Below are 83,907 nucleotides of genomic sequence, written 5' to 3'. Positions count from 1 at the left end.
TTTCTAGAGATAAATAATGCGTGACACAGTTTATTTTACACTACCGAAGTATGTGAAGGAAGGTCGTGTCAGCAAGACAAATCTCTCTATTGACGAACGCAAACAGGTGTCTGGTGTAAAAGCTGCCTCTGCCGACTTGCAGGTTCCTGGTGGCGAAATGCTCTGTGCGACAAACTATCAGTTGTCAAGTGTTTTTAGCGAAAAGAAGATGACTCTGTATGGTTTGCCACAATACGATTTGGTAGTCATAGAAGAAGCTTCTCAGGCTTTTCTCACGGCTATAGTTGCGTTTAAGCAGTTGGGGATTGATTGCCTAATTGTAGGTGATCCTATGCAGTTGCCACCTATCGTGAAACTTAACAATCCACAATATAATTCGTGGAATGTGGCAACACAAGTTGAAGGATTGAAGTCTATGGCGCTGGGGACATCGATAAAATCTTATCGTATAGTAACCACTTTCCGTCTCACGAGTCGATCTGCCTCCCTTACAAAATGCTTTTACGGAAATCGTTTTGTGTCTGTGAAGCAAGACTATTTAGATTTTACCAAAGCGAATAGTGTCTTATTTCCACAAGATGGCGGTGTACTTTACCATTGTACACTAGATGTCCGCAATGGAGTTTATTCAGATAAAGCAGATGCTATTATACGAGATGTGATTGAAAAGCTGGAAAAATTTTATCCTGATCGTTCTTTAGCTATCATAACACCTTTTAGAGATTCTGTAAAGGAACTGCAGAAACGTTTCTGTACGTCTGACCTTGAACTGGATATAACTATCGAAACGATAGATAGAATCCAAGGTATGACTGTTGATTATGCTATTCTATACATTCCTGGAAGGAATCCGGGTTTCGCACTAGAAGATCGACGTTTTAATGTAGCAACAAGCCGTTCGCTTAGTACGACTCTCATTATTTCAGATATGCCTCTTAACGAATTTCACACTGTATCACCTACAGTATTACAGTTTATAGATAATTGTGATAAGTTTGATGGTAAAACAAATGTATGGAGAACTAATTTGCAAGAGTCAGAATCATCAGCCCCTATAGTCCAACCTATATCTGAAGAAAAAACAGTATCAACGGTCTCCTCCACAATAGGGTTGAGAGTTGTAGGTAAAATTGACCTTTCTCAATTTGAACGGAAAAAGAAGGAATTAAGTATAACAAAGAAAAACTATTATATCATTGATACTAATGTTTTTGTGGACTATCCCGATATTATTTCTAAGATTGACAGAAAGTATCCTATCATCTTGTCTGCAAAGGTGACGGATGAGCTCGATAAGATGAAAATCAAATTAACTGAAGAACGAAGACAAAACGCGGAGAAGGCTTTACGCAATCTTAATAATGAGTCACAGCATGAGATTTTATACGAGTTCGCAGATACTTCTTTATTGCCAGATGACTTTGATAAACGTTCACCTGACAATATGATATTATCAGTCGCATTAAAGTATAAAGAACAGAATCCAATTATGCTTACATCAGACAATGGGCTACAACTTAAGTCTAAGCTATTGGGTATAACTACAATCTCGCTTAAGAAATTTCTAAAAAATAATTTACGCTAAGTATAGAAAGCGACATTGATTTCCTATTCTGTAAGCCATCTGTATCTTTCATGTGGGTGGCTTTCTGTTTCTATACATTTTTATCTTCACAACCTTATGATTCGATGATGATTCCCTTATGTCGAGAGGCATAAACGAAAAAATCTAATAATGGAATTTGTCATTATATCCACTGATAATCAGTGCATATAGCTTATGATTCTTATGACCTGCTGATGTTTCTTTATGTGATATTTGCCATCCATAAATCAGTATTGAAATTTGCCATTACTTTGCAGCAAAATCAACTGATAACGATATGGAAGACATGAACATTACATTTGAAGATTTGCCTAAGGCAATGTCATGGATGATGGACAAGCTCAATAAACTTGATTCCAAGATTGACAGTTTGAACAACATCCCACAAGTACGGCCTGCCGACCAGTGGATGAACCTGAAAGAACTGTGCGAATACCTACCCAGCCATCCGGCGGAACAAACAGTATATGGATGGACGAGTTGTCACCAAATTCCATTTCATAAAAGAGGAAAGCGCATCATGTTTCTTAAATCAGAAATAGATGCGTGGCTTCGAGATGGCAAGGTTAAGTCCGAAAAAGACTTGGAAAATGAAGCCGCCCGATTCATAAAGTCTAAAAGAAACAACCGATTCTAATGGATTCACTCGATTTATGCAATGCAATCAGAATGGAATTTGGAGGGATTCTTGAAGACAAGATTCCTTTGAATGCTTTTCCTGCTAAAATTCAGGATATGGTATTGGCATTGGCACGACAAGAGAATTATTCCATTGAATATATGATGGCTTCTCTTTTGGCGGCAGTTTCAACTGCTATCGGTAATGCTGTCAATATCCGTATTCGTGGTGGCTGGATAAGCAATCCTGTCCTCTATATGATATTGGTTGGTCGCCCCGGAATGGGAAAGACTCCACCTTTGGATTTTGCATTTCGCCCAATTCGCAAGCATGATGCCAAAGTTATCAAACAATTCAAGTCTGAAATGGAGCAGTATAATAATATAATAGAGAGTAACAAAGGGAAGAAGGAAGATTGCGCTCCATTGCCAGAGAAACCTATTTTGCGAAGAACCGTAATATCCGACTTTACCCCCGAGGCTTTAATGCGTGCGCTTGATGACAACCAACGTGGTATTGTGGTGTATGTGGATGAAATCATGGGAATGTTCAATGCTGTGAACCAATACAGCAAAGGGCAACTTATTGAACAGTTATTGACTGCATTCAGCGGAAAGCCTTTAGACATTTCCAGATGCAGTATGCCCATACCTATTCACATAGAGCATCCTTTTATAAATATGGTAGGTACGATGCAGACTACCCGAATGCACGAACTTATAGACAAAGGCTATAAGGACAATGGGTTGATTGATAGAATAATTTTCGTTTATCCATCTTCACAGGAAATATCAGATTGGCAGGACGAAGGAAACACCTTTGCCACTTTTGATAAATACTCGTCTATGTGGGAAAATATCATCAACAAAGTGATGAGTTTACCTTTTATAGTAAACGAGGATGGAGAAATAGTTCCTGACATTTTGGACTTTTCTTCGGAAGCCAAAGCCTACTTTACCAATTGGCGCAATGCCGCTATTCATGCAGTCAATCAAATTCAAGATGATGGACTGGTGGATAGCAGAGTGATGAAGGCTCCGATGATTACAGCACGATTGGCTTTGATTATGCAAATTCTTCGGTGGGCTTGCGGTGAGGTTCATAAAAAAATTGTGGACATCGACTCAACCAAATCAGCTATTGCATTAAGCGATTACTTTGAAGGTTGCTATGCCGACATTCAGAAATATATGTTGGTAGAGAGTATTGAACCTCAAAAGAAAGAATTGCTTGATTGTCTTTCTGCAACATTCACAACTGCCGATGCCATTCAAGCAGGAAAAGAAGTGGGTCTCTCCGAACGTTCTGTAATGTACTCATTGGTCAGCCTTACTACGAATAAGATTATCAAGAAGATTAAGAGAGGTGAATATGAGAAACTGCAATAAACTATCCCTATTGCAGTTTGTAGTTGTTGCAGTTTACACTTTCCTAACACTATTTTCCTGCAAAACTGCAAGAACTGCAAACTGCACGGACTGTAATTATAAAAAACATCAAGCATGAATGAATACCGATTTACCCTTCAAAAATATAAGCGAGGCTCTAAAATTTCATGTCCTCAGTGCGGAAAGAAACAATGTTTTGTCCGTTACGTTGATACACAAGGTGAGATTTCGTTTCCTGACTATGTAGGCAGATGCGACCATGAGCAATCATGCAAGTACCATTATACGCCCTCTGATTATTTCAAAGATAATCCAACACTGATAGAAAACGGCTCAAATTATAGTTTTGAACATAGTAAACCACAGTCACATTCGTTGCCACCTACTTCTTTTATTGAAAAGGAACTAATGGAGCGAACACTTACCAACTACACAATGAATCCATTGTACATTTATCTGGCAGGTATATTGGGCAAGGATGAAACAAAGCGGATATTCCATTTATATCGTGTTGGCACCTCAAAAAAATGGGGCGGATCTACTGTCTATTGGCAAATTGATAGGCAAGGCAATGTGCGAACTGGAAAGATAATGTTATATGATTCAACAACAGGACATCGGACAAAAGAGCCGAGAAGTTATGTGAGTTGGGTACACACCGAATTGAATCTTGCCGATTTCAATTTAAGTCAGTGTTTGTTTGGAGAACATCTATTGTCTGGCAATCCTGCTAAACCGATTGCTATAGTAGAGAGTGAGAAGTCTGCCTTGATAGCCACTCACTATATGCCTGAATTTTTATGGCTGGCTACAGGTGGAATGCACGGCTGCTTCAAAGCAGATGCGATTAGGGTATTAAAAGGTCGGACGGTAATGTTGTGTCCGGACTTAGGAGCAAAAGAGATTTGGCAATCTAAGATGGCAAAGCTCTCCTCCGTTTGCTCAAAAGTGATAATAAGTGACACATTAGAACAATGTGCTACGGATGAGCAACGCAAGAAAGGGTTGGACATTGCGGATTTCCTCCTGATGGAAGACACACCGCAAATGATTTTATCCAAAATGATACAGCGGAATCCGGCTTTGCAGACGCTCATTGATGAATTGGGGTTGGAATTGGTGAATGCAGAACAGATATGATAATTGGAGATTGGACAGCTCGCTGTCCTTGAAAAAGGGTTTGTAAAATCCCGTAGCTTATTAGGGCATTTTCACCGCTTTCACTCTCCGAGTGGCAGCAAAAAAGCCCATAAGCGGAGGGACACCCTCTCGACACCCGATTGCCCGTGGCACAATGGATGGGATTTTGCAAACCATAGAACCAAAGTATAACAGTATAAATGAATGAGATATGAGTAATACACAATACGCAGTCTGCCACCTGCAACGTGGCAGTGGCAACGACTCCGGTGTGACCTGCCATATAGAAAGAAAGGATGCCAAGGGGAAGAAATATGTTCCTGCCAATGCCGATGCGAGCAGGACACATCTTAATCGGGAACTGGTTGCATTTCCTGCCGGAGTGAAGAACAGGACGGAAGCCATACAATTCAGAATAGACCATGCCGGACTACACCGCAAGGTTGGCAAGAATCAGACGAAAGCCATCCGAATCATTCTGACCGGAACGCATGAACAGATGATGAAGATTACCAATGATGGCAAGCTGGATAATTGGATTGATGCCAATATGAAATGGCTAAAAGATACTTTCGGAAGTGAGAATCTTGTTTCATGTGTGCTGCACATGGATGAGAAAACACCACACCTACATGCCACTATCGTACCTATTGTAATCACAGAACGATTTCGTAAGAAACGTGAGGGCGAGAAGAAGTATGAGACGAAATCAGGGACTCGCTTATCGGCAGATGATGTGATGCGGAGATCCAAATTGCATGAATATCAGAACAGCTATGCAGAATTTATGAGACCATTCGGATTGCAACGTGGCATTGTCGGCTCTACCGCCAAGCATCAGGCGAATTCGGAATACTACAAGCAGCAGATGAGCAAGTATGAAGAGGACATTGCCAAATTACAAGCTGACGTTGAACAAGCAAAAGAAGGAAGAAGTACCGTCTTGTCGTGGTTTGGCAAAGGTGATTTGGCTAAGGCTAAGAAAGAACTTGCGAGCAAAGACGAACAGATTGCCAAACTCACAAATCGGATTAAAACGCTCATGGCAGAAAAGTCCCAGTTGCAAGAAAAGCATAAAGCCGAGATTAAGCAACTACATAATGAATATCAAAAAGAAATAGACAAGGCTATCCATCAAGCGGAATCAGCAGAACGGAAATCCAAAGAAAAGGATTCTGTTATAGACAGGCAAAACCAACGCATTGACCAGCTTGATCGCAAAGCCAATCCTCACAGATACCAACTCTCATCCGGAGCAGAACTTGTGCATCATAATATTCCAAATATGAGAAATCCGTCCATCCATATTTGGACGAGAGTTGGCAATGAAGAATATGACACAAGGACTTATATAGAATATTTCAGTGAGATATGGGAACGGTTCAGCAAAAACGAAGCTACTGTTTACGAACTCATCAATGAAGTATTTGAACCGCAGGAACAGGTCAATGAGGCACAAGCTAATCTGCTCGGTGCTGTTTTTGAACTTGCAGCAGGTGGTCAGGCACAAACTCATGTCGGTACAGGTTCTGGTGGCGCATCATCCGAATTACCATGGAACGACAAGAAACACAAAGGCTTGAAACGACAATAATATCTATTCATTTATTAGGCAGTTGCTTGAATAACTTGTATATTTGTAGTGATTTGACAAAGAGGATACAATGATGAAAATTTCAAAATTACATAGTAAAGTTCTTTGGAAAGATAGTTTTTTGTACGCTGTTAGTTTCATTGCTGCCATTGAAACTATTTGTGCTATTGCAGATTTTAGCATTACGGATGTAGTCAATATTCAGAAGTGGTGGGAGAAAGGATTGATTATTTTAGGTGTATTTCTATTACTGTGGATAATAACAGCTGTAATAAAAGCACTTAGAGCAGACCATGCAATAACACTGAAGATAAAAGGAATAACTGTAAGAATAGAGGAAGGTGATATTTTCAAATCGCCTAACTGGAAATTAATCCCTTTTAATGAGTTTTTTGACACAATAGTTGATGACGTTGTTATTGCAAGGAACTCATTGAATGGGAAATTCATAGAAAGATTACAGGATATTGACGATTTGAATAAAAAGATTGATGAGGCAGAAGATATACCTAGTATGAAGAGGAAAACAAAAGCAGGTCGAACCTATTACCCACTTGGCCGAATTATTACATATCAAGATTATTTGTTGTTGGCATTTTCTCATTTTGAGAATAATCAGGCAAAACTATCTCATAACGAGTATGAAATCTGTCTTCGGGCAATGTGGAATGAAATAAGCAGAGTCTATGCACATAGACCTGTTACTATACCTCTACTCGGAGGAGGAATAACGCGCATTACTGACAAAAATGAATTTCATTTGCTCCGTTGTATCCTTTGTACACTCAAAACATCGGATGCTCAAATATATCAACCGATAACCATTGTATTAACAAGAGAATCCATAGATAAAATTAATTTGTACGATATTAAAAAAATATTTTAGCCATGTATTATAGAACAAGAACTTATATCGCCGGAGATTGGGACAATGACAAAGATGCCGTTGACGCATTGCACCGGTGGAATGACAGTTCCCGATATGGACTTTCATTTTCGGATGCTCATGAATTAAAGCAAGCAAGGGATACAAGCCTAAATTGCTCGATTAAAAGGTCATTGGCCGAGCGATTGGATGCCTCTAAAACATTTATCCTTATCGTTGGTGAACACACAAAAGAATTAAGGGCTGGTGGATGCCAATATTGTAATAGCTACAATAGTTATTGGGGGACTTGTGGTCGAGGACATACAGTGGATACTCGAAGTTATATTGATTTCGAATGCGAGAAAGCGATTCGGGATGGTCTAAAAATAATAGTCCTGTATAAATCAACAGTGGTGAATAGATCCAAATGTCCAGAAGTAGTCAGAAATCGTGGTATTCATGCGCCGATGGAAAAATGGGTTGGAAATACATTGTATTGGGATTATGACTCGGTAAGAAATGCCATTGGATAATAACTATACACTGCCCCATGATTTTTTACCAATGGGGCAGTGTTTTATTTACCAAGTTATCACTTTATCGACAATCTCTTGTTGCTCGGCACTGCTACGACGCAGATAGATACGGGTAGTTTCTATACTTTCATGCCCCATCAAATCAGCAAGCAAGGATATGTCATTGAACTTATCCAGAAAATTCTTTGCAAAGCGGTGACGGAACGAGTGAGGGTAAACCACTTTCTCATTCAAGCCATATTTTGTAGCATAATTTTTCAACTGTTGAGCAATACCTCTGGTAGTAATACGTTCACCGAAACGATTAAGGAAAAGATAACCAGTGGCACGATTGACATTGCCAAGCCATTCTATGGCTTCCTTGCGTAAAGCCTTAGGAATATAGATACGACGAATTTTGCCACCTTTGGTGTAGATGTCGAAATAGCCCATCTGCACATGCTCCACTTTCATTTGTATTAGTTCGCTAACTCTTGCACCAGTAGCAGCAAGGAAACGAACTACGAAATACCACTCTCGATTTTCCTCTTTTTTAAGTTTATTCTTTAGAAAAACATAGTCGGCATTGCTGATTACATTTTCCAAATAACTACGCTGTTGTACCTTGACGGATTTTAATCTCAGACGAGATTTTCCCATACAATCAAGATACTTGTTCATTGCCTGAATACGAAGATTTACAGTTTTAGGCTTGAATTTCTCAATGAGATAGGTTTTATAAACAAGCAGATTGCACTTGTTCAGTTCCTTGTGTCGGGAATAGTATTCTCTTACGGCATAGAGGTAAGCCGCGACCGTATTCTCCGCCATATTCCCTTGACGAAGATACATTTCAAAATTTTCAATGTCCATGTCTTATACATTATTAGTTAAACAATTCGCTATCATTAATAATGTATAGCATCCACAAATTCATTGAGTTCCTATTATGAGAAGTTTCTCGCCACCGGGGAGGTAAAGTGCATTGATGACGAGATTCCGTTTGAGATTCCGCAGGGGTGGGAATGGGAAAGATGGGGTAATATTGCATTGTCAATCCAATATGGATATAATGCCCCTGCCATTGAACGAGGTGATATAAAGATGATCAGAATTAGTGATATTCATGATAATGTAGTTCAATGGAAAGATGTCCCATTTTGCAATATAGAAGCTCATGATATTGATACTTACCTACTCAAAGAGAACGACATTCTTTTTGCAAGAACTGGTGGAACTGTAGGCAAATCATTTTTAGTTCAGTTCGTTCCTGAACCAGCTATATATGCTGGTTACCTCATAAGAACAAGATATTCACAAGAGCTATGTCCACAATATCTTAAATCGTTTATGGAAAGTCAATTGTATTGGGAACAATTGAAATCTGGAACAATAGCTACCGCACAACCCAATTGCAATGGGAAAACATTAGGAAGGATGCTTTTACCAATTCCTCCTAAAGCAGAGCAGACTCGTCTTGTACAAAAGTTAGCAAGTCTTACTCCTATGTTTCAGCGATATGCTAAGGCACAGCAGGATTTGAACAATCTCAATGAGAATATAGATGATAAACTTAGGAAGTCTCTTCTCCAAGAAGCAATACAAGGTAAACTTGTACCTCAATGTTCAGACGAAGGTACAGCCCAAGAATTGCTCGAACAGATAAAATTAGAGAAGCAGAAACTCATCAAAGAAGGCAAGTTAAAGAAATCTGCGTTATCTGATTCCGTTATCTTCAAAGGTGACGATAACAAGTACTTCGAGAAGATTGGTAAAACAGTCACAGAAGTAACAGACGAAATTCCATTTGAGATACCTGTCACATGGCAATGGGTACGTATCAAAGATATATTTCAAATAAACCCTAAAAATATTGCAGAAGATAATTGTATATCAGCATTCATTCCGATGGAAAAAATATGTGCGACTTACTGGTCTGAGTTTTCCTATGATGAAGTACAATGGAAAGCAATTAAAACGGGTTATACCCATTTTGCAGATGGCGATGTTGCTTTTGCTAAGATAACTCCATGCTTCCAAAATCGAAAATCTGCAATCTTCTGTAATTTACCCAATGGAATTGGAGCAGGAACAACTGAATTGAAAGTGCTACGGCAATTCGGTGAAACTATAAATCGATGGTACCTCTTGTTCTTTCTTGAAAGTTCATATTTCATAGATGAAGCAATTTTTAAGGGTACTGCAAACCAACAACGAATAATATCTGGCTATTTAGAAAACAAACTTTTCCCTTTACCTCCATTGCAAGAGCAAGCCCGAATCGAAAAGCAGATTAAAGCAATAGCAAGTATTATGAGAGGATAAATGGGCAAATCGTTGAAATTGAGTTTCCTTTTGAATATCCCAATAGCTGGGCTGTATTGCGTTTGAAAGATGTATGCCAATTGACCGATGGAGAAAAGAGAACTGGAAAGGGCATCTGTTTGGATGCAAAATACTTGCGTGGTAAATCGTCTGCCACCGTTATGAATAAAGGTAAATTTGTCTATGCCGGGGATAACATCATTCTTGTAGATGGTGAAAATTCAGGTGAAGTTTTTGCAGTTCCGCAAGATGGATATATGGGAAGTACATTCAAGCAACTATGGCTTTCTTCTGTGATGTGGAAATCATATATCTTGGCTTTCATCCTGTTCTATAAAGAGGAGTTACGAAATTCAAAAAGAGGTGCGGCAATTCCACACCTCAATAAGGAGTTATTCTACAACTTACCCATTGGTATTCCGCCTTTTGCCGAACAGCAACGTATAGCAAAACGAATAACAGCATTATCGCAGTTGCTCAAATAGTTTTTCTATTTGGGCAACAATGCGATGTTGTTCTTTTAGTGGAGGCAAAGGTATTAAGTGCTCAACCAGTTTAACACGAGAAATATTAGGTTGGGCACCACCTTCTCCTTTCTTTATGAAAGAATCTCGACTTGCCATAAGGAAATAAAATAGATACCAATTATAAATCAAATAAGGAGTACAACCACAACAGGCTTGATTTGTAGTGAGATCCTCGCCCACGATTGCTAATTTTCCAATAGTAGCACCATACATTGCAATAAGGACATCCCCAATTTTATTCATACGTAAAGAGCAATCCTGAAAAGCCTTCTGCGTAATTTTTTCCTCTGTATCATAGATTATTCCATTATTCAATTCTCCAGTTTTAAGCCATAAAATATTGCCATTATAATAATTCGCATTACCCCGTTGGGGAGTTGAACCTGCACCCCAATCTCCAATTTGCCCCATTCTTGCCCAAGCCCAATTTACAGGAATTTCAAAAGGTATTTGTTCCGTTATATCTAAGCATTTTTTGCCTATCTGCTCATAATACTTGTTATCGTCACCTTTGAAGATAATGGAATCGGTCAAAGCAGACTTCTTTAGCTTACCTTCTTTTATGAGGCGTTCTTTCTCTTCGCGAATCTCGGTAAGCAACTTTTCGGCAGTTCCTTCCTCTGCAATTTGAGGAACTAACTTGCCTTGTATTGCTTCTTGCAGAATCGATTTACGTAATTGCTCGTTAAGTGAGGCATTAAGTTCGTTAAGTCCATTCTGTGCTTGTTCATAAGTTTTGACTAACGAAAGTAGTTTTTCTATTTTTGAGACTATGCGTAGTTGCTCAGGAAGCGGAGGTAAAGGTATAAATACTTCAACTATATTGGATACTGCCAAACCGGGTTGAGCTGTTGCGGTTGCATATTGATTTAAGTTCAATGCTGTAAAAAAGTAATAGATGAACAACGATGGAATTATACCAAAGCCATTCACAACTACAGCGTGTTCTGTGGCATAGAATTTTCCACTTTCTATATTAAGGCATCCACATAATGCTCCTTGTCTGCCAATAATAGCAAAATGTCCTTCTGCATTGAATGTGTTTGTAAACCCTCGTAGTCCATTTCCACCGACACATCTATATGGGTGAAGAACAGACTTTTCATCATAAATTTCTGAAGCTGATATATTTTTCCCAGCCTGCATAGAACACATATGCTTCAATCTGCACCATTCCCACCCCTGCGGAATCTCAAACGGAATCTCGTCATCAATGCACTTTACCTCCCCGGTGGCGAGAAACTTCTCATAATAGGAATTATCGTCACCACGATAAATGATTGATTCGTTTTTGTCTTTCTTGATTTTCTTTTCCTTGACCAGCTTAGCTTTTTCTGCCCTGATACGTTCAAGAAGCACAGATGCCGGTTCGTCATTAGAGTCTTGCGGTACAAGTTTGCCTTGTATCGCCCACTGGAGTATGCTATTTTTTAGTTGCTTTCCGTTCATTTTATTCTAACTGACTTAGAAGTTGTCGTTTTTTTGTTTTTCCTTCAGATAGAACTGATATAACTTTTTTCCTATCTTGTCTTTTTTGAAGGTACGTTCATGATTTATAGGTGTCATAGACAACCGAATTTTTGCCACACCTTCATTCAAGATTTCAAACTGCTGTGGAGTAATTCTGAATTGAGCAGTAGAACTTATTTCTGTGACGGGGATTACAATACTTCCACTAATAACACCAGCAGATTGACTTCCATTCCCAATCACAGTTCCTCTTAATTCAAGATATTTACCTGTGAATGTCCGAATTTTCATAGTTGGTTCAGCGAGAAAATTCATTCTGTCTGAACGCACTGTAGCTACTATCGAATAAATGGTGTCTTGCTTAGCTACGCTGTAATTCATATTGCAACCTTCGGCTGCAAGTGCTTTATAAGTATAACCTACTGTTTGTGTTTTAGCGTTGAGTCCTAAAATAATACAAAACAGTAATAATATAATCTTTATAGTTTTCATATTTAATCTTGTTCGTAATCTTCGCCTTGTATTCCTAATTCACCCTTACTCATGGCATTGGCAATATCTATTTTCAGTTCCTCGTCATAATCTTTACTTGTCAAAAAGCTATTGACGATGCGCAGCAGCAAATCTTGGTCAATATTCGATGCTGCCACATGGTAAATGATAGATTCCAATGTACGCATACAGATGCAAGCATGCCAAAAGTAATTATTTTTGTGTAAGAAGTACGTACCCAAAGTCAGTGCAATACGCTTATTCCCATCATTAAAAAAGTGCCCCGAACAGAATCTATACATCAGATAGGTTAGTTTATCAGCAAAGGTTGGATAGTATAAATCATTTTGCACAAAATCCAATGCTGCACGAATTCCCCCTTCATCACGCACTCCTTCAAAACCGCCATCACTGGCATCAATCATTTTGCCATAGATGTTTAAGGTTTCATCGTAATCTATGTAAATAATATCCTTACTCATCTTCTGCCTGCTTTAAGCGTTTAAGCACATCTTTGTTATCCGCTAAGATACGGTCAAAATCAATAGACTGGTCACCGATGAATCGTTCAAACTCTTCAGGAGTAACAGCTTGCAGGTAATCTGCTATATTACCATGATACGCATCTCGGAAACTGAAATCCCTTGAAGCCATTTTGGTCCTGGCATCATTCAGATAAGGTTTCTGCATCGGGTGTTCGGCAAGTTCGTTTACAATGCGCTCCACTTCGTCAATGGTAAGCAACCTGCCACCATTTTCTTTAAATCGTTCACTGATAGCTGCGCCCACACCGTTTTCAAAAGAAGAAATAACCAATAAAACCTCTGAATACAGCGTGTGTCGAACATTGTCTTTGGAATCCAACTTCAATACTTCCCGATACTCCTTAGCATTCTCCTTGAATACAGCCTTATATATAAAGTCTGTAATTTGAGGATATTTGTATGTGGGATGCCCGTCTACATATTGATTGATGGCAGAAGTAAGATTTTTACGATAGTTTTCTTCTGTAATTGCAGCAGGAAGATAATGTACATCCCTGCGATTTATATATTTTGTTCCTCCTCCGGTCTTTTCGTTGATGGTAGTAATCACAAAATCCAAGATAAGACTACGGACTTTTTTAGCTTTCTCACTCTCTGTAAGTAGCATACCCATGTCTAAGAATGAGCGGAAGTTAAACAGTCCAAGCTGGGTTGTTTTGCTCCCGACATTTATGACGGGAGCAAATTGTAATTTCAACTCTTTCAGGTGTTTACCCTTACATAAAATATATCCATTAGCCGATAATTCATCGGAATGTTTTTCCAAGTAGCGTTCTATGGTTCGTTCTTCTACTTCGTAGAAATCGGCAACCATTTTTTTTGTAAAGCGATACTCGCCCTCAAAGAGCATTCCTTCAATGTCAAGATGCTCCTGTACTTTACTAACAGCAAAACGGTTGTTAAGTACATTCTGCCTTTCTATGTTTGAGATGGTCAAATCTTTCATATCACTTCACAATTATCAGTTACACGATTTTATGTCAATGCCGAGAATCTTTTGAATCTCAGAAAGCGTTTTGTCTATTTCATGGTCGAGCGCAGCACGCTTTTCAAAATACTGTTTGAGCAATTCTGCCGGAGGAAGTATTTCTTCTTCCTCTTTCGGGAACTTACATTGGTCGAAATTGCAGTCCAAGTCTATCAACTGTTGGGCGGTAAATACACGACTCTTTTCTCCTACCTCGTCACTTATAATTTCTCTCCTATCTTTCCACCATTCTTGAATCGGCAGAGTGTGTTCCACTTTCATAGGTTTTGTTTTAGAGAAGTGTTTATATCCCTCCGGCATATCCAAACGATAGAACCATGTCTCTTTGGTCTTGAATCCTTCTTCGCAACCTTCGGCTTCTTCATTATTAAAGAAAAGAATATTGGTTGCAATAGAGGTGTATGGGGAGAAAATAGAACACGGCAAACGGATGATAGTATGCAGATTGAATTTGCGGAGAAGATTTTCTTTTAGCGCAAGTTTTGCTCCATCCGTACCAAACAAGAAGCCATCGGGGATAATCACACCGCACCGACCGCCAACTTTAAGACGATACATGATAAGGGCGATGAACAAATCCGCAGTTTCACTTGAACGGTATTGTACAGGGAAGTTGCTTTTTACGCTATCTTCCGTACTACCGCCATACGGAGGATTCATACCGATAATATTAACCTTGTCGCTTTCCTTGAAATCAGTGACATTTGTCCCAAGCGAATCACAGTTAGCTATGTTGGGTGCTTCAATATCGTGGAGCAATAAATTTGTAATACTCAACAGATATGGTAACGGTTTCCATTCTTGACCCACGACTGCATTTTGCAACTTTTCTCCATCTTCGGCAGAACGTACATTCTTAGCCATATAGTTGAGAGCAGAGGTAAGGAAGCCTCCTGTGCCACTGGTGAAGTCGCCAAAGGTCTCGCCCAATTTCGGGTCAAGCATCATCACAATAAAATCGGTCAATGCACGTGGAGTATAGAACTCACCGGCATTTCCTGCCGATTGTAAATCTTTCAAGATTCCTTCATAAATATCTCCGAATGTGTGACGGTCGTCAGCGTCGTCAAATTCTATTTCATTTACGATGTTGACCACTTGGCGCAGAAGCGTTCCATTCTTCATATACTGGTTCAAGTCTGCAAATGTTTCTTGAACAATGCTTTTAGCTCTTGAAGTATTGGCATCAATTGGAAGATTCTTCAAGGTAGGAAATAATCTTTCATTTACGAAAGAGAGCAATGCTTCTCCTGTCAATGCTTCACCGTCTTTCTCATCTATCGCCCAATTACGCCAACGCAAATCTTCCGGAATGATGGATTTATAGTTCTCATCTTTGTATTCCCATGTTTCTTCCTGTGTGTCATAAACCTTCAAGAAGAACATCCAAGTCATTTGTTCGATTCTCTGCGCATCACCATTGATACCTGCATCTTGACGCATGATATTTTGGATTCGCTTTATGATGTTGTTTACTGCCATTTTTAAGCTGATTTATAAATTTGATATTCCAAATCTCTGATGGTTTGTTCAAAGGCAACCTTGCCACCAAATAACTTTATGATTTTAGTTGGTTTCCCTATGCTGTTGAATGGCGGTATCTCCAAGATGTTCGCCTTTTCAAAGTCGAGAATACCATTCTCTGCATATTTGTCAAGAAGAGCTTCCAATACTTCACGAGCTTTACCTTCGTATTTTCCAAAGTAATTACGCTTCTTGACGTTGTTAGCTCTCTCTTTCCTTGTCAACGGTGGCTGGTCAAAGGCTACGTGACATATCACATCAAAGATGTCGGCATCCTTCAATGCAGGATTCGCTTCACGCACAGCGTCTATCAGAATGGCATATTCTTTTAACTCATCCATAACGGCTTGCTTGCGTTCTGCCTCAGTCCATGTTTGTATGAAATCATCTAGACTTTGGTAGTGGCGCAATAATTGTTTTCTTGCGAATGACTGAACGCTTTCCGTTCTCATAGTCTTGCCATCTTCACCTAATACAGATACTATCTCATGGGCAATGCGAATATCCTTACCGTTTATGATGTATTTCTCACGAGGTTCAGAAACAGTGGGACTCGGGTCGTCAATGATTTTGTAAGGCTTGGGCTTTTTCCCTCCTCCTTTGGGCGGTTCCGGGTCGCCATCAAATGCTGGGTCTTTGAATTTGGCTGTGGCATTGCGAAAGTCAAGGATTTCCAAATGCCACTTGCCTTTATCTTTTCTAAGCCGTGTGCCACGTCCGATGATTTGCTTAAATTCAGTCATAGAGCCAATTTCTTTATCTATGACGATTAAACCACAAGTTTTACAATCCACTCCTGTAGATAGGAGTTCGGAGGTGGTAACAATTACCGGATAGGGTTCATCAACACTGATAAAGTTGTCCAGTTGTTTCTTCCCTTCTTTATCCTCACCGACAATACGTGTCACATAATAAGGTGATTTTTTACATAAGTCACTATTCATGTTAATAAGCAACGTCCGCATTTCGGCTGCTTCCTCAATATCTGAGCAGAATACAATTGTTTTTGTCATACGACCTATGTCATGCAACATTTTAGTAATTCTGTTTGCCACAACCTTACGCCTTAACTTAATAGCAAGGTCACGACCTATGTTTTGTCTTTGATATAATTTCTGTTCAATCTCCTTACCCAATAAATCTATCTCACCTTCTTCCGGAGTCCATCCTTGCAAATCAACATTGATAAAGTCAGCTGTAACTCGATATGGAGCTAAAAATCCATCTTGGATGCCTTGAAGTAGGGAATAGGTATATACCGGTTCTCCGAAATAATCCAAATTGTTTGCTCCCTCATCGGCTTTTGGGGTGGCTGTCATACCGATTTGGGTGGCAGAGCTGAAATACTCCAATACTTTGCGCCATGCAGAATCGTCTTTTGCGCTTCCCCGATGGCACTCATCAACGATAATCAAATCAAAGAAGTTTGGCTGTACTTCCAAGAATGGATCAGGCTTACCCTCTTTACCGACTAGTTGATGGTATAATGCCATATAAACCTCGTATGATGAATCAATTTTTTCTTCACCCTCTCCAACAGAAGTTATCTTAGTCATAAACTTCTTGAAGGGTTTGAAGTCTTGAACCATCGTCTGGTCAATAAGGATATTGCGGTCTGCAAGATAAAGAATCTTTTTCTTGGCTCCGCTTTTATGGAGACGATGGATAATCTGGAAAGCAGTAAAAGTCTTACCAGTACCGGTAGCCATTACCACAAGTACACGTTGTTGTCCTTTTGCGATGGCTTCTACGGTACGGTCAACTGCTATACGTTGATAATATCTTGGCTCATGGCTATGAGCATCATAGTAAAAAGGAGTTTCTATAATATTGAGTTCATCCGATGTATAAATTTTGGATGCAAGATAGCGATTATATAGTTCTTCCTCAGTTGGAAAGTCCTCTAATTTAATCTCGGTTTCTTTCCCTGTTATAAAGTCATGTTCCAAGAAAGCATCACCATTACTGGAGTATGCAAATTTCAAGTCAAGGATTTGGGCATAATCCATAGCTTGTTGAATACCACCTCCAACTGCGTGTTTATTGTCTTTGGCTTCAACTACAGCGATGGGCTTACCTTTATGATATAATAGGTAATCGGCTTTTTTACCCTCTGCTACTGAATGTTGGTTGCCAACAACAAGTACTCGGCCATCCGTAAAATAGTACTCTTCACGCATATTTATACTTACTGCCCATCCTTTTTGTTGGAGAGCAGGAGTAATGAACAGAGTGCGTATCTCTTGTTCTTTGAGTTCTTTCTTGTTTACTTCCATGACAATAAGTTGTTTTATGATTTGCAACTGCTGACAAGCAAGTCTTTCACGTCGATATTAAGAACATTGGCTATATCATTAAGCGTTTTAAGGTCTGGCTGAACCGAATTACTGCACCATTTACTTACAGTACAGTTAGACTTCCCAATCTGTTCTGCAAGCCATTTTCCTGTTTTCTGTTGCTCTGCAAGCACCACTTTTAGTCTGTTTAAATTAGCCATGAGGTAAAATGTTTTAATCTGAGAGCAAATTTATATAAATTGTCTGACAGTATAAGCAACTTCCGATAATAATTATTATCAGGAAGCAAAAAAGAGGGTTAGATACCGTATTTCGATAAGATATTTTCGTCAATTTCAATCTTATGTCGCCCTGTAGTAGTCCGCAAATTCTTTCTAACGGTGTCAAATGTAGAGTTAGCGAACCACTCGGTAAATGTCGCCATTACAAAAGATGTGGTCATATCTCTACCTATATTATATTGGAAAGCGATATTCCAAGCGAAGTTCTTCAAAGAGATTTGGGTGATAGAATTGTGCCTCTTGATATGAATTTCGGTCATGGAAAGCACTTGCCTATTGGTCACAAAATAACGGACACATTCACATATTTGGAAAATCTCAGTTTCATCCAAGTCAAAACGCTTAAATGTATCTCTTGTGTATTTCAGAATAGCATTAAGTTTTTCATCGTCTTCTTTCTCTTTTTGTTGTTGGTATTGTTGTTGCTCACGCTGGTATTCATAGTGAAATAACTCCATTCGTTTTTTCTGAACTTCTTCGCAGTTTGAGATAGGAAAAGAAGCTAAAGCCAATGGCTTTTTACTGCCCCTTTTCTTGACTGATACCCCAAATGATGGAGGGATGGCTTCTATAATATACCTTGCCACGATAATGCAAAGATGATACATGAGTTTTAGTATGATATATCCGGCAGCCATAACAAATGGAAACAAACTCATTCGTATGCTAAATATATTGCATACTTGAAATGCAATCATCGAAGCCAGCAGTACCGTAATGACCTCTATTACCCAAGAGTGAAGTATATATTGTTTTTGCTTCATGTCTATTGTTTTTTATTTCCCAATGCAAAGGTACAACGCATTTTCATAAAAAACGAAAGGCAAAAATAGAGGCAGAAACTGTAATAAGTTCATTTTATGCTATTTGTGAAAAGAAAAGCATAACAAGTGAAAATATCCAGTAGCAAATGAAAACATCTGCAAATAGGAAATATGTTGTTAAATAAATATAAATCTTTTATTCCCTATGAGAAGCTCTCTTTATTATCGTTTTTAGGGGATATTACATAAAAAGAAGTCATATTTGTACCATATATTTATAACTAACTGATTTATATAATATATTATTTTAGAGGAAGTGAAGTAAGTTGCAATAGGTGATTTTATAGAAAAAAGAGGCGTGTAATCCATTAAGTTGCACGCCTCTTGTGTTTTTGAATTTCAAGTCAGTCTTATATACTTATTTTTCAGTTTGAGGATTAATGACAATGCGCCAATAGCCACCAAAGTTCGCACCTTCACGAGATAAGATACCCATAGACCGCAATTTTGCAATTTGTTTTTCTACGGCACGAGAACTTATACCAATCTTGTAAGCCATAGTTTCGGCTGACATAGAAGAATCGGAAATGACGAAATCGATAATCTTCTGTGCTGTCTTTCCTATGTTTTTAGGGGCATCTGTGCTCTCTCCGAACCTTATCTCCGAACTTTTGTCGTTTACACCGAACATTTTCGCATTTACACCGAACTTTTCGACCGAACTTTCTTCGTTTGCAGGATACTTTTTGAGGGGACTGTTTACCCTTTCGGCCACTTCTTCTACGGGTATTCTTTCGTTCTTTCCCCAATTCAGATTATAGAAATGTAGTGAAGAAAGAAGATGCTTCCGTATTGGCAAAAGCCGACACGGATTTAAGCCATGACTTCACTTTCTTACGTCCCAACATTTCCTTGAAATCATAAGCTGAACATTCCGTTATCAATGTATTGTTGCGTATCTGCATCGTTTTCTTTTTGTTGTTCGGGTATAACTCTCTAATATAGTTTACAAAGGTAAGGATAAAACCGAGGAATTGGTTAACCCCCTCGTTCCCTTTTGATCTTCATGCATTTACATTACGTAGTTTATAACAGTTATTTTATCTTTTCTTTATAACACTATTCACTACCCGTATAGAGGAAACCAGTTTATTGGTGGAAGTAAATACGTCCACATTCCACACATGGGATGAACGCCCTTTATGAACGATGGTTGCCACTGCCCTTACGGTATCTCCTTCGTGTGCAGAAGAAATATGATTTCCGCTGACTTGCATTCCCACGACAATCTCATCAGATTCGCAGATAATCATGGAGCCGAGCCCGGCAACGGTTTCTGCCAAGGCAAGGGTGGCACCGCCATGCAGAATGCCGAAGGGTTGGCGGGTACGGTAGTCGACCGGCATGGTTGCTTCTACGCGCTCATCCGAAGCGTATGTGTATTGAATGCCCAAGTTTCCCATCAATGCGTGTCGTGCCCGTTCGTTCAGTAAATCAAGAGGCACCTCTGCTGCACGCACTTCTGCCAATATTAGTTTTTCTACGGCCAGGGCCACTCCATCTTCTTCATTCGATGCAGTCACATAGTCTGCACAGACCTTTACAGAATCTTGTGAATGTCCCATAGCTACCCCCATGCCGGCCAATTGGAGCATGGTCACATCGCATACGCCATCTCCAACGGCAATGACTTCTTCCCGTGTTACTCCCAAATGCTCTAATAGGGCGCCTAACGTATTCGCTTTATTGACTCCGCAGGGCACCACCTCTAAAAAGTAAGGCTCGGAACGGAAAGCATCCAGAGTACCTGCCAGGCGTTTTTCCCAATGTTGTTCCAGCCCTATCAGAGCTTTTTCCTTGTCACTCACCAGCATGCACTTGCAAGGTGCGAAGTCTATGGCAGTAGAGAATTCATCTTCCCTGATTATCTTCAAATTGTTTAGCAGGGCTTCATTCTTTATATATTCATTGTCCGGACTATCCGTAATGAGGGTATCATCGTGGTAGGTGAAGATGGCAAAGCCGTTCTTGCGGGCTTTCTTTTCCAGATAAGGCAGCATTTCCGGATTGATGCGTCGTTCAAACAATATTTCTCCGTTCTGTGCTTTTATTATCTGGCAACCGTTATAGGAGAGAACAAACCCTCCATAATTGCCGAGTTCGAGGGTTTTGGCCAGTGGCATCAGTCCATAAGTCGGCCTACCGGATGCCAAAACTATGCGCACTCCCATTTGCTGGACCTTTAGCAGAGCAGCTAATGTCCTTTTACTAATTTCTCTTTCATCATTGAGTAGCGTTCCATCTACATCAAGAACCAATAACTTATATTTCATGGCAACTCGATTTTGGGGTTATTATGTTACAAAGTTAAAAAAATGACTGTTAAAACGGTAATATTCGTTTTATTGTTTACTGAAACTTCTTTTATTTATCCTATCTTTGTCCACGTTTTGTTCCGCGTTCTCTATCCGGAGAAGCGGATGAAAAGGGAATCGGGTGAAAGTCCCGAACAGTCCCGCTGCTGTGAGTTCCATGCTCGGTGTATCATACTTGTGCCACTGTTCTTCGGAAAGAACGGGAAGGCGATGTACCGGGAACGAGTCAGAAGACCTGCAAAACAAAGTCGAAAAATTGTCCATTCGAGGAAAGTGGGCAGTGCGCAAATGGTTTAAGATAATCTTCATTTATTCTATGTCAGGAAGGACTAAGGTATTACTGGTCTGTGCTGTTTCATTGGGTGCAAGTATACTCCGGCTCTCTGCCCAGGAGGTGGGGGGAGATACGATTACGGGGAAAGTGCATCAGATAGAGAAAGTGACAGTGACAGCACGCAGGTCGCCCAATAAAGTGACTTCTGCCGTACCCATACAGACAATGTCACGGCAGGATATCAGCCAGCTGGGAATACAGAATATGGCAGATGCTGTACGCCGTTTTGCCGGAGCCAATGTAAAGGACTATGGAGGCATTGGAGGACTGAAAACGGTTTCCATACGCAATATGGGAGCAGCCCATACAGCTGTCAGTTATGACGGGGTGGCGGTGAGCAATTGTCAGGCAGGGCAGATAGATATCGGGCGTTTTTCGCTGGACAATGTTTCCATGCTTTCGCTCGCCATCGGGCAGTCGGAGGACTTGTTACAGTCCGCCCGCTTGTATGCGTCGGCCGGTGTGCTGGGCATAGAGACGGAAAAACCTCATTTTGATGACGGGCGCAATGCCGCTTTTCAGGCACGGGTGCGCGGAGGGTCGTTCGGCATGGTCAGCCCCTCGCTGCGCTGGTGGCAGAAACTGGGCTGCCGTACACGCGTGGCGGTAGATGCCGGTTATATGAGGGCAGACGGTAATTACCCTTTCACGCTGGTCAATGGGAAATACGTGACGGAAGAGAAACGTAACAACTCCGGCATCTATTCCTGGCAGGGCGAAGCTACCTTTTATCATACTTTCAAGGATGACAGCGAACTGGATGTGAAGGGTTATTACTTCTATTCCCGCCGGGGACTTCCAGGGGCGGTTACGCTCTATAATCCCCTTTCCGATGAAACGCTTTGGGATGAGAATACTTTTGTGCAGGCACGTTATAGGAAGCATTTTTCGCCCCGGTGGAGTTTGCAGGCACAGGCAAAGTATAATCATGGCTGGAACCAATATAAGGATGAGGGCAAGGAATATGCCGACGGATATTATCGGGAAAATCACCGGCAAGACGAATATTATATTTCCGCGACCGTTCTCTACCGTCCTTTGGAAGCTTTGACCCTTTCGTTGGCGCAGGATGGGGTGATAAACAAGTTGCGCAACAGTTTGCCGGAATGTCCTTTCCCTACAAGATATACTTCCATCAGTGCCTTCAATGCACGCTACCGGCAAGGATGGCTCACGGCCACGGCTTCGCTGGTGCATACTGCCACTTCGGAGCATGCCGAGAAAGGTACGGTCCCCGATGACTTCCATCGCTTTGCCCCCTCTTTATCAGTCAGTATGCAGCCTTGGCAGGACGAGTCGCTGTATTTCCGGTTGATGTATAAGAGTACGTTCCGTCTGCCCACTTTCAACGACCTCTATTACTACCGGCTGGGCAACCGTAATCTGCGACCCGAGAAGGCAGACGAATATAATGTCGGTATCACATGGAGCAAATCCGGATTGTCTGTGTTCGACTATATCTCCGTTACGCTCGACGGTTACTACAACGATGTGACGGATAAGATTGTGGCTTTTCCCACCACCTATGCGTGGAAGATGGCAAACTACGGCAAGGTACATGCCGCAGGTGTGGATGCCACTTTGGCCGCCACTGTACCCTTGACAAAAAAAATAAAACTGGTTATGTCGGGCGGATATACGTGGCAGAAGGCCATTGACCTGACCGATGCCGATGCCAAGAACTATAAAGACCAATTGCCTTATACCCCTCTCCATAGCGGAAATGCGTCTGCCATTGTGGAAACGCCGTGGGTGAATGTGGGCTACTCGGTGGTGGGAGTGGGAAAACGCTACTATTTGTCGCAGAACCTTCCGGAGAATGAGATTGAGGGGTATTGGGAGCATACGATGAGCCTCTCTCATGAGTTTGCTTTGGGCAGTTGCCGACTCCGGTTGCAGGCTGAGATTATAAACCTGACCGATGAACAGTATGACGTGATAAAATATTATCCTATGCCGGGCCGTTCGTGGCGGCTGACGGGGACCTTTAAGTTTTGAGTCAGCCATTTATAAACAATAAGAAATAATTATAAACAATAACAACAGTGATTATGAAAGTAAGAAGTTTATTATTCGGTATGCTCTGCATGCTTGCTTTGGGTGCCTCTTTGGTATCTTGTAGTGACGACGACGATGATTCTCTGGATGATGACGGGTCGAAGGTGACACTGCCGCAGACGCGTGTCTATATTCTGAACGAAGGCTCTCAAGGGGCCAACAATGCAGGACTTGCCTTTTATGCACCCAATAAGGATGCGGATTTTATCAGTGATATCTACAAGACCCAAAACAATGCCAAGTTGGGTGACCTTGGTCAGAGCATGATTGAGTATGAAGATGAAATATATATAGCCGTTTATGGCTCTAATTATCTGACCAAGCTGAATGCTGCAGGTGTGGAGTTGAAACGTGTTTCGTTCGTAGGCGACAACGACCTCAGTGCTGGTATTCGCTATATAGATGCTGAGGATGGGTATATCTATGCTTCCTTTTGGGGAGGAGCAGTGGCTAAAATCAATGCGACAACGTTGGAGGTAGTGGATAAATTGACCGGACTTGGTGACAATCTGGAAGGTGTGGCAATCTGTGAGGACATGCTTTATGTTTCGAATAGTTGTACTGCTGACTATACTTATCACAATGATGTTAAAGTGATAGACTTGCGAACATTCACACTAAAGGAAACATTGACAGTGGCTTCCAATCCCAATACACAAATGCTGGAAGAGGACGACAAAGTGTTCCTCATTTCTGATGATTATTCTTCTGCAGAGGGCTATGTGCTGCAGATGATTGAGCCGGCCAAAGGCAACAAGGTTACCAAGATAGGCAATGCCACTTATATGGCTGCCAATAATGATATATTGTATCTGGTGAATTCAATGACGGACTGGAGTACTAAACCGGTTACAACTGTCAACACTTTCTTTACTTACAACATCAAGACGGGACAGATGAATAATGCTTCTTTCCTGAAAGATGCTCCTGCTGAACTTGTATCGAGTACATTGCATATGTTGACAATAAACGACAATGACGGTGATATTTATATCAGTACTTCCGATTTCATTACGAACGGTACCATCTACCGTTTCAAGAAAGACGGTACGTTCATAGAAAAGTTCGATGCAGGAGGTGTCAATCCTAATTCCGCTGTTTTCTTTAATTAATGTCGATGAAAAGGAACAGCTTTCTTATCTGCATACTCGCAGTCTTGCTTCTTTTCTCCTGCGGGGGAAGGGGCAAGACTGCCTCTGCTTTGCCCGACGGTGACACCATTCCCTTACGTTATGCGGAGAACCTTACCTTAGTGTCCTATCCCGACTATACCCTTGCCACCCTGCGCAATCCCTGGGATACGTTGCACACGCTGCATACCTATATCCTGGTTCCTAAAGACCGTGAACTCCCGGCACATCTTCCGGAAGGTACCGTGGTGCGTACCCCGCTCTCCAAATCGGTCATTTACTCTTCCGTACATTGCGGGTTGATGGATAATCTGGGCGTGTTCAGTAGTATCGGCGGCGTTTGCGACCTGAAGTACATTAAGCTGCCGGCCGTGCACGAGGCTTGCCGTCGGGGTATCATTGTCGATTGCGGCGATGGTATGAATCCCGATATGGAACGTATCATCGACCTGCATCCCGATGCCATTCTTCTATCTCCGTTCGAGAACAGTGGTGGTTATGGCCGTATCGAGAAACTGGATATTCCCATCATCGAATGTGCCGACTATATGGAAACTTCCGCTTTGGGCCGTGCCGAATGGATGTGTTTTTACGGGCTGCTCTTCGGGGCTGCGCCACAAGCCGACAGTCTGTTTGCCGAGGTGGATAGCTGCTACCGGCGCCTCAAGATGCGTGCAAAGCTTTCCTCCACCTCACTGTCCATTGTCAGCGAGTTGAAAAGCGGCTCGGCATGGTACGCTCCGGGAGGGCGTAGCACTATAGGAAGGCTTTTTCAGGATGCTTGCGGGCGTTACGCTTTTGCCGACGATACCCACAGCGGTTCTGTTCCTCTGGCTTTCGAGACCGTTTTCGACAAGGCGGGCGATGCCGACGTCTGGCTGGTGAAGTACAACCGTGACCGCGACATGAGCTATGCTGATTTGGAGGCGGATTATATCGGCTACACCGGTTTCAAGGCTTTCAAGACCCGGAATGTCTATGGTTGTAATACGGCGAAAGTTCCTTTCTACGAGGAGACTCCGTTCCGTCCCGATTATTTGTTATCCGACCTGATACAGATTCTGCATCCCGAAATAGGAGATTTGGGAGGTTTGCGCTATTTTTGCAGACTGAAGGAGTGATGAACACAGAGATACGGAACTTTTGTGAAAGTAATAGAAAACTCTGTGCCTCCGTGTCTCTGTGTGCTAAATAATGTAACTATGAGTAAAGGCTGGAAATATGGTATCGGGCTGGGAGTAGTAATCTTATTGCTTTTTGCGGGCAATCTGCTGGTGGGGTCGGTTTCGATTCCGCCTGCCGATGTTTTCCGTATCCTGCTCGGTGGAGAGGGGGAGAAGGCAAGCTGGAGCTTCATCCTTTGGGAATCCCGTTTGCCCCAAGCGCTGACGGCGCTGCTTTGCGGTGGCGCATTGGCTGTCTGCGGACTGATGTTGCAGACGGCTTTCAAGAATCCGCTGGCAGGACCATCCATTCTGGGCATCAACGCCGGGGCAAGTCTGGGAGTGGCCTTCGTCATGCTGCTGTTTGGCGGCAGCATCACGGCAGGGGTGTTCAGTCTGTCCGGCTTCTTCTCCGTACTGCTTGGCGCATTTATCGGAGCCATGCTGATTATGGTACTTATCCTTTTCTTTTCCACGCTGATAAAGAGCAATATCATGCTGCTGATAACGGGTATCATGATAGGCTACATCGCTTCTTCGGCCATTGCCCTGCTGAACTTCTTTGCTACGGCAGAGGGGGTGCAGTCCTATATGATATGGGGGCTGGGCAACTTCGGTGGAGTTTCCCTACAGCAGATGCCGGCCTTTGCGCTGGTCACCATTGTGGGACTGTTCGGCTCATTATTGTTGATAAAGCCCCTGAACGCCTTGTTGCTGGGAGAGCGCTATGCCGAAAATCTAGGTGTAAATATCCGCCGTGTGCGCAACTGGCTTTTGATTATCACCGGGCTCTTGACGGCTGTCACCACCGCCTTCTGTGGTCCGGTCGCCTTTATCGGCCTGGCCGTGCCGCATGTGGCCCGCATGATATTGGGGACAACCAATCACAATTCCCTATTGCCGGTCACCATCCTGAGTGGCGGTGCAGTGGCACTGCTTTGCAATCTGATTTGCGTCTTGCCCGGCGAAGCGGGTATTATCCCCTTGAATGCCGTCACGCCCATTATCGGTGCGCCGGTCATCATCTACGTTATTCTGAGCCAGCGGAAGCCCCAACAATTCAACTAAGCTATTGCCAACAGTTTGACAAGGTTTTGCCTTACTATTGGCAAGACTTTGCCACCGCGTTGGCAAACTTTTGCCATAGGCATGGCAAAGTTTTGCCAAACCTATGGCAATGTCTTGGCAAAATTTCTCTCTGATTATCAACGTACTACTTTTTTGGTGTTTTTCTCTCCATTCCATAGGGTTTTATCTTTCTCACCGCTCTTATTAATAGAAACCCCTTAAAAACATGCCTTATGAAAAACTTTGTAGGATTTACACTTGGGTGTTTGTTTGCATTCTTATCTTCGGGTATCACCCCGTTGATGGCGCAGGACGCGGCAGTGAACGAGCTCGTCATCACCGGTACGGTCAAGAATAAGGACAGCAGGAAGAAACTCGAAAACGTGAACGTCTCTGTTGTCGGCAACAATATCGGAACGGTGACCAATGCCGACGGCACATTCTCCTTGAAAGTAGCGGAAGCGGAAGCTTTCCGTGGACTGGAAGTCTCCCATATCGGCTATCTCACTACACACCTCTCTCTGGAAGAACTTGAAAAAACGGGCGGGCTGACCATCTGGATGATACCGGCTCCCAATCTTTTGAGCGAGATTGTGGTCTATGGCAATAATCCCCGCGTCATAGTGGAAGAGGCCATCAAGAAAATTCCAGTAAACTATTCTGGCAATGACAACATGCTGACCGCCTTCTATCGGGAAACCGTGCAGAAGCGCCGCCGCTATATCAGCGTGTCCGAGGCAGTGATGGATGTCTATAAGACGGATTATAACTCCCGCGATGTGGACCGCGACAAGGTGCAGCTGCTGAAAGGCCGCCGCCTGCTGAGCCAAAAGCAGAGTGACACGCTGGCTGTGAAAGTGGTGGGAGGCCCCAATTTGTCCCTTTATCTGGACATTGTGAAGAATGGCGATGCGCTGTTGAGCACGGACAATCTGGACTATTATGAATTCCGTATGGAGGACCCCGTCAATTTGGATAACCGCATGCAGTATGTGGTCAGCTTCCGTCCGCGGGTCAGCCTGATGTATGCCTTGTTCATCGGGAAACTGTATATAGACTACGAACGGCTTTCCTTTACACGTGCCGAGTTTGGCCTGGACATGGCAAACCGGGTGAAGGCAGTGGAGGCCATTCTGCATAAGAAGCCCGTCGGCTTACGGTTCCGCCCGCAGGAAGTCACCTATCTGGTGACCTACAAGCAGCAGGGGGCCAAGACTTACCTGAACTATATACGGAATGTCATCCGCTTTAAATGCGACTGGAAAAAAAGGCTGTTCTCCTCCAGCTACACCGCTTTCTCTGAAATGGTGGTGACCGACAGGACGGAAAGCCCTCTCTCCGGCATCTCCAACAAGAACACCTTCAAACGGAAGCAGGTATTCTACGACCTGGTGGATGAGTACTGGAACGAAGACTTCTGGAGGAACTACAATATCATAGAACCTACGGAATCCCTGGAGAATGCAGTCAGCAAATTGCGGAAACAATCCAATTGATTATCTGATAGTTTTCCTTATATTTGGAGCAACCGAGAAAAAACACCGTGTATGCTGGACGAACTGATGATACTGGCCAGAATAAAGGAGGGCGATATAAAGGCGTTCGAAGGAATCTTCCGCCGGTATTATTCCCCTCTTTGCTGGTATGCTGCGGGCATCACGGGTGATACGGCGTCTGCCGAGGAAATTGTGGAGGAGCTGTTCTACGTGCTGTGGAAGAACCGGGAGCGGTTACAAGTATTCCAGTCCGTGAAAAGCTATCTCTACCGTTCTGTGAGGAATGAAGCCGTGCAGTTTTGTGAGCATCAGGAGGTCAAGGAGCGCTATCGGGCATCTGTCCGTACGGAGTCCGGGCCGGGCTATTCGTCCGACCCCCACGCGCATTTGGAGTACGAGGAACTACGGACTCTCATCCGGCATACGCTCGACAAGCAGCCCCGGCGCCGGCAGCAGATTTTCAGGATGCACCGCATGGAGGGGAAGAAATATGCAGAGATTGCCTTGTCGCTTTCGTTGTCCGTCAAGACGGTGGAAGCGGAAATGACCAAGGTACTCCGAACCTTACGAAATGAAATTGATAATTATATCCGGACACAATGATGGAAGTAGATAAAAAGAAGACAAGGACCGACGAGGCATGGGTACGGCTTTATGCCCGCTTCGAAACGGACTGCCTGCTGCCGGCAGATGCGGAACATGCTCCGGCAATGCACCGCAGGCTTTACCTCAAGTGGGGGAGCGTTGCGGCAGCCGTGATTGCCGGAATCGTATGTTTTGCCGCATGGTGGGCCGTACCGGAACAAGGTGGGGACAGTCGTAGCTTGCTGACGGAGGAGAACCGGGAGAAGCCCACACTGGTCAAGACCCTTGAAGACGGTTCGGTGGTATATCTGGCGCAGGAAAGCACGCTGAAGTATCCCGAACATTTTGCGGAAGACAAGCGGGAAGTGAACCTGCAGGGTGAAGCCTTCTTCGATGTGGCAAAGAAACCCGAGCAGGCTTTTACGATTGAGACGGCGAGGGTGCGTGTGGAGGTGCTGGGCACGGCTTTCAATGTCAGGAGCAATGAAGGGGCCCCCTTCAGCTTGTCCGTGAAGCGCGGGAAGGTGAAGGTGCTGCTGAAACAAGAGGAACAGACGGTCTTTGTAGAGGCGGGAGAAACGGTTATCTTGCAGGGGGGCAGTCTGCTCGTCAGCGAGACGGAGAATCCGGAGCTCTTTGACCGTTACACCAGCAACATCCGTTTCAAGGACGAGTGCCTGGAGGATGTGCTGCGTGCTATCAATAAGGAGTCTGCCGGCTGGCAGATAGAAGCCGCGTCGCCAACCCTGGGCAAAAGGCGGCTGACGGTCGAATTTTCGAATAACTCCCCGGAGTCTGTGGCCGAGCTGATATGCTGGACGTTCGACTTGAAGTGTACACGTCAGGGCAATAGACTGATATTGTCGGAACAATGAATTCAATGAAATGCTTCATTCTCCATTTTTCACTCTTCATTTTCTTCCTGGCGGGCAGTGCAAGAGCGGACGGAGGCGATGTGCTGGACCGCATCGTCCGGCTGCCCGGAATGAAGGGAACGGTTTATGCGCTGTTGGGGAAAGTCTCGGAGCAGTCCGGCTATCTGTTTATCTATGACAGCAAGGTCATCCATAACGACTCAGTAGTGAGGGTTAGGAAGCAGGAGTGTTCCGTGAGACAGGCCATTCATAGGATAACCGGCAGTCGGAACCTCGAATTGAAGGTATTAGGCAACCATATATTGATAACACGGGCGGCAGAAAGGAAGAGTATGGAAGAAACGGTACTCCTGCCGCCCCGACCGGCGTATTCCACCATTGCCGGAATCCTGTTGGACAAGGAGACGGGAGAGCCCGTCGTCAGTGCGTCGGTCATCGCACAAGGAACCTCACTGGGTAACATTACCAACCAGAACGGTGAATTCCGGCTCAACCTGCCCGACTCGTTGAGGCGCTGCATGCTCTCCTTCTCCCATCTGGGTTATGTGGGGCAAACGGTGGAAGCCTCTGCTTTGGAAGGACGCAGCAATGTTCTGAGCCTTGAGCCGAAAGTCATTTCCTTACAAGAAGTGCTTATCCGCCTGGTGGAGCCTAAAAAGCTGCTTCGCGAGATGATAGAGCACCGGGATAGGAACTGCTCCACTTCTCCGGTCTATCTGACCACCTTCTACCGGGAAGGCGTACAACTGAAGAACAAGTTCCAAAGCCTGACGGAGGCGGTTTTCAAGGTCTACAAATCGCCCACGATGGAGCCCGGACTGAAGGACCAGGTGAAGTTGCTCAAGATGAGCAAGATAGACAACCGGGAGCAGACGGACAGTGTGCTTGCCAAAATCAGCTCCGGGGTGGAGGCGTGTCTGCAGTTGGACATCATGAAGAATCTTCCCGACTTCCTCTTGCTGGAATCCGGCGAGGAACTTTATACCTATACTTCGGGCGACATCGTATCGGTGGACGACCGTACTGCCAACGTCGTCTATTTTGAGCAGAAACGTGGGGTAAAGGAGCCTTTGTTCTGCGGAGAACTCTATATAGACTCGGAGAACAGCGCCTTGCTGCGTGCCCGCTTCGAGATTCATCCCCGGTATGTGAAGGCCGCCACACGGCTTTTCGTGATACGCCAGGCTCCGAAAATCAGGCTGACAACGGAGAAACTTGTCTATACCGTCTCATACAAACCCTGGAACGGTACCTATTATGTCCACCACATCCGTGGCGACCTTTACTTCAAGATGAAGAGAAAACGCATGCTCTTCAGTAATCCCACTCTGTATACCTGGTTCGAGATGGTGACCTGCCGGATTGACGGGGAGAACGTGACGCGCTTCCCGCGTGCGGAACGGTTGCCGGTGCATACCGTCTTCTCTGAAACCGACTTCAAGTATGACGCCGATTTCTGGGGCGACTTCAATGTGATTCCGCTGGAAGAGGAGCTTGGAAAGATTATCGAGAAGGTCTCCCTGAAGATAGAGCAGACGGAAGCTCCGTAAACATGGCCCTCAATCGTTTGCGGTGGGTAGGTTGTATATTCTACACTAAAATTATCTCTATTTTGTTTTTTTATTGTAATTTTGTCCCCGGTATTAGTTTAAATTTAAAGATTGTAACTATGAGATTACCTGAGGACCCGGTGATGCTGTACAGCTTCATCAACATGAAACTGCGTGATTTCTATCCTTCGCTGGACGCGCTCTGCGAGGATATGAACGTGGAGAAAGAGGACATTGTACGAAAATTGAAGCTCGTGGGATTTGAGTATAATCCTGCAAAGAACAGATTTTGGTAAATAATGTTTCTGTATAAAACAACTCCCGTTGCTTGTTGTTGTAAAGCGCAAGTTAACGGGAGTTGTTTTGTTATGGAACTATGGGATAAGGCAGAACGTCTTTGGACGAGGGTCAAGAACTGGAAAACAGTACGCGGCTGGCACATCTGGAAGTTGAAGCTGGTGGATGCTCGGTTGTATTTCGTCAGCATGTTCGTCGGTTTGCTGACGGGACTGGTCGCTGTGCCCTATCACTATCTTCTCTATTATCTGTTCCACCTCCGCAGTGGTTTCTTCGCTTCGCATCCGGCCTGGTACTGGCACATTCCACTCTTTCTGTTTTCTTGGGGCATTCTCGTCTTCGTCATGTGGCTCGTGGGGAAAATGCCGCTTATCGGCGGGGGAGGTATTCCGCAGACACGCGGCGTGATTAACGGGCGCATCACTTACCGGCATCCTTTCATCGAGATGGTATCCAAGTTTGTAGGGGGCATTCTGTCCTTCTCGGCGGGGTTGTCTTTGGGGCGCGAAGGGCCTTCCGTGCAGATAGGCTCTTATGTGGGTAGCCTGGTATCTCGCTGGACTCATATCCTGAAAGGCGAACAGAAACAGTTGCTGGCAGCCGGGGCGGGAGCGGGGCTCGCTGCGGCTTTTGCAGCGCCACTGGCTTCCTCGCTCATTGTAATAGAATCCATTGAACGCTTCGATGCCCCTAAGACGGCCATCACTACCTTGCTGGCGGGTGTTGTGGCAGGAGCCGTGGCAAGCATGGTCTTTCCTGTGAATCCTTACCATCTGATAGAAGTAACGGAACCGGTTTTCGCCTTCTTTGTCCAGATGAAGTATTTCTTGATATTGGCGGTGATTGTCTCCGTATGCGGGAAGTTCTACTCCTCCACCATGAATGCTTTCAGGCATGTGTATGCCAAAGTCAATTCTCCGGCGTATGTCAAGATGTTATATCTGGTGCTGGTGGCCTACATCATTTCGCTGATGCAGGTCAATCTGACTGGAGGCGGGGAGCAGTTTCTGCTGGCCCAGGCACAGAACGGCAGTACGCAGATTATGTGGGTGACGGCTGTCATGTTGCTGCATTTCGTCTTTTCCGTTTTCTCTGTCTCTTCCGGATTGCCGGGCGGCAGTTTCATTCCGACGCTGGTTACGGGAGGGTTGTTGGGACAGATTGTCGGTCTGGTAGGAGTGAGGTACGGTGTCATCGGGCAAGAGAATGTCAGTTATATCATGCTTGTTTCCATGTCGGCTTTTCTGGTGGCCGTGGTCCGTACACCGCTCACGGCCATTGTGCTGATTACGGAGATTACGGGGCATTTTGAGGTCTTTTACCCTTCGGTGGTTGTTGGCGGGTTGACCTACTATTTTACGGAACTTCTGCAAATGAAGCCTTCCAACGTCTCCCTCTATGAAGATATGATTCATGCTCCCGATTTTAAAGAAGAGAAACGCTATACGCTTTCGGTGGAGATTATGACGGATTCTTATCTGGACGGGAAACTGGTGGACGAACTGTCCCTGCCGGAACGTTGCGCCATCATCAATGTACATCGGGATGGAAAAAATCTGGTCCCCGCAGGAACTCGTTTGATTCCGGGGGACCAGGTACAGATTGAGATGGACTCGCAGGACATAGAGAAACTCTATGAACCGCTTGTCAGTATGGCGAATATCTATTAAGCCAGATTGCCTATCTCGTCCAGATTCTTCTGGATGTCGGCATCCGTCAGCTCGTAATTCACTAAATCGCCGGACAAATACTTGTCGTAGGATGCCATGTCGATAAGTCCGTGACCGGAAAGGTTGAACAGAATCACCTTCTCTTCACCCGTTTCCTTGCATTTGTTTGCTTCGCGGATGGTGGCGGCAATGGCATGGCAGGACTCGGGGGCGGGGATGATGCCCTCTGCTTGCGCAAACAGACAACCGGCGTCGAATGATTCGAGCTGCTTGATGTCCACCGCTTCCATATAACCGTCTTTCAGCAGTTGTGATACGATGACACCTGCACCGTGATAGCGTAGGCCGCCGGCATGGATATTGGCAGGGGCAAAGTTGTGTCCCAGTGTAAACATGGGCAGCAACGGAGTGTATCCGGCCTCGTCTCCGAAGTCGTATTGGAATTTGCCGCGTGTCAGCTTCGGACATGAGGCAGGTTCGGCGGCGACAAAGCGTGTTTTCTTTCCTTCGAGGATGTTGTGGCGCATGAAGGGGAAGGCGATACCGCCAAAGTTGGAACCTCCTCCGAAGCAGGCGATGACGGTGTCGGGATATTCACCCGCCATTTCCATCTGCTTTTCGGCTTCCAGTCCGATGACGGTCTGGTGCAGGGCCACGTGGCTCAATACGGAGCCGAGGGTATATTTGCAGTTGGGAGTGGTCTGTGCCAGCTCTATGGCTTCGGAAATGGCTGTTCCCAGCGAGCCCTGATAGTTGGGGTGGGCGGTCAGTATATCTTTTCCGGCGCGGGTAGACATGGAGGGAGACGGGGTAACCTGCGCACCGAATGTCTGCATGATGCTGCGGCGGTAGGGCTTCTGCTCGTAACTGATTTTCACTTGATAGACAGCAGCTTCCAGCCCGAAAAGGCGGGCGGCATATGCCAGGGAAGCTCCCCATTGTCCGGCACCGGTTTCGGTGGTCACGTTAGTCACTCCCTCCTGCTTGCAATAGTATGCCTGCGGGATGGCGGAGTTCAGCTTGTGCGAGCCCATCGGGCTGACGCTCTCGTTCTTGAAGTAGATATGTGCCGGTGTGCCGAGCGCTTTCTCCAATCCATAAGCGCGCACCAGCGGAGTGCTGCGGTAGTATTTGTACATTTCGCGGACCTCTTCGGGGATTTCAATCCACGTGTCGGTCTGATTCAGTTCCTGGCGGCAGAGTTCCTCGGCAAAGATAGGATACAAGTCTTCTGCTTTCAGCGGTTGCTTGGTGCCGGGGTGAAGCGGTGGCATGGGCTTGTTCACCATATCGGCTTGTATGTTATACCAGTACTGTGGGATTTCCTCTTCCGGGAGAATGAATCTTTTCTTTTTGTTGCTCATAGTGGTTAAAATTATTAATAATTCAATGCCCAAATGTAGCTATTATTTTTGAACCAATTTCTTTTTCCTTTTGTTTTTTGTATATCAAGGTATATTTGTCTAAGTTTGCCGCGTTTCATTAATCGATGCATTTATGAAGATTTATCATAAATTCCTTTTGTATCAAAATAAATGGATTCACCCTTACGTACGGATGACAGTGGGAGTAATGACTTCCATCACTTATTTGGCCTCCATCCTGCTGATTGTCGGCGTGGTCTATGAGCATGGCTTTACGATTTCAGAGGTCGAGGCGCATCAGCTCCAACGCTTGTACCATGGGGTGTGGATTGTTTTTCTGGTAGATGTCACCCTTCGCATTTTGCTGGAATACAAGGATACCCGGCGCACCTTCAGTAAGCTCACCTGGATACTGACCATTCTGCTCTATCTGACCCTTATCCCGGTCATTTTCCATCGTCCGGAGGAGGAGGGCGCCATCTTGCAGTTCTGGGAATTTCTGCATGGCAAGGCCTATCATCTTGTCCTGCTGCTGGTGTTTTCCTTTTTCAGCCTTTCCAACGGGCTGGTACGGTTGTTGGGGCGGCGTACGAACCCTTCGCTTATTCTGGCTGCAAGTTTCCTGATAATCATAATGATAGGCACGGGGCTGTTGATGTTGCCGCGCTGCACGACGAACGGCATATCGTGGGTCGACTCGCTGTTCATATCCACCAGTGCGGTGTGCGTCACGGGGCTGACGTCTGTCGATGTGGCGTCCACTTTTACCCCGACCGGTTTTGTGGTAATCATTCTGCTGATTCAGATAGGCGGTCTGGGAGTGATGACACTGACGAGCTTCTTTGCCATGTTCTTCATGGGTAATACCTCGTTGTACAATCAGTTGGTGGTGCGCGACATGGTGAGTTCCAATTCCTTGAATTCCTTGCTCTCCACCCTGGTCTATATTCTGGCCTTTACGCTGGTGATTGAAGGAATAGGGATGCTTGCTATCTGGGGAGACATCCACGGGACGATGGGGATGGACCTTCAAGAAGAGCTGGCCTTTTCCGCTTTTCATGCCATTTCCGCTTTCTGCAATGCGGGATTCTCCACGTTGCCCGGAAATCTGGGTAATCCGTTGGTGATGACGGGGCACAATCCGTTCTTCATCTATATATCTCTGCTGATTATTTTGGGGGGTATCGGTTTCCCCATACTGGTGAATTTCAAGGATATTATTCTTTACCATCTGCGTCGTCTGTGGCACTTTCTGCGTACGTGGCATTGGGACGGCAAGCGTTTTTACCATCTGTACAACCTGAATACAAAGATTGTACTGATAGTCACCTTCCTGCTGCTGGTACTGGGCACGGTGGGCATTGCTGTCTTTGAGTGGAATGCCGCCTTCGCCGGCATGTCGGTGGCCGACAAGTGGACGCAGGCGTTTTTCAATGCCACGTGTCCCCGTACGGCAGGCTTTACCAGTGTGGACTTGGCAGGCTTGGAGGTACAGACATTGCTTATATATCTGTTTCTGATGTGGGTGGGAGGCGGTTCACAGTCTACGGCAGGCGGTATCAAGGTAAATGCCTTTGCGGTAGTGGTGCTGAATCTGGTGGCTGTGTTGCGCGGCACGGAACGGGTAGAGGTGTTTGGTCGTGAGCTGTCACACGATTCCATCCGTCGTTCCAATGCCACGGTGGTGATGTCGTTCGGCGTCTTGTTGCTGTTTATTTTCATCATCAGCATTCTGGAGCCGGGTACGTCGCTTTTGGCCATTACCTTCGAGTGTGTGTCGGCATTGAGCACGGTGGGGTCCAGTTTGAACCTTACCCCGCGGTTGGGAGACGACAGCAAGCTGCTGGTGGCACTGCTGATGTTTGTGGGGCGTGTGGGACTGATTACGCTGATGCTTGGCATCATCAAGCAGAAGAAGCATACGAAGTATCAGTATCCGAGTGGTCAGATTATAATCAATTAAATAAGATGAAGTATATTATTATCGGTTTAGGGAATTATGGTCACGTGCTGGCAGAGGAGCTTTCTGCACTGGGGCACGAAGTGATAGGTGCGGACGTGAGCGCCGGCAGGGTAGATAGTCTGAAGGAAAAGATTGCTACAGCCTTTGTCATCGACGCTACGGACGAGCAGGCGTTGTCCGTGTTGCCGCTGAACAGTGTGGACGTGGTGATTGTTGCCATCGGCGAGAATTTCGGTGCATCCATCCGTGTAGTGGCTTTGCTGAAGCAGAAGAAGGTGCAGCATATCTATGCCCGCGCCATTGACGCTGTCCACCGTTCCGTGCTCGAGGCTTTTGAGCTGGAACGCATTCTTACTCCCGAGGAGGATGCCGCACGCGGACTGGTACAGTTGCTGGAATTCGGTGCCGATATGGAGACCTTCCGCGTGGCACCGGATTATTATGTAGTCAAGTTCACCGTTCCGGACAAGTTCATTGGCTATTATGCCAATGAATTGAATCTCGATAAGGAGTTTGGCCTGAAGATGCTCGCCTTGAAACGTGCCGAGACTTTGAAGAATTGCCTGGGCGTCTCGTATGTGGAACACAATGTACTGAACGAACTGCCGGAAAATGACCAGATACAAGCCGGCGACCAGTTAGTGTGCTACGGACGGTATAAGGATTTCCAGAAGTTCTGGAAAGCACTATGATAATTGGTAGTTGGAAATGTGTCAAAAGTGGTATTCACCCCCCATTTTCAACTAATCAAAGTCTTTCTCCCGACACCGATAATGGAAATAATCAGTCAGGAAGTGTGCATTCTTGCGTATGAACTCTTGTCCGTATTCTTTTCCTTGCAAACTGTTCAGATAAGCATCCGGAAGCATGCCTTCGTCTTGCAGGATGCAACTCAGTTGGTAAGGGATAATGTCTGGGTTGACGATGAACATAATGGCGTTTTTCTCTGCTTCCTCCTTATTATAATTGGGGTTGTCCGGAGATTTGATGCATTCGCACAGCTTGAATTGGATATGTAGGCCGGTGTGCGGGTTGGCCATCAGCATGGCTCCGGTTTCTGTATGTATGCGTGGTATGTCCAGGTCTTCTTTCAAGCCGTATCCCATCTTGTTCAGCAGAAAATCAGAGATTTCCTCTTGCGATTGGCAGAATACAAAAGATTTCCCGCCGGATGCTTTTATGAAATCATGGAATGTTGCCTTTTCATTCGTCTTTTCTTTCTGTTTCGTCAAGTCGTCCACATATTCCGCCATTTTCTGGTCGTACTTGTTTTCGAGAAGCATGCCGCACTGCCACCATGCGTTGCCAAAATAAATCAGTTCGCAGATAAGGGTGCTTTTCCCTGCCTCTCGGCTACGGATGGCCGAAAGGTTCAAGGACTTCTTGGTTATCTTGAATTCGCCTTCGTCCTCACTGCACAAATCTTTGACGTACAGAAATTCATCGTCTTCTTTCTCCAGCAGATAGCAACTGTTTTCCCGTGCCTTCACCTTGCCCCAAAGCTGATGTTCGGGATGGGCTTTTCCGATGAGAGCCAGCCATTCCGGTGAGGTCAGCGACAGCAGGTTGCGGCGGCCTTTGAACGTCAGTGAGGTGCGTGTGGCATATATGAGGGTCTCTGCCATTTCGGGAGTAATCTTTTCATCATCCAGCAACCGTTCAGCTTCGTCCCGGCATTGGGCGACATTTTCGATGTTGAAGTAGCATTGGTAGTGAAACCAATCCAGTATCTCCCGGTAGCGGAAGAAGTCTTCTTCTCCCATGGCAGAGTGGTATAGAAATTCCTGCATCCTTTCATTTTCGGGAGCGGTTTCGTATTCCTCTGCAAGCAGTCCGTATATCTCTTGTGCAGTCTGCTCTATTCCGGGATTCTCGGGGTTGATGGCGCTTATTCCCCGGCACAGATATTGTATATGGTGCCAAAGCAGAAAGCGTATGTCCTCCAGATTGATTTCATCCGGAAAATAATCGCCTTTGATGGGGTAGAAGGGCAGATAGGCTCCGTATCGCTTCCGGCACTCGGCAGTGAATGCCTGCCAGATGCCGGTCTGGGAGATGACGTCCTCAAACCATGCGGCGAGGCAGAGGCTTGTATAGCGTATGTTTTCCTCTTCTTCGAAGGCGTCGGCTATCGTTGAAGAGTAAAGTCTTTTGTGGATTTCGTTTGCAATGCCGACGTAGTACTGGTCAACGCTGTTTGTCTGCTTGTACGGATGCAGTTCCAACCATTTTTTGGGATATATTTTCTTCATGACTCTAAAGTGAGTTTGGTGTGTATTTTTTATATGTTTCATTTCCAGCGTAAAGATATGTTTTTTATGGGAATTTTCTTGTTTTTCCTCCTTTCGATTAGTATATTTGTATGCTACTATTAAATCGTTCTATCGTGTGGAAAAAATCGTTCCACCATGGTAGAACGATTTTTCTTCCGTGGTGGAATGATATTTTCTCCATGGTGGAATGATTAAAGAATAGCATTTCTTCTCCTTAATGCCGTGGAAGAAGAAATGACGGAATTGCAGGACCATTTAAAAACAGAATATATATGAGTGCGTATTACGACCTTTTCGAGAAACCCGACGTCCGCCAGACCGGCGAGCAACAATCCCTTTATGCCCGCTTTGTCCCCAAGGGCACCATCGACCGCAAGGAATTTATCGAGCGTGTACATCTTTTCACCGGCCTCAGCCGCAGCCTGCTGGAAGGAGCGATGGCAGGCTTTATGGACGAGTTGCGCGACTGCCTTGCCAATGGCTGGACGGTGGAGCTGGGCGAACTGGGTTACTTCACCCCCTCTTTGAGTTGTACCCGCCAGGCGACGGACAAGAAAGAGCTTCGTGCTGCCTCCATCGCTTTGCGCGGGTTGAATTTCCGTCTGGGCAGGGAGTTCTATAAGGATTTGAAAGGTAAGATGCAGTTGGAGCGTTGTCCGCAATCGGCATCGGCGCCTGCTTCGTCTGCCGATGAGGCGTTGGGCGTGGAGCAGCGCTGGCAGTTGCTGGATGAGTATTTGCAGCAGTATCCCTGCATCAATCGCTCCCAGTATGCACGGCTGGCAGGACGTAGTTATAAGCAGGCGGTTGTCGATTTGAATAGGTTTATAGAAGAAGGGGTGCTGATGAGGCATGGGATGGGGCCGAGTGTGGTGTATGCCAGAAAGAGGTAAAATTCAAGATGTGTATTTGCATCCGAATCGAAATGCAAAGGACATATCCCGTGAGCTCAATATGGATAAAGGGCTGTTATTCCGCATATTGAAAAAGCTGGAGGCAAATCATTCTCGACACCCCCAAGAATACGGACAGAGCACATCTGTTTTATGAGAAAGCCGGATTCAAGAAAATAGAGAAAGAAGAACTCCCCATCGAATACGATTATCCGTATGATGACAGTGACTTCTTCTGCCTGACCTTGAACGGATACCAATAAATTTACGGTTATTAGAAATTTAATCGGATAAATTAAGATTTATGGAGATACATAAAGTCCATTCTGTTTTTTTTCAGTGCTACATTTACTACCAAAGCCATCGTGCAGGGTATCGTCAAGCAGCTGCACGCCGATAATATCCAACATGACATTACGAGTAATGTTTTAATCCCCCGGTTTGAGATTGGGACGCGATGAATTGTTGGTCGTAGGCGTGCCGTCCTATTCAGGAAGAGTGCCCGACACGTGCCATTGCGTCGGAGAACCCCATAAAGACAGATGAAGGTCAATGTATTTCATGTGGAAGGTGCATTGCCCTATGTCCTGTCGGCTCACGAAACTACCACTATCCATTTTTGGGAAAAAAGAGTTTGGAGTTTGCAAGCGCAAATTCAGAGAGAAAAGAACTTGAACTTTTTTACGCTGTCAATTAAAGATGCCGTAAAGGATAAAAACAATGTATGATTAAGGAATAAAATTTCTTAGTCATTGTCTATCAGTTCCTTTCTTTTTCTCCAATATCCTTTTTTATCCTACGAAAACCTCCTTAAACCTCCGTTAAAGCACCACCCCGTTTTCTGCCCGTTGTATCTTTGCATCGTGGTCACAAAGAAACTGGTTTTGCAGACTGACGAGCGAACAAGACCGACTTTTATTAATCAATTTAAAATTAAAAAACTATGGCTTTGAATTATGAAGTAAAAAAGAGAGTATTCGGTTTTGACGAGACAAAAACGGAAAAGTACGTGGCGCAGATGAAAACTTTGGGTGTGGTAGGTTTTAAGGATTTATGCGACGAGGTTTCCAAGATAGGCATGGCGCCTCGCGGTGTGGTGAAGTTGGTGCTGGACGGATTGATCGACACCTTGAATATGGATATCAACAAGGGATTTTCGGTACAGCTGGGTGAGTTCGGCTGTTTCCGTCCCGGCATCAACGCCAAGAGCCAGGACAAGCTGGAAGATGTAAAGGCAAGCACGATTTATCGCCGCAAGATTATCTTCACCCCGGGCTTCTACTTTAAGGATATGCTGACCCGCGCCAGCGTAGAGAAGATGGATTGGTCGGGCAACGGCACCGTTTCTGGCGGGGGTAGCTCCAAACCAAATCCGGATGGCGGCGGTTCCGATGGCGACCAGGGAGAAAATCCGTTAGGATAAACATTCTGTAAATAAGGAGAATATGAACTTTCTCAGAAAAAGGTTCATATTCTCCTTGAAATACTTGACTTCGCCTTTTGAATATCGTATCTTTACATCAATCATTTAAAAATCAGACAAACTGCTATGGAAACAGAAAATGGCTTTCGTATCACGACTTATAAAAAGAAAGATTTGGCATGCCTCTATTGCCCCAATGCTACTGCACGTTGCGCCATCCGCACCCTGACGCGGTGGATAAAACGGAATCACGAACTGTATGAAGCCTTGGCGCATACCGGGTACAATGTAAGGACACGGACATTCATGCCGAAGCAGGTGAGTCTTATCGTACAGTATCTGGACGAACCTTAATATTCTTTTCAACCTCATTTATTATGTTAAAGCGGGAAGTTGCGGTTAAACTTCCCGCTTTTGTTTTTGTCATAGATACGTTGCAACACAATAGGTATAACTAACATAAGGTATTAATTAAAAAAAGAGAAAAATGATGAAAAGAATAGTTCTGATATGGATGGCCGCCTTCCTGATGGGTGGCATGGCAATGGCACAACATGCCCGCCACAGTGATAAAATGCCCGAACCGAAAGTCCGTGCCGAGCGCATGACGGAACGGATGGTGAAAGAGTACTCCTTGAACGATACGCAGAAACAACAACTGCTGGAGGCAAATCTGGCATTGGTTGAGAAAATGGGAGATATGCCGATGCATCGTGCCAAAGCACACAAGCATCATAAGAGAGATGGCAAGCGCCATCAATTGACGGATGAGCAACGCGCGCAGAAAAAAGCGGAGATGGAAAAGAAGCGTGAAGAGATGAAGACTGCCCGTATTGCTTATGATTCACAACTCCAGAAGATTATGACGGAAGAACAATATGCTGCATACAGCAAGAAAGTGCAGGATAGAAAAGCAAAAATGGAATCTAAAAGAAAATAAATTTTCTATTGCATTCAATTTGTACTATTTTTGTCCGGTCAACTACTAAAAAACAGAACGATGAAGAATATAGTCTATATTTTAGTGTGTGCATCGGTCATTTTCTTCACTGCTTGTTCGTCGCAAGACAAGAATAAGAAAGACGGTACGCAGGTATTGATGCAGGATAGTACAGAAATTGCCGGCCCACAGCGCATGCAGGTGTCTGATGTAAAAACATCCTTTACGTATAAGGGAAAAGAGTATCAGTCTTCTGTAGTGCGCCGGCCGGATGAATCTCTGCCGATAGTGAAAAACGAGCAGGGGGAGAAATTTGTGGATAACCGTATCACCTTGCGCATCACGTGCGGCGGGAAGCAGGTGGTGGATAAAGTGTTCACCAAAGATAATTTTGCTTCGTTGGTGGATGCCAAGTTCATGAAGTACTCCATTCTTGAGGGGCTGGTCTATGACAAGACCACTCCGCAAGGAATCATATACGCGGCGAGCGTCTGCTATCCGCAATCCGACCTTTATGTTCCCATCAGACTGACCATTACGGCTGACGGGAAAATCTCCATGGCAAAAGAAGAACTGATGGAGGACTATCAGACAGACAGCATTGATTAGTGGATAGTTTTCCAGATTGTTTCCAGTTTTATAGACCATCTTTGCCGGTATGAAAATCCTGATTGTAGAAGATGAGCAAGATTTGCGGGAAACCATCCGCACTTCGCTCTTGAAAGAAAAGTTTGTTGTAGAGACCGCTGCCGACTATTTTTCGGCATTGGATAAAATCAATGACTACGATTACGACTGCATTTTGCTGGATATCATGTTGCCTGGCGGGAGCGGTCTGGACTTGCTGCGTGAGCTGAAACGGCTGCACCGCAGTGACAGTGTGCTTATTATCTCGGCCAAAGACTCGCTGGACGACAAGGTGGACGGGCTGGAACTGGGAGCCGACGATTACCTTACAAAGCCTTTCCATCTGGCAGAACTCAATGCACGTGTCAAGTCATTGATACGTCGGCGGCAGGCGAAGGGAGATGTGACCGTCACCCTTGGAAATCTTTTGCTCTACCCCGACAAACGGCAGGTAGAGATAAACGGAAAACCCTTGCAGCTGAACCGCAAGGAGTTCGACCTGCTCTATTATTTTGTAGTCAACCCCGGCCGGGTCATCAATAAAATGAGCCTTGCCGAGTCGGTGTGGGGAGACAATATAGACCAGGCGGATTCGTTGGATTTTATCTACTCGCAAGTGAAGAATCTGCGTAAGAAATTGAAACAAGCTGAGGCTACCATAGAATTAAAGGCTGTCTATGGATTCGGCTACAAACTCTCCGAACTATGAAGCTGCTGAGCTACACCTACCGCAAACTTGCATTGCTGCTGTTTCTGTTGATGGCAGTGTGGGGTGTGCTGTTCTATTACGCAATCATTGACGAGGTGGTGGATGAGACGGACGATACGTTGGAGAATTACGGTGAGATATTGATGGAGAGTGCGCTTCACGACCCCTCGATACTCGAAACGGAAGGCTCGTTGATGTCTTTCTATAAGTTCACTCCTATATCCGAAGAGGAAGGGCGGCATTACAGACAAGTGTTCTATGATGCTACGGTTTATATCGAACTGGAGGATGAAGACGAACCGGTACGTGTCATGTGTACCGCTTTCCGTATGCCCGACGGGCAATATTATGAGTTGAAACTGATGATTTCCATTTTGGAGCGGGATGACATGGTGGAGGCTATGCTTTGGTATCTGGGAGCGCTGTTCCTGTTGTTTCTCATCTGTACTTCCATCGGCATCCAGTTGGTGCTGAAGGGAGTGTTCCGTCCGTTACATAGGTTGCTTGACTGGCTGCACTGCATTCAGCCCGGCAAGGAGGTGCCTCCATTGGACAACCCGACGAAGATACGGGAGTTCCGCCAGCTGAGCGATGCTGCATTGGATATGGGCAACCGCAGCTACAAGGCATACGAGGAGCAGAAGCAGTTCATCGAGAATGCCTCGCATGAGTTGCAGACACCGCTTGCCATCGTGAGGGGAAAAGTGGAACTGCTGGCTGAGAGTGAAGGGATGACGGAACAGCAAATGGAGCAGCTGGACGAGATATATGCCACGCTGGGGCGTGCCGTAAAACTGAACAAGTCCCTGCTGTTGCTTTCCCGTATAGAGAACGGGCAGTATACCGAGATGGAGGATGTCTCGGTGGATGAGATATTGGATGAACTCTTGCCCGACCTGATGGATATCTATGAACATAAGCAGGTGAGACTGATACGAAAACGGGAGGAGCAGCCTTTTATTATCCGTTGCAACCATTCGCTGGCGCAAATACTGGTTTCCAATCTGGTGAAGAATTCGTTGCTGCACAATAGGGAAGGGGGAGAGTTGCAGGTACTTACCACTCCAACTTCGCTGGTCATAAAGAATACGGGTGATGTTCCTTTGGATGGAGAGAAGTTGTTCCGGCGTTTCTATCATGGCATGGATGGCAAGAAGGACTCCACCGGACTGGGGCTTGCCATAGCGCGTTCCATTGCGTTGTCGTCTTCATTGAAGCTCACGTATGAATGGCAAGACGGTATGCATACCTTCCGTCTGGTTAAAGAAAGTGAAATTTACCGTTAACTGCGATTGTTCCCAAATCTTTCCTAATTCTCTACCGTTATTTGCAGTGTGAATAATATGAAATTTATTAGTAACATTAAAAAATAACGATTATGAAGAAAGTATTGTCTATTCTTGTGTTGGCTCTTGTAGCTGTTCAGTTTGCCTTTGCCGGTGATGTCATCACTCAGGATACCAAGCAGCTTCCGCTGACGGCACGCAATTTTATCAACCAGTATTTCTCGAAACCGCACATTTCACACATCAAGATTGAAAGTGAAATATTGCAGACTAAAAAATATGAAGTGCTGTTGACAGACCGTACGGAAATAGACTTCGACAAGAAAGGAAATTGGTTGGAAGTGGATTGCAAGAAGTCCGCTGTTCCCGAAGCATTGATTCCGGTTCCGGTAAAGGAGTATGTGAAGGCTAACTTCCCGAGAGAGATTATTACTAAAATCGAACGCGGACGTACCGGTGTGGAAATTGAATTGGGTAATGACTACTCTTTGAAGTTCAACAAAAAGGGAAAGTTCGTCAGCATGGACGATTGATTCTCCAGTAACTATTAACCTAAACTTTATAGAGAAATGATGAGAATAAAGATTCAAATGTTGGCGATGATGTTCATCGCCGCCTTGGCACTTGGTGCATGCAGTGATGATGACGACAAGGATGATGTCAAAGTGCCCGAAGCAATGTCACAAGCATTGAAGTCCAAATACCCTTCCGCAATCCATGTGGAATGGGAACAGAAAGGGGGCTATTTCGTTGCAGATTGTAAAGTGGATGGGCAGGAAAAGGATGTATGGTTCAATAATCAGGCGGAATGGCAACTGACGGAAACCGAATTGCTTTGGAATAATCTTCCGGGAACAGTACAGACCTCTTTCAGCGCCAGTGAGTATGCCGGTTGGAAGATAGAGGAGATTGTTCTTTTGGAGTATCCGGTAGTGCCTATGCAGTTTGTCATTGAAGTTGAAAAGGGAAATGCAGAGTATCAATTGTTCTATTCGGAAGAAGGCGGCTTGCTACAGACAAAAGATGTGAGCGGTAATAGGGATGATACGCATTGGCCGGTAAAACTTGATTAGGGATGAGGGGTTAGGGATTAAGGATTAAGGTTCAATATGATTGCACACCCCTAATCCTTCATCCTTAATCCGTAATCTCTAACTACATCGGCTTATAATCCTTCGCCAGTCCTCCTTCGCTGGTTTCTTTGTAGAGGGAGGGCAGGTCGTTTCCGGTTTCTTTCATGACTTCCACCACCTTGTCGAATGATACGCGGTGCATGCCATCGGTGAAGGAGGAGTAAAGGTTGGCATCCAGGGCACGTGCGGCGGCGTAGGCATTACGTTCGATGCACGGGATTTGTACCAACCCACAAACCGGGTCGCAGGTCATTCCCAAATGATGCTCCAATCCCATTTCAGCGGCATATTCTATTTGTGCCGGACTGCCTCCAAACAATTGGTTGGCTGCGGCTGATGCCATGGAACATGCTACGCCTACCTCTGCCTGGCATCCGGCTTCCGCTCCCGAAATGGAAGCGTTGGTCTTCACGATGTTTCCTATCAGTCCGGCTGTGGCAAGGGCACGGAGTATGCGTGTGTCGCTGAACTCCCGGCTTTTTTGCAGATGATAGAGCACTGCCGGTACAATGCCACACGAACCGCAGGTAGGTGCAGTGACAATGACCCCACCTGACGCATTTTCTTCACTTACTGCCAAGGCATAGGCAAATACCAGTCCGCGCGACTGGAGGGAAGCCTTGTAGCCACTGGCACGTATATAATAGGTAGAAGCCTTTCGGCGCAGATTCAGAGGGCCAGGCAAGACTCCTTCACTATCCAATCCCCGTTTTACGGCAGCCTGCATGGTTTTCCATACCTCCTGCAGGTAATCCCAAATGTCGCTTTCCTCGCATTCCTTGACGTACTCCCAGTAACTTTTTCCGGTACGTTCACACCATTGTAGTATTTCGGTCATACTGTTCATTTCGTATACATCCGGGGTGTTTACGGATGATGCTCCGTCATTCTCTTCTGCCAGGGCACCGCCGCCGACACTGAATACAGTCCATTGGTCGGTCTCCTTGCCTTCGCTGTCCAAAGAGACGAATTTCATGCCGTTGGGATGGAAGGGCAGGAATATTTTGGGTTCCCAGATTATTTCTACCGGTGCTGCGGGTTGCAATGTCTCGGTGATGGCAACATTGGTCATGTGTCCCTTGCCGGTAGCGGCGAGGCTTCCGTATAGGGTTACTTGGAATGCGGCTGCTTCGGGATGCCTTTCCAGGAATATCTGAGCTGCCTTGCGCGGTCCCATGGTGTGGCTGCTGGATGGACCGGTACCGATACGGTAGAGTTCTTTGATTGATTTCATATATTTCAGATTTATGATTTAGCTTTAACTATCAATTATCAACTGTCAATTATCCATTAACTCAAGTCCACAACGGTGATGCCTGCTCCGCCGAACTGTATATGTTCGTCGGCAAAGTGGCGCACTCCGGGAACAGTTTCCAGATATTGACGGATAAGCATGCGCAGGATGCCTGTTCCCGTTCCGTGAAGGATACGCACGCGTGACATGCCGACAAGGATGGCGTCATCAATGAAATAGGTAACGGCTTGCAAGGCTTCGTCGCCACGCATGCCGCGGACATCAATGTCTTGTTTGAAATGCAGTTTCTTCTCGTACATGCTGTCCTGGGTCTGGGCGCTGATGAAAGTGCTTTTGGTGGACACATCAGCTTGTTTAGGCTGCGCGTTGGTACGTTCCAGCCTGTCCAGCTTTACGGTAGTCTTGATGCTGCCGAACGCGATGACCGCATTCTTGCCATTCACTTCCATTACTTCGCCCACAGAGGTTTGGCCCTTTATTCTGACGTTGCAGCCGGGGGTGATGGCTGCAAGGCGTTCTGCCTCTTTCCGCGCCTGCTGTTCTGCCAAAGCCTGGGCAGACAGTCCGTTCTCTTTTCCTTTGCCCGCTTTCTTTTCCTTTTTCCGGTTCTGCTTCTCTTTCAGCTTTTCCATTTTGCGGGCGATTTTTTCTTCCAGTTCCTTGTTGGCAAGCGCTTCCATTGATTCACGGAAGTTCGTCAACTCCTGGCGGGCCTGGCGTGTTTTTTCTTTTTCTGCTTGGGCTTCTTTGATGGAGCGTATGGTGTTCTCGATGCGTGCATTGGCTTCCTGCATCAGTTGCTCCACTTCTTCCTTCGCTTTGCGCAGAATCTCCTTCCGGGATTTCTGCAAATCTTCGATTTCGGTTTGATAACGCTCGATAGTCTCTTCCATGTGCTTTTCACGCTGGCGTATTGTCTGGCGTTTGCCTTCCCAATAGCGTTTGTCGCGCACAATGTCTTGCAGGTACTTATCGGCATTGATGTATTCACTGCCCACAATTTCCGAGGCATCGGCGATGACATCTTCCGGCAGACCTATTTTGCGGGCAATCTCTACAGCGAACGAACTGCCCGGATTGCCTATCTGCAACTGGAACAGTGCTTGCATCAGATGGCGGTCATAGAGCATGGCGCCGTTTACTACACCTTCATGGTCTTCGGCAAAATGTTTCAGATTCTGATAGTGTGTGGTGATGACACCGAACGTCTGTTTTTGGTTGAAGCGTTTCAATACGGCTTCGGCGATGGCGCCTCCTATCTGGGGTTCTGTTCCACCACCGAATTCATCAATCAGGATGAGGCTCCGTTCATTGCAGTTTTTCATCATGATTTTCATGTTCGTAAGGTGGGAGGAGTAGGTACTCAAATCATCTTCAATGGACTGCTCGTCACCGATGTCAATGAATATGCTGCTGAATATTCCGGTATGACTGCGTTCGTGCATCGGGATGAGTAGTCCGGATTGCAGCATGTATTGTAATAAGCCTACTGTCTTTAGGCAGACAGACTTGCCGCCTGCGTTCGGACCGGAGATAATAAGGATACGTTGCTTTTCATTCAGTTCGATGTCAAGCGGTACGACTTTTTTGCCATGTTTGGCGAGAGAAAGTTGCAAGAGTGGGTGTACCGCCATTGTCCAGTCCAGTAGTTGCTTGTTTTCGAGAGCCGGTTTGAGTCCGGATATTTGCTCGGCAAACAATGCTTTGGCACGTATGAAGTCTATTTCGGCAAGGAACTCGTATGATAGCAGTACGTCGGAGATGGAGGGGCGCAGCTGGTTGGAGAAGTCCGTCAGGATGCGGATAATTTCTCTGCGTTCGTCACCTTCAAGTTCTCGTATGCGATTGTTGGCTTCCACTACTTCGGCAGGCTCGATGAATACGGTTTTACCACTGGCCGACTCGTCGTGTACAATACCGCGTATTTTCCGTTTCAGTGCCGGTGCAACGGGAATGACCAGACGGCCGTCACGCATGGTGGGCGTTACATCTTTGTCCACAACGCCCTCGGACTGGGCATTTCGTAGAATACTGTTCAGTGAGCGGGAGATACTTCCCATAGTACTTGCCAGTTCCCGGCGGATGCGTGCCAACTCTGTAGAGGCATTGTCCTTGATTTTTCCGTAAGGAGAGAGGATGCCGTTTATTTTTGCTATGAGCTGTGGGAAAACGGTGATGTCTCCTGCCAATCTTTTCAGACAAGGGTAGGGGGAAGCGCCCTCTTCCTCATCATCGTCGCTTTTCTGTAGGAAACGTACAATATCACGTATGGTTTCCAGTGAACGGCGCAGGTCAAAGAGCTCTTGTTCATCTAGATACATGCCTTCCACACGTATGCGTTTCAGTGACGGGCGTACATCAAAAAAGTATTGTGCCGGGAAGTTGTCTTCTTCTTGGAGTATGCGTACAAATTCAGTGACTTGGTCCAAACGCTCCTCCACCTCTCCAAAGTGGTCGGAGAATGCCATGTCTATCACCCGTTCTTCGCCAAGTGTACTGAGGCATTTTTCTTTCAGCAATTGGCGTATTTGGTCGAAACCTATTTTCTGTTCAAAGTTCTGCGGATATATCATGGTGCAAAAGTACTATTAATTCATGAAAAAAGAGAAAGGAAGTTTGCAGAATTAAAAATGATTTGTACCTTTGCACCGCTTTAAGAAAAAAGCACTTCTCGAAAAGGAAGTTTTTAGGAGAGGTGGCAGAGTGGTCGATTGCGGCGGTCTTGAAAACCGTTGTGCTGCGAGGCACCCGGGGTTCGAATCCCTGTCTCTCCGCAGAACCTACTGGACAAAAAAGGACAGTAAGAGGTCAAAAACCTACAAATCAGCGATTTGTAGGTTTTTTTATTGCCTATAAGTCTTGTTTCCAAGACAACAAAAGGGCTTGAAAAGACATAGTTTCGTTACTAAATCGTTACCTATTCCCTGCCGGACAAAAACGGTAACGATTTGTCCGAAAATGACCGCAGGAAGTCCGAATTTGTCCACCGTCTAAATATCTCACATTTAAAGTGTTATCATTAGTTTTGTAACTTAAAAAATGTGAGGTTATGAAGAGTACATTTAAAGTCCTTTTCTATTTAAAGAAAGGTTCTGAAAAGAAGAACGGCGAGGTTATGATTATGGCAAGAATTACCATTGACGGTAAGTTATGCCAGTTTAGTACGAAACAAAGCATTCTGCCCGAAAACTGGAATATAGCAGCAGGTAAAGCCAAAGGTAAAGATGCAGGCAAAATAAATGCCTTATTAGAGGATATAAAAGCATCCCTGAATAATATCTACCACGAACAGCAACGGCGTGATAACTATGTGACAGCCGAAAAGGTGAAAAATGAATTTTTGGGACACAGTGAAAAACACGAAACCATTTTAAACCTTTTCAAAAAGCACAATGACGATGTTAAGCAGTTGGTCGGCATATCTAAGACGATTGCCACCTATCGTAAATATGAAGTGACCCGCCGCCACCTTGCCGAGTTTATCCAAAGCAAATACAATATATCGGATATTGCTATCAATGAAATCACCCCGATGTTTATTACAGACTTCGAGTTGTATTTGCGTACTACCTGTAAATGTGGTTATAATACGACTGCCAAGTTTATGCAGTTCTTCAAACGCATTATCCTGATAGCCCGTAATAACGGCATCCTGATAGGCGACCCGTTCGCCAATTATAAAATCCGTTTGGAGAAAGTAGATAGGGGGTATTTGTCAGAGGATGAAATTAAAATCATCCTTAAAAAGAAGATGGTTTCCGAACGGTTGGAAAACGTCAGGGACTTGTTTATCTTTTCCTGTTTCACTGGTTTGGCTTATGTTGATGTCGCCAACCTTACCCAAGAGAATATACGCAAATCATTTGACGGCAAGTTATGGATAATCACCAAACGCCAAAAGACCAATACGGACGTAAATGTTCCTTTGCTGGATATTCCTAAAATGATATTGAAGAAATATAAAGGCAAGCTGCCGAACGGTAAGGTACTTCCGGTAATCAGCAATCAAAAACTTAATGCGTATTTGAAGGAAATAGCGGACGTTTGCGGGATTAAAAAGAACTTGACATTTCACTGTTTAAGGCATAGCAATTTTTCTTTCTTGCTAAGATACAATGTATTACAATATATTTCGGCTTGATAGGTAACGATTTAGAAACCAGCGAAATTCCGTGTTTTACCTCGTTTTGCAGTAATTCAAAAGAACGCTTTTTCTAAATGCAAAGGTAATATTATTATTTTGAATAATCCACTATGTTATCATAGAACTGAGCAAACCACATCACTTTCTTAGATTATATAATCAAGCTAAATGACAATCACCTATATCGAACAAGAGTCGCAATCAAAAAAAGCAATTACTGTTATTATTAATATGAGAACTCTAATCAATGCCTACAAGCCTGCATTATTTGTTTTTTACATATGGTTTTATCACATCAATGCTCCATGCATAATTTAGATTGGCTTGTGAGCCGTCTGCAAACGAACCGGATGTGATACCGACTACTTCTCCGTATTCATTTATCAATGCGCCACCACTGCTACCGTGATCAATTAAAGCAGAAATTTGCATTAAATTTTTGTCACGCCATTGCGATACCTCTCCTGAAGAAAAGGTATTTTCAAGTCCACGGGGGCTACCAATAGCATAGACTTTTTCACCCACATTCGGTTTGTATTTGGCAACGGGAATAAAATCTGTATTGGAAACATCTACACGGAATAGAATAAAATCTTCATTTTCACTGCTCATGATCACTTCCTCTACTTTGTACACCTTATCGCTTCCAGCTAATTTAATCCCTTCCTCACCAATGCCAGTTCCTTTGAACACATGATAATTGCTGACAGCCAAACCATCTTTGTTGATAAAGAATCCAGAACCTTGGTACATATTGTAGCCATCCGAAGTAAACACCATAAAAACTGACGTATTATATTTCGAAAAAATTTGAGAACCATCAAGCTTATTTTTATCACCACGATTATTTACAACTGATATTGTGACGTTCCTTGCTTTTTTATTAGGAGACACTAGTACTGACTGTGACTGTTGTGAAGTTACAATCTTATCATTCCTTTCACCATGTCCTGATTTATGAGCGCATGAATACAGACATATAATAGAAACTGTTGATATTATGAAATTATTTATTTTCATTGTTTTCAAAAATGTTTTTTGGCAATATATGAATAAGGAAACGCTGATTCTCTCTTTCGTCATTTGTTTCTCGCATAGAATGAGTATCAAGTTTGCCATCTCCACTGCCAGATATTAGAATTTCGCAATTACTCCCAAATGTAATACGTGAATCTTCAATCCAAAAACGCATAAGTGCTAATGCCCGTTGGTAACTTAATTCATAATTATAAAGGAAGTTGTCTTTTGACGCTTGCCCCTCTATTATAAGAATATATTGATTCTCACTATGGTTTTTTAAGAAATCTCGTATTTCGCGTCCTGCCGCAGCCAATTGACGTAATTGGGCTTCTTTATCCGTAGATACAATATCATTCAAGTCAGACTTTCCGGCAGGATAGCGAACTTGAATTGTTAGAACATATTTTTTGTAATCTGAACGATATTGAAAATAATCTCGACTTAAATCTTTTGTTGATTGCTCAACCTTTTTAATCTCTTGTAACTGAGCTTCTGTTGCCTCCATACGCTTATGTAGAAGAACAATTACAAGAATGAATAATACTAACATGACAAAAAACAAACTTGTCATCAAGTCTGAGTAACTTGTCCAAAAAAACGATTCCTTTTTCTGAGCCATAATTACTTTTTATTATTATCTTTAATAGAATCTGTTGTATTTAAGACCGCATCAGTAGTATTTTCTGCTTGTTTATTAACTATTTGCATCGGCAACTCTGTTGGCTGAATATGGATTTGTTGTGGCTGGCTCTTATCCTTTTTAACGGGGAAAAACATAAACACGATATTTAAAATGCAGGTAATGGCAATGATTACTAATGCAGCCCATCCTGAGACTTTCATCCACGCTGGTATGGAATCGCCAACACGAACACTATCATTTGTATCAAGTATTTTATTTACCTTTGTGGTCATCAAGGTTTGTTTGATAGACTGGGATATGTCATTCGCTAAACGGATGTTTGACATTTCTATTTTTTCAATCAGCTTGTCAAGTCTGACAGGAATTGCTGAAATTTCTTCCAATTGTTCAGACAATTGTGGCATTTGTGTCATTTGGGCACTAAATTGAGCCTTTAAATCATTTGTAAATTGTTCAAATGACTCTCGTTCAGATTTAAGAATTTCTTTGAATGACTCACTTTGTTCAATAAACCTTTTGTGCAGTTCTTCGACATTTGATGATGTAGATTCCTTTATATTTTGGAGAGACTCTTGAAGTGTCCTGTCTGCATCAGCTGTTGTTTTAGCTATTTCTCCTTTATGACGTCCAAAGAAATCTCTTATTTCTTCAAGTATGTGGATTCGATTTGCTTGTTCATTATACAATGATTCAAATCTATGTATAGCTTCGGTGTATCCTTCAATATCATTGAGATATTGATTAAATACTTCCAATTTGTCTGTGCATTGTTGTAATTCTTCAAGAACACGCACATTAGCTTTTGCCATTTTCATAACATCCATGTCATGAACCGCTTTTATTATATCCGCTTGTATTGCATAGGACTGATTAACGGCATTTAGCGTATTCCCAAGATTTGATGTGTTTTGTGCGAATGTATTGTTGAATTTATTGAGATTTCTTACGAGATTGTTAAGTGCCTCGGATGTATCAGATGGTAATTCAGGAAGAAGTTCTGATTGCATCCAAGCAAAAAAAGAATTTTTCCCGTCTTCCTCATTAAGTTTGCATCTTTTGAAGAGAAGAGAATTGACTGTCGTAAGCAGAATACCACAAATAGAAGCCAGCATTGCCCATGCGACACCACTTAAAAGAGAATTAATTCCAGAAGCGGCACTCTGTGAAGCATTATCGATAACTCCGCCACCGCTGCTCATAAGAGTCATTATTGCATTAGACTGTAACAAATCCCACAATCCCATAATAACACCAGCCATTGTACCAGCCAATCCCCAATAAAGTGGAATAGGTGTCTGTGTAGCTATGTCATTTTCTACAGAATCACAGTGACGGTCAACCGCATCTTTCAGAAGACCAAAATCAATAACTGAACCGGAGTTATTTCCAAGATATTTATTGATGGATGTAATAATGCCGATAAATATTTTGTTACCATCCCCATATATGCCATCCACAAGAGAGGTTTCTGCATTACGTCTTATTCGCCATGAAGTTGTACCAGTAAAGATGTTACTGAATTGGCGCATACGCAAAAAGTTCTTCACAAAGAAAAACAATTGCATAAATATGATAATAATAATTATTATAGGTACTATTGAATGCATAATAGTTGATTATTTTTTTAAAGTTATAACTGCTTTTTTTACAATAATCCATTTATCTCCTATTTGTTGAGCCAGTCCTTTGTAATGAACGGACATATCAGTTGCCTCATTTTTAGATACCCCTTCAAATTCTACAGCCAAGTCCATATAGTCGCTGGATTTGATAGAGGAAAGAGATGCTATAGGCTCAAAATTAGCTGAACCATCAATAATTTGTGCTGAAAATCTTGCATCACTATCTTTTGATTCAAGTACTTTTTTAAAATACCCTGTGCCGTTTTCACCACTTATAGCTGTTCCAAAGTAACCTATTCTAGTTGGTTTTATCGGTGGGGTAATTGTAGATGGAGTCGGTGTTCCATGAACAAGAGTAGTCTTTTGTATTTTTAAAAGTTCATTCTCTAAATGTTGTATTTTTCGAGACAAATCAGAGATTTCATTATTGGGTATCGATGACGAGGCTGAATAATTTGTACGTTTAGTACCAGTAACATTTGGTTCAAATCGACGCTCATTTAATAGCTGTCTCAGTGATTCGATTTCTTCACGATGACGACTTAATCTATTATTACATTTCCCTGTTTTTCCAAATGCAAAAATTGATACTATCAAACCAAGCAATCCAATACCTCCACCAATAAGAATATACCATTTATTCGTTGCTTTTTCATCATTGATTTTCTTATTGTCCATTTTTACTTCGCTTAATTCCTGATAAACCTTTTCATATTTTTCGGTTAAATCCATTATTTTTTCTCGTAGATTGTTGATAGAATCAGTTATCGCTTTTTTATGCTTCTCATCAGATTGCGTTATGGAACTCTTTTTATGCATCTCTTCTAGAGAAGTGTTGGCAGCCACATCATTGCCACAACTACACAAGCAGATGTCCGCCAAGGCTAATGTGAGTAATGAGATTATAATTTGTTTCATGTGCTCTTATGATTGTTGTAATTCGTTATATATTTCTGCTGAAATTGCATTTAACACCCCTTTTATGGGATAATAGAAGAATGTTTCCTCTATCATATCTTCCGCCTCAGTTTCTTCACAACGCTGACTTATTCCTTTTTCAAGGAACGTGAGAAGATCTTTCTTTGCCATTTCTTGTGCGATACGAATAGATGATGGTTTAACTCCGAAATTTTTATCAAAATTGAATGCAGAATTCATATCAACAAGTACGAACTTGAAGAAATCCTCAACTGCGGTAACTGTACGCCTCTTGTAATCATCTTTAATGTTGGCATAGGTATCTTTTGGTGTCACTAATCCTGTACAATCACTCTTGAAAACAATAGTCTTATCTCTGTTGTCTTCATCTTCCGTACCGATAATGCCACCCTTACAAGTTGATTCTTTAGGGTTAGAGTCTTTTTCAAGACCCAGCAAATCCAATTCCTTACCATACGGTTTTCCGAGCAGTTTTTCAAATACCATTTTGGTATATCGCGCGAGTAATTTGGAGTCGGTTGTAATAACACGTATTACCTTGCTGCCATTGCCACTAAAAGAGATATGACGAGGAACTTCAAGGTTAAGTGACTTAACAATTTGCGCTATGTGATATACTATTGCCGTATAGAAAATAATAAATACAATCTTAAAATCTTCATCTTCTTGGAGTATATAATTAAAATCAATAGCTTTGACATTAACTCCGGCTCTTTGGGGAATAGTGTTGTCTTTAAGACCGAATAGGAATGATGCCATATTAGCAGGTTTGGTGTTATTCGGGCTATTGAACACGCGAATAAGATCCATTAAATTCTTCTCTTCAAGAAGTTTCAGAATTTCATTCTTATGCCAGTCAACTATACCGTTATCTTCATCAAGTTCTGAAAATGAATTTTCAAACAGAGTATTTGATGCAAACCGAAATGATGTCACATGACTTATATTCTTATCTTTCGCAAACGCAATATCAGTAGTGCCTCCACCAATGTCAACATTGATTAAATCCGTAGCCGTTGAATATCTCTTGAAGAAATATTGAATTGGTGCGGAAGATTCCGTCATATATCCAGTAACACCATTTCCAAAATATTTTTGGTAAGCATCATCCCATGTAGATTTCAATCTACGCAATCGCTTAGGTGCCATACTTATAGGATAAAACCATGTGATTTTAGTATGCTGCAAATCGCCATTATTAAGAAGGACCTTATTCCTAATGATAAGCATAAGGCATCTGACATACGACTCCATCACACAAAGATCATCACCATTACCCCATTTGATGTTACATCTGAAATTGTTGTAAGACAACTCACTGCGCTTATCATAAGTAAATGGAAGATTCACAAGCGTAAATGGTTCGACTACATTTGTCCAATCTATTGTCTTTGCGCAGGAAAGCACAGTCCGAGTTGGAAAATGAAAATCGGACAAGCCGATTTCTGAAGGAATAAAATCTTTCTCTATAAGTTCGGTTTCTTCAATCAAATCTTCAATTGAACCATATTCATTCTTTATAGGGATGAACATCTCACATAACTGTCTATCCTTAGCCGTGAAAGTAAAAACCTCTGGTTTTTCATTTCCTTTGCGGAACTCTATGTGGGTATTAGATGTACCTAAATCTATAGCGAACTCAAACCGTTCAACATTCCTTTGCTGTTTGAAAATCGGCAGCAAAATACCACAATATCCATGTGTGTTACGAACTTGAACGAAATCAAAATTCCTTTTTTCCAACAAATAATTATCAGCCTTAACCATAATCTGTTGGTCTTCATTACGACAAGTGCAGCTTTTTGGTAGGATTTTTTCACCATCACTAAAAAAACGGAATTCGTTTCTTCCTGTTGCAGACTGAACACATGATACAGTATAAATAGCGTCCTGTTCATTGTTGAATCTAACTTGCGGCATAATGAATCCTGTGAACTTAAATTCAGTCATTCCACCCTCATTATTCTGTACATCTGCACATCTATTATTATAGTAAAGCCGTATGTATTCAACGTATCTGATATTTCCAGCTCCTTTAATGGGTACACGGAGTGTAACCTTTACACCTGAATTACCTGCAAGTGTTTGCATCTCAAACATTGGTTTTCCATCCATCATATTTCCTCTTATCTCTTCCGGGGTGAAATATTCAAACAACAGAGGTTTTAAAGGAAGCAGATATGACAATTCTTTTTCTTCTAGTTTCAAATTTCCATCAAAATAATTTTCAACATTCAGACTATGAGGAACTCGAATAATTGTATCTTCCAATAAGTCACTAATTGTCAGATATGGATTAAGAGAACCATCAAACGGAAGTGTTCTTTTCATTAAATCCAATTCCGAATCAATATACGGAGCAACATTAGTCTTACCCCATTTGCTTGTGGTATACTGAAGGTCGCCATAGCGGTTTCCCGCCTCTATTGGGAGAACTAATGGAGAGAACTCACATTCTTTCGTGGTTTTTATGGTAAAATCACTAGTTGTCGTTACAGGGCGAGAAGTCTTTTTGTATAGTGGATAGCCCAAAACTTCTACAATGTCATTTTGTTGTACATCAACGACAGAGATTGAAGACAACTGATCAAGTACAGTTGATGTTATAGAAAGTAACTCGTTCTTCTTTCTTTGGTCTGTGATTGCTGAAAATGTTTTTGTGAGATAGGTGTCAAATTCAGGGAACAATCCTGCAAAATTGGGTATGTTCTTTCTTAACGCAAAGAAATATTTAACAAATTCAAAATCTCGTCTGTACAATGGTTGGTAGTTAGAATCAAATGGTTTATCCTCTCCAAAGAATATATCATTAACATATCCTAAATCATTGGCATTGCTAAAAAATAACGTAGCTGGTGATGTAGCACCGATAATATTTAATTCATCTGGCCCTTCTACATAATTTAATAAATATATGTTTCTCAGTGCTTCGAAGTTGTACGTTTTGGAGTCTGAGGACATATACTTACGGAGTGCATCTGCAAAATAACGATGACCAGAAATGCCAGATTGGTCAAGTTCAGTAAGCATAATTGACCAATCCCATTTAATGATTTCTACTTTACCATTGAATTTATCGATATTGAAAAATATTTCCGCAACATCAAGAGTATCAGATACCATCTTATGAAAAATGGTATTGCCATCAAGATTGGACAAATTATTTTTCCCTGATTTACAAACTTCCTTAAAGGCGGCTTTTATCAAATCAATCCGGGCGAATGGAGATGGTATTGAAGTTATTTCATGGCAGGCTGATGCTCCATCAGGATCCTCAATGGTATCACGACTTGCTGAATTATATGGGAACGCAGGACTATTGTTCCAGTCTTCATAAGTTGTTGTTCCCTCTTTATATAATCTGAATACTTTTGACATAGTGAAATTAGTTACTTAATTTTTCTGATACAAGTTTTTCCGTTCCGAGAAAGAACATTTCAAGAAACTTATCTTCAACACCTTTACTCTTGCAATTTTTTACAGCACTATTTAAGCGGTCTGTCATCAAGTTGTAATCTGAAAATTTGCTAAAAATCCGCTTAGGTTTTACACCTGTTACTAAGTCAAAAGGCTTATTTCCACAAGCAAGATTGAACAAATCAAGAGAACGCTTATTATCTTTCATCTCCCTTAACCATTCCTGATACTTTTTCAAAAATGTCGCTAAGTCACTGAAAAAAACTCCAGAATAAAAGTTCTCAAAATTACCCTTATTTGCGTTAAAACCACTGGAACGATAAACATCAAGTTTCTGAGTCAACGCATTAGCTGTCATCGTAAATTGAACCAACGGGTAGTAAAGCATTTCATACATCTTACGATAGAATGAATCAAATGATACAGCTCCAGATGTCTCTTTTATCCCAAGTTCCATATTTGCCGGGGTATCAAACTTTGATTTAGAGAAATCAACGATAGCCGTAGCTCCCAAAAATTCGATTAAGTGAGCTGCGTTTTGTTGGGCTGAACCTCCTTCGTGATTATCGTATGTACTTACCACATCGTCAGCAAGATAATATAAAGCATCAATACTTCCATTTTTACTTATGTTATTCTCGTAATACGCTAATGCTGACTTTGTTTTAGAAATAAAGGTTGACGAATCTATTTCACTTTCATCATTCGGCTTTAGCTTAAAATATGGAAGTATAGTTACAGCACCTATTGTGGCTTTGTTGATGAGGTCATAATTGGGAAAATGTTTCCCCTCACGTAGTGTTTTTAAAAGTAATGGAAATCCGCTCGCACCAGTTCCTCCAAAGATAGAACTTATGATGAATATCCTATCTCCGTCGCTAAAAGAATTAGCGAAATCATTAAAATCTGCTGAATGGGCTATTTGATTTAACACCACACTCCCAATATTAGGATTACCTTTGAATCCCACTTCCATTGATGATTCAAGATTTTTGTCTGAAAACAGCATCTTGGTCATTGCTTTATTAGGCTTTGACATTGAGGCGTATTCGATAAACTGTTGAAACGACTTATCATCGGTGTCGTTAATACGGAGAGTGTAATTAGGTAAAATTCTTTCTATTTCAGTATGAAAGAACCTACTTCTATTGTCGTTACTAAATTGCAATTTTTCTCTGATTGCAGTATAATTATTTAATAATGATACAGTTCTAGTAAGGTCTGCGTTTGCAACATCTGGGTCAATTATTATGGGTACAATTTCATTGGCTCCGAACTTTACTCCAGAGGCTAACATCATGGCAAGAGAGCGAAGGATTCTTGAACCCGTCCCCCCTATTCCGAAAACAAATATTTTAGACATAACTTCTACGATTAGAATGGTGCACCAGAGCAGTTGGGACTCCACCATTTGAATATAAATGTGAAAACTATAAAAGCTAAGACAGAGAGAAACATATTGGAAACTCCAAAACAAATTATCTCTGCTCCACCAATATTGAGAGGAATTTGTAAATCTGTTGCTGGATCAATTGTTACCATCTTTCCTCCATAATAGTCTTTAAGCACCAATTGCCAGCCCACAATAAAGTTTATTAGAGCATTTACCATAAGGAAAATCCCCCATCCCCACCAATGGTTCAAGCGAGGGTGATTGATTGCATAATAAAATATTAAAACTATTGCCAAGCTTATGCCAAGCATTGTCCAACCAATTCCTATATAAGAGTTAGTCTGAGATAATGGAGAGGACTGTCCCCAAAGATAGTTCGCTAGTTCTATTCCAAAGAATTCTTCAAACCAGCAATAAATACTTCCAAATAATTCGCCCATAATTTATTTTCGTTTAACAGTGAATTTAAGCGTAGTTAATACATTATCTTTTTTATAAGCATCAGAGACTCCTCCGATTAAATATTTTATACCTGTCGTTTTATCGAGATTACCCTTTACATTTTCCCCAGATTCATCGTTCGATTCAAGAACCCAACTTGGCATATTCGGAGCCTTCAGTATCAAGTAATCTTCTGCAATATTTACTCCTTTGGGTATTGTAATATTAATAAAATGAGAATATTCTCTCTCAGTCGCTATTATCGGTTTAATATTTTCTATTATGAGGTTCTGATTATTAAAAGAATAATTATCAAGATTCAGCAGAACATCTTCTGATTGTAATGTTGTACAAAAGTCGGCACGAATAGTTGCATTATAATCACCTTTGATGGGATTAATTGTCTTGCTTATTAAAGCTCTGTTTGTTATATCATATGGTATAGAGGTTTTTGGGCAATATGAGATAATATTATCATATCCATATTTTTCCAATCCCTTGAAAAGTACTTCCGTATTTAATTTAGCCAGTACGTTGCTATTACCAAAAATCCAAATATAATATGGTCTTTTTACGTTGGTCAGAACTTCACTTCCTCCATTCTGATAAAAATACTTACCATTAAAATCAGATTTCATCTTCAATATTTCAACGCCAAGAAGAGGAATATTTTTTCTGCCTTTATTTATAGTATTCTTAATTGATATTTGACAAGTACTTAGAAATCTCTGTGCATCAGAGACAGGAAGATCTAAGATGCAATCCGACACAAATATACTCACTGTAGAATCAGTCATCGCGTCCAATACTGTACTTAACATTTTACTTAAATCCGAATTGGATCGGTTGCCACCAGCCTTTTGGAATGTTATTGGATTCATTGTCTTAATATATTGCTCCAAATCAGCATGATATGGTATAACACGATTGTTTATATAATATAATTGAGTCGTATCTACACAAGTGCTCAAATCACTTACATAATCAAAAATGGCATCTTTCAATTGAGACCCATCGCACATATAACCATCCATACTTCCAGAGTTTTCAATATAAACCTTGAGTATAGGTTTTATATCACTAATTTGATTTGGATTATTATCCGAATTGACTATAATTTCATCTCCACTACAACTAAGCAGTAGTATAAGAGTACTTATAGCAGTGATTGCAAATATTTTGTTGTTCATTTAATGTAATTATATAAAGTTTATATATAGTCTCTTGCCAAGAGACGGATAAGCATCTTTATCTCGTTGATAATGAGTAATATTTTACTTTTGCAAAGATAACTTCGCAAAACATCTGATATTTTTCGCAAAACAAAAAGAACATAATAGATAAGATTTTCAGCGTTTTATAACTTAAAAATCATTATTTTGCGTAACTTTGCATTGTAATATCCGTCTCTTGGCAAGCGTTGGACAGATTCGCTAAACATCCACTGCCTCACAGCAGATCCAGTATTTTCTTATTGGCTTTATCTACCACGGTGGTATCCAACGATGCAAGATAAATCTGCGTAGTGTTCTCAGAATCATGCCCCATACCTTCGCTGATGACAGAGATAGGCACATTACGGCTCTTGGCAATACTTGCCCATGAATGCCGACCGACATACATCGTCAAGGGTATTGGCAAATCCAGCAGTTTCCCGATTTTCTTCAACAGATGGTTTACCCGATGAAGTTCGTTGGTGTATTGTTTCCGATAATCTTCATCATGTTTTGTAATGATAGGCAAGAGGTATTCCGTTTCGTTTATTGGATATTTATCAACAATCTCCTGCATACATTTTTCCCATTTGATGAACAGTTGTTGTCCTGTCTTGCGTCTACGATAGGAAAGAGTGCCATTCAGCAAGTCTTTCTTTCTCAGATAAGCCATGTCAATGAACGACATTCCCCTTGTATAGAAACAGAACAGGAACATATCGCAGGCATAGTCAAGATTGGGCTTCAATGACAAGTCCAGTCCTTTGATACGTCTGATGTCATTGAGTGATAAGGCTCGCTTCATGGTTTTCTCCACTCCCGTGTAGACAGACTTGAACGGATGCCGTTGCTCCGTCAGTCCATTTTCCACCGCACGGTTATAGACGGCTTTCAGAATTCGCATATAGAATGATATGGTGTTGGGCGTATTTCCCCTGCCTTTCAAATAAGCCTCGTACTCCGCAAACAAATCCGCATTAAGTTGGTCAAATAAAACCTCTGTGTCATTCATAAAACTGCTGAAACTTCTGAGTGCGGCTGTATAAGTCTCCGAGGTGCGTATCTTCCCTAAACGTTTCAGTCTCGCTACCTGCTGGCTGATGTAAGCGTTGAATGACAGTTCTTGCCTGTTTTCATGAAAGCGCATGACTACATCATCCGTTACGAATGTGCCGGATTGAGATAACGTGTGTATAATCTTATTCAACCTCTCCTTGTCCCATCTGATACGGGAACCTATCGAAAGCAGATAGTTGTTTCGCTCTTGTTCGTTCGGAGTACAATGCATGGCAACCGCTTCGGAATGTATATCCCATTCCGAAGCGAAAAGCTTATAGTCGGTATATATCTGTCTGACCACGCGGTTGTGAATCACCTGATAGTAAAGTGTACCCTCCTTGCCGACTATGGTAGAAGGGCGAAACTTGACTTTTACCGATGCCATATCAGTCGGATTTTGATTGGTAACACTTCTCCATATTCCTTGAAAGTTCTATAATCTTCCGACTTAACTTCACAAGTTCAATGGTACATCTTTCCAACTTATAAAGCAAAGCCATCGCTTTCTTCTCAGAAAAATGACAACGCAGCTCTTTTACGGCTTGATTATAATTCGTGCCGATGGCACGGAACTGGGCGTGGAAATCGGACAGCTTGGTTGTGTAGTCCACCATTGCCTTGTCTACCTTCAACACCTTGAACTTCTGCCCGAAGAAGTGCGCCTTCAGAAAGACAGCTTTCGCGTACACCTGTGATTCCTCATACATCGTGAGAAATTTGTTCCATTCCTCATCATCGAAGCGCACCATCACGCAGTGCGTCTTCGGGTTCAACTTGGGATTTCTCCCGTACTTGTTGTTCTTTTTCATGCTTCTTATTCTTTCAATTTTATAGTTTATCCTTTGTTTAATCTTTGATTAAGGAACCCCGAAATTATCCGACTTCGGAGGATAATTCTGCCCACGGCGGTGCAAGGGTTTTTAGTTACTCCGGAACATCCGAGTAACTGAAAACATACCTTGCTGTGTCTTTGAGGACACAAAAATCCTCCGCCTGTCGGATTGATTTCCGAGTGTAATAACTCACTTTGTGTATCGGTCGAACCGATGGAGTGCATCCAACGGCTCAACCTGTTCCACCGTAATCCCGTCAGAGTTTGCGCCACTGCTCGATGTCATTCCGGTAGGCATCGAGGTGCAGGCGGACAAGGTTCTCTATAAGTCCGGATGCGCTCATGCCCTTCCCTCCGAGGTAGCGGACAACCCTGTCCAGCTCGTCACGCACCGTCTCACTGACGAACACGGGCTTGCGGTTGATAATTTTGGGAACTTTGAGATAAGTGGTGCGGTACTCATCCAAAGACAGCCTGCGCTGTTTGCTGCTGATGCGCTTCTGCGGCATTGCCGCTTCTCCGGTCGCCACTCCTGACGGTTCATCTGCCATAGGAATTTCTGCTTCTTCCGTGACGGTCTTGCCGAGCTGTTCCGGCTCCTCCGGTTCCAGACCGATACTCCTGTAGAAGTCGTCTATCGACTTGGAGGTGTAGGGTTCCCTGCGCCCCATTTTTTCCACGATTTCACGAGCCTGCTGCTCTGTAATGTTTGGTTCTTTTTTCATTGTAAAAACAAATTGATTAAGTTATTGAATGTGGTCTTGGTCTATACCTCGACCGATTATCGGGAGCGAAGTAAGGTGCTTTAATGCAGTCAGTCAAGTACTTGGATTTTCTTAGGCATTTTTGTACGGTTTTGCTTTATGGAGACTGACAAATCGGTGCGGACTTCACCGATTTACCGGATATGAATAGCTGAAAGGACAAAGGTACGATTGGGGGCTATTTTAAATTAAGCCCTTATTTTGGCTGTGGCTTCCTTATAAAAAATGGGAATTAAAGGCTGAACGGAAATCGTATTCCACCGGCTTGCTCACAGATAACCGGCAAGCAGTACCCCGGACAATGACTACCGTATCGGCGCAACACGCTGCCACTTTTTGAAAATCCATTGCATGACAGCAGATAATGTATTTCTTTGTGGCAAAAGAAACAGTAACAATTAAAAGAAAGGCAATATGGAAATTGTATCAATCGAAAGAAAGACCTTTGAGGCAATGGTCGCCAAGTTCGACCGTTTCGTCAGCCGTATGGATGCCATCTGCCATCGGCACGGGGAAAAGAAAATGAGCGAATGGATGGATAATCAGGACGTGTGCCGTATGCTCAACATCAGCCCTCGCACGTTACAGACGCTTCGGGATAACGGCACGCTGGCTTATTCACAGATAAACCACAAGACATATTACCGTCCCGAAGACGTGGAGTTCATTGTCTCCGTTGTGGAGGATAGAAGAAAGGAAGCGAAGTTCAAAGGAAAGACTATATGAATTAAATATAATGACAACACCCACTAAATCCAGAGTAATATGAATGAGTTGATTAACAAGGACAACAAGTGGATAATCCACTTTATGGGCAGTCTTGACCGACTGCTTGATAATGTAGAGCATCTGACCGCCAATTACCGCCCGACATTGGGCGGTGAGCGTTTCTTCACTGACAAGGAGGTGTCGGCACGGCTGAAGGTGAGCCGCCGGACACTTCAGGACTACCGCAATGAAGGGCATATAGCCTATATCCAGTTGGGCGGTAAAATTCTCTACCGTGAATCCGACATCGAACGGATGCTGAATGACGGCTACCGCTCCGCCTACCGATAGAGGATAACTTGATTTTTCTTGAAGGAGTGTAGTTTGCCGTATGCCCTGTATTGCGGCAGCAATAGACTTTCGACAAAAAGAAAAAAGGAACGGCTTACGGATGAAGTGTCAATACTGCGCTTCGTCTGTAAGCCGTTCCTTTTCTGCTCTTTACCCATCAGTTGCTTATTTTTCGTTGCCGGATGCCTTTCAAACGTGTGGCAACGGAAACAAGTGGCTGACGGGATGAACCTCAACTATACCATCGGTTATTACTCCTGCCACAGGAAACAAACAACGTAACAGGCGTTTCTCTTTTGGTGGTGCTGATTTCATTTATTATAAACCGTCTGAACAAAGCACTTTCTTTACTGCATATCCTGAATGCAATGGCTATAACCATTTCAAGGTTGTAAACGTCATAACTGATACCATCCGGTTGCCTGATATATCGCATCGTATCGGCTTCATTCAGTTCATTGTTCTTATAGATTGCCCGTATCGTCTTGCGGACATCGCACGAGAACACCCCGAACAGGTCGGCAATCTCAAATTGCATCATCCATACGGGTGCGGTCGGCATAGTGACTGCACCCGTTTCACTGATTGTTATTATGCCTCTGCTCATAATTCCTTTATTTTATGATGATTATTTGCTATTTCTTCTTTTCGCCAGCCGATATTTCCTTTCTTCGTTCCATCAGTTTGTCCATATCTTTGGAAATTTTATCATCGGTTATCCGTGCATATCCCTGTGTCGTTCTAATATTGGAGTGTCCCATCATCTTGGCGATACTTTCAATGGGTATATCTGCCGAAATCAAAAAAGTGCCGAAGCTGTGCCGACTTTGGTGATAGGTCAAGTTTTCCTCTTTCCCTATGGTTATTCCCAATTCGTGAACCTCAAACCATAGGGCATCACGGTTGGGAAGAGGAAACACGGGCTTCTCGTCATCGGTCGTGTTATACAGCGACAATATCCGCTCCGCTATGGGATGTAAGGGTATGAATGCCTCTACCTTTGTCTTTTTGCGGTTGATGCGGATGTACCGTCTGCCATCAGCGTTTGTTCCGATATGGTGGGGATGAAGAAGTTTGATGTCCACATACGCCAGTCCCGTCAGGGTGGAAAATATGAAAGCCCGTCTTGCCAGTTCCATACGCTTGTCATACATCGGTGTGGAAAGTATCTTCTTGAACTCCTCACGGCTGATGTACCTGTGCCTTGCTTCCGGCTTTGTCTCATACTCCAGGTCCTCACAGGGATTTACACGGAGAATCTCCTTGTCTACGGCAAGATACAACAGGCGGTTCAGCCAACGCAGGCAATGGTTGGTCTGGGAAACCCCGAAGTTCTTGCATTTCTTCAAGTGGGCTTTGTAGGACTTGCCGAAATCCTCCGTCACTTCTTCAAGGGGAATGTCCTTTTTACCGATGGACGTAAGAAAATCCGTCAGGTACTTCTGATAATACATTGAACTTCGATAGGAAGAAGTCGAGTCTATTTCTTCGGAATGCTTCTTCAACCGCTCACGTTCCCATTCACCCATCTGTAGAAGAGTGGTCGGATGGATGTTGTTCAAGGATATGTGGTTCTTCAAAATTTCGGCACTGACCACACTTTGTGATTTCAGTATCTCATTGTAGGCTTCCTCTGTCAGTCGTAAATATTCTCGTAAACGGTTATTTTCCCTTACGGATTTAATCTCGTTTTTCTTGCTGTTCCATTCTTCCGGTCGGCAATAAATTCCCGTACTGATGGCAGTCTGTTTGCCGTCAATGGTTATACGGCAGAGTATGGCGGTCGTACCGTCAGCCTTTACTTTGCTGCGGTTAATGTAGGGCAAAAGTGAAAATGTGCTTCGCATATCGTTTTCTGTATTAAAGGATTAAAGAACTAATTGAAAATCTTTGGTGGCTTCTATGAACTTGTCCATGTCCTCGAAAAGTTTCTTAGGGCTGACACGGGCATAGACCTGTGTTGTGGAAATATCGGAATGTCCCAGCATCCTGCTGATGGTTTCTATCGGCACACCAGCTTCAAGCGTAATCAGCGAGGCGAAGCTGTGCCTCGCCTGATGGTAGCACAAATCATCCTTGATGTCTGCCAGTGCCGCCAACGCTTTCATGTGTCGTCTGAGATTTGACCAATGCAGCAAAGGGAACAGGGTGTCCCTATCCCCACTATGATATTTTTCAATCAGCGCAATCGCTTCCGGTAACAGTTTCACACTGGCACGAAGTTCGTTTTTCTTTCTTCGATACTTCAACCACAAAGCACCGTCCTCATCCGTATATAGGTTCTCGTGGGTAATCGAGACAACATCCGCATAACAGACCCCGGTGTAGCACCCGAAGAGAAACATATCCCTTGCCAGTATATGGGATTTGCGGTAAGCGGGTATTTCCACATCACGGATTCTCTCAAACGATTCACGACTCAATGCCCGTGGTGTCGTTTCTGTCTTCTTTGGTAAGGTAAAATGCTGGAAGTGGATTCTGTCGGCATATCCCTCCTTATACGCCAGACGGCATATCTTCTTCAGGATGGCAAGATGATGGCGGACGGTATCAATCGCATAACCCTTATTACCGGTGGCAAATGCCTGATAGTCGTGGATGAACTGCTCTGTCAGTTGTCCAAATGCCAAATCTTTCACCTTGTACTTGGTCTTGATGAACTCCCCGATTGTCAGGCGCATATAGTGATAACCGGGATAAGTCCCTTTTGCCCTGTCTATGCCGATACGGGCTTTGAGGTCATCGCAGACAACATCCGTCATTCGCATGAGCGTCATTTGCGTTTCCATGCTGCCCTGAAAAAGGTCTTTCACATCGGTAGCATCAAAATCAACCTTACGATTCACAAGGTTGTCAAAGGCATTGTTTACCGCTAACAGTAACTTTTCAATCTTGACATTGATCTCAACCGCTTCCTTGCTTTTGCCGTTCAGACGGCTTTCACGTGGATTCCATAATTCGGGAGTGCAGGACAGTTTGCATCCGAACTGTGCCATTGTCCTGTTTACCGTGATGCGTCCCATGATGGGAGCTTTTCCCGACTTATCCGGTCCGCTCTTTTTGAGGTAGAGCAACACCTTGAATTTTTCTACTTTCATACGCTTATATTTTTAGTGCAAAGTTACTTGCCATATAAGCGCTCTTTGATACGCAAAACACTGTGTATGAGCGCAAACAAAACGGTGAGGTTTTCTTTTCATCGCTTTGTGTTACCTATTCCCGTTTCGGTAACTGCTCGGCTAACGGTTTGGTAACTGAACAACCTCAATATTCCGTTGTCGTTTGCATTTTCCACATTTTGCAGAATACAGAAATACAGCTCATTTCAAACGACTTACGTTTAATCTTTACCTATTCACTATTACTTGCATCACCTTGTATATTCCACCTCGCCCGGCATACATTTGCGACCACAACCACGCTTGCAAAGGGTGTTCCCATCGAAACGGTCAGCAAAATGTTGGGACACACTAATATAGAAACCACGCAAATTTACGCCCGCATTACCAATAATAAGATAGGTAACGATATGCAGGGACTTGATAAGAAATTTGTCGGTATCGAGAAGATTTATAAAGAAGCCCTGTAACCATTCAAACAAGGAACTTGCCGTTAAAACGGCAGGTTCTCTACCTTATTATTACTCACTTTAAAACAAAATAAGCACATGAAAAGACAGTATCATAAAGAGTATCTAACCCGTGAAGAACTAACCGCCTTTTTAAAGGCTAAACTTTCTTCCGAACCTCTTGAAAAAGTCCGTGATGTTTTTGTATTCTCCTGCTTCACCGGGCTGGTTTATGAAGATTTAAAAAAGCTACGTGCAGAGCAACTTATGACGTTACCCAGTGGTAGCCACTATTTGCGAATATATGTTCCTATGACCCGTTTTCCCCGTACTATTCCCCTGTTGGATATTCCTTATAAAATAATTGAGAAATACAAAGGGCAACAAGAGGACGGCGGGTTGTTTCCGCTTTTTCCTTTACCTGTAATGAATATTCGGTTACGGGAAATAGCTTCTGAATGTGGCATAAACAAAACTATCACCACTTTTTCAGCCCGCCGGACGTTTGCCACTACGATAGCTTCGGAAAACGGTATTCCCCTTGAAGCTGCAGCCAAAATATTGGGGCATAGTCTTTTGAAAAGTACGCTTTCAGTCACTTGCTTTACGAAAAACAAGATAGCCAGTGATATGTCCGCTATTTCCGGGCAATTCAAAGATATGGAAACCATGTTTAATTTATAAATAATAGAATTATGGACTTACAAATCATTCAGAACAAAATTTTTGAAATCAGGGGTTACCGTGTAATGCTTGATTTTCATTTGGCAGAACTTTACGGAGTGCAGACCAAAGTATTGAAACAAGCGGTGAAACGTAATGAAAAACGCTTCCCGCCTGATTTTCGTTTCACCATGACGAAAGAGGAATGGCACGAACTGGTCACAAATTGTGACCAGTTGCCGGAGAGCCTGAAACACAGCTATGTACTTCCCGATTGTTTCACAGAACAGGGGGTTGCTATGCTTAGCAGCGTGTTGCGCAGTCAGACCGCCATAGACGTGAATATCTCCATCATGCGGGCGTTTGTCCTTATGCGCCAAATGGTAATCGGTTACGAAGAATTGCTGAAACGTATAGAGGAACTGGAAATAAGCACTGATGCACAATTCAGCGAAGTTTATCAAGCATTGACCCAATTATTAAGCAAGCCCGAACCGAAGCCACGCAAACCGATAGGATATAGAACCTATGACGAATAATTGTTTAAGGTATTCGGTTGTCTAAGGGGTGTCACCAATGATACCCCTTTTTCAGTTCCCTAAAGTAATGTATCTCAATCACAAATTTTAGCAAAGTTACAGCCCGGTGGGGACAAATACCAAATCCGAGCCGTTCCGGTTTTCTAAAAAATCTCCACACCTACGGGTCGTATTTTTTGAAAAGATTAGGTTGAAGTCCCCGCCAAACTGTGGGTGTCCGGCAAAATTTCTTATTGTTTAATTTAAAATTCAAGCGTTATGAAAACAACAGAATTTACCATGCCGGAAATTACTATCTCTTATAAAGACAATGTAAAAGCATCCGAAAGAATAAAAATACTCTCTTCTGAAACTTCTTATTCTTACTTAAAACCTTTTTATTCCGAATGTATGGAACACCACGAAGAAAGTTATGTAATGTTCCTCAATCGGGCAAACAAGGCTTTAGGCGTTTCCCTTATCTCTAAAGGCGGCATGACTGAAACTGTAATGGACGTGAAAATCATCCTGCAAACCGCCTTAAAAGTCCATGCTTCGGGCATAGTCCTCTCACATAACCACCCATCGGGCAATCTACGTCCGAGCGAACCGGACAATCAAATCACCTCAAAAATTAAAGAAGCCTGCAAGGTCTTGGATTTACACCTGTTAGACCATATCATCCTGACAGAAGAAAGCTATTACAGTTTTGCAGACGAGGGGCTTTTGTAAGCCCTTTTTTTGTTCTTTAAATACTTTATCTAATTATTGAATTTGCGCATTGATTTCGTTCCTGAACTTCATAGGATTGGCTATAAAGTTAAATTGATTTGTTGCCCCACCCGTAGTTACGACAATAGAACCAAAACCTAAAATACGTCCCATAATACTTTGATTGATGCGTAGTCCCTCACATTTACTTAAAATTAATTCGAGAGCGTCCCGGCTTAGAATACCTGATTTTAGAATGACCTTTTTATTTGTGACAACATATTCAGCCCCCATCTTTAGAAGAACTCTTTTTATCAACTGGAACAGTCCCAACAATAACAGAAGTAAACCGATATAATAAATGAAACCTGTCTGTGCAGAAGAAAAGAAAGCACCCAGTAATAACAGTATTGCCGGATATACGAATATATACCAGTGAATATCTGCCTTATATTTTATTACTTCGCCAGCTTGTAGGTTGTTCTGAATATAGCTCATAGTCTTTGTAAATTAATAGATTGCATAGTTTTATTATCAGGGGACAAAAGTACATATAATCAAAACGGTATAAAATAAATCTTAGATTTTTCTTTCAGACCAAAACTTAAATTTTAAAATAAAACCATTTTTCCAGTCTCTCTTATTGTAAATCTTCCTCTTAGGCAGTCCCCAGCCGGAGCAGTCATTCTCGTATCACATAGGCAAAGGTATTTCCGTGTTCTTCACGTCTTTGCAAGGTCAAGCCCTAAAGGGTTTAAATAAAAATCTTCCTGTTGTACTTCGTCCAAAGAGTATTTTTCTTTAAAATCTTGCAAAGCCTAAACACTACCCTTTCATGCCTATATGAAACGAAAACGACCGCCCCGACCGGAAACGCATAAAAAAAAAGTCAGATTTACGAGAAACAGGAAAAAAGGTTATGAAACTCAACTCCCTTACCTCTCAAATCCGCATAAATTTTAAAAGACACAGAATTATGGAAGCAGTAACATTATCAGAAGCAAGAGTTTATGTAGGTACTTACAACAAGTATAATAACGGTTCACTTTTCGGCAAGTGGTTAGACCTTTCCGACTATTCGGACAAGGACGAATTTTTGGAAGCGTGCCGGGAACTGCACAAGGACGACCAAGACCCGGAATTTATGTTTCAGGATTACGAGAATATCCCGGAAGCCCTGATTTCCGAAAGTTGGCTTTCTAAAAAGTTCTTTGAGCTTCGGGATGCCATCGAGAAACTAAGCGAAACCGAGCAGGAAGCGTTTTTCGTGTGGTGCGACCACCACAACAGCGATATAAGTGAAGAAGATGCGGACGACCTTATTTCTTCTTTTGAGGACGAATATCAGGGAGAATATAAGGACGAGGAAGATTACGCCTATGAAATCGTAGAGGAATGTTACGACCTGCCGGAGTTCGCAAAGACCTACTTTGATTATTCGGCTTTTGCCCGCGACCTGTTTATAACTGATTACTGGATGGATAACGGCTTTGTTTTCCGTTGCGCCTGATTACTAACCGGGTGGAGCAATCCACCCACAACACACCAAGACAATGAAAGTATATAATAAGATAACGACTTTTTTACGATGGTCTATATTGGCTTTTATCATCTATCAGGTAGCCACCAGCACCGCCGGAATGTGGATAGCCCTAATCATAGGCTTTTTTATTCTCCGGTTCGTTCTCCGGCTGTTTATCTCCGCCGTTTACCTGTTTTGTATGGCTTTTATTTTCATTGTCCTGCTTTCACTTCTGATTATCTGATAACTCATTATAAATTATAGCAATATGGAAAGTTTAAACAAAAACGGGGTAAGCATTACCCAAACGCCGGGAGAGGAAAAATATGTAAAATGCTGTTTAGGCGCATTTAGGGGTCAAATCTATTATCAATATGATTACCGCCATACAGACGGCGAACTGTTCAGCACCCTTGCCAAAACACTTGACGAGTGCCGCAAACGGCGGGATGAATGGATGGCGAAAAAAGAAAAGGTACAATAACAATTTAAAAGCTACATTTATGAAAACGACAGAAGTAAATAAAAGGATTATCGGCAGACGTTGTAAGTGCATATTTACGGGCTTACTGGTAACGGGTATTATTGAAGCCGTAGAAGAAAACGAACATTCCGTGCAGGTGAAAGTACGTTTCGACACGCCGCACCAATGGGGGGATGAACTTTATTCCTATGACTGGTCTTTCGGACGTAAAACAGACGGTTTCGGGTCTTTGAAATATTTGGAACTGTTGCCCGACGAAACGACATTCGATGCAATGATAGTTACTTTCGGCGACCCTATCGGCACACTGGACGGCATTTTTGAAGATGTGAAAACATGGGGTGTCTGTTCCCTGAAAGGCTGGATAGATAGCTACGAAAGCACCCGTTTCACGCCCATAGACGTAGATAAGGCAGTTATAACGAGTGAATATAATATGGAATGTGTAAAAGAGTGGTTGGAACATAACACACCCATAAAGGACATTATAATCGGTTAATGAAGAACGGCGGCAAATGCCGCCGCTACTTTCTTTCCGTGAGCCGAAGCGGAAAAAGAAAGATAGCAAAGAAACCTGTTTCCATTCCCTATAAAAAGATAATCCGCCGGGAAATACCCGCCGGATTATCTATCATAACATTACGCATAACGTATCATTCCAATTCTTCGCCCCATAGTTCCTTATCGGTCGGTGCGTATTTCATTTCATGCCAGCACCAGCCACCCACCAACAGGTAAAAGGCAGCCAAAGCCATAAAGAAATTACATATCATAAGGATAGTATATCTGAAACCTGATATTATTCCTCATGGTGCAGAAAGGTTACTTTCAGAACACATACCATTTCTTCATCTTCGGCATCAAATTTCCACGTCCGCTTTTTGACAACCATTTCCGTATCAAAATCGAAATGTTCCAGTACGGGTGCATTATCTTCTTCATCCGCCCACCTGAAAGCCTGATTAGACGGTGTTTTCCTTAATTCCACCCGGTCAAATTGGGAAATGCTTTCTTTATCCACTATCACAATATCACCGACTGCCGGAACTGCATCTGTTTTCCATGTGGTATTTACAAAAAATGAAATACCGTTTATATCCAATTCTATTTTAACCATGTCCTTTTTACTTTATTTGTTTTCTTCTTCCTTGTTATTGTCATTGTTAAATGAAAATGTTAATTGCTGTAACGTCCCGAAGCTATCTTGAAAATACACATCTACCGTTTGCTGGTCGGTCGATGCAGAGGTATAGTAAAGCCGGAATGTTTCACCCGGAAGCGGGTACAGGTCATTCGGCAGTAAAACCGTCCCATCGGACATTTTCAGCGTTCCCGCCCCGTCCGGTTGGAAATAGCGGATGAAATACTTTGTTTCCTCAAACCGCCCATCCCGGTGAAGCTGACACCTGATTTCGGCGGTTTCACCCACCTTTAATTTTTTCGGCACTGGCATCGTTTCGATACTGAACGGGTAAGACTGCTGTATATCCACATCGTCATTACACGCACCCACCAATAGCAAGGCGGCCATTACATAGCAGCCTATCAAAATACGGCTTAAAATCTTTCTCATATTCATTATATATAATAGGTTAGTTTATCACATTATAAATTTCAGTCCTACGCCAAACTGTGTATGGAACTTTCCGACTGAAGAACCGAACAGGCATCTTTCCCTTGCGTTAATCAGGAACACCACCCGGTCGGTAATATAACTTTCCAGTTCCAGCGTCAGCGCACCGCCATAGACAAAACCGTCCTTATCGGTCAGGGTCGAGCCATCGGGTAGCAATTTATCGCCCCAGTTGCTCGTTTCGTACCCGGCAAGTGCGGACAATCCCAGCGAAAGAAAAAAGGTTTTCTTCCGGTCTGAAAGGAAGTTCATATAGTAACCGCCCTCGCCTGTAAACTGGCTGACTGGTATTTGCAAATCCTTGTAGGGGTAATGCTTTTCGAGGTATTCCCCGCCAACAACCCACCTGTTCCCGTTTTTGGTATAGGTACTCATGGCAGCCCCGAAGTAATAAGCGAAATCGCTTTTACTGTTCCAGTGAACGCCGTCCGCCATGCCGCCCGTAACCTGCAAACCTTTCATTCCCGGCAGACATCTTTGTGCGTGTGCCTGGTTGAAAGTCAGGCACAGCACAAAAAGGGATATAATACAACATATCCTTTTCATGTTCATTTGATTTTAAGTTCGTTAATCACTTTTGCCGCCACGATGTCGGAGTTCTCCACCCGGATGGTTTGGTGTCTGCCCCCGTTCTTTTCCACCAGTTCGATAACCAAGACCTTATCATCCGGTATGGTGAACTGCGGAACGGTGTACACGGTGCGGACGGTACTTTTGCCGCCGATAACCAGTATTTCGTTATAGCTCCGCACCGGGTCGATAACGGTTTCCTGAATAGCCGTTCTTTTGGCTACTTTCTTATCCACAATCTTGAAACGGATAAAGTCGGTATCAAACGGCACGTTTGAACTGTTCCTTGTTTGTGTATGGAAGTAGAACAGCCCGTTATGCGAATAAATGCCCTTTACCAAGAACTGCACCCCGAACCGTTTGCATCCCAAATGCTTTATTTCCCGGTCATTGTTTTTGTAGATGGACTGCATAATCAGCTTTACCAAAAGCGGGCTTTCGTTACCCAGTTCACGGAAATAGATGTTCATCCGGGTATGGCTGAAATCCGTTGTGTCCTCATTCTCCAAGAAGTCTTTCATTTCGATGTTCAGCATTTCCGGTTCATGTGCGTATTTTGCATTGAAACTGTAAAAGCTGCCATCCTCACAGATAACGGAAAAATTGGTTTCACCGGGAAAGCCCTCTGTTGTGGCTTTCACCCTGACAACATTTTCCGCCCCGTCCGCTTTTCCCGCAATAATGTAGTTACTGCCTAAATCCACGTACTTAACGGCAGACGGGAAAATGATATGTACCGTTTTGGCGAACGTCACCTGTACGCCGTAAGGTGTCACCATTTGGCGGTAAGGGAGCTTCTTTGTAATGCCTTGATACAAATCGTTACTTTGTGCTTTCACTGAAACCACGCCCAAGAGTAGGGCAAACATGATAATTAACTTTTTCATTTGGATTGAAATTTTTATGGTTGATAAATAAATTACTGTTGTTTGGCGTAAAGCATCACCTGATAGTTCGCTTTCAGGTGTACTTTTACCGTTCTGAATTTCTTAGCAAGGTATTGCGAACCGCCTTGCATCAAGCCCCTTGTAATATCCATTGCGACCTGTTGCCCGGCACTTTGCGCAAAGGAAATGCTCGTACCCAGCCCCGCACCGATATTCGCCATCGCTTCTTTGGCTGCTTCCTGTTCCAGTGACGAGGGTATGGAAAGCCCTTTTTGTCCGTCACTGTCGTAAACGGCAAGTTCCACCGGAATAATGTTTCCTGAATATTCGAGCGAGGACACCAATATTTCGAGCCGTTCCCCCTGAACTTTGGCACTTCCTGATACAAGGCTGTTTTTCGGGACAATCACATTCCCCGCCTGTAACGGTTCTAACAGCCGGAGCTTGACGGTCTGCCCGTCCATAAGTGTTTGGTCGTTATGAACACACGCCCGGATAGTGTTCTTTCCCATCGAATAATCACTGCCGACCGCCGTATTAAACCCGTAATTGCGTGGCTTGCTGTATTCGGCGATAAATTCGGCGTTGCTCATAGGTTGCTGCAATCCTGAAACCGTCCTGTCCGATACCGATTTTACAGGTGTGGCATTTCCTTTGCCCTGAACAGGTGCGGACGGTGCGACCTGTGCAATCTGTCCCGGTTGCGGTGGTACGCTTTGCCCGTTCTGTCCGTTCATGTATTTTGCCGCCAGTTCGTAGGATTTTTCCATAAGAGCCACCTGTTCATCCATGCTGCCCGCACCGTTTTCTTTCGCATCGAGCCGGGCAGTGAGTTCTTCCACCTGACGTTTCAGTTCCTCTTTTTCCTTGTCCTCTTTCGGCGTTTCGTAGAAACTGCCTAACTGACGGTTCATATCCCGGTAAGCTGCCGCCGAAGATTGGATAGAGGAACGGCTATTGTTCGGCGCACCCGCCCCGAAGTCTATTACATTGGTTTTCGGTTTTTCCGCCGGAGCATCATCTATCAGGGTCAAATCTTCCCCGTTCCCGTTTTCCTCTCCCAGCGAAAAGGCAAAATCCTGTAAGGAGCGCATCTTGTCCGCCTGTTTGTTCTCCATTTGTTCCTGTTCGTAGGCGGTCTTTTTATCGCTGATTATCCCGTCCCCTTTGGGTTGCGGAATATCGGCGTTAAATCCGCCCACGTTTTCCACCTTTGCTTCGTCCTTATCGGACGGTGCAAAAATCAGGTACATAGACCCCAAGAAAACCAGTCCCATAAGCGGGTAAACCAGCATCTTTTTTCGTTGCTGTATCTGCTGTGGGGTCAGTTCCTTTTTTTCCTTTACCTGTTTTTCAGGTTCTTTCTTCCTGTCCGTTTCCGGTGCGGGAACTTCATTCTTCACTTCTTTTTCTTCCATTGTCTGACTGATTAAAAATGTTCGTACTGTCTTTACCTTGTAGCTGCAACTGCCTGATGTGTTCTATCCGTATGGTTTCGCCATCCTCTTTTCCTATCCGGTAAATGGATGATACCGTAAAGTAGATGGATAGCCCGCCGAAGAACAGGAGCATAAGCAAGATTACCGCCAGCCTTATTTCCGGTGTCATGCGCCCGCACAGGCGGCGGAGTTTTTCATCTGCCCAGTCCTGCACATGGGTAATTACCTGATTCACCGGAGAGAGAATTTTCCGTATCATGGCTTACCGCTTTATGGTGTTCAAATCCTTGTTTTCCGTTATCTCGAAACTTTCCATCATAAAGCCGTGCGGGTTATTATCACTTCTTACGGCGTTCAATAACCGGCAACGGGTGACAAGGCTTCTTTCCGTCACGCTGCTTTCACGGATAATCATTTGCCGGGCATAGGTAGCCACCGCATACGGGTACACATCGAAATTGCAAGAAACGCTGTCTATCTGTATGGTCTGGCTGATATTGCCCGAAATGATACGGTTGTAATATCCCTTTTCCGAGAGGTCACGGTAATAGTTAAATGCGCTTTTGTCGGCAAGGAACAGCGACCGTTTGATATTGCTTTCGATAGCGTTCTTATCCGGTGAGAGCGTGAAAAAGAGTTCGTGAAAACGCTTCACGTGTTCCCTTGCTTCGACCGGACGGTTTTGTGTCAGGTCTTGCGAAAGCGCAAGCATCAACGATTTGCCACCGTCCAGCACATAAATCTTTTGCCGTTGCGCTTCGGCAAACGTGTAGGAGTTCCAAACGGCATAACCCGTTATCAGGGTACACATAACGACAAACACGATACCGAAAAGCCGTATCTGTTTGAAACTGGTTTCAATATTCTTTAAACTTTTAAATTCCATCTTGATTTTTAATTATTGATTACTTTTGATTAATTTACCGCCGACCCTGCCGCCAGCGTTCCCGGTGGCTGCTCCGGCTACCGCACCAACTCCGCTACCTGTCTTGTTAGCTGCACTGTTTATATTCCGGCTCATGTTGCCCATTCCGCCCGCCTGAATAATCCAGTTCGATACGGTGGGAATGGTGAAGTAACCGATGATACCGATTATCATAAAAATTATGTACACGCTGTTACTTCCGTCCGGTATAAAATTGGGGTCTGATAGCTCCTGAATATCTTTCTGCAACATAAGCACCTGTATTCGGGCAAGTATGGAACTGAACAGGTCTGAAACGGGTAGCCACAGGTAAACGGAAATGTACCTTGTTATCCATTGGGTCAGTGTCGCCTGAAAGCCATCATATACACTGATGGCAAAGGCTATCGGACCCAGTATGGCAAGGACAATCAAGAAAAAGGTTCGGATGGTGTCTATCACAAGGGCTGCCGATTGAAAGAGCAGTTCCAAAAGTTCCCTGAACCAATCCCGGACGGATTGCTTGATATTGTGGGCTGCCCTATCCATGTACATACCGCCCATTGTGGCAATATCTTTGGCAGACCATCCCAATTCGTCAATCTGTTTATCAAATGCTTCATCCGAAACAAGGTAAGCCGTTTCCGGATTACGCACCATCGCTTCATATTCCAGTTTGTCCTTTTGTTCCCGGTAGGCGTTCATATCGAAAGTTTGCGTTTCGAGCATATTGTTACACCCCTTGACTACTGGCGACATCACACTGTTAATCGTACCCAGTACGAAAGTGGGGAAGAACATAATACAGAAGCCAATCACAAAGGGACGGAGCAAAGGGTAAACGTCTATCGGTTCGGCACTGGCGAGCGACTGCCATACTTTGGCAGCCACATAAAACAAAGCCCCCAGTCCCGCTATTCCTTTGGCTACCCCCGCCATGTTCCCGCATAACGGCATCATATCCGTGTATAAACTACGGAGTATCTGATGCAGGTTATCAAATTCGATTGCTAATAACATACTACTTATTTTTAGAAGTTACCAGTAACGTTCATCCGCCGAACCATACAAAGCCATTACCCGGTCGGTGTCCTTTTTCTTTTTCGCCCGCAGGTAGGAAACAGAAATATTCTTGCGGGTATAGTAACTCACCAAATCCCGGTAGTTCCTGATGGAGTTATACGTCCGGTCGATAACGTCCATCCGTTCTTTATCCGACATGGAAAGCCCGTTGATGTTCACCACGCTTTTCATTTCTTCCAGTACATCGGAACTTTCCTGCAACAGTTGGGTGTAGCCGTAGGCAATGGCTGAAAGTTCGTCCGGCGTATAGTTTTCATCCGAAAGCATCTTCTGAAAACTGTTCACATAGATGTCGGAAATCTCACCGATAAGCAGAATAGACTTCTGTACTTTCCGTGCATCTTTGACAAGGTTATGCACTGATTTTAAGGCATCATAATAATCTTTTCCCTGTTGATAAATCTTTACCGTTTCCTGAAAATTCTTTATCATATTCTGTGCGGTCGAAGAAGTCTGAATAATGTTCTTTGACGCATTGATAATCCCTTGCGCCAAGTTGCCGGGGTCACTCACCACCCACTGTGCGTTTACCTTTCCGGCAAACAGGCTGCATACTACGAGCAGCATTATAATCTTTGTTTTCATACGCTTACTTCTTTATTGGTTGTTTACTCCGTTTATATTCTCCGCCGGGAGAAAGCAGAATCCGGTCGTTTTCCTTGTCGTAGGTCAGCAGGACGGAAAGCCCGGTTTCGATGAACAGGTTTCCGTCCTGTTCTGAAATCTGATAGGTTTCCGTTTGGATAGTCCCCCGGTAGGTCATTTTGCGGGTCGTTACCCTGTAATGCCCGTTTTCCTCAAAGAGAGTAAACGCCGGACGGTTTTTCACGCTTTCCCAGTCCCCACGCATCGCCCTAAGACGGTCGGCGTTCGTTTCCTTACAGGAAGAAAGCCCCAGTAACAAGGTGCATAACAGCACCGGAAACAAGAATTTTAAATGTTTCATACTGAATGATTTTTAAATTGTTAATTGATTATTTTTCAGGATTGCGCTTGCTTTCGGCAAGCCGTTTGATGGCAAGTTCGAGGTTGCCACCTAACTTTTCGGACAAGACGAAAAGTTCCATCTTTTCCGTTTCTTCCGTTGTGAACGTGTAATATTCTTCCAAACTCACTTCGGTAGCATATACGGCTGACTGTGTGCCGCCTAAGCCTATCCAGACTTCTTTGTATTTTCGGTTCGGATGATTGGCAAGGTTGATGGAAAGCACCTGTGAACGTTCCTTATCGGTCAGTCCCAAAAGGTTCTGTATGCCATCGAATTTATTAAGGTACTTCCGTTGGTCGAGCAGTATCTTACAATCCGAATTGTTTATAATGCTCTCTTTTACAATGGGAGAAGATATAATATCTTCAACCTCTTGCGTAACTACAATCGCTTCGCCGAAATACTTTCTAACGGTTTTGTATAAATATTTTATGTAATCCGCCATGTTCGCCGATGCAATCGCTTTCCACGCTTCCTCAATTAATATTAATTTCCTGATACCCTTTAATTTACGCATTTTGTTTATAAATACTTCCATAATGATAATGGTTGTAATCGGAAATAAAATTTTGTGGTCTTTGATATTATCCAACTCAAAGACAATGAATCGTTTATGCAGCAAATCAAGCTCTTTGTCAGAGTTCAGCAGGTAGTCATATTCGCCCCCTTTGTAGTAAGGTTCTAATACATTCAGGAAATTGTCTATATCGAAATCCTTTTTCCGGACGTTCTTTTCTTGCAGGTGCGCCCGGTAATCGGTTTTCACATACTCGTAGAACGTATTGAAGCAGGGAGTAACCGAACTGTCCTTAGTAATCAGTTCGATATAGGAACTTACAGCGTTTGACAAAGCCACTTCTTCCGCCCGTGTGGGTGCTTCATCATCCCTTTTCCACAGGGTCAGGATAAGCGTTTTGATACTTTCCTTTTTCTCGATGTCAAATATCCCATCTTCCACATAGAAAGGATTAAACGCTATCGGGTTTTCGGTGGTATAGGTAAAGTAAATCCCATCTTCCCCGTGCGTTTTCCGGTTAATCATTTCACACAGCCCCAAATAACTGTTTCCGGTATCGACTAATAGCACGTGCGCATTTTGTTCGTAATACTGGCGCACCATGTGGTTGGTAAAAAATGACTTGCCGCTACCACTCGGCCCAAGTATAAACTTGTTGCGATTGGTAATAATGCCCCTCTTCATGGGTAGGTCTGAAATATCAATGTGCAACGGCTTTCCCGTGACCCTATCCACCATCTTGATACCAAAGGGAGAAAGCGAACTTTTGTAGTTCGTTTCTTCGGTGAACAGGCAAAGAGCCTGTTCGATAAAAGTGTAGAAACTTTCTTCCGCCGGGAAATCCGCCTGATTACCGGGTATGCCCGCCCAAAACAGGGTCGGCGTGTCGGTGGTGTTGTGACGTGGTTTGCATTCCATAAGTGCGAGCTGTGCCCCCACATCATTTTTAATGTGCTTCAATTCGTCCCGGTCGTCACTCCACGCCATGATATTGCAATGGCATCGCACGGAGATAAGCCCCAGTGAATGTGCTTCGTTCAAATATTCCTCTATCCAAGACTTGTTAATCTGATTGGCACGACTGTATTTGGAAAGGGAGTGCATATTGCGAGCCATCTTTTCAAACTGTTTCAGGTTCTCCGTATGGTCGTCAATGAAGATGTACTGGTTATATATATGGTTACAGGAGAGCAGCACGCCCACCGGAGAAGCAAAAGATAACCTGCAATCGCTCCGGTCGGTGGATAGCTTTTCATAGCGGGTGTCAGTCCCTACTTTTCCCGGCATATCTTCCGCATCCGAAAGGGTATGCAAACAAAGAATATCATCGCCAATCTTCATTTCGTCAGCACCCAGCGAAATATCTTTCAGTGTGGTGGTATCGGTCTGTGAGAGTGAAAAGTATTTCTCCACGATACCCGCCGTTTCCTTTGTTCCGGTTATCTCGTCCGAAGTCAGGCGGGTAAGGGTAATGAAACCGCTATCGTTCATAATGCTTTCAAACTGCCCCACCGCTTCGAGGAACTTTGTAACGGTTTCCTTGTCCTTTATCTCTTTGGGGACAAGGAAGCCCCGGCAAAGGGTGGAGAAATTACTCTGCATCCGGCTGCGTTCCTTTGTCGTTTTCGTCAGGAACAGGTAGCAGGTATGGTTTAAGAACGGTCGTTCATTGAAATGCCGTTCAAAGGAACGGGAAAGGAAACTTAAATCATCCTTTTGGATGTCAGGCGCATAGTTTTCTTTGATGAACCAGTCCTGTTTATGTACAATGCTGTAATCGGGCAGCACCTTTACCGCCTTGTTCCAAGCGGAATGTATCGCTTCGTATTCGGCTGCCGTAACGGTGAACAGTTCGGGCAGTTCCACCCTGAACGCCACTGTTATATCGGCATCTTTGGAAACGATGCACCCGTTCTCCACCGTGAACAGTGGAAACTTGTTTTCCAGCGTGGTAGCTTTTAATATATTTCTCATTTCGATGCTTGTTTCTGATTTTTAGTAAATAATCGGGATATGGCTTTTCGGTTGATGATATGGAAAGGGTGGCTTTTGCGTGCGGACAATTTCATTAACCCGTGTGTCCCGTACTTTTCGTTTAACCGGAATGTGAGCCATACAAGCAGCGTTGCCGAAGTAACGCCGAAGATGATACACACCCACTGGTTGATACCCACCATGTACATGATGATGAAAAGCACGAACAGGGCTAACAGCCCGCCCGCAAAAATGAAAAGATATTGACTTTTCAACCCTTTAAATTCAACTGGCTTGCCTATCCCCCTGTTAATCGGATAGTCTGCCATAGTCCGTTCTTTTAGAGGAAGAACGAGCGCAGGATAGTGGCGGCTACAATCAGGAAGATGCACGCACCGAACCAGCTTGCAGCAGTTTTACTTGTGTCGGGGTCGCCACTGCTGTCGAGTAGGTCAGCCCCCTTACGGGAGCTTTCCCCTCTAAGAACCG

The 83,907-nt window shown here is 43.5% G+C and carries 83 protein-coding genes, 1 tRNA gene, 2 pseudogenes and 1 riboswitch; of the genes and pseudogenes, 43 read left to right on the top strand and 43 right to left on the bottom strand.

Annotated elements, in window-relative coordinates:
* Positions 1 to 52 precede the first annotated feature (52 nt).
* From DW896_RS18425 to DW896_RS18395, 7 genes are all read left to right on the top strand, one after another.
* Entirely contained in the window at positions 53 to 1,585 is a 1,533-nt protein-coding gene (locus DW896_RS18425) for a PIN domain-containing protein (RefSeq protein ID WP_243634831.1), read from the top strand.
* Positions 1,586 to 1,883: 298 nt separating this feature from the next.
* Positions 1,884 to 2,243 carry a helix-turn-helix domain-containing protein gene (locus DW896_RS18420; protein ID WP_119993662.1) on the top strand — a complete coding sequence of 120 codons (360 nt, stop codon included), beginning with the start codon at positions 1,884 to 1,886 and terminating at the stop codon, positions 2,241 to 2,243.
* Entirely contained in the window at positions 2,243 to 3,613 is a 1,371-nt protein-coding gene (locus DW896_RS18415; protein ID WP_119993661.1) for a DUF3987 domain-containing protein, read from the top strand. Before DW896_RS18420 ends, DW896_RS18415 begins: the two co-directional genes overlap by 1 nt.
* Before the next feature lie 114 nt (positions 3,614 to 3,727).
* Positions 3,728 to 4,753, top strand: coding sequence for a DUF6371 domain-containing protein (locus DW896_RS18410; protein ID WP_119993659.1), 1,026 nt, complete (start codon positions 3,728 to 3,730; stop codon positions 4,751 to 4,753).
* 211 nt (positions 4,754 to 4,964) lie between these two features.
* A complete protein-coding gene (gene mobV / locus DW896_RS18405) occupies positions 4,965 to 6,347 on the top strand; it encodes a MobV family relaxase (RefSeq protein WP_119993657.1) in 1,383 nt (460 codons plus the stop codon).
* Between the two features lie 70 nt (positions 6,348 to 6,417).
* A complete protein-coding gene (locus DW896_RS18400) occupies positions 6,418 to 7,233 on the top strand; it encodes a macro domain-containing protein (RefSeq protein ID WP_165860127.1) in 816 nt (271 codons plus the stop codon).
* A gap of 2 nt (positions 7,234 to 7,235) precedes the next feature.
* A complete protein-coding gene (locus DW896_RS18395) occupies positions 7,236 to 7,748 on the top strand; it encodes a TIR domain-containing protein (protein ID WP_057280665.1) in 513 nt (170 codons plus the stop codon).
* Between the two features lie 48 nt (positions 7,749 to 7,796).
* Here the strand turns inward: DW896_RS18395 and DW896_RS18390 are convergent, their stop codons facing one another.
* On the bottom strand, positions 7,797 to 8,603 hold the full coding sequence (locus tag DW896_RS18390) for a tyrosine-type recombinase/integrase (RefSeq protein ID WP_119993655.1): 807 nt from the start codon (positions 8,601 to 8,603) through the stop codon (positions 7,797 to 7,799).
* Positions 8,604 to 8,666: 63 nt separating this feature from the next.
* Between DW896_RS18390 and DW896_RS18385 the strand changes: the two genes are divergently transcribed.
* Together DW896_RS18385 and DW896_RS18380 are read left to right on the top strand one after the other, a co-directional pair.
* On the top strand, positions 8,667 to 10,055 hold the full coding sequence (locus DW896_RS18385) for a restriction endonuclease subunit S (RefSeq protein WP_119993653.1): 1,389 nt from the start codon (positions 8,667 to 8,669) through the stop codon (positions 10,053 to 10,055).
* Positions 10,056 to 10,117: 62 nt separating this feature from the next.
* The gene (locus DW896_RS18380) at positions 10,118 to 10,540 is read left to right on the top strand and encodes a restriction endonuclease subunit S (protein WP_371413397.1); all 423 of its coding nucleotides are present in this window, start codon (positions 10,118 to 10,120) and stop codon (positions 10,538 to 10,540) included.
* Here DW896_RS18380 and DW896_RS18375 read toward each other — a convergent pair.
* From DW896_RS18375 to DW896_RS18330, 10 genes and pseudogenes are all read right to left on the bottom strand, one after another.
* Positions 10,520 to 12,031, bottom strand: a complete 1,512-nt coding sequence (locus DW896_RS18375) for a restriction endonuclease subunit S (RefSeq protein ID WP_119993648.1) — start codon at positions 12,029 to 12,031, stop codon at positions 10,520 to 10,522. The genes DW896_RS18380 and DW896_RS18375 overlap by 21 nt on opposite strands.
* A gap of 15 nt (positions 12,032 to 12,046) precedes the next feature.
* Entirely contained in the window at positions 12,047 to 12,544 is a 498-nt protein-coding gene (locus tag DW896_RS18370; protein ID WP_119993646.1) for a hypothetical protein, read from the bottom strand.
* A 2-nt stretch (positions 12,545 to 12,546) separates the two neighbouring features.
* Entirely contained in the window at positions 12,547 to 13,026 is a 480-nt protein-coding gene (locus DW896_RS18365; protein WP_119993644.1) for a Fic family protein, read from the bottom strand.
* A complete protein-coding gene (locus tag DW896_RS18360) occupies positions 13,019 to 14,035 on the bottom strand; it encodes a DNA-binding protein (RefSeq protein WP_119993642.1) in 1,017 nt (338 codons plus the stop codon). Before DW896_RS18360 ends, DW896_RS18365 begins: the two co-directional genes overlap by 8 nt.
* A gap of 15 nt (positions 14,036 to 14,050) precedes the next feature.
* Positions 14,051 to 15,559, bottom strand: a complete 1,509-nt coding sequence (locus tag DW896_RS18355; protein WP_119993640.1) for a class I SAM-dependent DNA methyltransferase — start codon at positions 15,557 to 15,559, stop codon at positions 14,051 to 14,053.
* 2 nt (positions 15,560 to 15,561) lie between these two features.
* The gene (gene hsdR / locus DW896_RS18350) at positions 15,562 to 17,877 is read right to left on the bottom strand and encodes an EcoAI/FtnUII family type I restriction enzme subunit R (protein WP_119993670.1); all 2,316 of its coding nucleotides are present in this window, start codon (positions 17,875 to 17,877) and stop codon (positions 15,562 to 15,564) included.
* A 14-nt stretch (positions 17,878 to 17,891) separates the two neighbouring features.
* The gene (locus DW896_RS18345) at positions 17,892 to 18,098 is read right to left on the bottom strand and encodes a helix-turn-helix transcriptional regulator (protein WP_032564469.1); all 207 of its coding nucleotides are present in this window, start codon (positions 18,096 to 18,098) and stop codon (positions 17,892 to 17,894) included.
* Between the two features lie 98 nt (positions 18,099 to 18,196).
* Positions 18,197 to 18,943 (bottom strand): hypothetical protein, encoded by a 747-nt coding sequence (locus DW896_RS18340; RefSeq protein ID WP_119993637.1) that lies wholly within the window; start codon positions 18,941 to 18,943, stop codon positions 18,197 to 18,199.
* A 418-nt stretch (positions 18,944 to 19,361) separates the two neighbouring features.
* Positions 19,362 to 19,797 (bottom strand): annotated as a pseudogene (locus tag DW896_RS18335) (HTH domain-containing protein); the annotation flags it as partial.
* Positions 19,798 to 20,043: 246 nt separating this feature from the next.
* A complete protein-coding gene (locus DW896_RS18330) occupies positions 20,044 to 21,276 on the bottom strand; it encodes a Cof-type HAD-IIB family hydrolase (RefSeq protein WP_005832678.1) in 1,233 nt (410 codons plus the stop codon).
* 100 nt (positions 21,277 to 21,376) lie between these two features.
* A riboswitch (cobalamin riboswitch) is annotated at positions 21,377 to 21,576 on the top strand.
* Positions 21,577 to 21,634: 58 nt separating this feature from the next.
* Between DW896_RS18330 and DW896_RS18325 the strand changes: the two genes are divergently transcribed.
* The 10 genes from DW896_RS18325 (at position 21,635) to DW896_RS18280 (ending at position 33,544) form a co-directional block, all read left to right on the top strand.
* Positions 21,635 to 23,650: a TonB-dependent receptor gene (locus DW896_RS18325; protein ID WP_119993668.1), complete on the top strand. Its 2,016-nt coding sequence runs from the start codon at positions 21,635 to 21,637 to the stop codon at positions 23,648 to 23,650.
* A gap of 53 nt (positions 23,651 to 23,703) precedes the next feature.
* Positions 23,704 to 24,822, top strand: a complete 1,119-nt coding sequence (locus DW896_RS18320) for a YncE family protein (RefSeq protein WP_119993635.1) — start codon at positions 23,704 to 23,706, stop codon at positions 24,820 to 24,822.
* 5 nt (positions 24,823 to 24,827) lie between these two features.
* Positions 24,828 to 25,961, top strand: coding sequence for an ABC transporter substrate-binding protein (locus DW896_RS18315; protein WP_117959147.1), 1,134 nt, complete (start codon positions 24,828 to 24,830; stop codon positions 25,959 to 25,961).
* A gap of 81 nt (positions 25,962 to 26,042) precedes the next feature.
* A complete protein-coding gene (locus DW896_RS18310; protein WP_057097802.1) occupies positions 26,043 to 27,071 on the top strand; it encodes an iron ABC transporter permease in 1,029 nt (342 codons plus the stop codon).
* A gap of 233 nt (positions 27,072 to 27,304) precedes the next feature.
* Positions 27,305 to 28,567 (top strand): carboxypeptidase-like regulatory domain-containing protein, encoded by a 1,263-nt coding sequence (locus DW896_RS18305; protein WP_044468135.1) that lies wholly within the window; start codon positions 27,305 to 27,307, stop codon positions 28,565 to 28,567.
* 51 nt (positions 28,568 to 28,618) lie between these two features.
* On the top strand, positions 28,619 to 29,170 hold the full coding sequence (locus tag DW896_RS18300; protein WP_005831734.1) for an RNA polymerase sigma-70 factor: 552 nt from the start codon (positions 28,619 to 28,621) through the stop codon (positions 29,168 to 29,170).
* Complete coding sequence (locus tag DW896_RS18295) at positions 29,167 to 30,027, top strand: FecR family protein (RefSeq protein ID WP_044468136.1); 861 nt, start codon at positions 29,167 to 29,169, stop codon at positions 30,025 to 30,027. Before DW896_RS18300 ends, DW896_RS18295 begins: the two co-directional genes overlap by 4 nt.
* Positions 30,024 to 31,577 carry a carboxypeptidase-like regulatory domain-containing protein gene (locus DW896_RS18290; RefSeq protein WP_044468137.1) on the top strand — a complete coding sequence of 518 codons (1,554 nt, stop codon included), beginning with the start codon at positions 30,024 to 30,026 and terminating at the stop codon, positions 31,575 to 31,577. The genes DW896_RS18295 and DW896_RS18290 overlap by 4 nt, the downstream gene beginning before the upstream one ends.
* A gap of 119 nt (positions 31,578 to 31,696) precedes the next feature.
* Entirely contained in the window at positions 31,697 to 31,873 is a 177-nt protein-coding gene (locus DW896_RS18285; RefSeq protein ID WP_005832662.1) for a DUF4250 domain-containing protein, read from the top strand.
* Between the two features lie 72 nt (positions 31,874 to 31,945).
* Positions 31,946 to 33,544 carry a ClC family H(+)/Cl(-) exchange transporter gene (locus DW896_RS18280; protein WP_057097803.1) on the top strand — a complete coding sequence of 533 codons (1,599 nt, stop codon included), beginning with the start codon at positions 31,946 to 31,948 and terminating at the stop codon, positions 33,542 to 33,544.
* Here DW896_RS18280 and DW896_RS18275 read toward each other — a convergent pair.
* Entirely contained in the window at positions 33,541 to 34,908 is a 1,368-nt protein-coding gene (locus DW896_RS18275; RefSeq protein WP_005831725.1) for a TrpB-like pyridoxal phosphate-dependent enzyme, read from the bottom strand. The two genes, DW896_RS18280 and DW896_RS18275, sit on opposite strands and share 4 nt — an antisense overlap.
* 133 nt (positions 34,909 to 35,041) lie before the next feature.
* Between DW896_RS18275 and DW896_RS18270 the strand changes: the two genes are divergently transcribed.
* Positions 35,042 to 36,871: a TrkH family potassium uptake protein gene (locus DW896_RS18270; protein ID WP_119993633.1), complete on the top strand. Its 1,830-nt coding sequence runs from the start codon at positions 35,042 to 35,044 to the stop codon at positions 36,869 to 36,871.
* Positions 36,872 to 36,876: 5 nt separating this feature from the next.
* Positions 36,877 to 37,563, top strand: a complete 687-nt coding sequence (locus tag DW896_RS18265) for a TrkA family potassium uptake protein (protein ID WP_008665006.1) — start codon at positions 36,877 to 36,879, stop codon at positions 37,561 to 37,563.
* Positions 37,564 to 37,614: 51 nt separating this feature from the next.
* Here the strand turns inward: DW896_RS18265 and DW896_RS18260 are convergent, their stop codons facing one another.
* A complete protein-coding gene (locus tag DW896_RS18260; RefSeq protein ID WP_119993631.1) occupies positions 37,615 to 39,123 on the bottom strand; it encodes a DUF3843 family protein in 1,509 nt (502 codons plus the stop codon).
* A gap of 293 nt (positions 39,124 to 39,416) precedes the next feature.
* On the opposite strand from DW896_RS18260, the gene DW896_RS18255 reads away from it, so the two are divergent.
* From DW896_RS18255 to DW896_RS18200, 10 genes are all read left to right on the top strand, one after another.
* Positions 39,417 to 40,037 carry a DsbA family protein gene (locus DW896_RS18255; protein WP_005832650.1) on the top strand — a complete coding sequence of 207 codons (621 nt, stop codon included), beginning with the start codon at positions 39,417 to 39,419 and terminating at the stop codon, positions 40,035 to 40,037.
* Positions 40,038 to 40,524: 487 nt separating this feature from the next.
* Complete coding sequence (locus DW896_RS21920; RefSeq protein WP_080597342.1) at positions 40,525 to 40,734, top strand: 4Fe-4S binding protein; 210 nt, start codon at positions 40,525 to 40,527, stop codon at positions 40,732 to 40,734.
* 246 nt (positions 40,735 to 40,980) lie between these two features.
* Entirely contained in the window at positions 40,981 to 41,460 is a 480-nt protein-coding gene (locus tag DW896_RS18235) for an HU family DNA-binding protein (protein ID WP_009038158.1), read from the top strand.
* A 126-nt stretch (positions 41,461 to 41,586) separates the two neighbouring features.
* The gene (locus tag DW896_RS18230; protein ID WP_005831704.1) at positions 41,587 to 41,814 is read left to right on the top strand and encodes a DUF4248 domain-containing protein; all 228 of its coding nucleotides are present in this window, start codon (positions 41,587 to 41,589) and stop codon (positions 41,812 to 41,814) included.
* Between the two features lie 136 nt (positions 41,815 to 41,950).
* The gene (locus DW896_RS18225; protein WP_016272777.1) at positions 41,951 to 42,400 is read left to right on the top strand and encodes a DUF4890 domain-containing protein; all 450 of its coding nucleotides are present in this window, start codon (positions 41,951 to 41,953) and stop codon (positions 42,398 to 42,400) included.
* Positions 42,401 to 42,460: 60 nt separating this feature from the next.
* On the top strand, positions 42,461 to 43,009 hold the full coding sequence (locus tag DW896_RS18220; protein ID WP_005831701.1) for a DUF4738 domain-containing protein: 549 nt from the start codon (positions 42,461 to 42,463) through the stop codon (positions 43,007 to 43,009).
* A gap of 49 nt (positions 43,010 to 43,058) precedes the next feature.
* A complete protein-coding gene (locus tag DW896_RS18215) occupies positions 43,059 to 43,736 on the top strand; it encodes a response regulator transcription factor (RefSeq protein WP_005832639.1) in 678 nt (225 codons plus the stop codon).
* Positions 43,733 to 45,022 (top strand): HAMP domain-containing sensor histidine kinase, encoded by a 1,290-nt coding sequence (locus tag DW896_RS18210; RefSeq protein ID WP_009038161.1) that lies wholly within the window; start codon positions 43,733 to 43,735, stop codon positions 45,020 to 45,022. Before DW896_RS18215 ends, DW896_RS18210 begins: the two co-directional genes overlap by 4 nt.
* 92 nt (positions 45,023 to 45,114) lie before the next feature.
* Positions 45,115 to 45,555: a PepSY-like domain-containing protein gene (locus tag DW896_RS18205; protein WP_005831697.1), complete on the top strand. Its 441-nt coding sequence runs from the start codon at positions 45,115 to 45,117 to the stop codon at positions 45,553 to 45,555.
* Positions 45,556 to 45,591: 36 nt separating this feature from the next.
* Positions 45,592 to 46,095 carry a PepSY-like domain-containing protein gene (locus tag DW896_RS18200; protein WP_009038162.1) on the top strand — a complete coding sequence of 168 codons (504 nt, stop codon included), beginning with the start codon at positions 45,592 to 45,594 and terminating at the stop codon, positions 46,093 to 46,095.
* A gap of 82 nt (positions 46,096 to 46,177) precedes the next feature.
* On the opposite strand, the gene DW896_RS18195 is transcribed toward DW896_RS18200, so the two are convergent.
* Positions 46,178 to 47,389, bottom strand: coding sequence for an L-serine ammonia-lyase (locus DW896_RS18195; protein WP_005831694.1), 1,212 nt, complete (start codon positions 47,387 to 47,389; stop codon positions 46,178 to 46,180).
* 56 nt (positions 47,390 to 47,445) lie between these two features.
* Positions 47,446 to 49,983, bottom strand: coding sequence for an endonuclease MutS2 (locus DW896_RS18190; RefSeq protein WP_009038163.1), 2,538 nt, complete (start codon positions 49,981 to 49,983; stop codon positions 47,446 to 47,448).
* A 116-nt stretch (positions 49,984 to 50,099) separates the two neighbouring features.
* Between DW896_RS18190 and DW896_RS18185 the strand changes: the two genes are divergently transcribed.
* Together DW896_RS18185 and DW896_RS18180 are read left to right on the top strand one after the other, a co-directional pair.
* Positions 50,100 to 50,184 (top strand) — tRNA-Ser (locus DW896_RS18185).
* Between the two features lie 275 nt (positions 50,185 to 50,459).
* Positions 50,460 to 51,551 carry a site-specific integrase gene (locus DW896_RS18180; protein WP_165860126.1) on the top strand — a complete coding sequence of 364 codons (1,092 nt, stop codon included), beginning with the start codon at positions 50,460 to 50,462 and terminating at the stop codon, positions 51,549 to 51,551.
* Between the two features lie 267 nt (positions 51,552 to 51,818).
* On the opposite strand, the gene DW896_RS18175 is transcribed toward DW896_RS18180, so the two are convergent.
* The 11 genes from DW896_RS18175 to DW896_RS18120 all read right to left on the bottom strand — a co-directional run bounded on the left by DW896_RS18175 (position 51,819) and on the right by DW896_RS18120 (position 64,859).
* Complete coding sequence (locus tag DW896_RS18175) at positions 51,819 to 52,574, bottom strand: S1C family serine protease (protein WP_011966157.1); 756 nt, start codon at positions 52,572 to 52,574, stop codon at positions 51,819 to 51,821.
* Positions 52,561 to 53,193, bottom strand: a complete 633-nt coding sequence (locus tag DW896_RS18170) for a membrane protein (RefSeq protein ID WP_011966156.1) — start codon at positions 53,191 to 53,193, stop codon at positions 52,561 to 52,563. Before DW896_RS18170 ends, DW896_RS18175 begins: the two co-directional genes overlap by 14 nt.
* Positions 53,194 to 53,195: 2 nt before the next feature.
* Positions 53,196 to 54,824, bottom strand: coding sequence for a hypothetical protein (locus DW896_RS18165; RefSeq protein ID WP_011966155.1), 1,629 nt, complete (start codon positions 54,822 to 54,824; stop codon positions 53,196 to 53,198).
* 9 nt (positions 54,825 to 54,833) lie between these two features.
* The gene (locus DW896_RS18160) at positions 54,834 to 55,757 is read right to left on the bottom strand and encodes a hypothetical protein (protein WP_011966154.1); all 924 of its coding nucleotides are present in this window, start codon (positions 55,755 to 55,757) and stop codon (positions 54,834 to 54,836) included.
* Between the two features lie 6 nt (positions 55,758 to 55,763).
* Positions 55,764 to 59,156, bottom strand: coding sequence for a cell division protein FtsA (locus tag DW896_RS18155; protein WP_011966153.1), 3,393 nt, complete (start codon positions 59,154 to 59,156; stop codon positions 55,764 to 55,766).
* A gap of 7 nt (positions 59,157 to 59,163) precedes the next feature.
* Positions 59,164 to 60,558, bottom strand: coding sequence for a hypothetical protein (locus DW896_RS18150; RefSeq protein ID WP_011966152.1), 1,395 nt, complete (start codon positions 60,556 to 60,558; stop codon positions 59,164 to 59,166).
* An 11-nt stretch (positions 60,559 to 60,569) separates the two neighbouring features.
* Positions 60,570 to 61,028 (bottom strand): hypothetical protein, encoded by a 459-nt coding sequence (locus tag DW896_RS18145; RefSeq protein ID WP_011966151.1) that lies wholly within the window; start codon positions 61,026 to 61,028, stop codon positions 60,570 to 60,572.
* 3 nt (positions 61,029 to 61,031) lie between these two features.
* On the bottom strand, positions 61,032 to 62,219 hold the full coding sequence (locus DW896_RS18140) for a hypothetical protein (protein ID WP_011966150.1): 1,188 nt from the start codon (positions 62,217 to 62,219) through the stop codon (positions 61,032 to 61,034).
* A 259-nt stretch (positions 62,220 to 62,478) separates the two neighbouring features.
* Entirely contained in the window at positions 62,479 to 63,687 is a 1,209-nt protein-coding gene (locus tag DW896_RS18135) for a site-specific integrase (protein ID WP_011966149.1), read from the bottom strand.
* 1 nt (position 63,688) lies between these two features.
* Positions 63,689 to 64,111, bottom strand: coding sequence for a conjugal transfer protein MobA (mobA, locus tag DW896_RS18130; protein WP_011966148.1), 423 nt, complete (start codon positions 64,109 to 64,111; stop codon positions 63,689 to 63,691).
* 280 nt (positions 64,112 to 64,391) lie between these two features.
* Complete coding sequence (locus tag DW896_RS18120; RefSeq protein ID WP_011966146.1) at positions 64,392 to 64,859, bottom strand: DUF3408 domain-containing protein; 468 nt, start codon at positions 64,857 to 64,859, stop codon at positions 64,392 to 64,394.
* A gap of 453 nt (positions 64,860 to 65,312) precedes the next feature.
* Between DW896_RS18120 and DW896_RS18115 the strand changes: the two genes are divergently transcribed.
* Both DW896_RS18115 and DW896_RS18110 read left to right on the top strand, forming a co-directional pair.
* Positions 65,313 to 65,624 carry a helix-turn-helix domain-containing protein gene (locus DW896_RS18115; RefSeq protein ID WP_011966145.1) on the top strand — a complete coding sequence of 104 codons (312 nt, stop codon included), beginning with the start codon at positions 65,313 to 65,315 and terminating at the stop codon, positions 65,622 to 65,624.
* A gap of 39 nt (positions 65,625 to 65,663) precedes the next feature.
* Positions 65,664 to 65,957, top strand: coding sequence for a helix-turn-helix domain-containing protein (locus tag DW896_RS18110; protein WP_011966144.1), 294 nt, complete (start codon positions 65,664 to 65,666; stop codon positions 65,955 to 65,957).
* A gap of 232 nt (positions 65,958 to 66,189) precedes the next feature.
* On the opposite strand, the gene DW896_RS18105 is transcribed toward DW896_RS18110, so the two are convergent.
* From DW896_RS18105 to DW896_RS18095, 3 genes are read right to left on the bottom strand one after another with little or no spacing between them, the layout of a single operon-like run.
* Positions 66,190 to 66,564 carry a hypothetical protein gene (locus DW896_RS18105; protein WP_011966142.1) on the bottom strand — a complete coding sequence of 125 codons (375 nt, stop codon included), beginning with the start codon at positions 66,562 to 66,564 and terminating at the stop codon, positions 66,190 to 66,192.
* Between the two features lie 28 nt (positions 66,565 to 66,592).
* Positions 66,593 to 67,804: a site-specific integrase gene (locus tag DW896_RS18100; protein WP_119993626.1), complete on the bottom strand. Its 1,212-nt coding sequence runs from the start codon at positions 67,802 to 67,804 to the stop codon at positions 66,593 to 66,595.
* A 21-nt stretch (positions 67,805 to 67,825) separates the two neighbouring features.
* Positions 67,826 to 69,055, bottom strand: a complete 1,230-nt coding sequence (locus tag DW896_RS18095; protein WP_119993624.1) for a site-specific integrase — start codon at positions 69,053 to 69,055, stop codon at positions 67,826 to 67,828.
* 284 nt (positions 69,056 to 69,339) lie between these two features.
* Here DW896_RS18095 and DW896_RS21915 point away from each other — a divergent pair.
* The 4 genes and pseudogenes from DW896_RS21915 to DW896_RS18075 form a co-directional block, all read left to right on the top strand.
* Positions 69,340 to 69,546 (top strand): annotated as a pseudogene (locus DW896_RS21915) (tyrosine-type recombinase/integrase); the annotation flags it as partial.
* 78 nt (positions 69,547 to 69,624) lie between these two features.
* Positions 69,625 to 70,209 carry a site-specific integrase gene (locus DW896_RS18085; protein ID WP_119993621.1) on the top strand — a complete coding sequence of 195 codons (585 nt, stop codon included), beginning with the start codon at positions 69,625 to 69,627 and terminating at the stop codon, positions 70,207 to 70,209.
* Between the two features lie 11 nt (positions 70,210 to 70,220).
* A complete protein-coding gene (locus DW896_RS18080) occupies positions 70,221 to 70,727 on the top strand; it encodes an ORF6N domain-containing protein (protein WP_115484130.1) in 507 nt (168 codons plus the stop codon).
* A 258-nt stretch (positions 70,728 to 70,985) separates the two neighbouring features.
* A complete protein-coding gene (locus DW896_RS18075) occupies positions 70,986 to 71,438 on the top strand; it encodes a RadC family protein (protein WP_119993619.1) in 453 nt (150 codons plus the stop codon).
* Positions 71,439 to 71,471: 33 nt separating this feature from the next.
* Here DW896_RS18075 and DW896_RS18070 read toward each other — a convergent pair whose 3' ends face one another.
* Positions 71,472 to 71,915 carry a PH domain-containing protein gene (locus tag DW896_RS18070; protein WP_115484128.1) on the bottom strand — a complete coding sequence of 148 codons (444 nt, stop codon included), beginning with the start codon at positions 71,913 to 71,915 and terminating at the stop codon, positions 71,472 to 71,474.
* A 478-nt stretch (positions 71,916 to 72,393) separates the two neighbouring features.
* Between DW896_RS18070 and DW896_RS18060 the strand changes: the two genes are divergently transcribed.
* From DW896_RS18060 to DW896_RS18045, 4 genes are read left to right on the top strand one after another with little or no spacing between them, the layout of a single operon-like run.
* The gene (locus DW896_RS18060; RefSeq protein WP_119993617.1) at positions 72,394 to 72,927 is read left to right on the top strand and encodes an antirestriction protein ArdA; all 534 of its coding nucleotides are present in this window, start codon (positions 72,394 to 72,396) and stop codon (positions 72,925 to 72,927) included.
* Positions 72,928 to 72,970: 43 nt separating this feature from the next.
* Positions 72,971 to 73,183 carry a hypothetical protein gene (locus tag DW896_RS18055; RefSeq protein WP_119993615.1) on the top strand — a complete coding sequence of 71 codons (213 nt, stop codon included), beginning with the start codon at positions 72,971 to 72,973 and terminating at the stop codon, positions 73,181 to 73,183.
* Positions 73,184 to 73,207: 24 nt separating this feature from the next.
* Positions 73,208 to 73,423 (top strand): DUF3873 domain-containing protein, encoded by a 216-nt coding sequence (locus DW896_RS18050; protein WP_007483934.1) that lies wholly within the window; start codon positions 73,208 to 73,210, stop codon positions 73,421 to 73,423.
* Between the two features lie 19 nt (positions 73,424 to 73,442).
* The gene (locus DW896_RS18045; RefSeq protein WP_117981699.1) at positions 73,443 to 73,922 is read left to right on the top strand and encodes a hypothetical protein; all 480 of its coding nucleotides are present in this window, start codon (positions 73,443 to 73,445) and stop codon (positions 73,920 to 73,922) included.
* Positions 73,923 to 74,222: 300 nt separating this feature from the next.
* Here DW896_RS18045 and DW896_RS18040 read toward each other — a convergent pair whose 3' ends face one another.
* The 13 genes from DW896_RS18040 to DW896_RS17980 form a co-directional block, all read right to left on the bottom strand.
* A complete protein-coding gene (locus tag DW896_RS18040; protein ID WP_044301334.1) occupies positions 74,223 to 74,540 on the bottom strand; it encodes a hypothetical protein in 318 nt (105 codons plus the stop codon).
* Between the two features lie 12 nt (positions 74,541 to 74,552).
* Complete coding sequence (locus DW896_RS18035) at positions 74,553 to 75,002, bottom strand: DUF3872 domain-containing protein (protein WP_044301332.1); 450 nt, start codon at positions 75,000 to 75,002, stop codon at positions 74,553 to 74,555.
* A gap of 21 nt (positions 75,003 to 75,023) precedes the next feature.
* The gene (locus DW896_RS18030) at positions 75,024 to 75,602 is read right to left on the bottom strand and encodes a conjugal transfer protein TraO (protein ID WP_119993664.1); all 579 of its coding nucleotides are present in this window, start codon (positions 75,600 to 75,602) and stop codon (positions 75,024 to 75,026) included.
* A gap of 2 nt (positions 75,603 to 75,604) precedes the next feature.
* The gene (gene traN / locus DW896_RS18025) at positions 75,605 to 76,513 is read right to left on the bottom strand and encodes a conjugative transposon protein TraN (protein WP_119993613.1); all 909 of its coding nucleotides are present in this window, start codon (positions 76,511 to 76,513) and stop codon (positions 75,605 to 75,607) included.
* A 32-nt stretch (positions 76,514 to 76,545) separates the two neighbouring features.
* Positions 76,546 to 77,931, bottom strand: a complete 1,386-nt coding sequence (traM, locus tag DW896_RS18020) for a conjugative transposon protein TraM (RefSeq protein WP_119993611.1) — start codon at positions 77,929 to 77,931, stop codon at positions 76,546 to 76,548.
* Positions 77,906 to 78,211: a TraL conjugative transposon family protein gene (locus tag DW896_RS18015; RefSeq protein ID WP_117991304.1), complete on the bottom strand. Its 306-nt coding sequence runs from the start codon at positions 78,209 to 78,211 to the stop codon at positions 77,906 to 77,908. Before DW896_RS18015 ends, traM begins: the two co-directional genes overlap by 26 nt.
* A 3-nt stretch (positions 78,212 to 78,214) precedes the next feature.
* On the bottom strand, positions 78,215 to 78,838 hold the full coding sequence (gene traK, locus DW896_RS18010) for a conjugative transposon protein TraK (protein WP_015532621.1): 624 nt from the start codon (positions 78,836 to 78,838) through the stop codon (positions 78,215 to 78,217).
* A gap of 12 nt (positions 78,839 to 78,850) precedes the next feature.
* Positions 78,851 to 79,876 (bottom strand): conjugative transposon protein TraJ, encoded by a 1,026-nt coding sequence (gene traJ / locus DW896_RS18005; protein ID WP_009000833.1) that lies wholly within the window; start codon positions 79,874 to 79,876, stop codon positions 78,851 to 78,853.
* Positions 79,877 to 79,894: 18 nt separating this feature from the next.
* Positions 79,895 to 80,524 carry a DUF4141 domain-containing protein gene (locus tag DW896_RS18000; RefSeq protein ID WP_119993608.1) on the bottom strand — a complete coding sequence of 210 codons (630 nt, stop codon included), beginning with the start codon at positions 80,522 to 80,524 and terminating at the stop codon, positions 79,895 to 79,897.
* Between the two features lie 4 nt (positions 80,525 to 80,528).
* Complete coding sequence (locus DW896_RS17995; RefSeq protein WP_118196841.1) at positions 80,529 to 80,885, bottom strand: DUF3876 domain-containing protein; 357 nt, start codon at positions 80,883 to 80,885, stop codon at positions 80,529 to 80,531.
* Between the two features lie 28 nt (positions 80,886 to 80,913).
* Positions 80,914 to 83,418, bottom strand: a complete 2,505-nt coding sequence (locus tag DW896_RS17990) for a TraG family conjugative transposon ATPase (protein WP_119993606.1) — start codon at positions 83,416 to 83,418, stop codon at positions 80,914 to 80,916.
* Positions 83,415 to 83,747, bottom strand: coding sequence for a DUF4133 domain-containing protein (locus DW896_RS17985; RefSeq protein WP_008775036.1), 333 nt, complete (start codon positions 83,745 to 83,747; stop codon positions 83,415 to 83,417). Before DW896_RS17985 ends, DW896_RS17990 begins: the two co-directional genes overlap by 4 nt.
* An 11-nt stretch (positions 83,748 to 83,758) precedes the next feature.
* On the bottom strand, positions 83,759 to 83,907 hold a 149-nt coding region (locus DW896_RS17980), incomplete at its 5' end, for a DUF4134 family protein (RefSeq protein ID WP_118326110.1).

Origin of the sequence: Bacteroides sp. AM41-16 (assembly GCF_003603495.1) — a bacterium.
GTDB lineage: Bacteria > Bacteroidota > Bacteroidia > Bacteroidales > Bacteroidaceae > Bacteroides > Bacteroides uniformis.
This window is presented reverse-complemented; position numbering and strand designations above follow the sequence as displayed.

Bases quoted from the DNA above. Each gene is read 5' to 3' on its own strand.
- DW896_RS17990 (WP_119993606.1), bottom strand. From the start codon at position 83,418: ATGAGAAATATATTAAAAGCTACCACGCTGGAAAACAAGTTTCCACTG.
- DW896_RS18110 (WP_011966144.1), top strand. From the start codon at position 65,664: ATGAATGAGTTGATTAACAAGGACAACAAGTGGATAATCCACTTTATG.
- DW896_RS18155 (WP_011966153.1), bottom strand. From the start codon at position 59,156: ATGTCAAAAGTATTCAGATTATATAAAGAGGGAACAACAACTTATGAA.
- DW896_RS18190 (WP_009038163.1), bottom strand. From the start codon at position 49,983: ATGATATATCCGCAGAACTTTGAACAGAAAATAGGTTTCGACCAAATA.
- DW896_RS18290 (WP_044468137.1), top strand. From the start codon at position 30,024: ATGAATTCAATGAAATGCTTCATTCTCCATTTTTCACTCTTCATTTTC.
- DW896_RS18340 (WP_119993637.1), bottom strand. From the start codon at position 18,943: ATGAAGCAAAAACAATATATACTTCACTCTTGGGTAATAGAGGTCATT.
- DW896_RS18235 (WP_009038158.1), top strand. From the start codon at position 40,981: ATGGCTTTGAATTATGAAGTAAAAAAGAGAGTATTCGGTTTTGACGAG.
- DW896_RS18295 (WP_044468136.1), top strand. From the start codon at position 29,167: ATGATGGAAGTAGATAAAAAGAAGACAAGGACCGACGAGGCATGGGTA.
- DW896_RS18205 (WP_005831697.1), top strand. From the start codon at position 45,115: ATGAAGAAAGTATTGTCTATTCTTGTGTTGGCTCTTGTAGCTGTTCAG.
- DW896_RS18315 (WP_117959147.1), top strand. From the start codon at position 24,828: ATGAAAAGGAACAGCTTTCTTATCTGCATACTCGCAGTCTTGCTTCTT.
- DW896_RS18280 (WP_057097803.1), top strand. From the start codon at position 31,946: ATGGAACTATGGGATAAGGCAGAACGTCTTTGGACGAGGGTCAAGAAC.
- DW896_RS17985 (WP_008775036.1), bottom strand. From the start codon at position 83,747: ATGGCAGACTATCCGATTAACAGGGGGATAGGCAAGCCAGTTGAATTT.
- DW896_RS18320 (WP_119993635.1), top strand. From the start codon at position 23,704: ATGAAAGTAAGAAGTTTATTATTCGGTATGCTCTGCATGCTTGCTTTG.
- DW896_RS18270 (WP_119993633.1), top strand. From the start codon at position 35,042: ATGAAGATTTATCATAAATTCCTTTTGTATCAAAATAAATGGATTCAC.
- DW896_RS18220 (WP_005831701.1), top strand. From the start codon at position 42,461: ATGAAGAATATAGTCTATATTTTAGTGTGTGCATCGGTCATTTTCTTC.
- DW896_RS18095 (WP_119993624.1), bottom strand. From the start codon at position 69,055: ATGAAAGTAGAAAAATTCAAGGTGTTGCTCTACCTCAAAAAGAGCGGA.
- mobA (WP_011966148.1), bottom strand. From the start codon at position 64,111: ATGAAAAAGAACAACAAGTACGGGAGAAATCCCAAGTTGAACCCGAAG.
- DW896_RS18395 (WP_057280665.1), top strand. From the start codon at position 7,236: ATGTATTATAGAACAAGAACTTATATCGCCGGAGATTGGGACAATGAC.
- DW896_RS18055 (WP_119993615.1), top strand. From the start codon at position 72,971: ATGAAAGTATATAATAAGATAACGACTTTTTTACGATGGTCTATATTG.
- DW896_RS18150 (WP_011966152.1), bottom strand. From the start codon at position 60,558: ATGTCTAAAATATTTGTTTTCGGAATAGGGGGGACGGGTTCAAGAATC.
- DW896_RS18360 (WP_119993642.1), bottom strand. From the start codon at position 14,035: ATGAAAGATTTGACCATCTCAAACATAGAAAGGCAGAATGTACTTAAC.
- traM (WP_119993611.1), bottom strand. From the start codon at position 77,931: ATGGAAGAAAAAGAAGTGAAGAATGAAGTTCCCGCACCGGAAACGGAC.
- DW896_RS18175 (WP_011966157.1), bottom strand. From the start codon at position 52,574: ATGAAAATAAATAATTTCATAATATCAACAGTTTCTATTATATGTCTG.
- DW896_RS18200 (WP_009038162.1), top strand. From the start codon at position 45,592: ATGATGAGAATAAAGATTCAAATGTTGGCGATGATGTTCATCGCCGCC.
- DW896_RS18195 (WP_005831694.1), bottom strand. From the start codon at position 47,389: ATGAAATCAATCAAAGAACTCTACCGTATCGGTACCGGTCCATCCAGC.
- traK (WP_015532621.1), bottom strand. From the start codon at position 78,838: ATGGAATTTAAAAGTTTAAAGAATATTGAAACCAGTTTCAAACAGATA.
- DW896_RS18050 (WP_007483934.1), top strand. From the start codon at position 73,208: ATGGAAAGTTTAAACAAAAACGGGGTAAGCATTACCCAAACGCCGGGA.
- DW896_RS18060 (WP_119993617.1), top strand. From the start codon at position 72,394: ATGGAAGCAGTAACATTATCAGAAGCAAGAGTTTATGTAGGTACTTAC.
- DW896_RS18075 (WP_119993619.1), top strand. From the start codon at position 70,986: ATGAAAACAACAGAATTTACCATGCCGGAAATTACTATCTCTTATAAA.
- DW896_RS18390 (WP_119993655.1), bottom strand. From the start codon at position 8,603: ATGGACATTGAAAATTTTGAAATGTATCTTCGTCAAGGGAATATGGCG.
- DW896_RS18420 (WP_119993662.1), top strand. From the start codon at position 1,884: ATGGAAGACATGAACATTACATTTGAAGATTTGCCTAAGGCAATGTCA.
- DW896_RS18355 (WP_119993640.1), bottom strand. From the start codon at position 15,559: ATGGCAGTAAACAACATCATAAAGCGAATCCAAAATATCATGCGTCAA.
- DW896_RS18160 (WP_011966154.1), bottom strand. From the start codon at position 55,757: ATGAAACAAATTATAATCTCATTACTCACATTAGCCTTGGCGGACATC.
- traJ (WP_009000833.1), bottom strand. From the start codon at position 79,876: ATGTTATTAGCAATCGAATTTGATAACCTGCATCAGATACTCCGTAGT.
- DW896_RS18080 (WP_115484130.1), top strand. From the start codon at position 70,221: ATGGACTTACAAATCATTCAGAACAAAATTTTTGAAATCAGGGGTTAC.
- DW896_RS18085 (WP_119993621.1), top strand. From the start codon at position 69,625: ATGAAAAGACAGTATCATAAAGAGTATCTAACCCGTGAAGAACTAACC.
- DW896_RS18165 (WP_011966155.1), bottom strand. From the start codon at position 54,824: ATGCATTCAATAGTACCTATAATAATTATTATTATCATATTTATGCAA.
- DW896_RS18330 (WP_005832678.1), bottom strand. From the start codon at position 21,276: ATGAAATATAAGTTATTGGTTCTTGATGTAGATGGAACGCTACTCAAT.
- DW896_RS18045 (WP_117981699.1), top strand. From the start codon at position 73,443: ATGAAAACGACAGAAGTAAATAAAAGGATTATCGGCAGACGTTGTAAG.
- DW896_RS18285 (WP_005832662.1), top strand. From the start codon at position 31,697: ATGAGATTACCTGAGGACCCGGTGATGCTGTACAGCTTCATCAACATG.
- DW896_RS18215 (WP_005832639.1), top strand. From the start codon at position 43,059: ATGAAAATCCTGATTGTAGAAGATGAGCAAGATTTGCGGGAAACCATC.
- DW896_RS18115 (WP_011966145.1), top strand. From the start codon at position 65,313: ATGGAAATTGTATCAATCGAAAGAAAGACCTTTGAGGCAATGGTCGCC.
- DW896_RS18375 (WP_119993648.1), bottom strand. From the start codon at position 12,031: ATGAACGGAAAGCAACTAAAAAATAGCATACTCCAGTGGGCGATACAA.
- mobV (WP_119993657.1), top strand. From the start codon at position 4,965: ATGAGTAATACACAATACGCAGTCTGCCACCTGCAACGTGGCAGTGGC.
- DW896_RS18030 (WP_119993664.1), bottom strand. From the start codon at position 75,602: ATGAAAAGGATATGTTGTATTATATCCCTTTTTGTGCTGTGCCTGACT.
- DW896_RS18015 (WP_117991304.1), bottom strand. From the start codon at position 78,211: ATGATACGGAAAATTCTCTCTCCGGTGAATCAGGTAATTACCCATGTG.
- DW896_RS18120 (WP_011966146.1), bottom strand. From the start codon at position 64,859: ATGAAAAAAGAACCAAACATTACAGAGCAGCAGGCTCGTGAAATCGTG.
- DW896_RS18300 (WP_005831734.1), top strand. From the start codon at position 28,619: ATGCTGGACGAACTGATGATACTGGCCAGAATAAAGGAGGGCGATATA.
- DW896_RS18230 (WP_005831704.1), top strand. From the start codon at position 41,587: ATGGAAACAGAAAATGGCTTTCGTATCACGACTTATAAAAAGAAAGAT.
- DW896_RS18145 (WP_011966151.1), bottom strand. From the start codon at position 61,028: ATGGGCGAATTATTTGGAAGTATTTATTGCTGGTTTGAAGAATTCTTT.
- hsdR (WP_119993670.1), bottom strand. From the start codon at position 17,877: ATGGAAGTAAACAAGAAAGAACTCAAAGAACAAGAGATACGCACTCTG.
- DW896_RS18415 (WP_119993661.1), top strand. From the start codon at position 2,243: ATGGATTCACTCGATTTATGCAATGCAATCAGAATGGAATTTGGAGGG.
- traN (WP_119993613.1), bottom strand. From the start codon at position 76,513: ATGAAAAAGTTAATTATCATGTTTGCCCTACTCTTGGGCGTGGTTTCA.
- DW896_RS18400 (WP_165860127.1), top strand. From the start codon at position 6,418: ATGATGAAAATTTCAAAATTACATAGTAAAGTTCTTTGGAAAGATAGT.
- DW896_RS18225 (WP_016272777.1), top strand. From the start codon at position 41,951: ATGAAAAGAATAGTTCTGATATGGATGGCCGCCTTCCTGATGGGTGGC.
- DW896_RS18135 (WP_011966149.1), bottom strand. From the start codon at position 63,687: ATGGCATCGGTAAAAGTCAAGTTTCGCCCTTCTACCATAGTCGGCAAG.
- DW896_RS18070 (WP_115484128.1), bottom strand. From the start codon at position 71,915: ATGAGCTATATTCAGAACAACCTACAAGCTGGCGAAGTAATAAAATAT.
- DW896_RS18310 (WP_057097802.1), top strand. From the start codon at position 26,043: ATGAGTAAAGGCTGGAAATATGGTATCGGGCTGGGAGTAGTAATCTTA.
- DW896_RS17995 (WP_118196841.1), bottom strand. From the start codon at position 80,885: ATGAAACATTTAAAATTCTTGTTTCCGGTGCTGTTATGCACCTTGTTA.
- DW896_RS18100 (WP_119993626.1), bottom strand. From the start codon at position 67,804: ATGCGAAGCACATTTTCACTTTTGCCCTACATTAACCGCAGCAAAGTA.
- DW896_RS18255 (WP_005832650.1), top strand. From the start codon at position 39,417: ATGAGTGCGTATTACGACCTTTTCGAGAAACCCGACGTCCGCCAGACC.
- DW896_RS18305 (WP_044468135.1), top strand. From the start codon at position 27,305: ATGAAAAACTTTGTAGGATTTACACTTGGGTGTTTGTTTGCATTCTTA.
- DW896_RS18265 (WP_008665006.1), top strand. From the start codon at position 36,877: ATGAAGTATATTATTATCGGTTTAGGGAATTATGGTCACGTGCTGGCA.
- DW896_RS18345 (WP_032564469.1), bottom strand. From the start codon at position 18,098: ATGGCTAATTTAAACAGACTAAAAGTGGTGCTTGCAGAGCAACAGAAA.
- DW896_RS18170 (WP_011966156.1), bottom strand. From the start codon at position 53,193: ATGGCTCAGAAAAAGGAATCGTTTTTTTGGACAAGTTACTCAGACTTG.
- DW896_RS18260 (WP_119993631.1), bottom strand. From the start codon at position 39,123: ATGAAGAAAATATATCCCAAAAAATGGTTGGAACTGCATCCGTACAAG.
- DW896_RS18040 (WP_044301334.1), bottom strand. From the start codon at position 74,540: ATGGTTAAAATAGAATTGGATATAAACGGTATTTCATTTTTTGTAAAT.
- DW896_RS18365 (WP_119993644.1), bottom strand. From the start codon at position 13,026: ATGAGTAAGGATATTATTTACATAGATTACGATGAAACCTTAAACATC.
- DW896_RS18210 (WP_009038161.1), top strand. From the start codon at position 43,733: ATGAAGCTGCTGAGCTACACCTACCGCAAACTTGCATTGCTGCTGTTT.
- DW896_RS18325 (WP_119993668.1), top strand. From the start codon at position 21,635: ATGTCAGGAAGGACTAAGGTATTACTGGTCTGTGCTGTTTCATTGGGT.
- DW896_RS18035 (WP_044301332.1), bottom strand. From the start codon at position 75,002: ATGAATATGAGAAAGATTTTAAGCCGTATTTTGATAGGCTGCTATGTA.
- DW896_RS18370 (WP_119993646.1), bottom strand. From the start codon at position 12,544: ATGAAAACTATAAAGATTATATTATTACTGTTTTGTATTATTTTAGGA.
- DW896_RS18180 (WP_165860126.1), top strand. From the start codon at position 50,460: ATGAAGAGTACATTTAAAGTCCTTTTCTATTTAAAGAAAGGTTCTGAA.
- DW896_RS18410 (WP_119993659.1), top strand. From the start codon at position 3,728: ATGAATGAATACCGATTTACCCTTCAAAAATATAAGCGAGGCTCTAAA.
- DW896_RS18275 (WP_005831725.1), bottom strand. From the start codon at position 34,908: ATGAGCAACAAAAAGAAAAGATTCATTCTCCCGGAAGAGGAAATCCCA.
- DW896_RS18000 (WP_119993608.1), bottom strand. From the start codon at position 80,524: ATGAAAACAAAGATTATAATGCTGCTCGTAGTATGCAGCCTGTTTGCC.
- DW896_RS18105 (WP_011966142.1), bottom strand. From the start codon at position 66,564: ATGAGCAGAGGCATAATAACAATCAGTGAAACGGGTGCAGTCACTATG.
- DW896_RS18140 (WP_011966150.1), bottom strand. From the start codon at position 62,219: ATGAACAACAAAATATTTGCAATCACTGCTATAAGTACTCTTATACTA.